The sequence below is a fragment of the Stenotrophomonas sp. GD04054 genome, assembly GCF_029836955.1.
Classification (GTDB): domain Bacteria; phylum Pseudomonadota; class Gammaproteobacteria; order Xanthomonadales; family Xanthomonadaceae; genus Stenotrophomonas; species Stenotrophomonas maltophilia_A.
Window position 1 is genome coordinate 55745 of sequence record NZ_JAOECR010000001.1, and the last position, 113994, is coordinate 169738.

Here is a 113994-nt window from a genome sequence, read left to right on the forward strand (position 1 = left end):
GGGGCAGTGGCAGTCGAGCATGGTTCGTCGCCACATTGTCCTGTGCGCCTGCATTTGGCACACTCCGCGGCTTCTCTTTCAAGGATCGATGCCGTGCAGGAAATGATTCTGCCGTTGAAGCGCTACGCCCAGTTCGAGGGCCGCGCCAACCGCCGCGAGTACTGGATGTACCAGCTGTTTCTGTTCCTGGTCGCAACCGCGGTGATGCTGCTGGCCGGTGTGCTGGCGATCCTCCTGCGCAACAGTCCCGATGCACTGGCCGGCATCCTGATCGGCATGGTGGTGCTGCTGGGCGTGATGTGGCTGGCCACGATCGTGCCGCTGATTGCCGTGACCGTGCGCCGCCTGCATGACTGCAACCAGTCGGGCTGGCTGTTCCTGCTGGCGCTGGTGCCGGGGGGCGGGATCGTGATCATGATCTTCTCGCTGCTGCCGGGCACGCCGCAGGAGAACGTTTATGGTCCGGTGCCTACGGGGCCGTGATGATGCATGAGTCGAGCATGGCTCGACGCTGCAGAGGCAAAGAAATGAAGCCGGCATTTTGCCGGCTTCATCTTTACTTGATGGTGCAATCGCCGAAGGACAGGTAATCGGTGCCCGAGCTGAACTGCAGCGTGCAGCTGGCGGTGAAGGTCGCGCCTTCTTCCAGTGCGCCCAGCTTGGCCGCCTGCTGTTCGTCGTCGCTGGTCAGCCGAGCCAGGACATTGCCCTGGTCATCGCCGGCCTCGATCAGTGGCTCGCCCGCCAGGTTGCTGGAAACGCTCAGTGCTACGGCAGTGAATGTCACCGTCTGGTTGAGTTGGTCCATGCCCAGTGACGAATTGCCGGCCTCTTCAAAGGCCTGGTAGAGCGTTGGCAGGTCCTGTGCGGCATGGGCGGCCAGTGGTGCGAGCAGGCCAAGGGAAAGGGCGATCAGGGTGGTGCGCTTCAAGGTGTTCTCGCAGTCACGGGATCCATTCCCGTGGGTGGTGGTCAGTAGATCCACGCCATGCGTGGATAGGTTTGGCAAGGACAGGGCGCGGCCGATGGCACGATCACCCATCCATCCGCAGCCCTGCGAGGGTAGGGCGCTCCTGCGCCCCGCTGCCGGGCAAAATAGTGGATTCAGTGTTTCCGGTGCAACCGGGAAAATGAACGTATCGCGCGCGTGATACACAGTGTGACGTTCGATCGATGTGATAATCATTCGCGTTTAAGGTAGACTGCGGTCCCTTGTGAACCGGCGGCCGTGAGCCGCTTCTGCCACCGCTGATGAAGCATTTCGTCCCGCCTTCGCGCCGTGGTCCACTGGCCCGCGGCCTGGTCGCCTTGATGATGGGTCTGCTCCTGGCCACCCCGTACGTCCATGCGCAGCAGCGCAATCCGCTGCAGAAGATCGGCCACACCGTGCTCGACGAGCCGGCGGTCAGTTATCGCTTCGAGCATTTCATGGTGGACAGTCCCGACCAGCAACGCCGCTGGCGGGTGAACCTGGCGATCCCGGCCAAGGCCAGCAAGGCGCCGCTGCCGGTGCTGTACGCGCTGGATGGCAATGCCGTGGCGATGGTGCTGGATCAGCCGTTGCTGGCCGAGCTGGCGGCACGCAAGGCGCCGCCGGTACTGGTGCTGATCGGTTATGACAACGACCTGCGCATCGATTCCAAGGCGCGCACCCGCGACTACACCGCGTGGATCGACCGCGCCGACGACGAGAGCGGTACGACCCAGGCGGTCGGTGGCGGTGCTGCCGCGTTCCTGGATGTGATCGAACGCCGCATCAAGCCGGAAGTCGAGCGCCGCGCACGCATTGATACGCAGCAGCAAGCACTCTGGGGCCACTCGCTGGGTGGGTTGTTCGTGCTCAATGCGCTGTACACCCGTCCCGCCGCCTTCCAGTCCTATCTGGCGGCCAGCCCGTCGCTGTGGTGGAGCCAGGGCGCGGCGCTGGGTGATTCGGAACAGCAGTTCGTGCAGAACGTGCATGGCCAGCCAGCAACGCTCTGGCTGATGCTGGGCGGTGCCGAGCGTGTTGGCGATCGCGGCAAACGCGACATGAACAATCCGCGCGTGGTCGCACACCTGCGCCGCATCGGTGGCGCCACGCCGGATGCGGCGATGCAGCTGTCCGAGCGGTTGGCCAAAGTGCCGGGCATGCGCGTGCAGTACCGCGAGTTCCCCGGCCTCGGCCACGGCCCGATGCTGCCTGCGTCGTTCCATGCCGCGTTGCATGAACTGTACGGCGTGACCGACCGCAGCGCCGGTGACGGCGCGCTCAACGGTGGTGACAACGCCGCCGAATGAATCCCTTCGCATGCCAAGGCGTGCGACCCCACTACCCAGGCGAGGCTGCCGATGTGCAGCGGCCCAGGCAACCGATGAATCCCGCGTCACGTGGCGCGGCCTACGTGTGCAAGGAGCCTTCCATGTCGTTCCGTCCGTCTTTCCGTCTCACATCTCTCGCCGCTGGCCTGTTGCTGGCCGCGACCGCCACCGCACAGCCGGTGTTCGATCAGCCGGCCAACGCCACCTTCAAGGGCGAGGTCGTCTCGCGCGGTGAGAACGTGGTTCCCGGCAGCACTGCCGACGTGGTCGGTCGCGGTTTCGTGCCGGGCCAGAAAGTCAGCCTGCTGCGTGGCGACAGCGTGCTCAACACGCAGCCGCTGGTGGTCGATGCCGATGGCAACTTCAAGACCCAGCTGAGCATTCCGGCCGATGCCGTGCCTGGTACCCACCCGGTGGTGGTGCGCGCCAGCCAGCCGGCTGCAGCCACCGTGCTGAAGCTGCGCGTCTCGCCGCAGTTGCCGCTGTCCGGCCAGGCGCAGTTCGCCACTCAGTCCAACAAGCTGGTGCCGGGCCTGTACCAGTCCGCCTACAGCGCCGCCAGCAACGCGGTGTTCGTGACCTCGGCCGTGGGCCGCCCGCCGGTGACCCAGTCGCAGCTGCTGAAGCTGGACCCGAAGTCGCTGAAGGTGACCAAGGCGATCACCCCGGCGCAGGTGCCGGGCAGCACCAATGGTGCGGTGTACGCGGTCTACGGCGTTGGCGTGGATGACACCAACGGCAACGTGTGGGTCACCAACACCCGCCAGAACTCCATCGCGGTCTACCGCCAGAAGGACCTGTCGCTGGTCCATCAGTTCCCGGTCGATGCCGTGCCGCATGCGCGCGACGTGGTGGTTGATGGCACCCACGGCAAGGTGTTTGCCTCGGCCACGGGTGAGGACCACCTGTCGGTGTTCGACGCCAAGACCCTCAAGGAGCTGCCGGCGGTGACGCTGGAGTCCGGCGTGGACGACGGCAAGTTCACCCCGATGAGCCTGGTGCTGGACGAGAAGGGCGGCAAGCTGTTCACCGTCAGCATCGGCACCCCGGAAGCGGCAGTGATCGACGTGGCCAGCGGCAAGGTCGAGAAGGTCATCGACCTGGGCAATTCGATCAGCGCCTCGGGCGTGGCCTTCGACGCAGCGCGCAACCGCCTGTACGTGGCCTCGCAGGGCACCGACAACCTGCTGATCGTCGACGTGGCTGCCGGCAAGGTTCTGCACGATGTACCGGTCGGCGCCGGCGCGCTGAACGTCGCCTTCGATGATGCTTCCGGCCTGGCCTACGTCAGCAACCGTGGTGCTGGCACGGTCACCGTGGTGAACGGTGACGGCAAGGTGGTCGCCAACCTCGACGGCGGCACGCTGCCGAACCACGTCCGCGCCGATGGCAAGGGCAACGTGTTCGCGGTGAACAAGTCGCGTGGCGCCGAAGACCCGAAGGGTGACCGCATCACCCGCATCACCCCGAAGCAGTAAGTCACACGGCGGGGCGGCGTGCGCGTCGCCCCGCCAGCAAGGAGAACGAGCATGAACATCGCGTCCCGTCTGCGCCTGTGTGCGCTTCCGTTGGCTGTCTCGCTGGCACTGGCTGCCTGTGGCGGTTCATCGACGCCCTCGGACAGCGGCAGGCCGGTTGAGCCCGCCGCCGCCGCAACCGCGGCTGGCGAAGCCGCGTTGCCGGCTGGCTGGCAGCGCGTGGCTGGCACCGATATGCCGGTCGTGCGCGACCAGAAGGCAGTGCTGCCGGCCAAGGTGCATTCCGATGACGGCGCCGACGTCGAGGTGACCGATACCAGCCGCATCATTGCCGGTGGTGACGACGTGATCGCGGTGATCGAGGCGCTGGGACTGGACAAGCAGGTGTTCGCCGCGCCGACCAATACCACCACCCAGGCCGGCCTGGCTGCCCCGCACCAGTTCCTGTTCAACCGCACCACGGGCGTGGAGGGCGTGCTGAGCCTGCAGGGCTCGCTGTTCCTCGGCAACAGCCTGCGCCGCCACACCGAACTGGCGAAGAAACTGCGTGAGGTGGGCGAACCGGCGGTGGTCATCGATGACCTGCAGCCGGCACCGGACAAGGTGCGCAAGGTCGCCGCCGCACTAGGGCTGGCCGAAGCAGGGCAGGCACTTGCCACGCAGGTGCAGCGCCAGCTCGATGAGGCTGCAGCGATTGGCAAGGGCCTGGGCCATGCGCCACGACTGATCCACGTGTCGGCCACCGGCGCCGGTGGCTCACCCACCGTTGCGGGTGCCGACAGTGCGTCGGCGCAACTGATCGCACTGGCGGGCGGCATCAACATCGGTACCGAAGCGGGAGTGAAGAACTACTCGCAGCTGAGCAATGAGGGCGTGGTCGCGGCGGCACCGGAAGTGATCCTGGTGACCGAGCATGACCTGCAGCTGTTCGGCGGTGCCGAAGGCCTGTGGAAGGCGTACCCGACGCTGAAGCAGACCCCGGCCGGTCAGGCCAACCGGGTCTGGGTGATGCCGGATGTGCAGCTGAAGTACACCAGCGTGGGCTCCGGTGCCGGTGCGCTGGCACTGGCCAGGGCCCTGGCGGCGTTGCCGAAGGCATGAGTCCGGCGGATCGGCGCCGCCGTCGCGGACGGACGATGTTGCTGGTGGCGTTGCTGGCACTGCTGGGGGCGGTGCTGGCCTCCTTCGCCGTGGGTCCGTTGCGATTGCCGCCGATGGAGGTGATGCAGGCGTTGGCGGTGAAGCTGGGTCTGCTCGATCCACAGGCGGTCAGCAGCCGCGACCTCGCTGTGGTCTGGCAGCTGCGTATTCCGCGTGCCCTGTTGGGCGCGATGGTCGGTGCGTCGCTGGCGATGGCCGGTGCCAGCCTGCAGGGCCTGTTCGGCAATCCGCTGGCCGATCCCGGCATTGTCGGTGTAAGCCAGGGCGCCGCACTGGGTGCAGTTGCCGCCATCGTGCTGGGTGCTGCGGGCGCGGCCGGTTGGTTGGTGCCGGTGGCCGCGTTCGCTGGCGGCGCACTGGCAATCGGCCTGACCTACGCATTGGCCCGGCCCGGCAAGGGCACGGGCAACGCCACGCTGCTGCTGGTCGGTATCGCGATGGCCGCGTTCTGCTCGGCGTTGATCGGTTTCCTCACATATATCGCCAGCGAAAGCGAGCTGCAGTCGCTGGTGTTCTGGCAGATGGGCTCGCTGGCGCGCGCCAACTGGGCCGATGTGGCGGCCGTGGTGCCATTGTTCGCCATCGGTGTGTTCGCGCTGCAGCGATTGGCTACGCCGCTGGACATGCTGGCGTTGGGCGAACGCCAGGCCCAGCACCTGGGGCTGGATGTCACCCGCACGCGTCGCCGCCTGGTGGCGTTCAGTGCGCTGCTGGTGGGCGCAGCGGTGGCGTTTGCTGGTTCGATCAGTTTCGTCGGCCTGGTGGTGCCGCACGTGGCGCGCCTGCTGGTCGGCCCTGGTCATCGCTGGTTGCTACCGTTGTCCGGCCTGCTGGGTGCACTGCTGATCGTGGTGGCCGACACCGCCGCGCGCACATTGGATCCGCCGGCGGAGATTCCGCTGGGCCTGTTCTCGGCTGCGCTGGGCGCGCCGTTCTTCCTCTGGCTGGTGCTGCAGCAGCGCCGCAAGGCGGCCCCGTGAGCGCGCTGCTGAAGCTGCACGAGGTGGTGGTGCGCCGCCAGCAGCGCGAGATCCTGCACGGCATTTCGCTGGCGTTTGAACCGGGTACGGTCACCGCACTGGTTGGCCCGAATGGCGCGGGCAAGTCCACGTTGCTGGCTGTGGCGGCAGGTGACCTGCGTGCCGACGCTGGCGAAGTAAGCCTGTTGGGCAAGCCGTTGGCCGGTTACAAGGCCGGGCCACTGGCGCGCGAGCGCGCGGTGATGCCGCAGGAGCATGGCGTGCGCTTCGCCTTCAGTGTGGAAGAAGTGGTGGCGATGGGGCGGCTGCCGCACCCGCCCGACCCTGTGGTGGATGACGCGCAGGTGGAAGCGGCCATCGATGCCGCCGAACTGCAGGCGCTGCGCCTGCGCGAGGTGCAGCAGCTGTCCGGTGGCGAGTCCGCCCGGACGACGTTCGCGCGCGTGCTGGCGCAGGACACGCCGCTGCTGCTGCTGGATGAGCCGACCGCAGCGCTGGATCTGCGTCACCAGGAACGCACGCTGCGCAGTGTGCGCGCCTGTGCCGAGGCCGGCGCGTGCGTGATCGTGGTGCTGCACGATCTGAATCTGGCCGCCGGCTATGCCGACCGCATCGTGCTGCTGGAGCAGGGCAGGGTGGCGGCCGATGGCACGCCGTTGCAGGTGCTGACTGAAGACAACCTGCAGCGGGTCTACCAGCAGGATGTGGTGGTGCTGGAGCACCCACGGCGCGGCGTGCCGCTGGTGGTGGTGACCTGAGCGTCCAGTCGTTCTGCGCGGCGACGTATCATGTGCAGTTCGTTTTCTTCAATGGACTGATGTGATGATCCGTACTGTTTCACATGGCGTGCTGCTCTCGGCAATGGTCGCCTCCGTATGCGCCGCCAGCACCGCGTCCGCATCCTCGGTCTCCCTGATCAAGGCCGCCGAGCAGGCCTCGCTGATCGAGAGCCGGTATTCCGCCGGCGGGGGGCGCTCCGGTGGTTCCGGTGACGACCCGCTATTTCGCCAGTGATGAAGTGCTCATCAGCTGGGATGACCAGCAGGTGCTGATGCTGTGCAGGGAGGCGGTGTACCTGCAGATTCCTGCCGGCAAGGCAGGTGACGTTGCGCTGGCCGCTGAACAGCGGCAGATGATTGCCTATCAGGCAATGATGTCCGGCCTGGGTTCGCTTGCGACCGTGGCCGAAGCGGCGGGGGATTCGGTGGTGGTGGCAGACGACGGTAGCGAAACCCGTCTCGCAGGTGAGAGCAGCTGGGCCTACGGGGTGGAGCGCCATGACGTCACTACCCAGCGCATGGCCGATGGCGCGCTGCGGATCCGGGCGCGCAAGACCGAGACCGTGAACAAGGCCAAGCCTGCGGAGCCGGACGACATGTTCAGTACCGAAGACGACCAGGCGGCGCGACTGTCGGAGCTGGCGCCGGTCGGCAGCTGGACCGAGGTGGTGGTCCATGGCGGCCCGCGCCAGGCGCAGGTGGATCCGGCGATGTCGTTGAAGGGATGGATCTCGATGGGGGACGACCAGGCTGCGACCGTGGCTGAGGCGCGCAAGCTGCACGACTGCAAGTAAGGCAGGGCAGGGGTCAGAGCCCTTGCATTGGGCAAAGGGATCTGACCCCGGTCATTGCCGGCCTCATCGTTCTATTCATGCGCGCAATATTCACTTGCGCGCCAGATTGGCAGGTCTAGAATGCGCCCCATGAACCGGATGCCGCTCCTGAAGTTTTTCACCCTGACCCGCGCAAGCGCGGAACGGGCGTGTCTGCCTGGAGCCCCACGAAGCCGTTGAGACGGCCATCGCTGGACCTTCGACAGAGCGCCCTCCGGGGCGCTCTTTTCGTTTCTGATTTCCCGCAAGTCGACTAACAGTCGACTCTACCCAGTCGACCCTACCCAGTACCCAAGGAGAACGTGCCATGCACCAGATCGCCGAGACCGAACGCTAGCCGCGCACCCTGTCGCCAACCGGGGTGCGCGGCCCCCTAAGTTGGCTTTGCAGGAATCTCTCTATGAACACCCAAGTCCTTTCCCGTCGTCGCAATCTCGGCATCATTGCCCACATCGACGCCGGCAAGACCACGCTGACCGAACGCCTGTTGTGGAAAAGCGGCGAGATCCATCGCGTCGGCGAAGTGCACGATGGCAATGCGACCACCGATTTCTCGGCGATCGAGCGCGAACGTGGCATCACCATCGGCGCCGCCGCCGTACAGGCGCAGTGGGCGCCGCGCGACCTGCCGCCGCATCGGCTGACCCTGATCGACACTCCCGGCCACATCGACTTCGCCATTGAAGTCGAGCGTTCGCTGCGTGTGCTCGACGGCGCCGTGGCCGTGTTCTCGGCCGTAGACGGTGTGCAGCCGCAGTCGGAAACCGTGTGGCGCCAGTCGCGTCGCCATCGCGTGCCGCTGATCGCCTTCGTCAACAAGATGGATCGCGTCGGCGCCTCGTTCGAACGCGTGCTGGAGCAGCTGCAGGACAAGCTGAGGGCGCGGCCGTGGGCGCTCGGTGTGCCACTGGGCAGCGAAAGCGACTTCAACGGCTGGGTCGACCTGGTCGGTGAGCGCGTGCTGCACTGGCAGGATGGTGCCGTAACCACGGTGACCCCGTGGGACGCCGCCGCGCGCACCCTGTGGCAGCCGCAGCGCGACGCACTGGTCGAGGCCGTGGCCGACCACGACGAACTTCTGGCCGATGCCTGGCTGGAAGGTCGCGCGATCGATGCCGAACAGCTGCGCGCGGCGATCCGACGGGCGACGCTGGCCGGTGCGGGCGTGCCGGTATTGGCCGGTGCGGCCTTCAAGGACAAGGGCATCGAGACGCTGCTGGACGCGGTGGTCGATTACCTGCCGTCGCCGCTGGATCGGCCTGCCGTGACCGCCGAAAGCGAGAGCGGCGAGGTGGTGCTGCCGCCGGATCCGGACGGTCCGTTGGCCGGTCTGCTGTTCAAGATCACCCACCAGCAGCACGGTGCGCTGAGCTTCGTGCGGCTGTACTCGGGCACCTTGAAGGTCGGTGATGCCGTGGCCAGTTCGCAGCATCCGCAGGGTCGACGTGTCAGTCGCCTGGTGCGGGTGCAGGCCGACCAGACCCACGACATCGAACAGGCCGTGGCCGGCGATATCGTGGCGGTGCTGGGCTGGAAGGATGCGGTCAGCGGTGAAACGCTGAGCGGCCGTGCGCAGCCGCTACGCCTGGAGAACATCCAGGCACAGGCGCCGGTGCTGGCCTGGCGGCTGGAGCCGGCGCGTGCGGCCGACCTGATCCGGATGGCGCAGGGCCTGGCCAGTCTGGCCCAGGAAGATCCCTCGTTCCGCGTCGAAACCGATCGCGACACGGCGGAAACCCTGGTCTGGGGCATGGGCGAGCTGCACCTGGAGGTGATGGTCGAGCGCCTGCGCAGCGAGTGGAAGGTCGAGGTGGGCGTAGGTTCGCCGCGCGTGGCCTACCAGGAGACACCGCTGCGAGCGATGACCGGCGTGGTGGGGCGGCTGGTCAAGCAGACCGGTGGCCAGGGCCAGTTCGCGCACGTGGTGCTGGATGTATCGCCGCGCGAGGACGACCAGGTGGTGTTCAACGACCGCATCGTCGGTGGCGTGGTGCCGCGCAGCTTCATCGCCGCGGTGGAGAAGGGCGTGCGTGCCGCGCTGTCGGAAGGCCCGCAGGGGCATCCGGTGGTCGGTATCGAGGTCAGTCTTGTCGATGGCCAGACCCATGCCAAGGACTCGTCGGAGATGGCGTTCCAGCGTGCCGGTGCCGAGGCGATCAAGGTGGCGCTGGTGGAGGGCGGTACGCAGCTGCTGGAGCCGGTGATGGCGGTGACGGTGCATTCGCCGTCGGCGTCGGTGGGTGATGTGGTGGGCGATCTCAACCGTCGCCATGGTCGCATTGCCCGCATCGAGGACCAGGACGGTCGCGCCGAGGTCAGTGGTTTCGCACCGCTGGCGCAGCTGGTGGGTTACACCACATCACTGCGTTCGCTCAGCCAGGGGCGGGCCAGCAGTGAGGCGCACCTGCATGGTTACGAGCCGGTACGCGCTGCGTAAGGAAAGGCGAGGGGAGCCCGTGAGCGGGCTCCCCTTTTTTGTAGGCGTTGGTGGGGTTCCGTATCCACGCATGGCGTGGATCTACTGCGAAGCGGCGCGAATGATGAATCCGCATCAGCACGCGAGTATTTGCACTGCATCGCAACAAAACTGCAGAAAAAGCTGGATTAAAGTGATGCCTCACGATAAATTGCGCACCCCCCGTTGCTCGCCGCCGCCCGCACCCCTCTCATGCGTGATGACAAAGACCCCGGAACCCTGGAGCTGACCCTGCCGCGAAAGCGCGGTCGTCCGCCCAAGTTCGGGTACGCAATGAGTGACGCGCAGCGCGCAGCGCGCTACCGCGCGCGCCGGGCCGGGCAGGCCAACCACGCCGATGTGCGCTCCTGCTCGGACATGGTGCTGCTGGACAAGATCCGCGCTGCGGTGAGCGCGCGCGACACCGAGCTGGCCGGGTTCCTGGTCCACGTCCTCTGGCAGCGCTACCCCCTGCAGTTGAAATAGGCCGTCGGTGGGGTGGCCGTTGTCATCGAGCTTGTTGATAATGCGGGATTCAGGTTGTTCCCGCTGGCGCGCCCGGGATGGCAGGCGCGCATGATCGAACGGTTCCCAAGATGACGACCACCAGCGACACCACCACCGAAGCGGCGCCGAGCAGCGCCCCCCTGTTCTACACCCGTCCGGTGCCGCTGCAGGCCGATGTGCATGCCGATCTGCGCATCCTGCCGGGCAGACTCGAGTTTGCCGCCGGCAACAACGCCATTCCGCTGGTGCTGGGCGAGTTCTCGCTGGCCCTGCACCATTTCCCGATCCTGTTCGCCGGCCCGACCGCCGTGCCGATGGCCGCCGTCGGTGTTTCCGACCAGAACCTGTTCATCAAGGACGGCCTGTGGGAAGACGAGGCCTATATCCCGGCCTACCTGCGTCGCCACCCCTTCATCTTCATCGACACCGGTGCGGACAACGATTTCCTGCTGGGCATCGACGAAGAGAGCTCGCGCGTGGTCAAGGGCGGTGACGAAGGTCAGCCGCTGTTCGTGGATGGCAAGGCCACCGACATGGTGCAGCAGGCGTTGGAGTTCTGCGGCCAGTACACCCGCGAGCACGAACAGACCCAGGCCTTCTCCAAGGCGCTGATCGACAACGGCCTGCTGGTCGAGCGCAACGCCACCGTCCGCACTCCGGATGGCCGCGAGTTCAATCTCAACGGCTTCCTGGTGGTGGACGTCGAGAAGTTCGTGGCGCTGCCGGAAGCGACCGTGGTCGAGTGGCACCGCAGCGGCTGGCTGGCGCTGATCCACCAGCACCTGATGTCGCTGGGTCGCTTCAATGACCTGACCCGTCGCCAGGTCGAGCGCCTGGCGGCCTGATCAGGCCGATGGTGCGGCTTCCGCCTTGCGGGAGCCGTGCCACTGCTGCAATCCCCGCAGCAGTCGCCGCGCTTCGACCCAGTCAGGCGCGGCCTCATGCCCCAGTTCCCACAGGTCGGCCGCTGTGCCGGCCTGATCCGTTGCCCGGCACATCTGCAGCGTTCCCTGCAGCCGGTGTGCATGATGGCGCAGTGTCGAGGCATCGGCGTCCTGCACGGCCTGCTCAATCCTGGCCAGCTCATGGGCAATGTCCGCAGCGTAATCCGGCGCGGCGCCAGGGGTGTCGTCCGGCGCAGTGCCGTGTGCCGAGGGCGGCAGGTCCAGCGCCTGCAGCAGGCTCGCAACCTGCAGCGGCTTGACCAGGATGGCGTCGAAGCCGGCCCTTCGGCAGCGTGCCGCGTGCCGGCGCCCCATGCGGGCGGACAGGGCAATCACTCGCAGAGGTGCCTGTGCCTGCGCGCGCAGCTGCTGCGCCAGTGCATAGCCATCCGAGCCGCGAAGCCCGATATCCAGTACGACCGTGCCGCGCGGTCGTAGCGCTTGCTCGGCCAATGCGGCGTCGGCATCGGCAACCGCGCGTACGTCGGCGCCCAGCCGACGCAGTTGCTCTGCGACGACATGCCGGCTGAGTGCATGATCTTCGACAAGGAGCAGGTCGACGCCGGTCAGTGGCGTCTGTTGCAGCGGCTCGATGGGCGGCTGATCGCCGTGAACGGCGCGGACCGGCAATCGCAGGGTGAAGCGGCTGCCGCGCCCATGCACGCTGTGTGCGGTCAGGTTGCCGCCCATGGCAACGGCCAGTTCGTGCGCAATCGTCAGGCCAAGCCCGCTGCCGCCACGTCTCTGGCCATCCTCGTTCTGCTGGAATGGTCGGAACAGAAGCGCCAGTTGAGCGGGTGCGATGCCGATGCCGCTGTCGATCACATCCAGCAACAGCTCCCGGGGAGACAGGGCGGGTTGTAGTTGCAGGCGCACCTCGATACCGCCGACATCGGTGAATTTCAGTGCATTGCCCAGCAGGTTGTCGACAATCTGGCGCAGTCCATCAGCATCGAGCACAACCACCGGCGCTGGATCGGGCGCGCGATCCAACTGGAGTGACAGCCCTCTCCGCAGTGCCTCCGGCCGGATTGCTTCCAGTGCGCGGGCACAGAGTTGGCCGACGTCGCAGGGCGTGGGATGCGGCCTGAAGCTGCCGCTGGCAAGGCGCGAGAACGCCAGCGAGCGATCGAGCAGCCTGCGCAGCGAGTGGCCGGCGGCAAGGGCAGCCGCGAGCAGTTCACGCTGCCCCTTGGGCAGGTGTGACTGGCTCAGCAGGTCGATCGAAGCCAGTACTGTCTGCGCGGAATTGCGCACTTCATGGCTGATCATTCCCGCCGCGCGCCCGAGGCGTTGTTCCGCGCGGCCGATTCGCCAGCGTAACGCCTGCCAGAGCACGGGCAGGCCGATGAGTGCCGCGGCCAGGCACAGCAGCCAGAGCAGGAGCGGGGAACGCACACGATCCAGTGCGCTCTCGATGGATGTGGGCAGCATCTGCTGCGCCCACAACTCCAGCAGGCCTGCGTGCTCTTCGAGGGTGATGGCGCGCAGCGCCTGATCGATGCGCGCCAGCAGCTGCTGGTCCTCCCGGCGGACAAGCAGGTGCAGATCGGTGGAGAATTCGCTGTCGAACGGGTGCAATTGCAGGCTTCCCGTGAAGTGCTGCCGGATCATCGAGTGCAGCGTTGCTTCCAGGCCGATCGCAGCATCGGCGTTGCCGCTTTCAACAGCGGCCAGGGCCGCATGGCGGTCCGGGAGATGCAGGAGGCGGATCCGGGGGTGGTGGATCGTCAGCCAGTCGGCATAGGGGCCGCCGTCAACCACGGCCAGCAGCTGCGCCCTCACGCCGGTGATGTCACGGGGCGGGTGCTCGCCTTTACGCACAGCCAATACCGTCTTGCCGCCATGGAAGGCGCCGGAGGCCCTCAGGTCGGGACAGGGAAGCGGGTGATGCGAGGGGCTGCCCATGACCAGCACCAGGTCGGCCTCGTCCCGGCAGACGGCAGCGACCGCTGCGCTCGTGCTGGGGTAGTTGAGATCGCGGAAGCGCAGGCCGGAATGCCGAGCCACAAGCCTGGCATAGCCATGGGCGAGGGTGGGCAGTGCGCTTGAATCCGCCAGCGTTGGGGGGAGCGGTCGCAATGATGGCGCGGTGGCAACCCGCACTTCGCGGCCGGCGGACCATCTCCGCAACTGTGCATCCTCGGCCGATGCAGCCGGCAGCAGGATCAGGGCCAGCAACAACGTGCACGACGTGCGCAGACGGAGGCGAACGCGCCGCCTCATTGGAGCTCCAGCTGCTGCCGCAGTGCATAGATCTCCACGTCATTACGCAACCCGAGCTTGCGCAGGGCGGCGACCTTCTGGGTGCTGACCGTCTTGACGCTGCGGTGGCGGCGCAGCGCGATCTCCGAGACAGTCAGGCCGGCCAGGAGCAGGTCCAGCACTTCGCGTTCATTGCGGCTGAGTTCCTCGCGGCACGCCGGGAACAGGCAATCGGCAGGGAGGCGGCACAGCCCCTGCGAGATGCGCACGATGGCATCAGACAGCATCTCCAGGGGCTCGGACTTGCTGACTACGCCGGAGATGCCGGTCGCCAGCAGGTGGTCGATGCGGGTGGATGGCGTCAGCGTGGCGAAGGCGAGCAGGGGAATATGTGGGAAGCACTCGCGCAGCAGCGGAACCAGCTCATCACTGCTGCGGTCGCCAGGCGCCAGGGTGAGATCGATGATGGCGACATCCACTGCCAACTGGCGCAGGCTGCCGATGAGCTCATCGCTGCGGGTGTGGCTGGCGACAATGCTGAAGCGGACGTCGTGGGACAGGTGCAGGGCGGTGCCGCGGCGGACGATTTCGTGATCGTCGAGGAGTGCCAGCCGCAGTCGGCGCGGTGCAGGATATCCATTCATGCGCAGGGAGGTGATCGGCGCCCGCAGGGCGTGGCGATCATTCTGGCGCCGCTGTCGCGTCGAGCATCGAACTTGTTGGAATTTTGCGATTATTCCTAAGAATCGATGCGTAAAGTCCATCAATTCAATGCCGCCGATTGATGAGGTGGATCGTCAGTACCCAATCAAGCGCTTCGGGGTACTTCGCTCGCGCTGCGCAGGTCGCGGGCCATTTCGCTGGTCGCAGCCCATCCGAGATCCGCATACAGTGGTTTCCCTTGGGTGGTAGCGTGCAGCACCGCGTAGGCCACCGCTCGTCCGGCGAATGCATGGTCGGCCAGTTTCATCAGTTGGCGGGCGATGCCGCGACGCCGATAGCCGGGCTCCACGTAGACATTGAGTACGTAGCCGCGCGTGTCCTGCTCTGGATGGGCGGGGTGGGGCGGCCAGTCGATCAGCATCAGGCCAATGCCTGCGATGGGTTGTCCATTGTCGGAAAGGACATGGCCGAAGTAGTCGCCTGACACCAGGCGCGGTTCGAGCCAGGTACGGAACGGGGCCGCCATCTGCTGAAGGATCTCTTCGCTCCGGCCGCTTTCACGGAACATCGCTTCTCGGTGAGCGCAGATGAGGTCGAGGTCGCACGGAAGGATCTGCCGGACTTCGAATCCATTCCAGGAGGTTGTGATGGCATCGTCCGCGGGGCTGTTCATCGATCGTGTATCCGTTCCGGCCTTGCTGGCCTGCCCAGCATCGTATCTGCTGGGCGCGTCGCGAGTGCACCACGTTGCAATGATTGATGATCGACTGATGCTCCAGGACGATCGACCCGGGCAGAAGGTGCCGCGTCATCGCACCGACTGCGGCACTCGCCTCAGCTTGTGGGTGTCGTAACCCATGGCCGCAATCCGCTCGACCGCCTGCTGGTAGTCACTGTCCGACACCTGCGGGGTGCGGGCCATGTACCAGACGTAATCGCGCTTGCTTCGTGCCACGATGGTCTGATGGTAGCTTTCATCGAGCCAGGCGATCACGTACTCAGCCTGGATCGGCCACATGAACTGCATGCCCCAGATCGCGCCGTTGCCTTCCTTCTCGACACGGCCGACGGGGTGCATCGACTTCTGTGGTGCGTCGAAGCTGCCTTTGCGGTAAGTGAAGGTGGTCTGGATGCGTCCATCGGGGCGCAGGGCATAGCTCTCCACGGCGTCGAAGGCCTCGCGCTCAGGGCGCGACGGGATATGCGCGATCACGTACCAGTCGCCCATGAAGCGCGGTACATCCACCGACGGCGGACGCGGCAACGGGCGGGTGTCGCTGGAGCTGCAGCCGGAACCGAACAGGCCGACCGCGATCAGGGGGAGCAGCGGAAACATGCGCATCGGGCACCTCAGCGGGGTCGGAACAGATAGTGGGCCACCAGCCACTGCTGGCCATCGTCGTAGCCGAACAGCTCGGCGCATGCCATCCAGAACATCCGCCAGCGCTGCCACCAGACCTTCGCTGCAGCCTGACCATAGGTGGCGATCAACACCGGCATCACCCGCTCGCGGGCTGCATCCTGGTTGGCCAGCCAGTGGTCGGCCGTGCGCTGGTAATGGGTGCCGTCCAGCAACCACCGTTGCTCCAGGCGCAGGTCGCGCTGGAAATGCAGCAGCGTGTCGGCCGCCGGCATCAGTCCGCCGGTAAAGAAGTGGCGACCCATCCAGTTGTCGCCGCCGTCTGTCTCGAACGGATACATCAGTGTGCGATGGGCGAAAATGTGCACGAACAGTGCACCGTCCGGTTTCAGCCACCGTGCGATGCCTGCCAGCAGGCGCTGGTAGTTGCGTACGTGCTCGAACATCTCCACCGAGACACAGCGGTCGAACCGGGCCGTCGGCAGGTCAAGCTGGTTGACGTCGCGGGTCATCACCTCGACGTTGCCCAGGCCGCGCGCCTGGCACTGCGCCATGATGTACTGGCGTTGGCTGTGCGAGTTGGAGACGGCGGTGATATGCGCCTGCGGGTAACGTTCGGCCATCCACAGGGTCAATGAGCCCCAGCCGCAGCCCAGCTCAAGTATCTGCTGGCCATCGGCCAGTCCGGCGCGCTGGCCGTACAGTTCCAGCATGGCGTCCTCGGCCTGGTCCAGCGTTTCGCGCCCGGTGGCGTAGTAGCAGCTGCTGTACTTCAGCCGCTTGCCCAGGCAGGCCTGGAAGAATGCCGCGGGAACTTCGTAGTGCTGGCGGTTGGCCGCTTCGGTATGCAGCGCGAGTGGGCTGTCGGCCAGCTCGGCGATGCGCTGGCTGAAGCGTGCCGTTTGGCCTTCGATGCCGCCTTCGCTTTCCTCATGCAGGCGTTGCGCGCACAAGCGGCGGATGCCCGCACGCAGCGCCGCATCGGGCACCAGCCCACGTTCGGCCCAGGCGATCAGCCCGGTTTCCGCATCTTCGGCCGGATTCAGTGACGGGATCGCGCTCATGCGGAATGCTCCTTGGAAGAACGGGGGAACCAGGGAAAGAACATCGATGTAGTGCGCTGGTAGGCGCGGTAGTCGTTGCCTCGGCTGCGCAGCGCTTGCTTTTCAGTGAAGGGAATGCCGCTGAGATAGCGCAGGAACACGTACATCAGCAGCGGGCCGGCCCAGGCTAGCCACCACAGTGGCGAGCCGACCGCGAGCAGGACATAGCTGAACCAGTGCAGCCACTCGAAGAAGTAGTTGGGGTGGCGGGAGTAGCGCCACAGCCCCTCGCGGCAGGTGCGACCCTTGTTCGCCGGGTCGGCGCGGAAGCGGGCCAACTGGCGGTCGGCCAGGCTCTCGCCGCCGACGCTCAGCAGCCAGACGAGTGCGGCGGCCACGATCCACAACGTCGTGCTTGTCTGCGGATTGTCAGCCACCGCGACGAAGGGCAGGGCGAACAGCACGACCAGCAGCGCCTGGGCCATGAAGAAGCCGAAGATCTTGCCTTGATGCCCTTGCCAGTGCTCGCGCAGATAACGGTAGCGGCCGTCTTCCTGTTCGTGGCGGACCCGGTGCCACAGGTGCAAGGCGAGTCGACTGCCCCACAGGCCACCGAGCACGCCGAGCGCCATCCGTGGCGCCGCCGCACCATCGCCGAGCCATGCCAGCAACAGGGCTGATGCGCCCACGCCCTTGGCCCAGAGCACATCGACCACGCCGATGTTGTGATGGCGGCGCTGCCAGGCCCAACCCCAGCTCATCACAAGTACGGCATACAGCAGGACCCACAACAGATTGATCATGACGGTGCTCCTGCCAAGGGCGGCGGGAGGGTGCGGGAGCCGCGACGAGCGGCCATGCACAGCAGCGAAAGCGCGATGCTCCAGCCCACACCCAGCACCAGCAGGCCCTGCCACAGCGGCGCAGTGAAACGGACCGCCTCGAAACCGCGCGCTGCGGAGAGATACGCCAGCGGGGCCAGCAACAGGCCGAACAGGGCTGGCAGGGCAGGGTGGCGCAGCAGGAAGCGCATCGACGTGGTCAGCGTCATCGCAAACGCGGCCCACAACGCCATGATCCAAAGGGGCGGAGTCCAGCCCAGCGGGGCAGCAGCGTAGCGCACGGCGCCGCTGGCGGCGGCACTGGCGTCGACCAGCCACGCGCAGGCCAGCGCCAGCAGCATCAGCCGAAGGTCCAGTCGAGGGTGCGGTGAAGTCAGCAGCTGGCTGCCGATATAGATCGTTGCGGCCAGCAGCGCCGGCCACTGCCAGCCTCGCCCTGCGCCGGCCACGGCACACAGCCAGACCAGCTGGTTGCCAAGCAGATTGGTCCAGAACCGGCGCATGTCAGCGGCTGTCGCCCGCAGCGAGGACGGGCCTGTGGTCCGGACGGGCCAGCAGCAGATGCGAGACGCCGATCGAACGTTCCAGGAAGCCGCCCTCGCAATAGGCCAGATAGAATTCCCACAGCCGGCAGAAGCGTGCATCAAAGCCCTGCGCCTGCACCGCAGGCAGCTGGGCCAGGAAACGCTGGCGCCAGGCGCGCAGGGTCAGTGCGTAGGAGTGGCCGAAATCCTGCTGGGCGATCAGCTGCAGGTCGCTGGATCGGGTCTTGGCGGCCATGATCGCGTTGATCGATGGGATGAAGCTGCCCGGAAATACATAGCGCTTGATGTAGTCGACGCTGCGCCGGGCCTGTTCGTAGCGATGGTCCTCGATGGTGATGGCCTGCAGCAGGGCAACGCCATCCGGCTTGAGCAGGCGTTGCAGCGTAGCCATGTAGGTGTCCAGGTACTCGGCGCCGATCGCTTCGATCATCTCGATCGATACCAGCTTGTCGAACTGGCCCTGCAGGTCGCGGTAGTCCTGCATCAGCAGCGTGACCTGATCCTGCAGGCCCGCCGCCTCTACGCGTTGGGCGGCCAGCGCATGCTGTTCCGCGGAAATGGTGGTGGTGGTCACATGGCAGCCATAGTGCTGGGCGGCGTGTACCGCGAAACCGCCCCAGCCGGTGCCGATCTCCACCACACGGTCGCCTGGCTTGAGTTGCAGCTGCTGGCAGATGCGGTCCAGCTTGCGCCGCGAGGCGGATTCCAATGACTCGGACTCGCTGTCGAACATCGCCGACGAGTACATCAGGTCCGGCGACAGGAACAGGGCAAAGAAGTCGTTGCCCAGGTCATAGTGCGCGGCGATATTGCGGCGGCTGCCTTCACGGCTGTTGCGGCGCAGGCGGTTCCAGACCCGCAGCATCCCCCCACCCAAGCGGGCCGGGCCACGCTCCATGCCGTCGAGCAGATCGCGATTGCGCACCAGCAGCCGGATCAGTGCCACCAGATCGTCGCAGTGCCACTCGCCCTGGATGTAGCTTTCACCTGCGCCCACGCTGCCTTGCGCAGCAACCTTGCGATAGAACGCCGGGTCATCGATGGTGACGGCGACATGCAGTTCACCACGGGTATCGCCCAGCCAGACTTCGCCGAGTGCATCGCGCACGCACAGCCGACCGTCGCGCATGGGGGCAAGCTGGGCCAGCAGGCGGCGGCGCAGGAACGCGTCCAAGGCACCGGGGCGCGGCAGGGCAACCCAGGGAGTCATCGAGTTCATCGCGGTTTCTCGGCAAGAGTGGGGTGGTCGTGCACCGGGTTGCGTTTCAACCACAGCCGCAGTGCGTGCCAGTGAATGGCGGCCACAACCTGGGTGGTCATCAGGGGATAGCAGGCCAGGACCCGGGCCAGCCCGCGGCCATCCAAGGCACGCCGCTGCATGGCCTGGGTGGCATCAAACTGGCGCACGCCGTCCCGCCAGACCTGCATGTGCACGCGCAGGTCCTGGTCGGGGCGGTTGAACCGCCAGTCGTAGCCGCAGTCCATCGGCATGAACGGCGAGACATGGAAGCACTTGTCGAACTGCCAACGCAGTGAGCTGCCTTCGTGCGTGGCGGTGGCGACCGGCAGCACATAGGCGTGCCGTTCCTTCCAGGGCGTGTTGGTGATCTCGGCGACAATGCAGTCCAGCGTGCTGCCGTCGGCCTGGTAGCAGTAGTAGAAACTGACCGGGTTGAACACGTGCCCGGCAAAGCGAAGATGGGTGAGCAGGCGCACCGGGCCGGTCGGCCGGTAGCCAAGCGTGTGGGCAGCGTGATCGCGGATGGCATCGGCCAGTGGCCGTGCGGGATCGCCGAAGTAGTCGCTGCGGCGGAACTCGGCCAGGTTGCGCCGATTGACCGACCACAACCAGCGCCCGTCGAACACCGTATCGAGTTCGTCCAGATCGAGCAGCAGCTGGGCGATGGGGTAACGGAAGGCATGCGGGTGCGGATGATGCCGGCGATGCATCACCTGCCCGATGTAGAGCGCGCTGGCACTCATGCCGCCACCTCATCCGCGGCGGATGCCAGCCGATGTGGAGCGCAGGCCTGCAGGGCATCGACCACGCGGCGGGCGCTGCGGATGCCATCCTCATGGAAGCCCCAGCCCCAATAGGCGCCTGCGAACCACGTATGGCGACGGCCCTGCAGTTCCGCCCAGCGCTGTTGCGCGCGCACTGCGGCATGGTCGTGCACCGGGTGGGCGTAGCGCAGCGTACGCAGTACTTTGGCCGGATCGATTGCCTCGCTGCGGTTGAGGGTAACCACCAGGGGCGTATCGCCGGGCAGGCCCTGCAGCAGGTTCATGCAGTAGCTGACCGTGCAGGGCGCGGCGCGATCCTCTGGCACGTGCGCGTTCCATGCCGCCCACGCCTTGCGGTTGCGCGGCAGCAACGAGGCATCGGTATGCAGTACGGCCTCGTTGGATTGATAGCGGATGGCGCCGAGGACCTCACGCTCGATGGCATCGGCGTCGGCCAGCAACGCCAGCGCCTGGTCGCTGTGGCAGGCCAGGATCACTTCGTCGAAGGCCTCCGCGCCGGCCGCGCTGTGCACGCGTGCACCCCAGGGCATGCGTTCGACCATCCTGACCGGGCATTGCAGCCGCTCATGCACCCGCCAGCGGCGGCGCAGCGCATCCACGTAGCGCGCCGATCCCCCGCTGACCACCCGCCAGCTCGGGCGCCCGGTCATCTGCAGCATCTGGTGATTGGCCATGAACTGGGCCAGGTAGCGCGCCGGGAAGTCCTGCACGGTGGCGGTCGGTGAGGACCACAGTGCCGAGGCCATCGGCAGCAGGTGCTCGTCGATGAAGGCCTCGCCATAGCTCTGGCTGCGCAGGTACTCGCCGAGCGTGGGGCCGTCTTCCTCGGCCAGCAGCAACGGCGCATCCCGATAGAACCGGCGCAGGTCGGCCAGCATGCCCCAGAATCGAGGTGACACCAGGTTGCGGCGCTGGCAGAACAGGCCATCCAGCGAGGTGGCGTTGTACTCCACGCCGGTGCGCTCGCTGTGCATCGAGAAGCTCATCGTGGTCGGCTGCGAAGCCACACCCAGCTCGTCGAAGAGCGCGGTCAGCAGCGGATAGTGCTGGGGATTGAACACGATGAACCCGGTATCCACCGCCATGCGTGTGCCATCCACCTGCACGTCGTGCGTGTGGGTATGGCCACCGAGGTAGTCGTTGGCCTCGAACAGCGTGACGTCGTGCTGGCCATCGAGCCACCAGGCACTGGCCAGCCCCGCGATACCCGAGCCGATGACGGCGATGCGCATGTCAGTACCTCGCCTTGGCCAGGACCCACTCGGGGATGGGCTTGAGACCTTTGACCAGGCCCAGGGCCGCCATCGCGCGCAGTCCGTACCAGGTCAAATCCACTTCCCACCAGCGGAAGCCCTGGCGGACAGTGCCGGGGAAGAAGTGATGGTTGTTGTGCCAGCCTTCGCCGAAGGTGAGCAGCGCCAGCCAGAGGTTGTTGCGGCTGTCATCGCGTGTGTCGAAGCGGCGGCGGCCGAATCGATGCGCCAGCGAATTGATGGTGACCGTGGCATGGAACAGCACGATGGTGGAGATGAAGAAGCCCCACACCAGCAGCTGTGGGCCGGAGGTGTGCAGGCCCGGTGCCCAGCGCTCCAACCCGGCGCCCAATGCATACAGCGCTGCGGCCAGCAGTACCGGTACGGCCGTATCGAAACGGTCCAGCCAGCGCAGTTCGGGGAAGCGCGCCAGGTCCGGTACCCGTGACAGATCGGTGGCGAACGCCTCGCGGGTCAGGAACCAACCCATGTGGCTGCGCCAGAAGCCGCCCTCGCGTGGCGAGTGCGGATCCAGCGGCTGGTCGGCATGCCGATGGTGATGGCGATGATGGGCGGCCCACCAAAGCGGCCCACGCTGCACGCTGGAGGCGCCGATGACAGCGAACACGAACTGCACCGGCCGCGATGCCTGGAAGGTCCGGTGCGAGAAATAGCGGTGATAGAACGCCGTGATGGCAAACATGCGCACCGCATAGAGCACTGCGGCGACGATCACCGCTGTCCATGAGATTCCGACCCAGAGCACAGCGATGCAGGCCAGGTGCATCAGTGCAAATGGCACGGCGCGCAACCAGTCGATGCGGCCGGGCTGTTCGTCGGTGGTCTCTGCGACGTTGCCGGTGTCGATCCAGCGCTGCAGCGTACGCAGCAGGCGCGAGCGTCGACGGGGGAGGGGCGCTACAGAGGCCATTGGGGGATCTCGGCGGGTGTCGTGTCTACCTGTACGCAGCAGCGCGTGCAATGGATGCGCTGCGACTCGAAGAATCTCGACTTCACCTGGGCGTCACGGCGCAGCGGTCGACCAGAGGATGCGTCCATGCCTGCTGCCATTCCGCGGCAGTCTGCTCGGCAGCTGGCGAGCTGAAGCGCACCGTCACCTGCGGGTAGCTGCCGCGGGCATCGCGCAGGTTGCTGGTGCCGCGGAACTCCAGCAGGCGACGGTCGGCCGTGGCGTAGACCAGGGCCAGGCGCGGCGCGACGCCGCCGTACCAGGTGTCCAGGCTGACCTCGATGGCCTGGGCGTCGATGCCTTGCCAGCGTACCTGGCCGATGCGCCGCACCTGCACCGGGAAGTAGCGCTGGCGCGCAGGCACCAGGAACGGCAGCGTGATGCGCTCGCCGCGCAGCAGCGCCGGCCAGTGCAGGCGCACCGCGGCGTCGAACCCTGCATCGATCACCGCGTCCGGCGGCAGTTCAAGCCGGCGCTGATGCGGCTGGCTGGCGGCATCTTCCTTCCAGGCAATCGACACCGAGTCGCCAGTGGCGTCGACTTCGGCGGTCTGGCCGCTGCGGCGGTCCTGCAGCGAATAGCTCCGTGCCTGCGGGCGGGCGCTGGCGGGCAGATGCTTGCGGGCGAAGGGCTGGCCATCCGGGCACTGGTACAGCACCCAGCGTTCGGCACCCTCCGTTGCCTCGCGCCGCCAGTGCACTTCACGGTAGAGGATGTCGCCCTGCGCGGAGGTGGCCACACCCTCACTTCGCAGCCAGGGTGCCGCCAGCGCGGCATGGGGCAGGCACAGCAGCAGCCAGGCAGTGCGCATGGTGTTCATCCGGAAGGGTAGGTCTCTCAGGTCATACGGCGGGGGCGCCCGGTTGGATGCGCAGTGCCGACTGCATCCAATGGCCGCCCCTGCACGTACAGAGGACAGACCTTCACCCGCCCGCCGCGAACGCAGATGTACCCTGACGCCGCCAGCACACTCCTCAACTTCGATAGCGCACGCACCGTGTCCAGTTCCCAGCAGCCGAGCAGCGAGCCGACGAACTGGGCCGGTGACATGGACGGCGTGGCGCGGCTGCGCGACCGCGAGTGTTTCATGCGGATCTACGACTACTTCATGCCGCGGCTGTGCGTGTACCTGCGCGGCCTGGGCGCACCCGATGCCGTAGCCGAGGAGCTGGCGCAGGAATGCCTGTTGCGCCTATGGCTGCGGGCCGCCGATTTCGATCCGGCACAGGGGGCGCTGAGCACGTGGCTGTATCGCATCGCCCGCAACCTGCATATCGATCGAGTGCGCCGTGAGCGCAGCTGGATGCAGGTGCAGGCGGCGGTGGAGGACGCGGCGACGCTGGATGTCATCGAGCGCAGCAGCGCCGAACAGTTCGCCGACCAGGCGCGTCTGCGCCAGCGCATCAACGAGCTGCCTGCGGTGCAGGCGCGGCTGGTGCGGATGTCCTATTTCGAGGCCAAGAGCCACAGCGAGATCGCCGAAGCGCTGGGCATGCCGCTGGGGACGGTAAAATCGCACCTGCGCCGTGCCTTCCTGCAACTGCAGGCGAAAGTGGGAGGTGTGCTGTGAATCCGCACCACCACCTGCACGAATCCACGCTGATGAGCTATGCCGCGGGTGCGCTGCCGGCGCCGTTGAGCATCGTGGCGGGTGCCCATCTGGAGCAGTGCCCGCATTGCCGTCAGCGCCTGCGCGATGCTGAGGCGATCGGTTCGGCGCTGCTGGAGCAGACCCAGCCGCCTGCAACCGACACGCGGCGTGAACAGTTGCGCGAGGCCATGCTGATGCAGCTGGCCACGGAAACGCCGATGGCCATGGCGGAATCCCTGCGCCCTATGCCGAAGGAGCGGCCCGAGGCCGATCCCGATCATCTGCCGGCGTCACTGCATCCCTACTTTGGCACCTCGCTGGGTGACCTGCGCTGGCGCTGGATGGCGCCGGGGGTGCACTGCATCCGGGCCGAACAGATGCCCTCGCTGATCATGCTGAAGATCGCCCCCGGCAAGTGCCTGCCCATGCACAGCCATGGCCGCAGCGAGCTGACCCAGATCCTGCGCGGTTCCTACAACGACGCGCTGGGGCTGTTCGCGCCGGGTGACGTGGCGGATCTGGACGAGGAGGTGGAGCACCAGCCGGTGACCGCGCCGGGTGTGCCGTGCATCTGCGTGTCTGCGTTGGATGCGCCGTTGGTGTTCAGCGGTTGGCTGGCGCGGAAGATCCAGCGTTTCGTGAAACTCTGAGGCGGGTGCGATGATGGTCGGGACGGGTGCATTGCGGATTCTGTTGGCCGGTGCCGCAGGCCTGGTCGGGCAGGGTGTGGTGCTGGCCTGCCAGCGCTCACCGCAGGTTTCCCGCCTGACCGCGCTGGTCCGTCACCCCGGCAGTCTGAGCGGCACCGGCAGCGAACTGATTGTCCCGGACTTTCTGCGTATCCAGGAGCGGGTGGAGGAGCTTGCCGGGTTCGATGCATGCCTCTACTGCGCCGGTGCGCCACCGGTCGGCACCGCCGAGGCCGAGTACCGACGCGTTACCGTGGACACCACGCTGGCGGTGGCCCGTGCCTGGGCGGCCGCGAATCCCGAGGGATGCTTTCTGTATGTATCCGGTGCGGGTGCAGACCCTCAGAGCCGGCTGATGCCGCTGAGGGTCAAGGGCGAGACCGAAGTTGCTTTGCAGGCCCTGCCGCTGCGCTCGGTGATGCTGCGCCCGGGTGGCGTCAGGCCGGTCGCGGGAACCGGCACCCGTCATGCCCTGTTGAAGCCCTTGTACTGGGGCGGCGCGCCGTTGATGAAGCTGGCCGGTGCGATTGCGCCTTCGTTGATGACCAGCAATCTGGCCCTGGGCCAGGCGATGATTGCACTGGCCGCCAGGGAGCATCCGCCGGCCACGGTGGAGTGCGCGGACATCAACCGGATCGCCGCTGGCATGCGCGATCCGGCGTCCTGACCTCAGTGCGGCGTCGCCTCCAGCGCGGTGCGCACCGCCGCTGCAAGATCACTGCGGGTAAACGGCTTTGGCAGCAATGAAACGGCGCGTCCCTGGCTGCCCACCTGGTCGTGGTCGCGTGGATAGCCCGACGTGAACAGGACGGCGACTTCCGGCCAGCGTTCACGTACTTCGTGCACCAGTTCCCAGCCCGACATGCCGGGCATCACCACGTCCGAGAACAGCAGATCCACCTTGGTGTCGGGGCGTTCCAGCAGCCGCAGTGCGGAGGGTCCGTCGTGGGCTTCCAGCACGCGGTAGCCGAGCAGCCGCAGCGCATCCACCGTGTGGGCGCGGACATCGTCATTGTCCTCGGCCACCAGAATGGTTTCCTCGCGCGGTGAGTAACCCGCCAGGCCGGTCTGTGGGGTGCGTGCTTCGCAGGGCAGCGCCAGCGCCGAACGCGGGAACATCATGGTGATGCTGGTACCGCCGCCTTCCACCGAGTCGATCAGCACGTGGCCACCGGACTGCTTGACGAAGCCATGCACCATGGACAGGCCAAGCCCGGTGCCGCGGCCAACCTGCTTGGTGGTGAAGAACGGCTCGAACACGCGCGCCAGGGTCGCTGCGTCCATGCCGTGGCCATTGTCGCGCACCCGCAACATCACGTACTCGCCTGGCGTTGCATCGGGAAACAGGGCGGCGTAGTCGTGGTCGAGGTGGCTGTTGTCGACTTCGATCACCAGCCGGCCGCCATGCGGCATCGCATCGCGGGCATTGACCGCCAGGTTCAGTACGGAGGCCTCCAGCTGGCTGATGTCGATCTCCACGCACCAGATGTCCTCGGCGTTGCGGATCTCCAGCTGCACCAGCTCACCCAGTGCACGCTGCAGCATGTCGTGCATGTCCAGCAGGCGTTCGTTGAGGTTGGCGGCCTGGCTGTGCAGCGGCTGGCGACGGGCAAACGCCAGCAGGCGCTGGGTCAGGCTGGCGGCACGGCCGACGCCTTTCAGTGCATTGTCCAGTGCACGGCTGACCATTGCCCCGGGTTCTCCGGCGCGTTCATTGAGCAGCATGGCGTGCTCGACGTTGCCGGAGATGACCGTCAGGATGTTGTTGAAATCATGGGCGATGCCGCCGGTGAGCTGGCCGACCGCCTCGATCTTCTGCGACTGGCGCAGTGCGTGTTCTGCCTGAAGCCGCGCGGTGGTTTCCACCGCCTCGGAAACCACGGCGGTGACCACGCCTTCGGTATCCAGCAGCGGGCGGAACGAGAAGTCGAAGCTGCGCCGCCCGGTCGGGAGTTCCAGTTCCAGTGCATGCAGCGAACTGCGGCCCTGTACGGCTGCGGCGACGGCCTGGTCGATCAGCGCACTGATGCCATCGGTTGTGGCAAACCAGAGCGATTCGCCGAAGCGCGCGCCAACGGTGTCCTTCTTGTCCGCAAGCACCGCGGCCAGTGACGCGTCATTGGCATCAACCACGCGCCCGGACAGATCCAGCAGCACCTGATGCTGGAAGCTGGATTCGAAGATCGCCTGCAGGCGCCGCTTGCTGGCCCTCAACTCGGCGGTGCGTGCCTGCACCTGTCGCTCGAGAACCTGGTTGTCCTCGCGCAGCGCCAGTTCGGCCTGCTTCAACAGTGAAACATCGCTGCCCATGCAGATGTAGCCGACCACGCTGCCATCGGCCGCATGCTCCGGTACGCAGTCCATCTGCACGAATCGTGACTCGCCGCTGCGGTGGACCAGTTCGACCTGGAAACTGGTGCGCTCGCCCTGCAGTACCCGCTCCAGGCTGGGCAGGGCGTGCTCGAAGGCGGAAATGCCGCTGACATCCCGTGCCGCGCGACCCAGCAGTTCGGCCAGGCTGACGCCGTGCCAGTCCAGAAACGCCTTGTTCGCGAAGCGGTAGCGATGCGCCGTGTCGAGCTGGGCGATCAGCGCAGGGACGGCATCGGTTACCTGCTGCAACTGCGCCTGGCTGTCGTTCAGTGCGGCCTGCGCCTGCACAAGCTGGGTGCGTTCATGAGCCTCCTGCCGCGCACGACGGATCGCATCCGGCAGGCGCTGCAGACGCTGCTTGACCACATAATCGCGTGCGCCACGGGTCAGCGCCTGCACCGCCAGTTCTTCGGTCAGCGTGCCGGAGACGAAGATGAAAGGGGTCTGCGGAATCCGCTCGCGTGCCAGTGCAAGGGCCGCATCGCCGTCGAATCCGGGCAGCACATGATCGGCCAGGATCACATCGAAGGCGCGATTCTCAATTGCCTCGATGAAGGCATTGCGGGTCCACAGGCGCTCGGCCTCGAAATCGAGGCCGGCACGCTGCAGCTGTGCGCTGATCAGCTCCGCATCAAGCGCGCTGTCCTCCAGCATGAGGATGCGCAGGCGCTCGCTGCGGCGCGATCCATCACGCATTGTGCTGCCCCGAGCCGTTGGGCCGATGCGGCGGTGGCTGGTTGGTGATGCCCCAGAACATGCCCAGCCCCTGGATGGCGTCGAAGAACTCCTTGAAGTCCACTGGCTTGACCACGAATGCGTTCACGCCCAGTTCGTAACTGCGCACCAGATCCTGCTCTTCGCGGGAGGAGGTCAGCATCACCACCGGTGTGCTGCTCAGCAGTGGGTCAGCGCGCACCTGTTCCAGCACTTCCAGGCCGTTCACCTTGGGCAACTTCAGGTCCAGCAGCACCACCACCGGGCCGCCGTGCATGGCGCCGGCGAACTTGCCTTCGCAGCGCAGGTAATCCAGCGCCTCGGCACCATCGCGTACATGGATGACATCGTTCAGCAACTGGCAGCGCGACAACGCGGCCAGCGTCAGCTCGGCATCCTTGGGGCTGTCCTCCACCAGGAGGATCGGCCGCAGGTCCCTCATGGGTGATCTCCTGTGGAACGGGGTAGGGTGAAATGAATCGTGGCGCCCTTGCCGGGCTCGCCCTCGGCCCAGGTACGGCCGCCATGGCGGCCGATGATGCGGCGTACATTGGCCAGGCCGATGCCGGTGCCTTCGAATTCTTCGACGTGATGCAGGCGCTGGAACACACCGAACAGCTTGTCCACGTAGCGCATGTCGAAGCCGCAGCCGTTGTCACGCACGAAAAAGTGGTCTTCGTCGACGTTGCGCTCGTGACCGACCTCGATAACGGCCTGCTCGCGCTCGCGGGTGAACTTGATCGCGTTGGCCAGCAGGTTCTGCCAGACCAGACGCAACATCGTCGGATCGGCCTCCACCTCCGGCAGCGGCGCCAGCGTCCATTGCACGTCGCGTCCGGCGTAGTCCAAAGCCAGGCTCCGGTGCACATCTTCGGCCAGCGCCGCCATATCCAGCCGTACCCGGCCGAGCGTGGAACGGCCCATCTGCGAGAAGCTCAGCAGATCGTCCACCAGTGTCCCAGCGGATTTGGCCGACTCCACGATCGTATCCAGGAAGCGGCGCTCGGTATCGTTGAGGCGTTCGCCGGCCGAGCTGCCCAGCAGCTCCGAGTAACCGACGATGTGGCGGAAGGGCGCACGCAGGTCGTGGCTGACCGAATAGGAAAACGCTTCGAGTTCCTTGTTGCTGCGGACCAGCTGCTCGTTGAGCTCGGCCATTTCCTCGGCCTTGCGCAGCACGATATCGACGATGGCGGTGCGCATCTCGTGGGCGGCATCGCGGTCGGCGTCGTTCCACGGCAGGCTGCGCTGCTGCACGGTCTCTTTCCAGGCTTCGAATGAACTGCGCGGGGACAGCGCCACGCCGGGCGCCGCCGCTTTGCGTGGGTCGCCGCCCCAGCGCACGGTGCGCACCACTTCCGGGCGGAACCACATCAGATAGCTGTCGTGCAGCTGCGAAATGGACACCGCCAGTACGCCGCTGGCCACGTCGGACAGGCGCGCGCCGGGCGCCCAGTCGGCTGCCAGATGGTCGCTGCAGTACGTTTCCTGCCCGGTCTGCTGGGTAGCCAGCCAATCAGCCAGGGCCAGCACGTCGCTGGTGGGTGGGCACTCCCCCACGCGCATGCAGTCGCCCCTGTGCACGATGGCCGCACCGGCAGCGCCGGTCAGCGACAGCAGGCTGGCTTCATCGTGGCGCAGCGCAGCCATGAAATCCTCGTCGCCGGCCATGCGTGCCAGTAGCTTGACCAGCACCGAACGGCGCGCCACGCGCTCTTCGATGGCGCGTGCACGCTCCTTCAGGGCGATCTGCAGTGACAGGATCTGGCCCATGAACTCGCAGGCAGTGCGCACGTGGTAGGGCAGGCGGCGTGGCTGCACCGTGTGGCAGGACACCAGACCCCACAGCTGGCCCTCGTGCACCAGTGACACCGACATCGACGCGCCAGTGCCCATGTTGCGCATGTACTGCAGGTGCACGGGCGAAACGCTGCGCAGCACGGCCAGGCTCAGGTCGGTAGCCGGCGCGTCGCGATGGTCCTCGGCCCGCATCAGTGGGGTAGGGGTATAGCTGTTGTCCGCGATCAGGCGCACCCGATTGCGGCGGTACAGCTCGCGGGCCTGCGCAGGAATGTCCGACTCGGGGAAGCGCAGGTCCAGGTAGGACGGCAACAGGCCGTTGCCATCCTCGGCGACCACGATGCCGTTCCAGCCGGGATCGAACTGGTAGACCAGGGTGCGATCGAAGCCGGTCAGCCGGCGCATGTGCGCGGCCGCCAGCTGGCACAGATCTTCCACGGTGGTGGCCGATTCGATGCCGGTCATCAGTTCGCGGATCGACGGATACAATTCTTCCAGCGAACCAGGCTGGCCGGGAACCGGCGCCTCCAGCTCGATCAGTAGATCGGTGGCGGAGCGATGCACCAACAATTGATGGCGGCCGTGGCCATCCAGGTGCACGGCGCCGACATGCGCGCTGCTGCCCGCCGTGGCCTGCTGGAACAGCGCCTGGAAGGGCGCCAGCACGCCGCCCAGTACCTCGCTGACATGCTGCATCAACGGTTCGCCGAACTGCTGCAGCAGCCCGGGATGACTGACGGCGCGCTCGCGCACCCGCAGGGACTGCGGTTCAACGACCAGAAGCACGCCGTAGGGCTGGATCGCACCGGGCGTATGAATCGGTTCGCGCGCACAACGGGACTGGGCAGTGTCGTGCGTGGACTCGGCAGAAGGCATCAAAGGCGGGACTCAGGATTCGTGGATGGCTGGAATGGCCCAGCGTTGCATCCGGCATACACGGATGGTGACGCAAAATCGTGCATTCGCATACCGGTACGTGCGTGTGAAGAACGTTTCATTCAAACCTGAATTCTTCATCTGAGCATGCCAACAGCACTTGCAGTTTCGCGAAAGGTACATGTGCGCTGCACGCGCGCTCGACACCGACTTGCCTAGGGTGAATGCACATTCCTGAGTGACCACGCCCCGTGAACCTGCAGACCTTGCCTTCAACGCCATACCGCATGCTTGCCGACAGCTGCCAGTTTGAGGGTCGGCAGGGATTCGTGAGAAATACAGCCGAATCCGTTTTAAGTTTTTGATGTTGCGTGCTTTTCTTCTTCATACGCCGCTGAGGCCACGAAGTGGCCTATTAGCACTTCGCGTCGAAACTGAATAGACAGAGTCCGCTACCCTCTCGGCTCGGCGATCTGCGTCCAGTGGGGCTCCAAAACGATCTCGGTGAATTGGAGAGGCGCGACCTTACGTTCCAGGTCGAGCGTGTAGTCTCCGAACCGATTGATGTGGCTGGTCCGATACGGCGACAAGCCGCCCAGAACCTCGGGATTCAACTCCATCCCCTCCTCCTGCAGGCTGGCCAACGTGCGTGTCATCTGGTCTACGTTGTGCAGGATGATCATATTGGCCACGAGCTGGTTGTACTTCACGACCTTTCGCTGCTCATGAAGCACGTTCTCGGCAATGATCCCTTCTCCGCCGAAGAAAACCCATTTGACGAAGCCATTGAACTCTTCGCTTTTGTTGGTGGCCGCCTGGATAGTCCGACGCATGTCCACGTCATCGATGTAGCGCAGCAAGAACAGCGTGCGAATGACCTTCCCAAGCTCCCGGAAGGCGAAGTACAACTTGTTCTTCCGGCTGTAGGTTCCCAGCCGGCGAAGGATCGTCGAAGCGGTGATCTTGCCCAACTTGATCGACACCGTGACCCGCAGCATGTCGTGCAGATGCGTTTCGATCAGGCCCCAGTCGATGCTGTCGCCGAACAGCGCCTGGATGTTCTTGTACGGGCGACCCGCCTCCGCGCGGAAGAAGGTCAGATCCTTGATGTTGCGAATACGTGGCATCAACTGAATGCCCAACAGGTAGGACAAACCAAAGACCGGATAACTCTGGGCCTGGGTATCCCCATGCACGATTTCAGGCTGGATATCAGACGTGTTGGCCAGCAATCCGTCCAGAATGTAGATCGCTTCGTGCACACCGCACGGAATGAAGTGACTGAACAGCGCCACGTACTTGTCAGAGACGTGGTAGTAGCCGATGCCGCCATAACCACCGTAGCGGATGTGGTACTCCGAGAGCAGGTTCTGCTCGTACATGCTCCACTTGGTGCCATCGGCCGACGCACTCTTGCCCGAGCCCCAGTAGCCAGGCAGATCGAACTTGTTGAACGTATTGATCACCTGCACGATCGCCTTGTCCAACGTGTCTTCAGTGACGTACTTGAGGTTAAGCCAGGAAATCTGGCGCCGACTGAAGCCCTTGATTGAGCGCGCAGTCTGGGTCGGGCCCAGGTTGCACCCGTAGCAGAACAGCGTAGTGATCACCCGGCGCATGAGATCGTCCACGCGCGCATTGGTGCCCGCAATCGGCCGGAAATGACGGTGCAGCTTGAGCCATTGAGCCGCATCGATCAGCACGTCTACGATACTCATCGCCGGCAGCCTCTCGGTGATAAGAGCATCGACCGTGGCAATGGCGCTGGAGATCTCAGGCCGTTGCAGCTTCCGGAGCACCAGGCGCCCATCCACCACATCGGCGTGGACGTTCTCCGGAAAACGTGCATCCACCGTGTCGGCCAGTGAGCTCAGCTCTTGCTGCAAATGGCGCACGAACTCGCTGGCCTCGGTGGCCAGACCAGATACCTCACCGTAGGCCTCCAGTTCCTGGGCGAATGTGGCCTCATCCACCAGTTGCTCTCGGTAATCGTCGTAGCGCTCCCCGTGGGGAATGAACAGATCACCGGATTTGAGTTCGTCTTTGATCTGGGCCAGCACAGCTAGCTCAAAGTACTTGCGATGCACCCAGCCCGGCCCCAGCGAGTCCGCTTTGCGGCCGAAGACGTGCCTGCGCCAGTTGACTGACAACCAGCCCAGATCCTTTTCAACATCCAGACCGATCGAGCTGGCCTCAATCATGTCCCGCCGCTGACCGCGGAGCGACAGCAGAGCAGCGATCATGCGTTCCATGCCCGCGTCCTGGCTGGTGGAGCGCAGTTGCATGATCTCCAGGCAGTTGAACAGCAACGGGCGGACAACGCTGTAAGGCTGGATCAGGAATGGCAGGTAGTTGCGGCCTGCGTACGCCATATGTTCATCGCATTCGGCCAGCAGTGTGGAAATGTCCGCCACCAGACTCAGTCCGATGGCATCCACACGCTGTGTGTCCGTTCCGTCGATCTGATAAGCCTGCAGGATCTCCTTGAGCTGCGCGATAAGCGTATCAGCACGCTTGCCGTGCTCTACTTGGTAGGCCAACAGTCTTTGCTGGGCCGTGTTCTCCAGGTTCTGCATCAGCCGGATGTACAGGTCGGCCGCATCGTCCAATGTCTTGGCGTACTGGGACCGAATGAAGATCGTCGCCAAGGCATAGCGCTTGGCCGGCTTGAGTTCGGCCAGTTCGCTGGCATCGAGCGCACGCGCCATGGCGCGGAACTGCTTCAGCTTCGGAACCGGAATATCCACGGCCGGCAACTGCTGGGCCAGATGTTGCAGGCGTTGGATATGTTGCAGATAAAAGCGCACTTCCTTATTGGTGGGCCGTTTGGGCTCGCGCTTTAGCGCATTCCAGCCGGTATATGTGGCGTTGGCCGGTGCGGCCAACAGTTCCTTGATCAAGCTCTTGGCTGGCGCGGTCAAGGCCTCATTGATGCTGCGGTAATACTGCTCATGCACCTGCTCGCGGGCCTGAACCGCAATCTTCTCCAGCGTACTGAAGCCCGGCAGCTCAAAGCGATGGTGAACCAGCTCCTCCAGCAGCACGTTGATGATGTCGGCGATGACATGCTTGGTTTGAGCGGCGGCCTGGGCCACCGTTGCCAGCCATTCCCTCCCGCTGACATCCAGCGGACGAACGCGCAGGAACTTTCGCAGGCGCGCCATATGGGCGCGTTTAGCGCCGGAGACGTCGTAGCGATTCAAGTCTCGGATGGATAGCGCCCGGCGCAGCCCGGCTGCCTGGGCAATATGTTGCCGAATCCGTTCTGGGACATCGGCTAGGATCACGAAGTAGCCCAGCCGCTGGAACATCTTCAGGTGAATGAGCACAGCCAACTGAGTGGTTGGCTGGGTCGCCATGCTACGTGCGAGGCGCACTTCGCCGCCGCTGGGCGTGTAAATCTCGTCCAGTTCCTTGGCCGTGGGATCAGGTTTCAGGCGCGGATACGCGGTCTCGTGCAGCGTCGCCATGCAGTGCCCTGGTCAGGGTTGAGGTCAATCCCAGTGACGCCCGTCCTCGGCGCGCACGGAGGCTTCCAGAAAGCAGTGGTGGTTATCGGCAACGCGATGCATCTCATCCAGCAGCATGGCCATCCTCTCGTCCATGTCCGCGGCGTCGACCACCGGCATCGTGAGTCGGTACTCGCTTCCCTCGGCATCAAGCCGATGGGCTTGAAACGGGGATAGGCACATCGCCTCAATGCGTGCCCGAGCGCGGCCAGCGCCCCTGCCTCGGGGCGTAAACGGGCTCACTAGCAGGCGCAGCGTCAGGCTCACGGTCGCGGCCGGCGCTGGCAGCGCCGCCGAGGCGAGCGCGGGGGGCGGCGCGGCCTGGAGGCCGGCTTCAACGCGTTGGCGGGCGAACGGATCGCGGCCCTGGATGTAACGCATGGCCGAGTGCACGTCTCGCCATCCGACGTACTCCATCAGGGCTTTCACGTCCCAGCCGTTGTCATTGGCCCAGCCCGCAAAGCCCCGGCGAAGGGAATGGCTGCTGTAGCCTCCCACGGCCTCCAGACCTGCGGACTGAAACAGGTCGCGCAGCAAGGGGATCAGGCTGTTCGGATGCAACCCTTGGCTGCCGACGTTGCCCCATTGATCGACACGCCGGAACAGCGGGCCTTGAGTTAGCGCGGCTGCCTGCACCCAGGCCTGCGTGGCACTGACCGCGCACAAGCGCGACAGAGCGGGCACCTTGTACGTATTGCCTGCCGACTGTCTGTCGCCCTTGCTGCGCGGCAGGAAGCAGATCATTCCCTGCTCGGGTACCAGTTCCAAGTACTCAATCTGCAGCCGGATCAACTCATCGCCGCGGAATCCTCGCCAAAAGCCCAGTAACACCAGCGCCTTGTCGCGCATGGCACGCAAGGCATACGCGTGGTCGGCGCGCTCCTGGGCCGCCAGCGTGGCTTGGTCCAGCCACCCGACTACTTGGGTCAGCTGGGCCAGCTGCAACGGCGTGGCCTGCTTTTCGATTCGGGGGTGTAGCGTCTGAATGCCCTTGAGGACCTTGCGTACCAGCGGCGTACGCGTGGGATCGACGAACCCGTGCTCGGCGTGCCAATGCGCCAGTGCTGCCAGTCGTTGCTTCAGCGTGTTGATTGCTGCCTTGGGGGCCTGTTCGGCCAGATAGCGGGCCACGCTATCGGGCGTCGCCGGCAGATGGCCACCCCATTCGACCTCGAAGTGGCGCAGCGCCGAGGCATAGCTGCGCTGCGTGTTCTGACGCGTGGCCGCTTCGAGGTAGCGGTCCACATCGCTCACGCCTGGCAGCACTCCGCCGACGCGCAACCGGCCGGTTGTCGCAGCGTAGAGAGGATCGTGCACTCGGCACGTTGTCCGCCATGGCAACTGGCGATCACCCGCTCCAGTTCCCGGGCCATCCTGCGCAGATCCTCCATCCGGGCCTGGATATCAGCCAAATGACTGCGTGCCAGCCGATCTACGTCCATGCAGGACATCTGGTCGTCCCCGGACAACTGCAGCAGGCTGCGGATCTCTTCCAGACTGAAACCCAGATCCCGGCCGCGGGTAATGAAGCGCAAACGCTCGATATCGGCAGGCTCGTAAACGCGATACCCGCTGCCGGTGCGACCAGGTTGGGGTAACAGGCCGATCCGCTCGTAATAGCGGATGGTTTCCAGATGGCACCCACTGGCCTCGGCGGCCTGACTGATCTTCATGTGGCGACTTGACTCTGTAGTAGCTACGGACTTTACCTTGCCCCCTGTCCAGCCGCCAGCCTCCCGCCCGCGCGCCTCTACCCGTGTCCGGAGCTCTCCATGTTGCGCTCACGCCTGATCCGGTATGCCGCGTATCCCGCCCTGATGGGCGCGGTTCTGGCCGGCACGGCCGCAGTATTGGCCGATGGCCTGCCGGCTTGGCCAACCTTGGCGATCCTGGCGACCGCGGGCATTGCCATGGTGGCGCTGCTGGAGTGGCTGCAGCCCTACGAGCCGTCTTGGCGCCATAGCCAAGGCGACCTCAAAGCCGACTTGATGCATGGCGCCGTCAACTTTGGCCTGCTGGCCGGCACCGCCTATGGATTGCATGCCTTTCGCGGCCTGCTGCCCGCCGGCAGCCTATGGCCGACCCAGTGGCCCCTGATCGGGCAGATGCTGCTGGCGGGGCTGGTGATCGACTTGGGCCTGTATGCCATGCACCGCTTCAGTCATCGGGTGCGATGGGCATGGAAACTGCACGCTATCCACCACAGCGCTGAGCGCTTGTATTGGCTCAATGGAGAACGTCGTCACCCGTTGAGTGCACTGCTGATGGCCGGCCCGGGCTTGGGGTTGACTGTCGCCTTGGGTGCGCCGCCGCTGGTGATCAGTGCGTGGCTGACACTGATGAGTGTTCAACTGGCTTTCCAACACGCCAACTTGGACTACCGCGTTGGCCCGCTACGTCGCTGGCTAGGCGTGGCCGAAGTACATCGGTGGCATCACAAGCGTGACTATGAAGATGCCCAGGTCAACTTCGGCGAGTTCTTCATGATCTGGGATCGTCTGTGCGGCACCTTCCTTGATCGCCCTGAAACGCTGCGCGCCGGCGAGGTCGGGTTGCGCGAGGAAACGATGCCTGCCAGCTATTGGGCGCAGATGTGCTGGCCGTTTAACGAGGCTCCAGATCAACGGGATACGGCCTTTGCGCAATATCTTTGGCAAGGCGATCAAGCGCTACAACAAGGCGATCTCACGACGGCCTACAAACGGTACGAATTGGCCCACGTGCTCTCGCAGCACCGCACGCGCTTGCACGTGCGTAGTCATTGGGCGTTCGCAAGATGGGCGTGGCAAGCCCACGACATGCGCGAAATGGCTGGACAACTGCTGCGCCTGATGGCCGCTGCGACCCTGACATGGGTGTGGATGCCTAAAGGCAATACCGGTGGCGCTCGGGTAAACGCCTTGCGCACGATGCCGATTCCTTCAGAACTGCGTAATTACATGGAGAACACCCGATGAGTGACTGTGGCTGCCATCACGAGGCCAAGAACGCCCAGGAGCGACGTGTACTGTGGATTGCCTTGGTCCTCAACGCGGCCATGGCCGTCATTGGTGGCATCGCCGGCTGGATTGCCCATTCCACAGGTCTGCTGGCTGACGCGCTGGATATGCTGTCTGATGCCACCGCGTACGCCATTGGATTGGTGGCCATCGGACGCACGGCCCGCTTCAAGGCCAATGCCGCTTGGCTCAGTGGCAGCATTCTGCTGGTGCTGGGTATTGGCGTGCTGGTGGAGGTCGGACGACGGGTACTACAGGGCGCCGAACCACTCAGCGGATGGATGATCGGCACCGCGCTGCTATCGCTTGTAGTCAACGTCATCGTGTTGCGCATGCTCTCGCCGCTGAAGTCCGGGGAGGTCCATCTGCGAGCAACGTGGCTGTTTACCCGAGCCGACGTGGTGGCCAACATCGGCGTCATTCTTGCGGGCGTACTGGTGTGGTGGCTGGCCAATCCCTATCCCGACTATGTGATTGGCACCCTTATCGGTTTGTACGTGATCAAGGAAGCCATCGAGATCCTGCGTGACGCACGTCGGGCCAGCACGCAAGTGGGCAAGCCGACCGAGTGAAGATGCGTGTGCGAGCTCTGCCCGCGTTCCGCTGGCTGCTGGCGCTGAGCCTGGCACTGGGTGCCATATGGCACCCGGTGCTTACGGCGGTGGGCGAAATGCACGAGGCAGCCCATACGTGGTCCGGCGCTCACGCAGTGCTGATGACGTCCCACGCGGCCGCTGATGAGAGCGCCTTGGGCAAATCGCTCCATCAGTTGCATCAACTCGCGCATTGCTGCGCGCACGCAGTCGCCGCTCCGGCGATGACTTGGGCGCCACCTCCTGCTCCGCAGCAGCAGGCCGTAGAGCCACACGCGGTGGAGACGGTGCCCACAGGGCCATTGGTCGATCCGTTCCGACCGCCTATTGCGGGCCAAGCGCTGGCGTAGGCCAGTCCTTAACCCTTGGTCTGAACTTCTGGAGTGTTGCTATGCAAGTGCGACGTGCGGCGCTGGCCGCTTGGTTGCTGCTGGGTGCAGGGATACCTGCCTGGGCGGTCGACCCCATGACATTGGACGACGCATTCGACCGCGTTGCCCAAGCCCATCCAGACCTGCGCCTGGTGCAGGCACGTACCGCGGTACTGGCGGCCGAGCACGAGGGCGCCAATCAGCGCCCGCCTTGGACATTGGGTGCCGAGGTGGAGAATGCCCTGGGTACCGGAGATGCGAGAGGCTTGGACAGCGCCGAGTTCACCGTGAGTCTGAGCTCGGTGCTGGAGCGAGGCGGGAAACTGGATGCGCGCAGGGCCCTGGCGCAGAGCCGCATCGATGCGCTGGCTGTTCAGCGGGAAGCTCGTCGGCTGGATCTGTTGGCTGAAACGGCGCGGCGCTATCTGGCATTGGTTGCAGCGGACAAGGCCGCCAAGATTGCCCAAGTCGATATCCAACAGCGCCAGCGTACCGTGGCCGCTGCTCGTCAACGTGTGCAGGCCGGCGCCTCACCCGAGTCGGTGCTGTTGACTGCACAGGCTGCCTTGGCAAGAGCCGAGCTGGCCCAAGCAAGGGCCTCCCAGCAAGCCAGCGCTGCACGCCAGCATCTGGCCGCCCTCTGGGGGGAGCGTGAACCCGTGTCGGCGCCGGTCGCTGGCAACCCGCTCGCACTACCGGCGATCGGTTCTCTGGAAACCCTTTCCTCAGAACTGCAGCGTTCTCCCGAGCTGGCCCAGTTTGTCGACGAGCGGCGCATTGCCGAAGCACGTTTGAATCTGGCTCGCACAGCAGGCACGTCGGATCTGGCTTGGCAAGTCGGCGTGCGTCGGATGCAGGACACAAGCGACACCGCGCTCGTGGGGGGCATCTCGCTGCCTTTGGGTGCTCGAAGCCGGGCGCAACCAGAGATTCGTGCCGCTGAGGCGGAGTTGGAAGTGCTTTCGATCGAACGTGAGGCGCAGGGAATGGCGTTGTATTCCACCCTGGTCGAAGCCCACGGCCCTTACACCGTCGCCCGTGACGAAGTGGCCCGTCTTCAAGACGATGTGCTGCCCAAGCTGACCAAGGCTGAGCAAGCGGCCGAGCGTGCATATCGCGCTGGGGCCATCAGCTATCTGGAATGGGCGCAGCTGCAGTCCGAAAGGACCGCAGCTCTGCAGCAACAACTGGACGTCGCGCTCGATGCGCAACGTGCCCTCATCGAAATCCAACGGCTCACCGGCCAGGCCATGGTTGCCTCTGCCGCTGCCGCCACCTCCGGAGAGTTGACCCCATGAGCCGTTTCCCCTGGATCGCGCTGGCCCTGACATTGGCCCTGACGGCTTGTAGTGGCCCGGCACCCAATGCCCGTGGCGAGGCCGAAGAAGGCCATGAGGCCGAAGAACAAGGCGAGCACGAAGAACTGCCCCAACAGACCACGATCGAGGCCCAAACGGCACAGTCCGCCGGCATCCGCGCCGCCCGCGTGGGTCCTGGCCAGATCGCCGATGAGCAGGAAGTCCAAGGGCTGCTTACGCCGGTCGAAGGTCGCATCGCCCTGGTGACTGCACGTTTCCCCGGTCCTGTGCGTGCCGTTCGCGTAGGCGTGGGCGACCAGGTCAAGGCAGGACAGGTGCTCGCGACGGTGGAGAGCAACTTGAGCCTGACGACCTATTCCGTTACCGCCCCCATAAGCGGCGTGGTGATGGCGCGGACCGCCTCGGTCGGCACGTCTGCCGCCGAAGGCGCGCCCTTGTTCGAGATCGCAGATCTGTCCACCTTGTGGGTAGATCTGCATATCTTCGGACGGGACGCCGGGCACATCGAAGCTGGTGTGCCGGTGACCGTGAGCCGATTGAGTGATAGCGTTTCCGAGCAGACGACCTTGGAACGCGTGCTGCCCGGCACCGCCACGGCCAGCCAAAGCACGATCGCACGCGCGAGCTTGCGCAATGCCGATGGACGCTGGCGGCCAGGTTCCGCCGTTAAAGCACGCATTACCGTTGATCGCGCAGAAGCGGATCTGGTAGTCCCCGTGACCGCGCTGCAGACCGCCGAAGATCGGGACGTGGTGTACGTGCAACAGGGCGAGGTCTATCACACGCGCCCGGTGAAGCTAGGCCGACGCGACGCCGAACGGGTGGAAGTCTTAGAAGGCCTGAAGGCCGGTGAGCAGGTGGTGGTGGCCCAGAGCTTCCTGGTCAAGGCCGACATCGAGAAGTCCACCGTCGAAGAAGAAGAGTGAGGCCCGCCATGCTCGAACGCCTCATCCATTTTTCCATTCGCCATCGCTGGCTGATGCTGGTACTGACCGCAGCGCTTATTGCGCTCGGCGTGTGGAGCTATCGTCAGCTGTCCATTGACGCCACGCCCGACATCACCAACGTCCAGGTCCAGATCAACACCCAGGCGCCAGGTTACTCGCCGCTGGAAGCCGAGCAACGGGTGACATTCCCCATTGAAACGGCGATGGCCGGCTTGCCCCAGTTGGACTACAGCCGCTCGTTGTCTCGCTATGGGTTATCGCAGGTGACGGTCGTCTTCAAGGATGGGACGGACCTGTACTTCGCGCGCCAGCAGGTCGCCGAGCGCCTGCAGCAAATCACGTCTCAGCTTCCTGAGGGGCTAGATCCTGAGATGGGGCCGATCTCTACCGGTCTAGGTGAGATCTTCATGTACACGGTGGAAGCCGAGCCCGATGCCCGCAAGCCCGATGGCTCCCCGTACACGGCCACGGACCTGCGGACGCTGCAGGATTGGGTGATCCGCCCGCAACTGCGCACCACGCCTGGGGTGACCGAGGTCAACACCATCGGTGGCTTTGAACGGCAGATCCACATCACTCCCGATCCAGCGCAACTGGTAGCCCTGGGATTCACGCTCCAAGACGTTGTTGGCGCGGTGATGCGCAACAACCAGAACGTGGGAGCCGGCTACATCGAGCGCAACGGGCAGCAGTTCCTGGTGCGCGTACCGGGCCAGCTACGGGATGTGGACGCGGTCGGCAGCATCGTGCTGGATCGTCGTGATGGCGTCCCGATCCGCGTGCGCGATGTCGCCACCGTTGGCGAAGGCAAGGAGCTGCGCACCGGCGCGGCCACGCAGAACGGGCATGAGGTGGTCGTCGGTACGGCCTTTATGCTGTTTGGCGCCAACAGTCGCGACGTTTCTCGGGCCGCTGTGGCCAAGCTGGAGGCTGCCAACGCCAGTCTGCCCGAAGGTGTGCACGCCAAGGCGGTGTATGACCGCACGGCGTTGGTAGATCGCACCATAGGGACCGTTGCCAAGAACCTGATCGAAGGCGCGCTTCTGGTGGTGGTGGTGTTGTTCCTGTTACTGGGCAATGTCCGGGCGTCGTTGATCACCGCAGCTGTGATCCCGCTGGCCATGCTGTTCACCATCATCGGCATGGTGCGAGGCAACGTATCGGGCAATCTGATGAGCCTGGGCGCGTTGGACTTCGGGCTTATCGTGGATGGTGCGGTCATCATCATCGAGAACTGCCTGCGTCGTTTCGGCGAGGCGCAGAATGCGCTGGGCAGGCAACTCAACGATCAAGAGCGATATGACCTGACGGCTTCGGCAACGGCGGAAGTCATTCGACCGAGCCTGTTCGGCCTGGGCATTATCGCGGCCGTCTATCTGCCGATCTTTGCCCTCTCCGGCGTCGAGGGGAAGATGTTCCACCCCATGGCCATTACCGTCGTCCTGGCGCTGACCGGCGCGATGATGCTGTCGCTGACGTTCGTGCCAGCGGCCATTGCAACCTTCCTGCGTGGACGCGTGGCCGAGCACGATAACCGACTGATGCGCTGGTCACGAGCTCGCTACACGCCGCTGCTGGATTGGGCGCTACGCCGTCGATTGGCCGTACTGGGCGGCGCCACGGTACTGGTGGTCGCGTGCGGCATCCTGGCCACGCGGCTGGGATCGGAGTTCGTGCCCAGCCTGGATGAGGGCGACATCACGCTGCAGCCGATGCGGATTCCAGGCACGAGTCTGGAGCAATCGGTGGCGATGCAGGAAACATTGGAGAAGCGATTGGCGCAGTTTCCCGAGGTGGCCAACATTTTCTCCAAGATCGGTACCGCCGAGGTAGCCACCGATCCGATGCCCCCCTCGATGGCCGACACGTTCCTCATGCTCAAGCCGCGGGATCAGTGGCCAGATCCCCGCAAGCCCAAGGCAGAGTTGATCGAAGAACTGGAGCAAGCCGCCAAGAAAATCCCCGGTAGCAACTATGAGTTCACCCAGCCCATCCAGATGCGCACGAACGAACTGATCTCCGGCGTCCGCTCGGACGTGGCGATCAAGGTCTATGGCGATGATCTGGATCAGCTCGCACGACTTGCTGGCCGCATCGAGCGGGCAATGCGTGAAGTGCCTGGTGCTGAGGACGTGAAGTCTGAGCAAGTGAGCGGACTGCCGTTGCTCACGGTAACCCCAGACCCGGTAGCGCTGGCACGGTATGGATTGAATCCAGGAGATGTGCAGGAGACGGTGGCCACCGCTATCGGTGGTCAGGTAGCGGGCCAGTTCATTGAAGGCGATCGTCGCTTCGCTCTCGTGGTCCGGCTACCCGAAACATTGCGCTCAGATCCGGCGGTGCTGGCAGACCTGCCGATTCCGTTGCCCGAGGACAATAGTCCCGATGAGTCCAGCCGTGAGGCGACATGGCGTGGCGGTAGCCCTCGGACCGTGCCGTTACGTGAGGTCGCTACCATCCAAGTCGAGCGTGGACCGAACCAGGTGAACCGCGAGAACGGCAAGCGACGCGTGGTCATCACGGCCAATGTGCGCGAACGCGATCTGGGAAGTTTCGTGGGAGATTTGCGCACCAAAATCGGCGAGGAAGTGAAGATGCCGGAAGGCTACTGGGTGGCCTATGGAGGCACGTTCGAGCAATTGATCTCCGCCAGCCAGCGCCTTTCCGTAGTCGTTCCGGTCACCTTGGCTCTCATATTTGCTCTGCTGTTCATGGCCTTTGGGTCGGCAAAGGACGCTGCGATCGTGTTCAGCGGGGTACCGCTGGCGCTGACCGGCGGCGTCATCGCGCTGGCGCTGCGCGGAATTCCGTTGTCCATCTCCGCCGGCGTGGGCTTCATCGCCCTATCGGGCGTGGCGGTGTTGAACGGCTTGGTCATGATTGCCTTCATCCGACGCCTGCGCGAACAAGGCGATCCGCTGGATGAGGCCGTGCGCGATGGTGCGCTCGGCAGGCTGCGTCCGGTGCTGATGACCGCGCTGGTGGCTTCTTTGGGCTTCTTGCCGATGGCTCTCAATGTCGGTGCGGGTTCGGAAGTCCAGCGGCCCCTGGCGACCGTGGTGATCGGTGGCATCTTGTCCTCGACCGCCTTGACCCTGTTTGTATTGCCCGTGCTGTACCGGTGGTTACACCGAGAGCGCGACCGGCCCGTTCTCCCGACCACGGCGCTCGCATGAGGCAGCATCATGCCCAAGCCTGACCTGGAAATTGTGCGTGCGGCGATGTTCGCCGATCCCGGGGTGAAGGCGGTCGACGATCTGCGGTGGATGCCTGCCGCATCCGGGCTGGGCATTCAGGCCACGGTGACAGTGGCCTCATCGGCGGTGGACCTGGCCACAGTGCAGGCCGTCGTGGGCCAGATTCTCGCCACTCAGTTCGGCGTAACAGAACTACACCTGACATTCAACGATCCCGGGCCGGCACCGGCGCAACCGACCCGTGGGCCTATCGAAAAGAGGTAAAGCGGAGGGCGGCATTGCCGCCCTCCGAACCCTCAACCAATCCAACCGAAGGCAAACACCGTTCCCAAGGTCGTGCTGAGCGCTGCTACGCCCCACAACCCAAACGCTGATCCGTCGCAATCGCGTGCAGGTGGCGGCCAGCCTGGGGTCGGCTGGGCACGGAGGAGCGCGTGCTCGCCATAGCAGTGCGCCAGAGAGCGCCAGAGAGCGCCAGCAGGCCAAAGGCCAGGCCGAACACCAACGCCTTGTGCAGCCCACCGGGCGCGCCGGCAGCGTGGGAGCAGCACCCGACTAGTCTCGGGACTCATAGACTTGGTGCCCTGGCCAGGCGCAGGCGCCTGCCAGGACAAAGGCCACGCTTTGCCGGGCCCGCGTGAACGCCACGTAGTACTTCGCCGGTGAGGTGATACGGGAGGCGTCAGCGGTGCGCAGGAACTGGGCCAGGGGGCCATTGGGATAGATCAGCACGCGGGAGTATGTCCGTCCCTTGGCTTGTCCAAAGTTGACCGCAGGATAGCCATCGCAGGCTTCCCGCCGGTCGTAACGCAGGACGGTGGGCGCGAACTGCAGTACATATTTTTGCACCAGAGTGGGTGCCACCACATAAATGCCCTCATGCCCGGTCAGCTCGCTATTTCCTGACTCGGTGCGCGGCATCTGCGGATACAGCGCATCGGCCAGATCACACAGCGACTGCGCACAGCGGTGGCTGATCACCCGATGCTGGATCTGACACAAGTTCCGCGCCTGCCAGGCTTGGAAAAGCCCCATCATGGCCACACCACGGTATTGCTGGTGACGCGGAGAATGGTTGGTGGCGTAGGTCGCCTGGCGGGTATCACCCACCAGCGTGATCTCGATGCCGCTGGAGAGCAGGCGCTCGACCAGGTCCAGGTCGTAGCCGGCCAAGTCCTGGACCTCATCGATGTATAGCTCGTCGTACATGGCCGCCAAACGCTCGATGACACGGCCTTGGGTAAGCTCATCGCAGCGCACGGCAAAGTCAGCGGCGCGATCGGAATATATTCGAGCGCCGGCCAGATAGTGACGAGCCACCTGACTACGGGGAGCACGATTGTTGGTCCTGCCCTCAACGAAGAGGATGGACTCCACGCGGGGCTGGGCACACAGCGCCGCCTGATAGGGCCGAATGCACTCGCGCAGCAGAAAGCTGTACCAACTGTAGAGCGACACGTGCGCCGGCACGGCGCCAGCCTGCCGTTCAAACGCGCGCCTGATCTCTTCCAGGTTCTCAAGCGTGTAGGTCAGGATGGCGATCCGGCGTTGCGGGCGCGCCAGGGACTGGCGCACCAACATCGTCGTCTTGCCCGAACCGGCCGCCGAGAGCAGTACCTGATTAGGCGATGGCACGCTGGACATAGTCCGGAAACACGATCGAGTGGGGACTATTGAAGATGGCCAACGCTGTATCGGTCTTGTTGCCCTTCATGAACTTCAACAGCGCCGCCTCATCGGCGAACGTTTTATCCAACACCAGATTCAATTGCGCCAGCGTATTTGCCTTGATCAATTGTTGCTCCAGCGAGGGTGCGTCCTCATCGGAGTCATAGTAGATGTAGTTCAGGAAATCAGCGTAGCGTTCCTGCAGCAGGGCTACGTCGCCGTCGTTGTCGGTAACGACAGCGGTTGGGATATCCAGGCGTTGGGCGATCTGCAGAAATCGCTTGAAGGCCAGGGAGTTGACCGAGATCACGTCCACGCCACGGGCCAACGGCGACACGCCGTGGTGATCCTTGAAGGCTCGCTGGACGATCAACTCGTCCGAGGGGCCCTCGACAAGGATCGCCTGCTTGGCCAGGATCAACCGCAGGGTGTCATGACCCGGCAGCTTCATGAAGTAGTCGTGCGTATCGGTCGGCAGTTGGTCCAGTTTTATGTGTCCGCGTGCACTGAAGAGGATCACGTTGTCCACGCCGAGCTTGTTCAACACGAAGCTGCTATGCGTTGCAATGATGACTTGCTGGGCGGTGGACAGAGCTGCGATCTTGTCGATCAGTTGGGTCATACTGGAGAAGGACAGATGATTCTCGGGCTCTTCTACCAGCAGCACGTGCGCAGCACCGGCCGCGCGCATGGCCAGTTTCATTTTGACCGCACTCTGTTCGCCTTTGCCGGCGTGGGTGAAAGGAAGATCGTCCAGGTAGGGAGACAGACTGGCCTCCCACGTCGACCGCGCCGAGGTGTCCACACCCACGGTCAGCGTCTTATTGCTGACATCGCCCGCATTTTCGGCCAGGAACGTGTTTATGGCCGCCACGTCCGTTTCCTGGGAAAAGCTCTGCCGCATGCGGCGATAACTCAGCGACAAGGCCACGCGCTGAGCCGGAGAAAGCACCTGGTCGATGATGCTGCCGATGTAGCGATCCGTGCCTGAAAAGGTCTTGGCACTGGTGGTATCGATTATCGTGGAGTCGAATGGGATGCTGCGGGCGGTGACGCCATTGTTGGCGAAGGAATACCAGCGGACGGTGTAGTACTCCACCGGCAAGCTGCCCCCCTGGTGCTCGCGCAAATAGGCATCGAACTCGGGGCGATAGTCTTCGTTGAGTTCGATCAGCAGCCGAATGCCGGCCATGTCAGCGCCGAGGGAGTTGTTGGTACCCCGCAATGAAGCCAGGGTGGCATCCCGTCCGAGGTAAGCCTCGATCACGATCCGCGGAGGCGAACCAGGCTGTCCATCCCGCAGACGTGCCAGATACTCGTCGACAGCCGGTTGGTGGAACAGGTAGGGGGTGATTTCGTAGGCGATGCCTCGTCCGTGCAATTGGCCGGTCACGACAGCATGAATAGCTTCCAATAGCGTGGACTTGCCGACCTCGTTGTTGCCCACGATCAGGTTCATGTGGGGGTTGAGCGGCAAATCCAGGTGGCCAAACGCCTTGAAGTTCTCGATGACGACTCGTTCGATCGGCATGGTTCATCCCTGTACGACTGCAGCGCGAGCACGGCGCCCGGAGCCATCCGGACACGCCGGCATGGCGTTCATACTAAACCGGGCCAGTGGGGCGGATTTCGTACGGGTGAGACACCCCGGAGGCGGCTGGTGGCCGATCACGCGGGATAATTCAACATTATCCCGCCTGAGCAAAGCCGCCGCCGAACGGCCGCCTGCACTCTTTATTAGTATGTAATTACATGGTATGTAATACATTACGAAATAATTGGAGAACAGCATCATGGCGCGCGCAGGACTCTACAAAGGGGATGTCCAGAAAGCGCGTGACGCGCTGCTGGCCCAAGGCAAGAAGCCTTCCGTGGACGCGGTTCGGGTGGCTCTGGGCAACACGGGCTCCAAGACCACGATCCATCGCTACTTGCGTGAACTGGAAGAGGAGGAGGGCGGCGGTCCGTCACGTGCGGTGGCCGTGAGTGAGGCCTTGCAAGACTTGGTCGCGCGCCTGGCTGCGCGACTTCAAGAGGAGGCAGAAGCGATCCTCACCAGGGAGCGAGAACGCCATGGGGCCGAACTCCAGCGTCAGCAACAAGCGCTTTCCACCGCCCAACAGGAAGCCGCTGCCCTGGGCAGTCAGCTGCAGCGCACTGAGACCAGCTTGACGCAAGAGCAAGCCGCTCACGCCCTACTTCAGCAGAATCTGCGCGACAAGGTCGCGGAAATCGCCCAGTTGAATGAGCGCATCGCCGGCATGACGGTGCGGCTGGCTGATTACGAGGCGCATACGCGTTCTCTGGAGGACAAGCATGCCCACGCCCGGGAAGCGCTCGAGCACTACCGCGCTTCAACCAAAGAGCAGCGCGAGCAAGAGCTTCGCCGTCACGAGCATCAGATCCAAGAGCTGCAAGTAGCCTTACGTCAGGCCAATGAAGCCTTGGGCGCGAAGAATCAGGAGCTGTTGGTGCTTAACCGCGACAATGGCCAATGGCTGGAGCGCCATGGGCGGATTGAGCGTGAGCTTGTCCAGTTGAGGCAGGTCCACGAAGGCCAACACAGCGAGATCGTGGCGTTGCGCCAGACCGCAACGGACCACATGGCACTGCAGGAGCGCTGGAAGACTGACGTCAAGGCCTTGGATGCCCTGCGCAGCGAGCTAGCTCAAGTCCAAGACACCCTTGCGCAGGAGCGTGAGCGCCGCCAGAGCGCTGAAGCCGATGCGTTGCGTGCCAACGCGCGTCTTGAAGCGCTGGAGCCCCTGCTGAATCAACTGACGCCGGCACAAAATACGGTGAAGAGAACCCGGCGCAGCAGTACGCAGGGTGGGGGAGCGGACTAACGAGGCTACTCGTTTGCCTGCTAGCGGCCGGGATAGCGCTCCCCAGTCCAGTACGCCCATTCCATAGGTACGACCCAGTCTACGAACAGCTTGGCTACTGAGGACTCCGGTGCCAGATGGTAGGGCTTGAACATGCCTTGCTGGGGCGAACTGGTCATCAGGTAGCGCAAGCGCTTCTTGACCTCTTGAAAGATGGCCTCGCGCACATGGGCGCTGTCGTGCACGCCAAGACGCATTGCCACCGACGCGCCTTGGCGTACCGCCGCCCAGCAACAATAGCGCCACTGCGCGATCGGCAGACCCCGCGGTCCGGATTGAAACACGAACCCCACATCACGTGCCCAGCCTGGGTCGAAGTGATGTTTGAGCAATTGCTGCTCTAGAAACTGCTCGGTCTCCCAGAGTGCAAGTTCATCCCACAGCTCTAGTTTTGCGTCCGCCAGTTCTACATCGTGTGCCATATCACCGAGTTGGTCTTCCAGCACCGGGAGCAGGTGCCTGCGCTCGTGGGTAGACCAGGCGAAAGCCCATTGCAGATCTTCGATGGGCGTGACCTCGGCATCGGGTCGGATCTGCCATCGATCCGCTGGCCAGGGAACTTGGATCAGGGCCAAGTCTCGCAAGGCGTCCAGCACCAGCAAGGTGGAGCGGCGTGTGGGCGCCACCGGTATGCGTCGTAGCTGCGCGGCCAGCAGCGCGGCAAGGAAAAGGGTGCCACGAAGCCCCAACGCCTCGATGCTGGCGACCCCAGATGGCGTCATTGACGAGGTTCCGGGCATGCGGGTTCCGGGGGTGAGGGAGCGGCGTGGCTCCTGGCGATGGCAGCGCTACCGGGGTCGCCGGTTGCCTCAAAGCTAAGAATATCTTAGTATGCAAGGCAGGGTACATCCGCCATCCTTATGGGGTCTCCATGGGGTGCGCGCGTGACTTTGTCAGTCGACTCAACACCGACCTTCGCTCGACGCCTCAAACAAGCCCGCCTGCACACGGGCTTGTCGCAGAAGGAGTTGGGCATCCGGGCCGGTCTGGATCCTCACGTGGCCAGCCCCCGAATCAACCAGTACGAGCGTGGCAAGCACGAGCCGAAGCTGGAGACCGCTGAGCGGTTGGCTCAAGCGTTGGGGATCCCCGCCGCGTTGCTGTACACCGATGATGATCTGCTGGCCAAGTTGCTCCTACGCTGGGGCTCGCTCAGCAAGCAGCAGAAGCGCGAGCTGGTGAAGCTGATCGAGAGCACATCCGAGAAGTAGGCCGTACGGTCGCTCGCTTTATGGGCAGCACTTCGCTTCAACCCGGCCCTTTGGAGCGCCCCCGGATGGAACACCAGTGGGCGCGGCTAGCGCGACTAACGGGGCGCGGCATCTCAGGCCTGCCTGAGATTTTGTTCACGACCGATACACGCGCGCCTTGTCTAAAGTGATTTACCATGTCGCCCGTGTCAGCCTCCTCACTTCTACTGCGACTGATCCTGATCGCCATGCTCGTGCTTAACGGGGCGTGGTCGGCGTTTGCGTCGGTCAGTATGAATCCGGTGATGGAAGAGCAGGCCAGCGAAGTCGCTGCCGCGGTGCAAGTCGACGAAGACTGCGTCGCCCATCACAGTGCTGAGCATCATCCCGATGCCACATCGATTGAAAAGGCTGGCACTGGGCACGGCGATCATGCCGGCCCCGACTGTTGCAAGTCGTCTGCGTGCCGGTGCGCCTGCGTGCACGCGTGCGCGAGCGCATTGCCTGCGCGCCTGCATGTTTCGGTACAACTGGCCTTGGGCCTGGATGTCATGCCGCTGCCCTTGGGGCATCCGGCGCCTGCCTTGCCTCATCTGATCCGACCACCGATCGGCTAAGCGTCCCTAGGCGCCGCAATGGCGCCGTTGGTGTGGCTTGCATGCCTGTATAGGCCAGCCACCCGCTCTGTACCACCGCCTGCCGGTGGCAACACGACGCTTGGAGCATTTACATGTCGCATGATGATTTTCGTGGTCCACATGGTGGACCGCTGCTGCCTTCGCGGCGGCGATTTGTCCAAGGCTTGGCCTTGGGAGGCGCAGTCGCAGGATTGGGGTTCTGGCCCAAAGCCAGTTGGGCGCTCAAGGGCCCCGGACAAGCCAACGTATTGTCGGGCACCGAGTTTGACCTGACCATCGGCGAGACGCCGATGAACTTCACCGGCAAGACCCGCACCGCGATCACGGTCAACGGGTCCGTTCCGGCCCCGTTGCTGCGGTGGCGGGAAGGCACCACGGTCAACCTGCGTGTCTCCAATGCATTGCCGGCCAACTCCCTCCATGGCACGGATACTTCCATCCATTGGCACGGCATCATTCTGCCGGCCAACATGGACGGCGTGCCGGGCCTGAGCTTTGACGGCATCGGACGTGGTGAGACCTACCACTATAGGTTCACCCTGCATCAGGGCGGAACCTACTGGTACCACAGCCACTCAGGTTTCCAGGAACAAGCTGGGCTTTATGGACCGATCGTGATCGATCCACTGGAGCCAGAGCCTTTCAGCTTCGATCGCGACTACGTCGTGATGCTGAGCGATTGGACAGACCTGGACCCGACGGCCCTGTTCGATCGTTTGAAGAAGATGCCGGGCCATGACAACTACTACAAGCGCACGGTCGGCGATTTCGCGCGCGATGTGAAGCGCAATGGTCTGTCGGCCACGTTGGAAGATCGCAAGATGTGGGGCGTGATGCGAATGACGCCCACGGATCTGTCCGACGTCAACGCCAACACCTACACCTACCTGATGAACGGCACGACCTCTCTGGGCAACTGGACCGGGTTGTTCCGCAGTGGCGAGAAGGTGCGTCTGCGTTTCATCAATGGCTCTGCCATGACGTACTTCGATGTGCGTATTCCGGGGTTGAAGATGACCGTGGTCGCGGCGGATGGCTTGTACGTCCATCCGGTTTCGGTCGACGAGTTCCGCATTGCAGTAGCAGAAACCTTCGATGTGATCGTGGAGCCCTCCGGGCAGGACGCATTCACCATCTTTGCCCAGGACTCCGGTCGCACCGGCTACGTCAGCGGCACGCTCGCCGTGCGCGAAGGACTACGCGCGCCTCTTCCGTCTGTGGATCCCCGGCCGCTGCTGACGATGGCAGACATGGGCATGGATCATGGATCGATGGATATGTCTGGCGGCAGCAAGGGCATGGAAGGCGGCTGTGGTGCAGCCATGGGCATGCCCGGCATGACCCCACCTGCCAGCGGCAATGAGGCCTCGGCCCATGCGGGTCACGCGATGCCCGCCGCCGGCGATGGTGCCATGGCCGGCATGCAGCATGGGGGCATGCAATCACACCCTGCCAGCGAGACCAACAATCCCCTGTTGGACAACCAAGCCATGAGCGTGACTTCGCGCTTGGACGATCCGGGCAATGGCCTGCGCGATAACGGCCGTCATGTACTGACGTATTCCATGCTCAAGAGCACCTTTGAAGACCCTGACGGACGCGACCCCGGTCGCGAGATCGAGCTGCATCTGACCGGACACATGGAGAAATTCTCCTGGGGTTTCAATGGTCAGAAGTTTTCCGATGTCGAGCCGCTACGGCTGAACTACGGCGAGCGCATGCGCATCGTATTGGTCAACGACACGATGATGACCCACCCGATCCATTTGCACGGCATGTGGAGCGATGTGGAAGACGATAGCGGCAACTTCATGGTGCGCAAGCACACGGTGGACATGCCGCCAGGCAGCCGACGTACGTATCGCGTGCGTGCCGATGCGTTGGGCAGCTGGGCGTTCCATTGCCACCTGCTCTATCACATGGAAGCCGGAATGATGCGCACGGTGAGGGTCGACGAATGAACATCAATAGACGCAATACCACCCTGACTGCGCTGACCCTGGCTATCTCGCTGGCCCTGGCCAATGCGGCCAGCGCCCAATCCATGCAGCACGGCTCCATGCCGATGGAGCAGGGCGCGCAGACCCAGGCTCAGGATCACTCTGCACATCAGGCGCCGACATCAAAGCCTGCGCCAGCCCCCAAACCTACAACACCGGCCAAGACCAGCGAAGCGACTATCGATCATGCGGCGATGGGCCATGCCGCGCCGCCGGCTCAAGCAGCCGAGCCTGCCATGCAGGGCATGGACCACTCGCAGATGGGGCACAGCTCGCCCGCGAGTACACCTGCAGCGCCCAAAGCGCAGACGCAGCCGATGCAGGGCATGGATCACAGTCAGATGGCACAGCCCGCTGCGTCCGACGCCTCCAGCACGTCCACGCCTGCGATGCAGGGGATGGACCATTCGCAGATGGGCCACGGTTCGCCCGCATCCGCTACGCCAGAAGCTGGCATGCAATCGATGGAGGGCATGGACCACAGTCAGATGGGACATGGGCCTGTCGCACCAACGCAGCCGCGCACCCCGATTCCTGCGGTGACCGAGGCTGATCGTCAGGCGGCCATCGCGCCCGCACACGCGCATCCGGTGCATGACAATTCGATCAAGAGCTACGTACTGCTCAATCGCCTGGAAGCCTGGGATGCCGATCCGGGCACCGGGCTGGGTTGGGAGGGTCAGGGTTGGATCGGTACGGACCTCAATCGCGTCTGGTTCCGCAGTGAAGGCGAACGCACAGATGGTCAGACCGAGTCGGCTGATCTGGAAGTGCTCTACGGCCGCAGTATCTCCACGTGGTGGGATGTGGTAGCCGGTGTGCGCCATGACTTCAAGCCGGGGGCTTCGCAGAACTTCGCCGCTATCGGCGTACAGGGCTTGGCACCGATGAAGTTCGAAGTATCCGCCACAGCCTATCTCGGCGAAGGCGGCCAGACTGCTGCCAATGTCGAGGCCGAGTACGAACTGCTGCTGACCAATCGGCTGATCCTGCAGCCGCTGGTGGAGGTCACGGCGTATGGCAAGAACGATCCATTGCGCGGAATAGGTTCGGGTCTGAGTACCGCTGAGGCGGGCCTGCGACTTCGTTATGAGTTCACCCGAAAGTTCGCTCCCTACATCGGCGTGGTGTACGAGCGTGCGTTTGGCAATACCGCAGACATGCGACGCGAGCATGGCGAGTCTTTTGAAGACACGCGCTTGGTCATCGGCCTTCGTACCTGGTTCTAAGGGGAACTGACAATGAAATCCAACAAGAAGATGTGGGTATGGCTCGGCGCCGGCGTGGCATTGGTTGCGGTGGTCGCAACCGCCGCGGTCTCTCTGGGCGTGTACAACGTGGCCGCTGATGATCCGCATAGTCGCCCGGTGTATGCGCTACTTGAAACGGCGCGTGAGCGTTCCATTGAGGTGCGCGCCGCCAAGCTTCAGGTACCCACGAACCTGGATGATCCTGAGCGTATCCGCCAGGGTGCGGGCAACTACAACGCTATGTGTGTGACCTGTCATCTTTCGCCAGATGCGGCGGCCACCGAGATGAGCAAGGGTCTGTACCCCGCGCCACCAAACCTAAGCAAGCACCCGGTGGGTCCAGCTGAGGCGTTCTGGGTGATCAAGCACGGCATCAAGGCCAGCGGCATGCCTGCGTGGGGCGGCAGCATGGACGATGAGTTCATCTGGAACATGTCGGCCTTCCTGCAGAAGCTGCCCAAGCTGGACAAGGCCGGCTACCAGGCGTTGGTAGCCAGCAGTGATGGCCATTCACACGGTGGCGGTGAGACCGGCGGGCACTCGCATGGCGAGGAAGCGGGTGCAGATCACCATGGCGGCGGTGATAGCGAAGAGATGGGTGATGGCCATGGCCATGGCCAGGGGCATGAAGCAGGTGGCATGGGCATGGACATGAGCAAGCCTAAGGAAGGCACCACGCATGTGCATGCCGACGGCAAGACGCACGTGCATGCGGCCGAGCCGGCAAAGCAACCTGCGCAGGCCAAGTCCGAGGGCGAGCACGATCAGCACGGCTCCATGCCAGCCAAACCAGCCGAGCCAGCTCCCAAGGCCGATGACGGCCACGATCACCAGCATTGATCCCTTCATGGAGCTGCCCCGGCTCCACGCCCGAGCGCCTCGGCGCTCGGGCATCTCTTAAGGAAGCATGATGAACACTTCACGCAGCTGTCTCTTTCTGCTGGCCACGGCCTTGTCGCTGACCGCATGCGCGCGCCCCGAATCGGCTGTCAATTCAGAGGCGGCATCGGACGCCCAATCTCCGACATCGGCGGCTGCGCAGCAGGTCACTCAACCGCAGCGTCCGTTGCCGTTGGTCAAAGTACATAAGAGTGCGACCTGCGGTTGCTGCCAACTGTGGGTGGAGCATCTGGAGAAAGCAGGTTTTACGGTTGAGGTGCACAACAGCGAAGACCTGAACCCGATCAAGGCGCGCTTGGGCGTTCCTTATGGACGCGGCTCGTGCCATACCGCCGAGATCGATGGCTACATCGTCGAAGGTCATGTGCCGGTGCAAGACATCCTGCGCCTGTTGCGTGAGCGCCCGGTAGGCCGTGGATTAGTGCTACCGGGGATGCCTGCCGGTTCTCCTGGCATGGAGATGCCCGACGGACGTGTTCAACCCTATACGGTGGAATTTGTACTGCCCGATGGCACCACGCAGCCTTACGTCCTGCACGGTCAACGCAGCTGACAGTTTGCTCGCGATCCCTTCTTCCAGCCCAGAGTGATCCATGTCCCCTCATTCCCACGATGAAGCCGGCAAGGCGATGCCGCAGGGTGCCAGCGATGGTCCAGACTCGGTGCGTGATCCGGTATGCGGTATGCAGGTCTCCGCGGCTAGAACGCCGTACCACGCTCTGCATGGCGGAACGAAGTATCACTTCTGCTCAGCCAGATGCCGAGAGCGGTTCATCACTAATCCCGACCGTTATACGGACGGTGCTGCCCAGCAAGTTGAAATGACCGCCCCAGCAGCGGTGGCTCCCCCCCGCGATACCCATGCCACGGTCTATACCTGTCCGATGCATCCGCAGATTCGTCAGCCAGGTCCCGGCACCTGTCCGATCTGCGGCATGGCACTGGAGCCGGAGATGCCGTCGCTGGAGGAGGACGACAATCCGGAGTTACGCGATTTCACCCGACGCTTCTGGTGGACGTTGCCTTTGACGTTGATCGTCCTGGTCTTGGCCATGCTGGGACATCGTCTGCCCGGCTTGTCCACGCAGGCGCGCACCTGGATTGAGCTCGTGCTGAGCGCCCCGGTGGTGCTCTGGGCGGGGTGGCCTTTCTTTGTGCGCTGCCTACAGTCCATCGGCAATCGCAGCCCCAACATGTGGACGCTGATCGGCATCGGCGTGGCCGCCGCGTTTGGCTACAGCGTGGTGGCCACCGTGACGCCGGGCCTGTTTCCGGACTCTTTCCGCGAGCATGGACGGGTGGGGGTCTACTTCGAAGCAGCGGCGGTCATCGTCTCGCTCACGCTGCTCGGCCAGCTGCTGGAACTGCGGGCGCGCTCCAAAACCTCGGCAGCCATCAAGTCGCTGCTGGGGTTGGCGCCCAAGACGGCACGCCGCGTCAAGCCCGATGGGGGCGAAGAGGACGTTGCGCTGGATCACGTGCATGTGGGTGATCTGCTTCGCGTACGACCGGGCGAGAAGGTGCCGGTCGATGGGGAAGTCATCGAAGGTCGCACCAGTGTCGATGAGTCGATGCTGACCGGTGAACCCATTCCGGTGGAGAAGACTGTCGGTGACCACGTCATAGGCGCCACGCTCAACGGGACGGGCGCCCTGGTCATCCGGGCGGACAAAGTCGGATCCGGGACGGTACTGTCGCAGATTGTGCAGTTGGTGGCCCAGGCCCAGCGCTCTCGCGCGCCGATGCAGCGTATGGCGGACAAGGTGGCGTACTGGTTCGTTCTGGCCGTGCTGGCCACGGCGGTGCTTACCTTCTTCGGATGGGGCCTGTTTGGACCCGAACCGTCATGGACCTTTGCCGTCCTCAATGCCGTATCGGTTCTGATCATTGCGTGCCCGTGTGCCCTGGGTTTGGCTACCCCCATGTCGATCATGGTCGCCACCGGCCGCGCTGCGCAGGTCGGAGTCCTGTTCCGCGACGCTCAGGCGATCGAACAGCTACGTCTGATCGACACCTTGATCGTGGACAAGACCGGTACGTTGACCGAGGGACGTCCAGCCTTTCGCGACACGCTCTCCTACGCCGGTTTCGACGCCGATCAGATCCTTCGTTTGGCCGGCAGCCTGGAGCAGGGCAGTGAGCACCCCCTGGCCGAGGCCATCGTGGCTGAAGCCCAACGACGTGGCTTGAACCTGGTGGCCGCCCAGGATTTTGATTCGCTCACCGGCCAAGGCGTTCGCGGGCGCGTGGCCGATCAGGATGTCGTGCTCGGCAACCAAAGCCTGATGGCATCGGTTGGCGCCGATGTAGCCCCCTTGCAGAGCAGCGCCGAGCGTCTTCGCAAAGAAGGCGCCAGCGTGATGTTCCTGGCGGTCAATGGGCGGTTGGCCGGCGCCATTGCGGTGGCTGATCCCATCAAAGCCACGACCTTGCCTGCCTTGAACCTGCTACGTGCCGATGGCCTGCACGTGGTGATGGCCTCCGGTGACGCACAGGCCACGGCCGAGGCCGTGGGGCGCACGCTGGGCATCGACGATGTGCGTGGCGGCGTCAAACCTCAGGACAAGGCCGAACTGGTCCAGCAACTCAAAGCCCAAGGGCGTCGTGTGGCCATGGCCGGCGATGGCATCAACGATGCGCCGGCCCTGGCGGCAGCCGATGTGGGCATCGCGATGGGGACGGGCACGGATGTGGCCATGTCCAGCGCCCAGCTCACCCTGGTCAAGGGTGATTTGAGGCGCATCGTGCAAGCCCGTGCCATCTCGTCTTCGACAGTGGCCAACATGAAGCAGAACCTGGGCTTCGCCTTCGTCTACAACGCCATCGGCGTGCCCATCGCCGCCGGCCTGCTGTACCCCAGCTTCGGCCTTTTGCTCAGTCCGATGATGGCGGCCCTGGCCATGAGCCTGAGCTCGGTTTCGGTGGTCACCAATGCCTTGCGTTTGTCCGGCTCCACCGTTGTTGCCACCTCTCACCCTGACCGCGCCGATGAGCCTGCGCGCGGCCATTCCTGTCACTGATGGCTCATATCCCACAAGGAGTACTGCAATGAAGCGTTATGCCTCCCTCTCGATGATGGCCCTGTTCCTGATGGCCGGCGCGGCCTTCGCCGGTGGCCAGACCACCACGCCCACCACCGACCACGGCCAGCACAAGCCGATGGATCATAAGAAGCAGGAGCATGGTCAGCACAAGCCGGCCGCGGCCGATGCCGACTTCACTAAGCTCGATGCCAACAAGGACGGCTCGTTGTCCAAGGAAGAGCTGGCCAAGCACAAGCTGGCACCCCACTTTGGCATGCTCGATAGCAACAAGGACGGCAAGCTGAGCCCGCAGGAATTCGCTGCCGGCAAGGGTATGTAACTGCTATCTCCCCGGGGGCTGGGTCCTTGGCCCCCGGGATTCGGCGATGTTCTGCTATTCCCACGGAGATCGACATGTCTTCTTCGCACGGTAAGCACGAAAGCACGCACACGCAGCATCTAGGGCAACACGCCTCGCAAGGAAGTCCCGGTCAGACGCATCAGGGGCACTACGGTCGCCTGCTGCTGATGATGGCCCTGTCGTTCCTGGCTATGTACGCCCTGATGTATGCCATGGTCGATCAGTGGGCCAACGTCTATCACAACGTCAACCAGCTCTACATGGCAGGGCTAATGGCTGCGCCGATGCTGTTGATCGAGCTTTGGCTCATGTCCAGCATGTACCCCGATCGTCGGCGTAACCTGATCCTGGCCAGCGTGACCGTGGCGTTCATGCTGTTCTGTTGGTGGGGAATCCGTACGCAGGCCGCGGTGACTGATCGGCAGTTCATCCGCTCTATGATTCCCCATCATGCCGGCGCCATCCTGATGTGCGAAGAAAACCGCCTGAAGGATCCCGAGCTGACCAGACTCTGCCTGGACATCATCACCTCGCAGAAGCAAGAGATCGCCCAGATGAAGCAACTTCTCGCCAATTGATCGCGGTGACGTCTGCTGTCTACTTGCGCCGCTCAAAGACTAGGTAAAACGGTGTCCCCGCCCAGGAGGGGTTAGCTAGGCTGCGCCAGAACAGCAGGAGCTGTGCCGTTGAATAGGCGGGCACGGCACCGTGCCGTAAGAACAGAAAACGCAGCAATCGCCTGTTTTGGGCTGAATCAACTTATTGCAGTTCACGCATTCATAGAAGAACTGACATGAGTCTGTGGACATGGTCTCTGTTGCCCGATGACCGCATACAGGGCAAGTCAAGGTGCTGGCCAGTTGCATGTCAGCCACTTTCCGATCCTGTCTTGATGGTCGCTGGAAAACCGGCGTCAGTGATCGCCTTTGCTATTCTCGCTGAATCCACGATTTTCGCATCAAAAATAACGGTCACTGTTCCAGCCCGTGTGTCTACCTGAGTGGACGTTACCCCAGGCACCTTGTCCAAGGCCTTCTCGATGGTAATGCTGCATGCCGGACACGTCATGTTCTCCACATGCAACATGACCCGTTGAGGTGTGATGGCCCAAGCCGCCGACATCCAGATCGTCATGATCAGACCAAGAAGCATTGCGCGCATAAAGTGCTCCTTACAAGAACCAGCTAATGTAATAGGGAAAGAGTAGCAACAGCACGATCCCGCTGGCGGCCATCCAGAGCCAACGACGGCGGCGCCTTAGTGATGGGGTATCCGTGCAGCCACCGTCATTGCTGCACCGCTGCGCGCCTGAGCGATACTGGGTCCAAAACGCCCAAGCCAAGCAAAGTATGGTGAGCGCGCTCAACCAAGGGCGCCAGACGTCAAAGGCCGTGAGGTTAGCGATCCATGCTCCGCTGATTCCCATTAAGACCAGCACCAGCGGCACCACGCAGCATATTGACGCGCCAACAGCGGCAACCGCCGCGCCCCAAAGAGGTGGCAAAAAGGACTTGGGAGGACGATGCTGACTCATGGCAGTATGTTATTCTCCGTACCATGGTACGGAGTCAAGCAGTGATCATGAGTGCCATGACCATCGGTCGGCTGGCAAAGGCCGCGGATGTACATATCGAGACGATTCGCTATTACCAGCGGCGGGGCTTGCTTCCTGAGCCCGAACGTCCACAACGCGGTGTACGGCGCTATGGTGAGGCTGATGTTAGCCGGCTTAGATTTATCCGACGAGCTCAGGCGGCCGGGTTCCGTCTTGATGAGATAGCTAGTTTGTTGCAGATCGAGGGCAGGGGCGCGTGTGAGCAAACCCGATTGCTGACGGAACAGAAGTTGAGCGAAGTCCGCCAGCGCATTGAAGATTTGCGTTTGTTGGAGACCGGGCTGAAACAATTGGTAGACGAATGCCAAGCCTCCGCGGGTGATGCTTGCCCCGCGCTAGATCGGTTGGCAAGGACAAGTCGGTAGCCTCAAGCCATAGAGTTCAGCTGCCCGCTCCTGTTGAGCGCCGGTCGTACCGCGCTACAGGCGCGGTGGATTAGGCGAGCGGCTATGCGCGCAGTAGCTTGATCTAAGTCCAAGGGCGGACACAGCTCAGCCACATCCATCAACCGCACCTTTCCTGAAGCCAGGATCAAGTCCATCAATGCTTCCACGACCTCTAGGCTCACGCCTCTTGGATTAGGCGCGCTCACACCCGGAGCAGTGGCTTGCGGCAATACATCCAGGCACAGGGTCAGGTAGATTACGTCCACCGCATCACACCAGCGATTCACCACTTCCGCTTGTGCGTGCCAATTCCACGCGTTTAGGGCGTCATCGGTGATGTAGTGGGCGCCCTCACGTTCGGCCGTAGCGAACAAGCGCGGTGTATTGCTGGAGCGACTGACGCCAATGCAGTGGTACTGGAGCGGCGTGGCACTCCTGTGGGCGTGCTCCAATGCTTGAAGGAAGGGCGTGCCGGAACTCGCACACCCCTGCTCGCGTAAATCGAAATGAGCATCGAAGTTGAAAATGCCGATTCGCGATGGTGATGGTCCGAGGTGGCCGCACAGGGCCGCATAGCTGGCATAGCCAATTTCGTGACCTCCGCCTAAGCCGACGACCCAATGCCCGCTATCCAAGAGTTGTTGGGCGCGCTGGGAGTAGTGGGCCTGTGCCAGCTCCAGGGCACGATCCTCGCAGACGATATTGCCTGCGTCGTAAAGAGGGCAGGGTTGTAGCACGGGCAGGTTGGCCAACGTCCTGCGAAGTGCATCGGGCCCTTGTGCAGCACCTGGCCGTCCGGCATTGCGACGAATGCCTTCATCGCTGGCAAAGCCCAGCAGGGCAATGCCAGGAGCGCCAAGATCCGGGTCCGACGCCACCACCTGATGCCAGCGCTGGGTATCGGCCGACAACGGCAGATCCACGCGCCCCGCCCATGCAGGATTCACCTGCCCGTCTCCTGCAATGGCCACTCCAGGAACGGTTGCAGCCCCCCTCGTTGGATGAAGGCCTCGATGGCCTGCATCTCGGGGGCCAGATAGCGGTCCTCGTCGTAGCGGGGTACCAGGGCGCGTACCTGCGCGTGCACCGCTTCCAAAGCCTGCGAAGACTGCAGCGGCCGTCGGAACTCGATGCCTTGGCAGGCGGCAAGCATTTCGATGGCCACGATGCGACGCACGTTATCGGCCACCTCGCGAGACTTGCGCGCGGCGAAGGTCGCCATGCTGACATGGTCCTCCTGGTTGGCCGAGGTCGGCAAAGAATCCACGCTGGCGGGATGGGAGAGGGTTTTGTTTTCGCTGGCCAGTGCAGCGGCGGTCACGTGGGCGATCATGAAACCTGAATTGACGCCCGGGTTGGCCACCAGGAATGCGGGCAGACCTGACAAAGTCGAATCGATCAACAAGGCAATCCGGCGCTCGGCTAAGGCACCGATCTCCGACACTGCCATGGTCAGTTGATCCGCAGCAAAGGCCACGGGCTCGGCGTGGAAGTTGCCACCCGAGATCACTTCGCTGGTATCGGTGAAGACCAGTGGGTTATCAGAGACCGCGTTGGCCTCTGTCCACAACACTTGTGCCACATGTTGCATCACGTCGCGTATGGCCCCCATCACCTGAGGCTGGCACCTGAGACTGTAAGGATCCTGCACACGCGTGTCGTTCTGACGATGCGACTCACGGATCGCGCTACCGGCCAGCAGGCGAAGGTAGTGCTTGGCCACGACAATCTGGCCCGGCTGGCCACGCACGGCATGGATGCGCGGATCGAAGGGCGAGTCAGAGCCGCAGGCGGCATCGACGCTCATCGCGCCGCTCAACACGGCAGCTGAGTAGATCTGCTCTGCCGCGAACAGCGCCATCAATGCAATGCCGGTGGATACCTGCGTGCCGTTGAGCAGGGCCAGCCCCTCCTTGGCCGCCAGCCGGATCGGGGTGATGCCCGCGTGTTCCAGCGCCTGGCTGGCGGGCAGCACCTGTCCGTCAACCCGCACGTGGCCTTCGCCCATGGCTGCCAACGTCAGGTGCGCCAACGGTGCCAGATCGCCGGAGGCGCCTACTGAGCCTTGGGCAGGAATGCAGGGCCAGATCTGTGCGTTGTAGATCGCCACTAGCGTAGCCAGCGTCTGCTCGCGTACGCCCGAGTAGCCTCGGGCCAGAGACGCGATCTTGGTGGCGAAGATCAGTCGTACGCAGGCGTCATCGAGCAGCGGGCCCATGCCAACGGCATGGGAGCGCACCAGGTTGGTCTGCAGTTGCTCCAATTGCTCGCGCGCTATGTGGACCTTGGCCAGCTTGCCAAAGCCGGTGTTGATGCCATAGGCAGGCTCACCGGCCACCACGATGGCCTGGACGGCTTGGGAAGAGGCGCGCACCTGATCCCAACAGGCGGGGTCCAGTGCGATGGGGGCGGCACCTTCGGCGATCTGCCGCAGCTGCGCCAAGGTCACTTGGCCAGGCGTCAAGTTCAGCATGATGCTCACTCCAGGATGGCCGGCAAGATCAACTCATGCTCACGCGCGCACGCCAATGCTTGCTCGTAGCCGGCATCAGCATGGCGCATGACCCCGGTGGCCGGATCGTTCCATAGCACGCGCGCTAGCCGCCGGTCGGCTTGTTCAGTGCCATCGCAGACGATGACTACACCCGAATGCTGCGAAAACCCCATGCCCACGCCGCCTCCGTGATGCAGGCTTACCCACGTGGCGCCGCCACTGGTGGCCAGCAGGGCATTGAGCAGCGGCCAATCCGATACCGCATCGGAACCATCACGCATGCCTTCGGTTTCGCGGTTGGGGCTGGCGACCGAGCCACAATCCAGATGATCACGCCCAATCACGATGGGCGCCTTCAATTCGCCGTTACGCACCATTTCATTGAATGCCAAAGCCGCTTTGTGTCGCTCGCCCAGACCCAGCCAGCAAATGCGGGCAGGCAGGCCTTGGAACGCGATGCGCTCCCGCGCCTGATCCAGCCACTGGTGAAGATGCGTGTTATCCGGAAACAGCTCTTTGACCTTGGCATCGGTCTTGTAGATATCTTCCGGGTCGCCGCTGAGGGCCACCCATCGGAAAGGCCCCATGCCCCGGCAGAAGAGCGGACGGATACAGGCGGGCACGAAGCCAGGGAAGGCGAAGGCATTGTCCACGCCTTGATCCAGGGCCACTTGCCGGATGTTGTTGCCGTAGTCGATCGTCGGCACGCCCAGCGCGTGGAAATCAAGCATGGCGCGTACGTGCGTGGCGCACGAGGCGGCCGCGGCCTGCGCCAATTCACGGCGTTGGCCGTCGCTGCCGGCCCGGGCCTGCTCCCACTGCGACACCGTCCATCCCGACGGCAGATACCCGTTGATCAGGTCATGCGCCGAGGTCTGATCGGTCACCGCATGGGGGCGGGCGCCGCCATTGCGTGCAAGAGCGACGAACTGCGGGAGTAATTCGGCCGCATTGCCCAGCAATCCCACCGACACGGGGACTGGACTGCTTTCAATGATCTGCAGGGCCTGCTCGATGGAGGTGGCCTTGTGATCGACATAGCGTGTGCGAATGCGAAAATCGATTCGCGACTCCTGACACTCGATCACGATGCTGCTGGCGCCGGCTAGCGTTGCGGCCAATGCTTGCGCGCCGCCCATACCGCCCAAGCCTGCGGTGAGGATCCACTTGTTCTGCCAGTTGCCACCGTAGTGCTGGCGACCCAGCTCAACGAACGTCTCGTAGGTTCCCTGCACGATGCCCTGGCTACCGATGTAGATCCAGCTGCCGGCGGTCATCTGCCCGTACATCATCAAGCCCTTCTTATCGAGCTCGTTGAAATGCTCCCAAGTCGCCCAGTGGGGCACCAGGTTGGAGTTGGCGATCAGTACGCGCGGTGCATCCTTATGCGTGCGGAACACGCCTACCGGTTTTCCCGATTGCACCAACAAGGATTCATCATCCTCAAGCGATCGCAACGTTTCCAAGATACGGTCAAAGCTTCTCCAGTCGCGCGCAGCACGACCGATGCCGCCGTAGACCACCAGGTCTTCCGGGCGCTCGGCAACATCGGGGTCCAGATTGTTCTGGATCATGCGGTAGGCCGCTTCAGTCAGCCAGCTCTTGCAGTGCAGCTGGGTGCCGATCGGAGCGCGAACGGTGCGCGCAGGGGAAGCGGAGCGTTCCAAGGTATCCATCAAATCCTCAAGGGGTCAGGGGGGCGCCAACCTGGAAGGTGCCCACAAAGCGGTAACGAGATGCCGGGTGAATCAACCGCACAAAGCTGGCCACCTGTCCGCGCGACCACGTACGTCGGGTCAGCACCAGCAACGGATCGCCTTCGTTGATCTTCAGTTGCGCAGCCAGACGCTTGCTGGCCGTCTCGGCTTCAATCACATGTTCGGCGCGCTCCAGCGGCGCAACGCGCATCAAGTACTGATGCGGAATCTCGGTGTGGAAATCGATGTCCAGGTAATCCGGCGCCACGCTGGGTTGCACAAAGCGATCCTCCAACTGCACCGGCTTGTCATCGCTGTGGTGGAGCAGGCGACTGTGGAACAGCTCCGTGCCCGGCGTCAGGCCGAAGTTGGTCGTCACACTGGAGCGCGCCTCGACCGTCTCGCAGATCAGCACTTGGACCGAGTGTGTCTGGCCGCGTGACTGAATCTCGTCGCGAATATTGCGCACCTCGAACATCGCCGATTCGGCCTTGGGGCCGGCGACGAACGTGCCGACACCTTGCACCCGGGTTAGTACGCCGGCATCGGTCAACTCGCGCAGCGCTCGATTCACTGTCATGCGAGACAAGCCGAACTTGGCCGTCAGTTCGTTCTCGCTGGGGACGCGACTGCGCGCGGGCCAGTCGCCGTTGGTGATGTGACGCAGGATGAAGTGCTTGAGCTTCTGGTAGTGCGGCTTGGGTTCGTCCATGGCCCAAGCATTACATGTCTATACAACCAGTCCAACCACTTTCGATGCTGTACTGCACAAGCAGTTGACACTAAGAATTTCCTCGTGCTATTGCTGTGGTATAGACAACCTGCGGGTTCGCCACACGCTCATGCCTTCGCTTCGCGTGCTACTGCGTATGTTCCTGATCCTCGTGCTCTGCGCGGATGGGATCCTGAGCGCGCAGGCCACCACGCGGATGGCCGTGCGGCATATTCCTCCCCCAGGTGCGGTGAATGGCACCCACTCGGTGCATGGCGGCGCGCGTGTCAATGAACGCGCCAAGATTAGTAACGATTGCAACAAAATTCTTCCCGGTGGCAAGCGAGCCGGGCAGGGTGATCAGAACGATCATCAGTGCGACTGCAGCACCACCTCCTGCGACTGCAGCTGTGTGCTCACCTTCTTCGCCGGGCGTGTGCCGGTCATCTTTGCCGCCCAGCACGCCCTGACGAGCACCTACCTACCTACGCCTGAGTTGCCGCCGCTGCGACGACAGGTATCCCGGCTGTTCCGACCTCCCATCGGCTAATGCTGCTTGGTCGCCATTGATTGGCGACGTCTACGCACGCCCTGATGTCGCATAGGCCCCCACGTCTGGGGCACCAGGGTCATACGCATGCATTGCCCTTCGGGGGAGAGAGAACCCATGTACTTCAAGCGCAATCCTTTGGCGGTATCCGTCGGTGCCCTTCTGTGCGCCGGTTTTTCCACGGTGGCTCTGGCTCAGCAGGCTGAACAGGGCGCCACGAGCGAGTCGGCCAAGACGCTGGACACCGTCCAGGTCACCGGCAGTCACATCAAGCGGCTCCAGATTTCCGGCGTCGGCCCGGTCAGCGTCGTGGATGCCGAAGCCATCGAGCGCTCCGGCGCCACTTCAGTGGAGACGCTGCTGCAGCGCCTGCCGGCCTCGGCCGGTTTTGCCGGCAGCCAGTCCAATGCCTACTGGGCCGAGAACGGCTACGGCACTACCCAGGTCAATCTGCGCGGCTTGGGCATTAACCGCACGCTGGTTCTGCTCAATGGTCGTCGTGTGGTCAATGGCGGCACCGGTGCCAACAGCTCGGTGGACCTGAACATCATCCCCGTAGCGCTGATCGAGCGGATCGAGGTCCTCAAGGACGGTGCCTCAGCCATCTACGGTGCCGATGCCGTGGCGGGTGTGGTGAACATCATCACCAAGAAGAACTACGACGGTGCCGAGGCGGCGGTGCGGTACGGACAGACCTTCGAAAGTGATGGCGAAGAAAAGTCGTTCGATTTCGCCTGGGGTATTACGTCAGACCGCGGTTCGTTGATGGCCGGCATCAACTACTCGGAGACCGGCGCGGTCAACATGGCCTCACGCGCACCGTGCGGCTTGGGTGAGGTCGACGGGCAACTCGAATGTGTGGGCAGCTCGGCCACCATCGGTGGGCGCGCATTGCTAGCCGACGGCTCGCGCGTGAACTTCAACCAGGATCCCAATGGTGACGGGGACTTCTATGAACCGTATTCGGCGGCCAAGCATAACTACAACGGCAATCCCTATCTCAATGCCGTCAATCCGATCAAGCGTTTGAGCTTCAGCCTGTTCGGCGACAGCACTGTGAATGAAACCACGCGCGTGTTCACCGAGTTGATGTTCACCAACCGCCAGTCCGACCAGTTGGCCACGCCCGGCAGCCTGGGTGTCTATCGACCGATCAATATTGCGGCCGGCCACCCGACCAACCCGACCGGCCAAGACCTGCTGCTGCAGCGCCGCCGTCTGGAAGAGGCCGGCCCACGCGAGTTCTTCCAGGAAACCAATACCTTCCGCGTGGTCGCGGGCATTGAAGGCCAGTTGGGCATGAACTGGGACTGGTCGGCCGCGCTGAATTGGGGCCGCAACACTGGTGTGGATGGCTCGACCAATGTGGCGAACCTGGACCGGGTGGATGACACGCTCAACACCGCGCTGTGCAGCAACACGCCCGGCGCGGCGATCCCCTGCGGTGACTATCTCGGCTACGGCGACCTGACCCCCGAGGTGCTCAACTACATCCTGTTCAGGACGCGCGACAACGGCGGCAACGACCAGAAGAGCTTCACCGCCAACATCAGCGGCCAGCTATTCGAGATGCCGGCCGGTTGGGTGGGCTTTGCCTCTGGCATCGAGGTTCGCAAGGAGCGTGGTTGGCGCGATCCCGATCCGCTGACGGTACTGGGCATTGCCAACACGAACCAACAGGATCCGATCGCCGGTGAGTACACGGCCAAGGAAGCCTTCGCCGAGTTTGCCGTGCCGCTGCTTCAGGACAGCGTGATCGCCGAGAGCCTGACGCTCAATGCCGCCGTGCGCTATTCCGACTATGACCTGTTCGGCGAAGACGTGAATTACAAGGTGGGCCTGGATTGGCAGATCGTGCCGTCCTTGAAGGTGCGCGCCAACTACGCCACGGCTTTCCGTATCCCCAACATCCCCGAATTGTTTGGTGGCGTAGCCGAGGGCAACCTGACCACGACCGATCCCTGTAGCGGCTGGAGCAGCTTGCCGGCTGATTCGGTAGTGCGTCAGAACTGTCAGGCGTACGGCGTGCCGGCAGGTTACGTACAGCCGGGCAACACGATCCTGACCACCTCCGGCGGCAATCCTGACCTGGAGCCGGAAGATGCCAAGTCCCTGACCGTGGGTGCGGTCTGGACGCCGAGCTTCTTGCCGGGACTGACGCTGACGGTGGACTACTTCAACATCAAGATCGACAACGCGATCCAGCGTATCGATGGCTCAACCAAGCTGTCGATCTGCTACAACACCCCGGGCTTGGCGCATCCGTTCTGCGGCAATGACAACTTCACCCGCAATCCGATCACCGGTGAAGTGGACTTCCTGTCGTCCCAGCCGGTCAATGCGGCCAACGAACGGGTACGGGGCATCGACCTGGGTGGTCTGTACGAGTTCGCGGTTGCTGGGTTCGATTCGACCTTGAGCGTGGATGTGTCCTATCTGGACCAGTACGACGTGCGGCCGTTCCCGGGCGCGGATGTGATCGAGTACGCCGGCAAGATCACCGGTGGCCGTGGCAGCTTTACTCACTGGCGCGCCTTGACCTCGCTGACGATGGAACGCGAAGCCTGGTCCGGTTCTTACAGCTTGCAGTACATCGGCAAGGCCGATGACATCAATGCCAGCCCCGGCGACATTGGTGATCACGCACCCAGCGTGACCTACCACAATGTCCAGCTCAAGTACGCACCGAACAAGACCTTCGATGTGTCCTTCGGCATCGACAACCTGTACGACAAGAAAGCCCCGTTTATCCAGAGCTACACCGACGCCAATACCGACACGATGACGTATGACCTGCTGGGTCGTCGTTGGTATGCCCGCGTGGGATACCACTGGTAAGACCTGCTTGGCCTGCTCCCGTCCTGGTGACGGGAGCAGGCGTTGTCCTCTTGTCGAACGAGATCACTATGAAATCGGCTTTCTGGGCACGCAAGGCCCACAAATGGATTGGCCTGATCATTGGCGTGCAAGCGCTGCTGTGGATGATCAGTGGCGTGTACATGACGGTCATCTCCCTGGACATCATCCATGGCGATCACTTGGCCCATGCCCATCAGCAGCCGCTGGTGGCACCCACTCACTTGTCCGGTGAGGAACTGCAGCGGCGCTATCCGGGCATGACGCAGGTCAAGCTCAAGCGACTGCTTGAGCGGGATGTCTACGAGATTCACGCCCGCGATCTGGTGTACCTGCTGGACGCTACGACGGGGGAGGTGCTCTCCCCAGGTGATCAGCAGATGGCGATCGCCTTGGCAAAAGACGTCTATCAGGGCCAGGCACCCGTAGCTCGGGTCGAGTGGGTTACCCAGGCGCCGCAAGAAGTGGCCACCCGCCCGGTTCCCATGTGGGCGGTGCACTACGCCGATGCCGGTGAAACTACCCTGTATTTCTCGCCCTACAGCGGCGAGTTACTGGCGCGGCGGCACAGCCTGTGGCGCTGGTTTGATTTCCTGTGGATGTTCCACATCATGGACTACGAGGCCCGTTCGGACGTCAACAACACCTTGTTGCGCGTGGCCTCGGCGGTTGGCTTGGTGTTCGTGCTCAGCGGTGCCTGGTTGCTGTTCTACAGCTTTCGCAGGAGGGCCGCAGCATGACGCCCTGGATGAGAACGCTGCACAAATGGGTCGGCTTGATCATCGGCCTGCAGTTGCTGCTTTGGATGGCCAGTGGCGTGATGATGAGCTGGCTGGACCATGACCAGGTGCAGGGCCATGAGTTCCAGGCTCACGAGCATGCGGCCCATGAGTGGCCTGCCAATGCCCGCTCGCCGGCCAGTTTCCTGGGTGGAAACAAGAAGATCAGTCGCGTCAGTTCGGGCTGGTTGCTGGATACCCCGGTCTATCAGTTGGCCGATGCCCAGGGCATTACCTTGGCCAACGCCGTGTCCGGCCAACCCATTGCCTTGGACGCGGCCTGGGCCACACGCCTGGCGCAAGCCTCCTATACCGGCCCTGGCACGTTGAAAGCACCGCGCCTGTTGGAGTGGAGTGGTGAGGTACGCGATCACGAAGGCCGACTGTGGCGCGTGGATACCGACGATGGCCAGGACACCACGGTGTACCTGTCTGCCCAGACGGGCGAGGTGCTTTACCACCGCAACAAGACCTGGCGCCTGTTCGATGTGTTCTGGATGTTGCACATCATGGACTACACCGGGCGCAAGAACTTCAACAACCCGTTGGTGGTCACCGCCGCGATCGGCGGTCTGTGGTTGGCCCTGACCGGTATCTGGCTGCTGTTTGCCAGCTTCCATTGGAGCGAGTTCGTGCCGCGCCGCTGGCGTCCGGCCCGCGAGTTGTCGGTATTCGGTCCGGATGGGACACGGCTGCGTACCGTCCGGGCGTCGGCAGGCGACAACGTCTACGTCTCGCTGGCGCGCGAAGGCGTGCAACTGCCGTCCAACTGCGGAGGAGGGCAGAGCTGTGGCCTGTGCGAGGTGCGCTTCCGCGGCGCGGCACCCAAAGCCACCGCGGCCGATCGCGCCCACCTGGGCGCCAGCAAGGTCAAGATGGGCTATCGCCTGGCCTGCAATCTGGCCGTGACGGAAGACACCGATGTCGAGGTGGCTGGCGGGGCCAGCCTGTGGACCGAGTATGGCGCCACCGTGGAGCAGGTCACGGCAGTGACGCCGTTCCTGCGCGAGATCGTGCTCAAGCCCGACGAGGCCCCCGGTCCGGAATATCAACCTGGCGCTTACTTGCAGGTGCATGTGCCCAACTACGAGGTACCGGTGAACAAGCTCGTGCGGCCCGAGCACCACCATCAGGAGTGGGCGGGCGTGGACCTGCCCGAGAAGTTGGTCAACCGCGAACCGGTCCGTCGGGCGTATTCGCTCGCCTTGCCTGTCGATCAGGCACAGGGGCGACTGACCTTGCTGGCCCGCTTCAGTCCTGGACGATCGGACAAGAAACGCCATCCTCCTGGCAGGGGCTCAACCTACCTGTACACGCTCTCGCCCGGGGATCGGGTCTGCTTCAGCGGCCCCTTCGGCGACTTTGCGCTCAAGCCTCACGGACGGGAGAAAGTGTTCATCGGCGGCGGCGCTGGCATGGCCCCGCTGCGCGCGATGATTCGGACGCTGTTGGCGGGGCAGGGCGGTGAGCGGATCCACTTCTGGTATGGCGCGCGCAGTCTCAAGGAAGCGCCCTACATCGAGGAGATGGAGCGCCTGGCCCAGCAGCACGAGAACTTCAGCTGGCACTTGGTGCTGTCGGATGAAGCGCAGAACGACGACGCGCTATTGCGGGGCCTGGTGCATGAGGTAGCGCATGACCGCCTGCTCAAGGCCCACCAGGCCTTGGCCGATTGCGAGTTCTACCTGTGCGGACCGCCGGCCATGCTTAAGGCCACACGCGAGCTGCTGACCCGGCTGGGTGTACCCGACAGCCAGGTGGCGTACGACGATTTCAAGATCTGATCCCAACGCCCGCCGGCCGAGCAGGCCGGCGGGTCTTGCGGCGTACCGGATTTCCTGACCGCGCTCGTCCCAGTGAATGGACGTGCTTGAGCCTGCCTGATGAATCAGCGAGTACCCCGGTGACCACGGCGCTGGATGAGTGGTTCATATCCCATGTCCTGCCCCTGGAAGGCTTGATACATGCCTTCCTGCGCCGGCATGGACATGAGGACAGCGAGATTCCTGATCTTCGGCAGGAGGCTTACGCACGCATCTACGAAGCCGCGCGACGGGGCTTGCCCGCGCAGACCAAGCCCTTTGTCATGACCACCGTACGCAACTTGCTCATCGATCGCATTCGCCGCTCTCGTATTGTCTCCATCGAAGCGATGGCCGATGTGGAGCAGGCGGTCATGCAAAGCGATGAGGTCACGCCGGAGCGACACTTAGGCGCCCGTGATGAACTGCGCCGCTTGCAGCAAGGCTTGCAGAAACTGCCCCACAAATGTCGACAGATCGTGGAGCTTCGCAAGATCTACGGTCTATCCCAGCGCGAAGTGGCTGGACGATTGGGGATCGCCGAAGATACGGTGGAGCGTCAGACCCTGTTGGGTATGCGGGCCTTGGCCGACTTCATGCTCGGCGGTACCGGCAAGATCCAGCGTCCGTCACGGCGCTTCAACAAGGAACGTTCGCAGCCATGAGCCCACACAAGGACATCGAACAGGTCGCGGCGCAATGGATCAACCGTGCCGAGTCCCCACAATGGACTGCACAGGACCAGATCCAGCTGCAAGCCTGGCTGGAACAGGACACCGCCCATCGTGTGGCCTGGCTTCGTTTGAAGTCGGTGTGGACGCGCGCAGACCGGTTGGCGGCGGTACGCGCCGTGCAGCCGCCACGCATACACCGTTGGCGAGCGCCGATGCGCTGGGCCATTGCCGCGAGCGTTGCCATGCTGGCGGTGCTGTTCACCCTCACGGGGTGGGGCCCTGGCACGCGCTACAGCACCGAGGTTGGCGGCCGGGAGGTGATCGCCCTGTCGGACGGTTCCCGCCTGGAGCTCAACACGCACACGCAGCTGCGGGCGCAGGTGGACCCCTCGCTGCGCCACGTGTGGCTGGACAAGGGCGAGGCATTTTTTGATGTGAAGCCCGATCCGGCGCACCCGTTCGTCATCCACGCCGGCGAGCATCGTGTCGTGGTACTGGGAACAAAGTTCTCGGTCAGGCAGGAACGCGAACGCCTGGAAGTGGCCGTGCTGGAAGGCAAGGTGCGCGTTGAGCCGCTGGTGGCCAAACCGGGACGGCCGCCGGTGATCGTGCAGGGCGGGGGGCTGCTGTATAGCAAGCCGGCGGGCACGCTGGTGGCAGTCAACGCTCAGGACAAGGTGCGCCGGTCCTTGAGCTGGCGCCATGGCACCCTGGAGTTCGATCAAACCACGTTGGCGGATGTGGCGGCCCAGTTCAATCGCTACAACGATAAGCAGTTGGTACTGATGGATCCGGAAACGGCCCACATGCGTGTGGGCGGCAGTTTCGATGCCACAGGTGTGGATGCCTTCGCACGTCTGTTGGCCACCGGCTTCAACCTGCGCGTGGAGACGCAGGGTGATCAGATTCGCGTGTCCCAACCGCACTGAGACGCCAGCAGACATCAATCTGAAATATTTCATACCGGAAGCGTGCCGTCCTCTCGTCACAGATATCAGGCCGATTCGCGCCGACCTGGGGAAAATGCATGGCACGTACGAAAGTGGCGAGGACAGCGTTGGCTGTCATGTGTGGTCTGGTCATCGCGGCCTCCGCCGCTGCACAAACGAGCAGTTTTGATATTCCCGAAGGGGATCTGAAAGTCGCGCTGGAAGCCTATGCCCGGCAATCGGGCGTTCGCCTGGTCTACTTGAGCGAAGACGTTCGTGATCGACGCACCGCAGGCGCGCGTGGGGACATGTCCCAAGATGCAGCGCTGAACCGCCTGCTCGCCGGAACCGGACTGACGGTCAAGCGCGATCAAAGCGGCGCGCTGGCGATCGTGCGAGAAGGTGCCAACACGCCGACGCCTACGCGCAACGCACCGACCTCCGGTGTAGGGCAAGCCGGTCCCGATGCCTACAGCGCCTCCCTCTCCGGCGGCGCCGACGCCTCAACGCCGTCGGCCGCTTCACCCACCACCTTTGATGCGGTCCAGGTGACCGGCAGTCACATCAAACGCGCCCAGATGTCCGGTGTGGGCCCCACCACGGTCATTGATGCCGAGACCATCCAAAGCTCCGGTGCCGTCTCGGTCGAGACGCTGCTGCAGCGCTTGCCTGCATCGGCCGGTGCAGCCGGCTCGCAATCCAACAACTTCTGGACGGGTAACGGTAACGGCACCACCCAGATCAACCTGCGTGGCTTGGGCGTCAACCGCACCTTGGTACTGCTCAACGGCCGACGCGTGGTCAACGGTGGTACCGGCGCCAACAATTCGGTGGATCTGAACGTGGTGCCCTTGGCCCTGGTTGATCGCATCGAGATCCTGAAGGACGGCGCATCGGCGATCTACGGCGCCGATGCCGTGGCCGGCGTGGTGAACATCATCACGCGCAAGGAAATGGATGGCGTGGAGCTATCCACCCGCTATGGTCAGACTTTCCAGGGCGATGGCGAGATCGGCTCCTTCAACCTGGCCTTCGGTACCACCGGCGAGCGCAGCTCAATGTCTGGCGCCCTGACCTATGCCGAAAGCGGCACGATCACCATGGCGTCGCGGGCACCGTGTCCGTTGGGTGTGGTGGCCGGCACCCTGCAGTGCGTGGGCAACTCGTCCACCATCGGTGGGCGAGCCCGACTGGCCGATGGTCGCGTGGTCAACTTCAACCAGGACCCCAACGGGGATCCACGCTCCTACGAGCTCTATGATCCGGCCAAGCACAATTACAACTACAACTTGTTGCTCAATGCGGTCAGCCCGATCAAGCGAGTGGGCTTGAGTGGCTTTGGTCAGTTCGACCTGACCGAGAACACCCGTCTGTTCACGGAACTGATGGCGACCAATCGCCAGTCCAATCAGCGTGCCTCACCCAATACCCTGGGGGTGTATCGCACCATCCGGATCGCCGCCACTAATCCCACCAATCCCACCGGCCAGAACCTGACCCTGGAACGTCGGCGTCTGGAAGAAGCCGGGGCGCGCATCACCGAGCAGGAGGTCGATACGTTTCGCACCGTGCTTGGTTTGGAGGGGCAGTGGGGCGATAACTGGGCGTGGAATGTCGCGATGAACTGGGGCCGCAACTCTGCTACGGACAGCTCGACCAATATCGCCAACCTGGATCGGGTAGAGAACACTCTCAACACCAGCCTGTGCAGCAACACACCAGGGGCGGCTATTCCGTGCGGCAACTACTTGGGCTACGGCAACCTGACGCCCGAAGTGCTGGATTACATCCTGTTTACCCAGCGCGGCTCCGGTGGCAACAGCCAGCAGGGCTTTAGCGGCACCATTTCCGGCGCCCTGTTCGATTTGCCCGCCGGTAGCGTCGCCTTCGCTTCGGGCGTTGAGTTTCGCAAGGAACGGGGATGGCTGTACCCAGATCCGCTGGTAGTCAACGGCAGCGCCAACATCGTGCGTCAGGATCCGATCGAAGGTGAGTACTCGGCCAAGGAAGCCTTTGTCGAGTTTGCCGTCCCGCTGCTGCAGGACGTCCCGTTGGTGGACTACGCGACCCTGAACCTGGCCGGCCGCTATTCCGACTACGACCTGTTCGGCAGCGACACCAACTACAAGGTGGGGCTGGATTGGCAGGTGGCCGAACCGCTGAAGATTCGTCTCAACTACGCGACGGCTTTTCGTATCCCCAGCATCCCGGAGTTGTTTGGCGGCATCGGCCAAGGCAGCCTGACCACCCTGGATCCGTGCAGCAACTGGAGCACCTTGCCCGCGGACTCGGTGATTCGGGCCAACTGCCAGGCCGCCGGGGTGCCCACCAACTTTCGTCAGTTGGGCAACACCATCCTCACCACGACCGGCGGCAATCCCGACCTCAAGCCTGAAGATGCGCGGACCTTCACGGCAGGCTTTGTGTGGACCCCAGGCTTTGCGCCGGGGCTGACGCTCACGGCCGATTACTACCGTATCCGCATCGAGAATGCGATCCGTAGCATTGAAGGCTCGGTCAAGCTGCGTGCGTGCTACACCACGCCGAACTTGGCCCATCCGTTCTGCTCACCGGCCAACTTCACTCGTGATCCGGTCACCGGTGAGGTCAACTACCTCTCGTCCCAGCAGGTCAATGCGGCCAGCGAGGAATCCGAAGGCGTGGATATCGGTGTGCTGTATCAATTCGATGTGGCCGGCTGGCAGGCAAGCGCGAGTCTGGATGCCTCGTATCTTGAGCGCTACGACGTCACTCCCTTCGCCGGTGCCACCACCATTGAGTACGCCGGCAAGATCACCAGCGGCTTGGGTAGCTACACCCAGTGGCGTGGCTTGGGCTCACTGCGCATGGGCAAGAACCGTTGGACTGGCGTCTATTCGGCGCAGTACATCGGCAGTGCGGACGACATCATCGCCGTGCCCGGCACGATCGGCTCGCATGTGTCCAGCGTGGTGTACCACAACCTGCAACTGAGCTACGGCATCAAGAAGAAATGGGACATCTCGGCCGGCGTTGAGAACGTGTTCGATAAAAAGGCGCCGTTCGTGCAGAACAACCCCAACGCCAACACCGACACCATGACGTACGACTTGCTGGGTCGTCGCTGGAATGTCCGCTTTGGTTACCACTGGTAAGTCACGATCCCAAGGAGCTACACATCATGAGAAACACGCAACTATCTGCCGCACTACTGCTATTCGCGGTGGCCGGTAGCGCCGGCGCGCACGACCTGTTTGTCGCTTTCTCCAAGCCCGGCACCGCAGCGGGCGAGGCGAACACCGCCCTGGTCAACAACGGCACCTTCGATGAAAGTGCTGGCGCAGTCACCCGGGCGCGTCTACAGAACGTTTCGCTGAGCCAGGGTGGCGCCAAGGCGGCCCCGGACTTGGCCAGTTGGAAAGAGGTCGGCAAGCAAAGCCAGCTCACCGTGCATCCGGCGGGCGAGGGCACCTATCTGCTAGGGGTCTCGACGATGGCTTCCACCAGCACCCGTACGGCCAGCGAGTTCGGCAAGTACCTGGAGTTGGAAGACTTGCCCGATACCTTGGCCACCTATGATGCGAGCAAGTTCCCCAACGGGGTCACCTACAGCTATACCAAGCATGCCCGCGCCATTGGACAAGTAGGCACGAAACTGACTGACGACTTCGCCGCCTCGCTGGGCTATCCGTTGGAGATCCGCCTGGCCCGCAATCCTGGAAGCGTGAAGGTCGGCGAACAGCTGTCGTTCCAGGTACTGCAGCAGGGCACGCCAGTGCCCAACCTGCGCGTGTACGTCGGCCATCGCGCTGACGCACCGGTCAAGGGCGGGCACGGTAGCGCCACGCTGCTGCGTACCGATGCCCAAGGCCAAGCCAGTTTCAAGGTGACCTCCGCCAAGACCTGGTACATCCACACCAATCACATGGTGCCCTCTACACAAAAGAGCTTGGATTTTGTGTCGGATCGGGCGTCGCTGAGCTTTGATATTTCCCCGCACGCCGGGCACTGATAAGTAAGCACGTAGGCGGTACTCTCCCCTTTGACGCCAGTCATGACTTCTTCCATGACTGGCGTCTTTTTGTGGGGACGCACCTCAAGTGCTCAGTCTGTCTCTCATTGGTCGCCCCGCGCCGCGCGCAGTCCACGTCGCCGCACCAGATAGAACGCTGCGGGAATCACCACCATGGAGAGCACCGGTGCGGTGAGCATGCCACCCAGCATCGGCGCGGCGATACGTTGCATGACCTCCGAACCGGCACCGGCACCGATGAACAGCGGAAACAAGCCGGCCAGGATGACGGCCACCGTCATCGCCTTGGGGCGTACGCGCTGCACGGCACCTTCGTAGATAGCTTCTTGCAGAGTCGACACATCTTCCGGCGCACCGCTGGCCAAGCGCTGCTCCCAGGCATGGCGCAGGTACAGCAGCATGATGACGCCGAACTCAGCGGCAACGCCGCCCAGGGCGATGAATCCGATCATGCTGGCCACCGAAATCGCATGGCCCAGCCCCCAGATCAACCAGAAACCGCCCACCAATGCCAAGGGCAAGCTGAGCAGGATGATGGATACATCGCTGAGCCTGCGGAACACCATCCAGATGACCAGGAAGATGATCGCCAACGCCGCGGGCACCACCCACTGCAGGCGTGCCAATGCCCGTTGCAGGTACTCGTACTGCCCTGACCAGGCCACCCCATAGCCGGCAGGCAAGCTCACCTGGGACTGCACCGCGGCTTGCAGGTCCTGGACCACCGATCCCAGGTCGCGATCGGCCACATCCACGTAGATATAGCCCACCAACCGGCCGTTATCGCTCTTGAGCATCGGCGGGCCTGGGCTGACCGACAGCTCCGCCACCTGGCTCAAGGTCAGTTGCACACCGCCTGGCGCGATCAGCGGCAGATCCTGCAAGGCCTGCAACGAGTCACGCTGGCCACGGGGGTAGCGTAAGACGATGGGATAGCGCTCGCGCCCCTCGATCGTTTCCCCGATTGGATCACCGCCAACGACCGTGGCAATCAGTTGCTGGAGTTGGCCTTGCGTGAATCCATAACGTGCAGCGATCTCCGGGCGCACCTGTACATCGACATAGCGCCCGCCGGTGACGCGTTCGGCCAGTGCCGAACTCACGCCGGGCACAGTCTTGGCCACCTGCTCGATCTGCTGGCTCAGGCGTTCGATCTGCTCCACATCCGGTCCGGAGACCTTGATCCCAATCGGGCTTTTGATGCCGGTGGCCAACATATCGATGCGATTGCGAATGGGCGGTACCCATAGATTGGTCAGACCGGGAATCTTGACCGCGGCATCCAATTCCTGGCGTAGCTTCTGAGGGGTCATGCCCGGGCGCCATTGATCCCGCGGCTTGAAGGTCACGGTGGTCTCAAACATTTCGATAGGTGCCGGATCGGTCGCACTTTCGGCACGGCCCGCCTTGCCGAACACGTGCTCGACCTCCGGTACGGTTTTGATCATCCGTCCTGAGAGCTGAAGCAACTGGCGCGCCTTGTCAGCTGACAGGCCTGGCAGCGCTGTGGGCATGTACAACAGGCTGCCTTCTTCCAAGGGCGGCATGAACTCACTGCCCAGCCGGCTGAAGGGGATCAAGGTGAGCACCAGCAGCAGGCCGCTGAGCAGCAAGGTGACACCGGGATGTTTGAGGACCCACAGCAGGATGGGCCGGTAGCCGGCGATCAGGATGCGATTGATGGGGTTCTGCTGTTCCGGGCGGATGCGGCCGCGGATCAGGTAGCCCATCAGCACGGGGATCAAGGTCACCGACAACCCTGCTGCGGCGGCCATCGCGTAGGTCTTGGTGTAGGCCAGGGGCGAGAACAATCGCCCTTCCTGCGCCTGCAGGGCAAAAACCGGCACGAAGGATAGAGTGATGACCAGCAAGCTGGCGAACAGGGCCGGTCCGACCTCGGCCGCCGAGCGGGCCATCAACTGCCAGCGCTCCTCACCGTGGGGTTCCCGGCCGTGCGCTTCGCGCCAGTGCTCCAGGTGCTTGTGTGCATTTTCGATCATCACCACCGCTGCATCGACCATCGCACCAATGGCGATGGCGATGCCGCCTAACGACAGCAAGTTGGCGGAGATTCCCTGGGCGTGCATCACGATGAAGGCCGCCAGGATACCCAAGGGCAGGGTGATGACGGCCACCAACGCCGAGCGTAGGTGCCACAGGAACAGCAGGCATACCAGCGCTACGACCAGGAACTCCTCGCCAAGCTTATGGGTGAGGTTGCGCACTGCATCCTGGATCAGCTCGGAGCGGTCGTACACCGGGACCACTTCCACGCCCTCGGGCAAGCTGGATTGCAACGCCTGTAGTCGCGCTTTGACGTTCCGGATGGCCCCCAAGGCATCCTTGCCGGTGCGCAGGACGATCACGCCGCCGGCCACCTCACCTTGACCATCCAACTCTGCGATACCACGACGGAAGACCGGCCCCCGACTGATCGTGGCCACCTCGCCGAGCAAGACGGGGATGCCGTCGTTGCCGGTTACCGGCACCTGTTCGAACGCCTCCTGTGTGCGCAGGTAGCCTTCGCTACGCACCATCAGTTCGGCTTCGCCTTGTTCGATCACCGAGCCCCCGGTAGCGCCGTTGGCCGCATCCACCGCCTCGATGAGCTCAGCCACCGTGAGTCCACGGGCCGCCAACGCCTGCGGATCGGGCTGGATCTGCCAGGCGCGCACCGCACCGCCCACACTGGCTACCTCAGCCACGTCCGGCACGGTTTTTAGCTCATAACGAAGAAACCAGTCCTGCAACGCACGCAGCTGCCCCACATCACGTTGACCGGTCCGATCCACCAAGGCGTACTGGTAGATCCAGCCGAGTCCTGTCGCATCAGGACCCAGCGCCGGATTCACGTTCGGCGGAAGTCGATCGCGCACCTGGCTCAAGTACTCGAGCACTCGAGAGCGTGCCCAGTAAAGATCAGTGGCATCGTCAAACAGGATGTAGACGAACGAATCACCGAAGAAGGAGAAGCCGCGTACCGCCTTCACGCCCGGCACGGACAACATCGTGGTGGCCAACGGGTAGGTGACCTGATCTTCGATGATGCGCGGAGTTTGCCCCGCCCATTGCGTGCGGATGATGACTTGGGTATCGGACAGGTCCGGCAGCGCATCCAGCGGCGTGTTCTTTACCGACCAGATGCCGACCACCGCCAGCAGCGCGGCGGCAACCAGCACCAGCACGCGATTGGCGATGCAAGCATGGATCAGGCGCGCGATCATGGCGTGCCCTCCATCGCTTCGGGCATGACCTCGCTTGCCCGGCAATCGGCGGCTGCGGCGGGGCCAAACTTGGGTACCAACAGCATATCCATGAACGGTGACTTGCCCGGCTTGTCGAAATGCTTCTCCGGCACCATCGGGTCATACCAGTACTGCACCGGGCAGCGCGGCGGCGTGGAGGTAGAGATCTCTGGCGCGACAGGCGCAGGCTGTCTGGACGGTGACGGCACGACAGTGCGTGCGTCGTGCCCGGCGTCATGGCGCTCGTGTACACCTGATGCGCTGGCAGGGCTTGTCGGTTGTGCAGCGCCCAGGCGTTCCAACGCACCGGAGAGACTGGCTTCAGAGTCGAGCAGGAACTGACCGGAAACCACCACGCGTTCACCACCGGCCAAGCCTGCCACGATCTGCGTGCGCCCTTGCACGCTGCGTCCGACACTCACCCGCACTGGCCGGAAGCTCCCGTCCGGATCCTGCACGATGACCCGGCTGTCCCGCCCAGTGGCGATCAGCGCCTCCGTGGGAACGACTGGCAGGGCCTGCTCGGCATCGGGCTGCACCAGAACCTCGGCGAACATGCCCGGCACCAGCCGACGCTGCGGGTTGCGCAGCACAATTCGCGCCCGCTGCGTGCGACTAGCCATGTCGACCTGGGGAAGCAATGCCTGTATCCGTCCGGCAAAGCGCTCTGCCGGCCATGCACTGACCGTGGCCTGCACTGAGGACCCCGGTCGCAAGGTGCCCAGCGCTGCCTGGGGCACCGAGGCCTCCAGCCACAGCGTGTCCAGCCCATTGATCTTGAACAGTGGCGTACCGGGCATCACCGTCTGCCCCTCGCGTGCAAAGATCTCGGTCACGACACCATTGTGGTCTGCGCCAAGCACGACGCCACTTCTGACCGAGGCGCCAGAAGGAACGCCCAACGAACGCAACCGTTGGTGCGCGGCGCCCTGTAGCTCACGCGCGCTCGCGGACTGAGCTTGGCTCAGCGCATGGGCTTCGGCGATGGCGGCGTTCCATGCCGGGGCCTGCACCGTGGCCAGCGCTTGACCACGACGAACCTCGGTAAACGGCGCCTTTACCTGCACGTGGGTGATCAAGCCTTCCATGCGCGCACTGACCACGGTTTCCTGGGTCAGATCCCACGTCAGCGTGCCCGGCACGCGTACGGCACTTCCTAGTGACTCTACCGCCACTTCTTGAGTGCGTATGCCCACGTTCTGCTGCAGGCGCGGATCGATCTGCGTTCCGCCCCCCATGGCCTCATCTGCGTATTTGGGCAGCAACTCCATATCCATGAACGGAGATTTGCCCGGCTTGTCGAATCGCTGCTCCGGCGCCATGGGGTCGTACCAGTACAGCACCTTGCGTGCTTGATCTGCGCCGCTCTTGCCGGTGGGCGGGGTGGTATCAGAGGTTCGAGTCATCCAGGCATAGCCGCCGGCAAAGCCGAGCGCGAGCAACCCGAGGGCCACGGCGAGTTGTGTGAGACGCGTTTTGGTCGGGCTCATGGCGTGTTCTCCTCATGGGGCAGCAGATAGGCCAGTGCCGCCCAGGCACGGCCCTGTTCGCCCAGCAGGCGGGCGTTCTCCAGTTGCAGTTCGATCTCATCGCGCCGCGCTTCCAGCCACGGCTGCAGGTCGGCACCGGCGCCGTAGGCAGCCAACGCTGTGCGTGCACGATCGCGCGCCAAAGGCAGGCTCTGCGTGTTCTGACGCTCCAACTGGCCGGTTAACCCGCGCCATCGCGCCATCGCGCGGTGTACCGACTCGGCTTGGATGCGCCGGGCCTCATCGCGCTCTGCCGACACCGCCTCCAGCTCGGCCCGTCGCGCCGCGATGCCTCGTGCTTGGCGGTTCTTCTGGAACAGCGGCAGACCCACGCCCACTTCCACCATGAGCATGTTGCTGCGCGCCATGCCGTCGGGTGCGCGCTCGCGACGTCCGTAGGTGAGTTCCACACTCCAATCCGGGCGGGTTTCGGCCACGGCCGCATCCACCTGGGCCTGGGCTAAGCTCTGGCGTGCTTCCCAGCCCAGTAGTGGCGTGTGCTGGTCCAGTTTGGCCAGCAGTTGGGCGGGCTCCAATGGCAACTGCGAAAAATCCGGCGCCGTACCACTGGCCAAGATCGCCTCTGGTGCCACACCCAACCACCGCACCAGGCCGGCCTGCGCCGCAGCATGCTCCGCATGTACCTGGTCCAGGCGATTTTCCAACTGCAGTAGGGCGGCCTGAGCGGCAAGCACGTCACTAGCCCCGGCCGTGCCGCCTGCCAAGCGAGCACGCGCCGCACGCTCGGCGATGCGCGCCGGCTCGCGCAAACCTTCCAACGCATCTACGGCTTGCTGCGTACTCCACAGCTCGATCCAGGCCTGCGCGGTCGCTTGGACCACCATCTGCTGTTCGGCCATCGACAGTGAGCGCGCTTGCGCCAGCGTCGCTTGCGCCAGCGCTTGCTCGGCACGTCGTTTCGCACGCGCAGGAAACTCCTGCATCAGACCGACTTGCTGGGTAGTCATCTCATCGGCCCGCAGGCTGAAGGCATCGGGTCCGCTGACGGGCCAGTTCGCAAGCCCCACGATCAAACGTGGGTCGGGCAGCGCGCCAGCACGCGCGGCTTCTTCGGTACTGGCATCGATCTGGGATCGGCGCACCTGCAGGGTAGGGGCGTTAGCAAGCGCCCGTTGTAGGGCTTCTGTGTAGCTGATCGGGATTGCGGGCGGTGCTGCCACCACAGGACCACTGAGGGCCAGGGCAAACACGAATCCACACGCCATCCTGCGCCTTGCACGCAAGAAGAAAGACATCTCCATAAGACCTCCGGACAAACGACAACGAGCGCGCTGCAACGCATGCAGCACGAGCACGGGTCAATCCAGGAGGGGGCTTAAATCAGCAGGCTACAGAAGCGCTGCAGGGGAGGCGGATCGGACACGCACACCGGAACATCCCGATAGAACTGCGCGTGTACCGGTGGCAACAGAGCCTGCACCAGCGCGAAGGCGACCAGCGCCGGCTGGTAAGGCACTTGAGGGGCCTTCGCATCGGCCGTGGCGATGTGATCGCGCTGGCAATGCTGGTCGCACAACGCCGGAGCATCGGGATCCGGCGCGGACATCTCTTCGCAACCGACCATCAGGGTCGCTCGTCCGGCTTCCACCGATTCCAACGGACAGGCGTAGGCCACCAGTGCCAGCTGCTGCAACAGCAGCGCCCACAGTCCCAGCCATGCCAGTCGGGCACGAGGACGGGGGCGCCGCCATCGCCTCAGCAGCTTCACCATGACCGCTTCCGCACGCCCGAAGCAGCGCCTGCGGACGCTGGGCGGATCAGGGCAGGGGACGTGTGAGCTCTCATGATGGCCAGTCTAGCCCTCTTGGGGCCGACGGGCATTGATCAGGATCAAGCCCTTGCGTGGCCTCAGCGGTGGCATCCGCCGCAGCAGGAGGATGCAGCCGGGGTGGGTGGCGTATCGGCCTCAGAAGGGAGCACGGCGGCGATCACATAGCCTTGCCGCTGGATGGCCTCCACCGCCTGTTCTACGGCAAGCAGGCCCTCGATCTTGACCATGCCACTGCCCAGATCGACGTCCACCTGGGCCTGGGGCTCAACGGCCTGAATGGCTTGGGTGACCGTCCGGACACAATGACCACAGGTCATACCTTCAACAACGAGATTCATGGACAACCCTCCAAAAGCATCGGCGGTTTGCCGACGGTGTCACGATGGGCCTTCCCACGGTGGGAAGGTCAAACGACAGGCAAGTTCAGTGATGCCCCGTCCCGCGTTGTTGACCTTCCCATCATGGGAAGGCTCAGGCTACCTGCTCGTTCCTATTGGTCCTTACTCCATGGACATAACGCTCACTTCGCCGCCGCCGGCGCCTACGGACACGCATCGCTTTGGCGTCGCCGGCATGACATGCGCCTCATGTGTAGGCCGGGTAGAACGCAGCTTGCGGGCCGTTGCCGGCGTGAGCGATGCGTCGATCAATCTGGCAACAGAAGTGGCCGAAGTCACCGCGCCGGCAGCCGCGTTTCCTGCCTTGATCGCGGCGGTGAAGCAGGCTGGCTATGAGGTTGCCAGCAAGGAGTGGGATCTGATCATCCAAGGGATGACCTGCGCTTCATGTGTGGCACGGGTAGAGCGTGCGCTGCGCGCTGTGCCGGGCGTGATGGAGGTGTCGGTCAATCTGGCCACCGAGCGCGCGCGCATACGCGCCACGTCACTGGTGGAGGTCGCATCCCTGGTTGCCGCTGTCAGCGCAGCGGGTTACCGCGCGATCGAACCGCAGACTCCGGAAGGCAACACCGATACAGCATCGGCGCGCCAGACGCTCAGTGGTGACACCCTCAAACTGTTGATCGCTGCGGTCCTCTCCCTGCCGTTAGTCGTCCCGATGCTGGGATGGGTCGCAGGGCAGCATTGGATGCTACCTGGCTGGCTGCAATTCTTGCTCGCAACGCCGGTGCAGTTCTGGATTGGCGCGCGTTTCTATCGCGCTGGATGGCACGCCCTGCGCGCTGGCACGGGCAATATGGATTTACTGGTCGCTTTGGGGACCAGTGCCGGTTATGGGCTGAGTGTCTATCACTTGTTCAATGATGCCGGACACCACGGCGATGCCGCGCTGTACTTCGAGACCTCGGCGGTCATCATTACCTTGATCCTGCTGGGCAAGTGGTTAGAGGCCCGCGCCAAACAACAGACCACGCAAGCGATCCGGGCCTTGCAAGCACTGCGGCCAGCCACCGCACGCGTGTATCAGGACGGACAAGAGCGCGAGGTTGCCATTCACGAGGTTGCCGTCTCGGACATTGTCAGTGTGCGGCCAGGCGAGCGCATCCCCGTGGATGGCGTGATCTCGGAGGGCCGCACGCACGTCGATGAGTCCCTGATCACCGGGGAGTCCATGCCCGTGGCGCGCGGGGAGGGCGATCGCGTCACCGGTGGGGCTATCAATGGCGAAGGCCGCATCCTGGTACGCACACTGGCAATCGGCGCCGAGACCGCGTTGTCTCGGATCATTCGCCTCGTGGAGGATGCACAGGCCAAGAAGGCACCTATCCAGCGAACCGTGGATCGGGTGAGCGCGATCTTCGTGCCGGTGGTGATCGGCCTGGCTTTGCTCACGCTGCTCGGGTGGGGGTTGGGAACGGGTGATTGGAACCAGGCGATCCTGAGCGCGGTAGCGGTGCTGGTCATCGCATGCCCATGCGCGCTGGGATTGGCGACCCCGACCGCGATCATGGCCGGCACCGGCGTGGCCGCCCGAGCGGGCATTCTGGTCAAGGATGCCGAGGCGCTGGAAGTGGCACGTACCGTAAAGGTGGTGGCCTTCGACAAGACAGGCACGTTGACCCAAGGACGTCCTGTACTGACCGAGGAGATTGCCACCCGTGGCCACGCAGCCGATCTGTTGCCGTTGGCGGCGGCCCTGCAGCAAGGCAGCGAGCACCCCTTGGCCAGGGCCGTATTGAGCGTGATGGGCCAGCGCGCCATTCCGCTCGCACGCGATGTGCAGGCGGTGCCTGGCCGCGGCATCACCGGCACAGTGGATGGCAGGAACCTGTTGCTGGGCAGTACCCGCATGATGCTTGAGCATGGCGTGGAGCTCACAGCATTGCAGACCCGGGCCGAACTACTCAGCCAGACCGGCCACACGGTGTCATGGCTGGCAGAGCAGGGCACCGATCATCCGCAGTTGCTCGGCATACTGGCCTTTGAGGACCCGCCGCGTCTGGGTGCAGCGGCGGCTGTTCAACGGCTGCACACGCTGGGTTTGCGCACCGTCATGATTTCTGGCGACAATCCCGGCGCCGCCGCCTCGGTGGCAAAGGTGCTGGGCATCCAAGAGGTGCGCGCCAATGTATTGCCTGAGCAGAAAGCTGCGTTGGTCGCTGAATTGGCTCAGTCGGCACCGGTGGCCATGGTCGGCGATGGTGTCAACGATGCGCCAGCGTTGGCTGCTGCCAACCTGGGGGTGGCCATGGGAACCGGTACCGATGTGGCGATGCATGCCGCTGGGGTTACCCTAATGCGCGCTGAGCCGGGTCTGATCGCCGATGCCATCGACATTTCCCGCCGCACGACCCGCAAGATCCATCAGAACCTGTTCTGGGCCTTCGGTTACAACGTGGTCGGGATTCCTCTGGCGGCCCTGGGCTTGCTTGATCCGGTCATCGCCGGCGCAGCGATGGCCTTGTCCAGCGTGAGCGTGATTGCCAACACGCTGCTGTTGCGCCGTTGGCAGCCAACCAAGATCGATGTGGGAGAGGCATGATGGCAACCAGACGCAGCTCCAGGGCACTGCGACCCGAACTGGCCGACGCGCGCGAAGCCGGATTGCATAACATTGGCGAGGCCGCCGCGCTCAGCGAGGTCAGCGCCAAGATGATTCGCCACTATGAGGGGATCGATCTGATCCCTCCGGCCAGCCGCACCTTTGCTGGCTATCGCCTCTACACCGATGCCGATGTGCACAGGCTTCGGTTCATTCGTCGTGCCCGCAACCTGGGATTTTCCATCAAACAAATCCAATCGCTCCTAGGCTTGTGGAGCGATGACCGGCGAGCCAGCGCCCAGGTCAAGAAACTGGCCCAGGGCCACATCGACGATCTGCAGATCAAGATTACCGAGATGCAGGCCATGCAGCGAACGCTACGCGACCTAGCAAGTCGATGCCATGGCGACAACCGCCCGGAATGTCCGATTCTGGACGATTTGGCGAGTCCGACGAACGGGCATTGACGTTGCCACAGTGGGAAGCCTGACGCTGGCTATCCCTGCTGGTTGGAGCAGCAACGCATGCATCGACTACATATCCCGGCCATGGCTTGCAGCGCATGTGTGGCACCCATTCGACGTGCGCTGATGAGCGTAGACCCCTCGATGCGGGCGCAGTTCATGCCGGACCAACGCCGCATCAGTCTCGAAACCCGCCGTCCGCTTGAGCTGATAAAGCAAGCACTCAGCTCGATCGGCTATCCGGCCCATATTGTTCATTAATGGCGTCATCAAAGAATGCGTTGTGTCATTGCGCCATCTCGATCGCCACCTCTCACCAAACTCGCCGAATGAGCCTCATGCACGCCTACCGCATCATCCGTGGACAGGGTCCACAAAGCCTTCATAGAATCGAGGTTCCGCCCTCGTCCTTGGGTGAGAACCAGGTGCTACTGGCCGTCAAGGCCGCCTCGCTCAACTACCGCGACTTACTCGTTGCTCACGGTCAGATGGGGGCCGGCGAAGCCCGCATCCCATTGTCGGATGCCGCCGGACAAGTAGTAGCTGTCGGTTCGGCGATCACCGACTTCTCCATCGGTGATGCCGTACTCCCCATCTTCTTTCCGCGATGGACTGAGGGATTTCCCAGCGAGCAGGCGCTGTCCCTGTCGCTGGGTGGCAACATCGACGGTGTGCTGACGACACATCTGGTGGTCGATCAAAGCGCATTGGTGCACGCGCCACGCACTCTGTCATGGGAGCAAGCTTCTACGATCGCCTGCGCAGGGGTCACTGCCTGGCACGCGTTGTTTGAGTTGGGCGCGCTGCCCGACGGTGCACATGTGCTGATTCAGGGCACCGGCGGCGTGTCTACATGGGCGGTCCAGCTCGCGTTGGCAGCCGGCTTGCGCGTCACGGTGCTCTCTGGGAGGGAAGAGGGCATCGAGCACATGGTGGCATTGGGGGCACACGCTGCCATCAACTACAACACCGATCCCAACTGGGATGAAACGGTGCTCCGCACGACCGGCGGCGTAGATCTGGTGATGGACATCGGTGGAGCCGGCACGATTGCTCGCTCGCTGCGAAGTCTGCGCCCCGGCGGCCAAGTCGTGACCATCGGTGGCGTCGCTGGCGGATTTGCATTGAGCATCGATCCATTCTCACTCATCGGCGGAAAGTCGCTCACCGGGGTGGTAGTGGGTTCCAAGAAAATGACCAAAGCCCTCATCCGCTTCATCGACGAACACGCCATCGTGCCGGTTATCGACACCATCTTTCCTTTTGCTGAAGCTGCTGCCGCGTTTGCGCGCATGGAACATGGAAGGCCCATCGGCAAAGTGGTCATCGCCATCAACTAGCCTCTCGGCTTCACACGAGCACCTTCATGCCTCTGATCAACATCAAAGTCTCAGCATCTTCGTCTCCCGCGCTGACCGCAAAGATATCTACACAGGTGAGCGATCTGACCAGCCGGATTCTAGGAAAGAAGGCGGGCCTGATCGCGACGATCATCACGTACGTCCGGCCTGAAGATTGGCTGATCGGAGGAAAGACGCTGAGCGAGATTGGCGTCTCAAGCTTCTCGCTGGAGATCATCGTGACGGATGAGACCAACACCAAAGCGGAGAAGGCAGAGTATCTTGCCGAGGTATTCGCCTGCTTTGAGCGCCTGTTAGGCCCCGTGCACCCGACAAGCTATGTACATGTCCACGATGCGCGCGCCTCGGCCTATGGCTACGGTGGGCGTACGCAAGAAGCGCGGTTCCATCAGTCCTGACATTCCCGTTGCACGCATATCTCGCACGAAAGGGCGCTGTCCGGACAAGTTTTCAGGCACTCCCGTGCCTAGGAGCTTTCGCCGGGTACTGCAAAGATCTGTCTGATGTCCATGGGAGTCGTGCGGCCATCTTTTGCTACGAGCTCATGAAAAGCTTCTTGAACTTTGGAGAGTTGGGCCATCGGCAAAGTGATCTCGCCCGATCTGACCGGATCGCACCAGAACGCCGTGTTGGTCAACGCAACATGCTGGCGGCAAACCATTGGACGGTCCTCGTAGATCGAACATTGCTCCTGGATGAGAAAGGGGCAGGGCGAACCATGGAAGTCGGCGCTAGGAAGCGACTTCGGCAATCGAGAATGCGAGGAGCGCTTCTCAATAAGCTCGGCCTCAACGGGATAAAGGTGCACCGGGTAGTGGCAACATGCCGAGCAGCCCGCACTGCATGCGACATATGGAGCCATCGCCGCGGACAGGATCTCCATTTCCTTGTGCAAGGCGCGCAGCTTTTTTATCGGGCTTCCAGGCAAGGCGGCCAGCCGACTGGCCAAGCTGGCTTCTCTGTCTTGGGTTTCCATCGGAATGCCAGTAAGCATTCGATCGAAATTCGCCTGGGCATTCTTCTTGGCCTGAGCAGGATCGCGCTCTGAGTCATCCGTTTGCAGCGTCATCGGTGCTCCTCAAGCGTGCCGGGTTCATCCTCAAAACCTACCAAGCCTGCGCCCATCATGCTCGCGGAACTGAAGGCTATCAGGGTTGGAGCGTCCGGCGCGGGCTAGCCGCAACGTGAGCAAGACACCGATCGAGGGCGGAGCCATTCAGACACCAGACTCACCAAAACGGCCACGCTGCGGTTTTACATAAGCGACGTTATGCGAAGTAAGTTATTGATTATACCGGATTAATTTGGAAATCGCAAGGTCTGTAGTTGCACCGTGCGCTAGCCGGCCACAGACGCGATAAGCTAAGCATTCCTTAGTTCCAGCCATTCTTGATGTCATGACGACGCCATCTGAGCGCACCCGCAATGTGTTGCAGGCGGGCGCGTTCCTCCGGCAGCTAGCGGCCAGCCAAGCCGTGCCCAAAGAGGTGCGGCAAGAGGCATATCGACTGCTGCGGCACTATCCAACCGTCAGCGACATCGAGGCGATTGCTGAGCACGAAGAGCGGCTGCGAGCGCTGACCCAGTCGGCCTTCGTACGACCCTACCTGAGCAGCGAGATCGAGGCGGATTGGTTCTCCGGATACCCGCTTGGCCCTCATCGCATCTGACTATGAAGCAACCGAGCAGGCCGCGTGCAAGAGGGACTACGTCCGCAGAGGCAGCGCTGGAGGCTTCCTTTGAACGGGCCCGCGACAGCGCAGCCGAGGAACGCGCATTCTTCAAGCGACTGATGGATGCGATCGTGTACGTGCATGCGCCCGTCTCGGATGACGCGCGGACACTGCGGCTGGTCCAGTTCCGCCATCCTGACGGTTTCGATGCGATCCCCTTCTTTACCTCGCTCGACAAGGCGCAGGCGGCCAGTTCGGCTGCTGTCAGAATTCTGGGAGTTCCAGGCCGTGAGCTGCTAACCGGTACTCGCGGCGCTACGTTGATGCTCAATCCCAACGACGACGGCGTTGTCCTCTACCCGGAAGAGGTTGCGGCATTGTTGGATACGGGCTTTCTGGCCAGGGTGGAACGGCTGGAGCCGGCGGAGTTCGCGGTGAGACCTGCCCAAGCCGCACCGGCTTGGCTCGCTCCGGCCATCAGCGGCAGCCTTGAACACGCCGACTTCGTCTCGTCGGCGTATCTCCTGGAAACTCACTCGTCGGGGGGCGTCGAACAGCCTCCCGGTCTGTTGATCTGGCTGGTGGTCGACCTGGCTTTCGCCGAGCGGGCGGCTCGTCTGGTGACCACCGCCATACAGCCCTTATGCTCAGATTTGGACGTCATCATCGACTTGGCGGTCCACGACGTATCGCAGCCTTTGCCGGCGGGCCTGGATGATCCCCAGATCGTGCCCATGTTCACGAGAATCAAGCCAACTTGAGCGCAGCTCATCGGCCTATGAGCCCTGAAGACAAACTGCTAGCACTCCTTCCGGAATTGACCGAGGAAGAGAAGGATCGGCGGACCCGCGAAGGTATCGCCGACGTCGACGCTGGACGTACGATCCCGCACGAGGAACTACTGCAATGGATCAGGCGATGGTCGGAGCCTTCTTGAGGGTTTCCGTTGGGTCAGGAGCGTGGAAACTCTTGAATCCAATATTCAAGAAGGGCACGCGTGCCTAAGCAGCACTTCAGAAATGCCTGGGTCACGCGGCTTCTGGTTCGATCAAGCCTAAGTCTGTAATCCACGCACTGCCTGACGTCGAGGGGTGTTTCCTCGTTGAATCATGGTGTTAGAGCCGATTCGGCTGTTTTTCTCACGAATCCCTGCCGACCCTCAGTTTGAGCTGCTGGATGTGGATGCGCTGCAGGATCCGGCCAGCGGGCGCCTGCTCCACCTGTACTCGCTGGTTGCGCGGTGCATGAGCTGCGACACGGTGTTCAAGGCGGAGGAAGGGCAGGGGTTGGTCAGCCACACCGCCGCGCGGGTGGTGCGATGCCCAACGGGCTGTGGCCAGCAGGCGTTCAAGCCGGCGTTGCTGCGTGCCTGGCAGCCGGAACGCGTCGCACAGGCCTGAGAGCACTGATACTGGCTCACAGCACCCCGGGATTGGCGCGCCACACCGCGAAGTTCAGCGCCGAGGCGAACGATATCCAGGCCAGATAAGGCAGCAGCATCACCGCCGCACCGCGATGGAGGCGTGCGAATGCAACGATCGTTGCGCACACCAGCGCGATCAATACAAGGATGTCGAGAAAGGCCAGCGCGCCCAGTTTCCAGCCGAAGAACAGCCAGCTCCAGAGCGCATTGACGGCCAGCTGCACCAGATAGAGCACCAAGGCCGGTTGCGCGTTGCGCCAGCCGCGTTCGCGCCACACCAGCCACGCCGCAATGGCCATCATGGCGTAGAGCAGGCTCCATACCGGGCCAAACACGCTGGCAGGCGGTGCCCAGGCGGGCAGGCTGAGGGTGGTGTAGAAGCTGGCGGCGGAGGCCGATGCCCATGCGCCGACTGCGGCCGCCGCAAAGGTGACCACGCCCCATCCCAGAAGACCCAGAGCCTGTGAACGCCGCTTCATTCCGTACCGCTCCATCCTGCGTTTACCTCTCATACGAACGGAAGCGGCAAATGGATGCAGCCCGGGGCGATCAGTCTGAAGAACCTGCGGCGCTTCCACCTTCGGCAGCCGGCAACAGCGAAGGGCGCTGATCGAACCATTCACGCGCCTTGGCCAGATGCCACTGGCGCTGTTCGCCATCAAGCTCGATGCCCGCGCCCAGCAGCCCCCAGCGGAGGTAGAGATCGCCACGCTTGCGCCGCTCCAGCAGATCCAGCCGCGCACGTACCGACAGGCGATCATTCTCGGCCTGAAGTCCGTCGATCACCAGATGCCCCGGGCGCCAGCGCAACGTGGCCTGTGCATCGACCTGGCCGGAATCCAGCAGGGACAGCGTCCAGCGCGGGTAGTCGGCGCGCTTGGCGAACACGGCCAGCAAGGGGCGAGCATCGCTCAGGGTCAGATCGGTGGTGGCGTCCACCTGGAACGGGGACTGCGCGTCGATGCGGCCCCGCTTGAACACAGCACGGCCTTTCCACGCGCTGCTGGAATCGGTGCCCGCCACCTGCACATTGCGCAGTTCCACGGTGGTGCCGGACAGATCGAAGTGGCGCTGGTTGAAGTCCCCGCGGCGAAGCGTCGCGTTCACGTCGACATCGCCGCCCATGTCCAGGCCCGCCACCTTGGCGCTGGCATTGCGACCCAGCAACCGCGCGGTGCCATGGCCGACGCGGCCATCGGTGTCGAGCGTGGCGTCGCCGCTGAGGCTGCCGGTGCCACGCAGCAGGCGCACCTGTTGGGAACCAAGGTAGCGGTTGTAGGCGGCCAGGTCCGGGATGGTCGCTTGGCTGAAGCGCAGCCGCGCACGAACGCCCTTGCGCAGTTCCTGCAGGCGGCCATCGCCGGTGAGGTCCACGGCCAGGTCGCGACCGTCGAACAGGCGTACATCCTTCGCATCGCTTGGGCGAGCGGTGAAGCGGGGCAGCCGGATCGCCAACTGTGCCTGAGTGGGGCTGCCGGCCTTCAGCTCGCCATGCGCACTGGCCGTGCCGGCCAGCCGCACGCCAGCTACCTCGGCCACGGCGGCAGCCGAAGGGATGTCCACGGTACTGCCTTCGATCAGTTCGCCATTGCGCAGGCGCAGATCTGCTTTCAGGGTGCCGCCGCCATCCAGCTGCAGCCACGGCTTGCGCACGAACAGGGCAGGGATCCAGTTGAGCGAGGTGAAGGTCCATTCGCCGCGCACGGTGCCGGAGCTGCGTTCCAGCAGCTGGGCAGGGTGCTGGAAGGGAATCTCGCGCCCGGTGATGTGCAGGTCGGCATCGATGCCGGCGGCCGAATCCGGGCGTGGCGGCAGGCGGGCCTGCAGGCGCAGGTCGTTGGCCACATTGAGCTGCAGGGCCAGCACACCGCGATTGGGCGCGCCATCGCCGAGGAAGAGCGGCACCTGCCAGAGCGCGCGGTCACCGGGTTGCAGTTGGCCGTCGATCAGGTGGACCGCTAGTTGCAGGCGTCCGGGCACGGGCGCGCTGGATATCTTTGGCGTTGTGGCATCCGTATCCATGCGCAGGCCCTGGCTGCGCGCATCCACCTCAAGTTGCGCATGCAACAGCTTCAACTTGGCCAGGCCGGGCGCCTGGTCGCGATAGTGCCGCGGATAGCTGAAGCGCGCGGTCAGATCCATGTCGCCCAGCAGCTGCACGCCGTCATAGCTGGTGTCTGCCTTGCTGAACGAGACCTCGGAATCGAACAGTTCCGATGGGCCGCCGCGCAGCTGCTTGAGGAACCCGACCGTGCCCTGGCCCTTGCCGATGATCAGCAGCCTGCCCAGCCGGGCGCTGCGGATGCTGTCGCTGTGGATGGCGTCGAAACGCAGGGTCCAACCCTGGTCGCTGCGCGGGGGCGACGGAATAGCGTCCTCGACGCGGCTGATTTCGGCCGACACGCCTGTGGCCTGCAATCGGGGAACCCGCACTTCGCGACGGAACAGGGGCAGCACGGCCAGCCGGGCGCTGGCGCGTTCGGCGTGCAGTACGTAGACGGTGTGGTTGACATGGCCGCGCATATGCACGTTCCAGGCAATGACGTGGCCGGGCAGCAGCGTGATGGCCGGGCCGGTGGTCATCACGAACTTGTGCGGCTTGCGGTTGGTGACCTGGTCGAACAGCGGGGTGTTGAGGAAGATGTTGCCGGCGAGCAGGTAGAGAATGTACACGCCCAGCAGGATGTAGCCAGCGACGCGCCATCGGCGGAGCCGGTGTGGGATGCGCGCGGAAGTAGGGGGCATGTACTGCTCTAAGGGCCGGAATTCACTCAACTATTGCCGAACCGATGGCGGTGGCGCGTGAAGCGGGTACGGGGCGCTTGCTGGATTCTGCTAGTGTCCGCCTGCCCACTACGCCGATCCGCGAGGAATCGCATGGAAATCCGAGCTGCCACCGCCGGTGACTTCGACGCCATGTGGGCGATTTTCAAGGCGGCCATTGCGATGGAGGATTCGCTTCCGTTCGCCGTCACCTTCGAGGCCGGCACCTTCCGGAGCCATTGGTTCGGAGTGCAGGCGGCCTTTGTGGCCGTTCTGGAAGGGCGCGTGGTCGGAATGTACAAGATGGGCGCCAACTACCCGGACCTGGGGGCGCATGTGGCCAGCGCCACCTACGTGGTCGATCCACTGACGCAGGGGCGTGGCATCGGGCGGGCGCTGGTGACGCACAGCCTCGATCGCGCGAGGTCGGAGGGGTTCCTGGCCATGCAGTTCAATTACGTGGTCAGCACCAATGCACCAGCGGTTGAGCTGTACCGGAAGCTGGGCTTCGCTGTGGTCGGGACGCTACCGGCGGCGTTTCGGCATCGAGCGCTGGGGTTGGTTGATGTGTATGTGATGCACCGGTTTCTATAGGGCGACGTGGGGTAGGGGGCTTACAGTAAGGGGCCGTCGCTGGTTCCGCGCACGAAGGCGGCGGCCAATCGCAGTGCGTCGTCGCTGCCACGATCGCCACGCAGGGCGTTCGCCAGTCGGCCGGGCGTGACTCCTGTCCAGCGGACAAGGTCGCGCGTGGCATGGGCCTGGTCGCTGTAGCCATGGCGTGCGGCTGCAGCGGCAATGCTCGTGGCTTCCTCATCAAGTGTATGCAGAATTGCCTGCAGACGGCACACACGGGCGTACTCCTTCGGAGTCATGCCCACCGCAGCCAGAAAGCGGGATTGCAGGCCGCGCAGGGACATGCCAAGCCGCCGCGCCAGTTCGGCGATGCGCAGGTCACCCTCCATCGCATCCAGATCTGCTACGGCCTGTTCAACACGCTCGTCCAGGATGAAGCTGGCGCAACGATCCCGCAGGGCCTGCCAGAGAGGCTCGGGCGTGTTGATGACCGCACTGGCGCGTGCGGCGGCACTGAAGGTATCGGCAAAGGAGGCATCCAGCGTGTACAGGTCCGGGGCCTGGTCACGAAGGCCGGGTAAGCGGGCACCGGCGATCAAGGCGCTCGCGGCCGGCTGCAGGCGCACACCGATGCAGAACACCGCACCAGCGGCTTGCAGCCGGATAGGCCCGCACTGCTGTGCAGCGAAACAGAACGGTAGATCGGAACGGATACGGCCATCTGCGCCATGCAGCTGCAGCGGCACGCCCAGTTCGGCCAGCAGCTCGCACCGGCCATCGGGATAGATGACCTGCACGTCATTCCCGGGTGCATCGTCGCGCAGCCACCAGATGCACTGTATGTGACGGCTCAGGTCGTCGGGGGCAGGGTGCTCGCAGTAGTCCATGCGGCATCGGACGCCATCCTGCGCGTTTTTACAAGCGCCCGAGGTGCCACGTCGATAGCCTGCAGCCAATCCATCCAGGAGGTCAGGACATGGTGAAGTCGAAGGTGGCGGTGTTGGGCGCAGGCCTTGCGTTTGGAAGTGGCGCGGCTATGGCCGCACCGGCCGAGTTTGACTGGCTGGCCGGGCATTGGTGTGGCGGTACCGAGGAGCGCAGGCTTGATGAGGTCTGGCTGCCCGAGGCCGGCGGCGCTTTGCTTGGGATGTCGCGCACGCTGAGCCACGGCGACATGGAGTCATTCGAGTACATGCGCCTGGTGCCTGCAGGCAAAGCGGCTGGCCTGCATGTGCAGCCCAATGGCGTGGCATCAACCACGTTTGTCATTGCTGACCATGGTGCGAACTGGGTCGTGTTCGAGAACCCGCAGAATGACTTCCCGAAGCGAATCGAGTACCGGCGTGATGGCACTGCGCTGAAGGCGAGCATCACCGGTCCGGGAGATGATGGCAAGATCCTGCGGATTCCGTTTGACTATCGACGCTGTGGGGATTGAGTGGGAACGCTGGCCAAGAGCGAGGTCAGGAATCTGAGGACTGGGAAGGCTCAGGCTTCTTGGGCAGCGATCCTGTTCATAACATAATATACATTATGCGAAATGTTGTATCGGTCGGCGGTCGGCTTTGTCGGCTCCGCATGGCAATGGCTGCGGCTCTGGCTTGGCTCTTGCCTCCCTGCAGGCTCCCCCGACAAGGAAGAGCTTGCAGCATGATCGAAATCGATCCGCATGACCGAACTGACCTAACCGGCCCTTGGGCCGGTTTCGGCTTCCAAGCTGGACACATGTTCACTCCCAAAGGTCACCAGCTGGAACCCTGCGATATGGCCTGGTGGTCCCTGATCTGCAACATTGCGCGGGAATGGCGACTGATGATGGCCGAGGCTCGCGCAGACTTGGCTGCGCGATCGGCTCCGGCCCCCACGGGATCCGCCACGGCGAAATCCGGCGTGATCTACCTTGCCGAAGTCCTCAGAATTCGCCGAGAACGGCGGTTGGGCGTCGGTGATCCTGGCTCCGGCGCCGAAACCTGCAATGTGGTCTACATGAGCCGTGGGCCGAGGTCCCGCCAGCGCGTGTGAGGCGCTTCCGTAGGGGCGCTGCCCCTACACCCCGGGGATCTTTCCGTGCTCGAACACCCACCACACCATCCGTGAAATGTAACCGCCGCCAAATAGCAGGACGGATATCTGCAGGAAAACGAGCCGCTTCTGCAGATTGCTCATGAGTGCAATGGAGAGAGCGCCTTCATATCTGTCCATGGCAAGCGTATGCCGCGCGATCCACCTCTCGCCGAATGGCGCGGCCTTAAGAACCAGCCGTTGAACGTCAATTGGTAAGGGGGAAATGTCGTAGGAAGCCGAACCGCCAAGGCGGTCCGTTTCCTTGGCTCCCATCTCATACGCAGCCTTCGCAGCCTGGACGCCAGTACCTGCTCCCTTAGCGGCGAACCCGATCACCATCGTGACAACACACGTGAAAAGCCATGCGGCAAGGACGTTTGCGCCAAGGGCGGCTGCTATTGAGGAGCCGGTGGAGATGGCGGCAATAAACGCAGCTCCGGCTGCGGCGGTCACATACGAGCTTAACGCCCCCACTGAATCTGACGTCGAGAAAGCCACCGTGCGAATCATCAAGCTCGCATGGAACTTGGCTTCGTTCAGATTGCTGGTCGAGAAATCTTCCGCCACCTGGGCCCTCCTGTCACTGTGAGTCCAAAGAATCACGGCTTTGGTTACTTGCATGCACGCCAAACCATGTCGTCCATGCGTCGCCCAACGTCAAATGGGCGATTGGTGCCATAGGCCCGGAAAACGCGCTCACGCTCGGCACGTGCTGCCTCGCACGCGTTGGCGTCCTTGTACTGCGAAACGTGATGTAGCTGGCCGCCACCACCGCCATTTCTGTAGACCGGAGCCGGGCGCGGTGCCGGTTGAGGCGTGACAGCGGCAGAATTCTGCTGCCTGATCATATCCAGGCGACGCTCATTGGCTGCGGATTCGGCAGAGCGCGGGGCAACCTCAACATTCCACGTTTTCGCCGCCTCACCATTGGCGCATGGCATCGACTGGTACTCAACGCGGCCCTTGGTGACGCACTTGTAAATCTGCTGAGCGCCTACTGGCGCAGCCATCACGCACAGCACCGCTGCTGCCGCAATCCTTGTGACCATGACTTCCCCCTGTAGCTGGGCCGAAGCTTACCTCCTTAGCCTTCAGGTTGGCGAGTACGGGCGGGGTCACAGCCTTGTGGGGATCGCTGGCGTGGTCATGTGGCTGCTGCTTTGGAATGAGGGCGTTTCCGGGAAGCTGCCGAGCGCCCTATCCCCACGCGCGATGGCGTTCCCATTGATGACCGCCCCACTCTGCTCGATCCGTTCTGGCTGCGCCGTTGGCTCTGCTTGGCAATGGCTGCGGCTCTGGCTCGGCTCTTGCCTGCCTGTAAGTTCCCCCGACAATTACGAGCCTGTTCCGTCCAGGTGTGCTTTGCCGGCCCCAAGCGGAAGCTCTCCCAAGTTGCCTGGTCTCGCTCTTACTCAAGGCCTTTCTCCGTCGGCGCGAACATCCCGCTCCGCCTTGAGAGATAAGGCATGTTTGAGTTGGTGGTGGAAGTTGTAGCTTTGATATGTCAGGTTTCTTAGAAAACCGAGTCGCTCGAAGAATTCGGCCGGCCCTTGGATCCCATCGAGCAGCCCAAAAAGCTGCGGGGCACTCAGGAACCAGTTGCCGAATGCGAAGGGGTCCTCCCCCTGAAAGCCAAGCTCTTCCCAAATCTGCAGGTGTCCGGTGAGCTTTGGCAACACCTTCTCGTTCAACTTTTTAAACTGACCCTTGAAGGTGTTCTGGATTGCAGGGTCGATCGCTCCGTAGCGAGCATTCAACATCGGCCACATCAGCTTTGAGATCGCAGTATGATCCTGGAAAAAACCAAAGTCGTACAGGGACAAAGCGATGCGATCGACGGTCTGGCCTCTCCAGGTCAAGGTGTGATTCACCTTCCGTGTTTCCTTATCGTAAAGCTCAAGCTCGCCGTGCTTTCGTAACTGCATCTCATGCCCAAAAGACTGCTCCACCGCCGCAACCACGCTGCCGGCGAGCGAGAGCAGTACGTCGACATCATTGCCGTTGGCGGCGTTTCGAGTGAGGGCCTTGGCCTTGGACTCAATGAATGCCAGGTTGCCAGCCTCGTCGATAACGATGTCGCACTCGCCATGGACCTTTGGCGTGTCGTAGTCGCCGGTATGAATCGCAATACCGTGCTGTGCGAACTCAAGTCGAATGAGCGCCTCGGCCCCTGCGCCAATCACCTTGCCCTGGAACGTGTCGGCACCTTCGTACCCGCGCACGGCACTGAGCACTGCCTCCACCATGCCCGGCCCGGCCACGGATCGATCTATGACGATAGCGCGCTTGCCATCCAGCCGGATCAATGGGCGCAGGTACAGGCTGTTGCCTGGGCCAGTTAGCGGATCTGCGCCGCGCACGGTCTGGTCGGTGGGACGGAAGAACTGCGAGTTTGGGCCCGTGGAAGGGTGCGAGAGCACGTCAAACAGGATGTGCTTGGCTAGCACAGGCGCCACGCCCGGAACGGTCTTGGCGATGTGCCGAAGGTCAAGAGAGACCGGACCGCGGCAATCTCCTATGGCCCGGTATAGCTGCTCGATGACGGAGAATACGTCATTTTTCGTCCAACCAGGACCGTAAGTTCTGTCAGCGGGAATCTCGGCCAGCAACGGCCGAAGCATGCGCAGCACATCGCTCGAGCGTAGTTGCGGAAAGGTGTAAATTGAGTCGTAGAGCGCTCGCCTCGTCAACGTCGCAACGAGCTTGTCGGTCGGGATCTGCGCAAAGATCGGCGGTGTGTAGTCCTGGACGTCATGAAGGGCGGCAAAATCCGTTGCTAGGCCGATAAGCTCTTCCCAAGCCTCGTTGCCAGGTCTGCGACTGTTGCGGCGGCAGACGTGCTTGGCGCTCAAGGCGATGAGGTAACCCCAAGGGAAGTCTGGTTCACGCGGACGCCCAACCCTCGTATCCCTGACGATCATGTACCGCTCCGAGTCGGCGTCATACGTTGCAATGGCCTTTCGGAACAACTCTCGGAGCAAGCTTAGTCCACCTAGATCGCCGATCAATTCCTCCAAGCGCGCGATCAACCGATCGTTAGTTTGCTGCGAAAGACGAAGTTGCGTGCGCTCGTGCTCCACCGGGAAACCGCGGTCAGCTAGGCGGCGCGCGGCGCGCGCAACCGCAAACTCGCGCGGGTAGCGCATGTCCAAGTTGTCAGCGTACCACTGGGTCAATAACGACTGCACGCGCGCGGCCTGGATCAAGGCTGTCCAGTCGATCGGCGCCGCGGTCTTGCGAGTATCGGGCGGCGCGGAGATCGAGCTAGCCGCCCCCAAAGTTTTCAATACCGGCTCGAGCGGTTGATCAAATAGCGCGTGCGCATATACGACTTCGGTTGTGAGGTCGCGGAGATGCTCTCGCACCCCGTACTGGTCGGGAGCGCTCAAGGCGCCCAAGCGCTTGTGGATAAGGTCCGACCACTGCGAAAGGCCTTTGCCGTGCGTCGCGATGCCGATGGCCTCCACGGCGGCACCCACGTCTTGTGACGGGTATAGTGCATCGAAGTCCTCGATGATGCGTTGGACCTCGCACAGCATGGGCTTACCTTGGGCGTTTGACGCTATCGTTTCAGACATTACTCGGTTAGCTCAGTCTTAATTAAGACAAACGGTACCGCATCCGGAGATCGTCATTCCACTGGTTCGCACGGGGAGCTAACTAACTAGTTCACTGAAGCGGGGAGTCGTCACTGGAGTGCATCCAAGGGAGCGCTCGGCCACCGCATACGGCAATCTAGGGCAAAAACGCCAAGCGCGAACGGGTACTCAATGTCTCGGTCGATCCAGAGCCATACCCCTGGTAGATCTTCCTAATCGCTACTGGGCTGACTTTGCAGGCGCTAAAGAACCACGCGCAATCTCCAATCTGCTGACATCGTCCGCACGCACAAGTAATGCATGCTTCTGCCCTGAGTCCCAAAACACATAAATATCACCAAAGCGACCCGCCAGTATCAGGCCGCCTTGCACCTTTCCGTCAACAGTCACAGCCACCGTGTGCTCGCTGCTATCGGCAGCGATCTTCTTGGTGCGCTCAGAACCAAGCCAGTTCGAAGAAAACGATACATAGACAAGCATCGCTAGGACATAGACCAGCCATGGTGAGTCCTTGAAGAAGGCCGGCAACACCGCCGACACGCGCACGATCACTGCGCAGATGGCCATCAAAGCTGTGCCTATCAGAAGCGGCCAGCCCTTCGCCCATCACATCAACGCGGCCGTGCCCACAAGGAAGATCGTCAAGACCAGCCATATCAACGGACTGGCCTTGGGCGTGTGCGTTGTCAGTTTGCCCTCAACCCAGCCGCCAAGCAGCAGGGCCACGAGCATGAAGAACAACACCAAACCGATGCCCGCTAAACCTGCCAGCGCAAGCTCACTCACTGCCACAAACTGAAAGGGATCCAGGCCGAAGTGGTCCCAATACGCCTTCAGATAAAAGCCCCCTTGAACCAAGCCAAACGTGACCAGCGCCGATCCCAACCAGCGACATTGGCCATCGCTAGTGCTTTTTGCGTACGTTCCATGTATTGCCCTCCATCAATGCAGCACCCTCACATAGTGACATGCAGCGCCCTACCTCGCAGAATCCAACCCTATTAACGTGACGCGTCACGCTCGATCGCCCCACCCCATTGGCACCCCACCCCTCCCCCACTATAGTTCCAGCCCCCACAAGGACGAGGCGGCGCACATGCCCTATATCGGAATCGGACTCCACGTACTGGCGGCCATCTACTTCGCGGTGCATGCCATCCGCTCGGGCCAGAGCCTCTATTGGCTCATCCTGCTCTTCTCGTTCCCGCTGCTCGGCAGCGTCGTCTACTTCCTGGCGATCTACTTCCCGGAAGTCCGCCACTCGCGCGGCGCCCGGCAGGCCATCCGCTCCGCCAAGCAGCTCATGGACCCGGGCCAGGACCTGCGTAACGCTCGCGCCGAGCTGGCGCGCACGCCCACCGTGCAGAATCGGGTTCGTCTTGGCATGACGCTACTGGATGCAGGCCAGGCCGAGGAAGCCAGAACCCTGCTCGAGCAGGCGGCCAGCTCGCCGCTGGGTGACGATCCCTACATCCTGACCGGCCTCGCCCGAGCCCGCCTTGAGTCCGGGCACGCCGCGCTGGCGGTGGAGACGCTGGACGGCCTGTTCGCCCGCCATCCGGATGTGCGCCGCAAGCCGGAACAGACCCTGCTTTACGCGCAGGCACTGGCAGTTACCCAGGCGCCCGGCACCCGCGCCGCATTCGAGCGCGCCGTGGAATGCGGAAACGATGCGGCCGCTCGCTGCCTCTACGCCGAATGGCTGATAGCGCAGCCGCAACCCGACGATCGCGAGCAGGCCCGCAGCCTGTTCGCAAGCATCATCGACGATGCCCAGCACTGGTCGCGGCATGCGCGCAGCCACAATGCGGCCTGGCTGGAGCGGACTAAGGCCGCGATGAAGGGCTACTGACGCCTGTCGGGCTTTGGCAATCCTGTCGCATCCGCCTCGCTCACGGCTCCGCCGGGCGGATACCGACAGTTCGCAGGCCTGCACCACCGACATCGCCGATAGCATTGCAGCGCAAGGCTCCAGTCTCATTGCGCGGTATGCAACGATTCTGAAAATGTTGAAAGTGGTGTCGGCATCGGCCTTACTGCATTGGCATCACGCATAGGTCCGCGTATTCCTTGCCGTGCCACCGTGCATCGGTGGCCGGGATTCGAAACCCCGGTTCTACGCTGAAGTAAACGCTTGCCAGCCGGCATCACCCATCAGGTGGTGCCGGCTGGCAATCCGTCGGCCGGCTATGGCGGGCGGTGCGCGGAGGCCTTGTGCCTGCCGGTTTTAGCGTAGACCGGGTTTCGAACCTCGCACCGCCCGCCACCTTTATCGGTGGCGGCTTCTGCATGCATGCAAGGAGCCCAGCCATGACCCAGCCCCACTCCCCTGCCCCGCACGCGATCCACGACGCGCCTGCCAACGGTCCTGCGCTGGATCCGAACACGCTCATCGCCCTGCTGCACAGCATCGGCTCCGGCGCCGCGTCCGATGGCCAGCCCTGGCCTGAGCGCCATCAGATGCCTGGGCGGCGCATTGCTCTGGCAGACACCGATTGCTCCTTGGCCGGCCTTCGTGTGGTGCTGGAAATCCTGTTGGCTGCACAGCGTGCCCGCGAGAACGGCGAGTTGGAGCAATACGTCGGCCCGCGCGTCATGGAAGGGCTGATCATGGCCGGGTTGGGGCTTACCGCGCACGCCAGTACGCGGGTGCGACCGGAGACCTGAGAGGTGGGCTGGCGCTGGGCGGCCACCGCGCTATGCCTCGTAGCGGCCGTGGCGGCGCCCGTCCTTTGGCTATCGCCGGCCGTGCCCGAGCGGCTGGCATTCCAGAGCATCGCGGATGATCGCATTTCGCAGCTGCGCCGGCAGGCGATGGCGTTCGTGGAGGCCCGGCAAAGGCAGGGCTTGCAGTTTGTCGAGACGCAGCGGGGTGCGTCGTTGCAGATTCACTGCAAAGGCGTTCCGGTGCTGTGGCTGGAGCGGCGGCCGCCGCATCTGACGATGCGGGTATCGCTGGATGCGGTGCAGCGGGCGCCCGACGTTCTGGCGTTGCGGGCATTGCTGCAGCGGCAGTTGGAGCCCTTGGACTACATGGAACAGGTGCTGGTTGGCGTGCCGGAACCTGTTCTGATGGATCGGGTGTTGTTGGCGATGGCGGGTGATGTGGCTGAGGGTGCGCGATGTGAGGGGTTGGTCGTAGTCGATCAAGCTCGACTCTACGGGGCGGTGGGCGGCGTGGGCTCGGGTTCGTGGGTGGAGCCCTCCAGCAGGGCGACGTAGGTGTCCAGGCGCGTGCGCAACCCGGTCAACAGCCATCCTGTGATGTAGAGCAGTACGAGCGCATAGATGAGGAATGCGCCCAGCTGGCCGACGTCAAAGGCGCTGCTCCAGTCGCCCCATTTCCACTGCCGGAACTGCAGGTAGAGAGCGATCAGCAGCGGAAATGGACCGAGGCGTTGCAGGCCGCCGTAGATCAGCCCCATGCGCTCGATCATGCTTGTGCGCAGGTGGGTGACGTACTTGAGGCGGCGCTCACGCTGGACCCTGGGGAATCCTCGAAGCTCGGCGATCACCGCTTGCCACTGGGCAAACTCGCCGTCCATTTCCTGCGCGTGCGACAGCCGTGGCTGCACGAACTGGCGGATTCCGCGGCGGGCCGCGAGAAATCCGCCGATGACAAAGCCTCCGATCTCCACCGCCAGGCACACCCTGACCAGAAGCAGCGCGGCCGTAAGCGGAAGCCATCGATCAGGCAGCTGGCTGCCGAGAATGCCGATGGCGGCCGCCAGCGCGCCCACGCGCAACGACCACCTCTCCAGCCGGCCGGCCTTGGGGTAGATGCTGTGCTGAGCCAGCCGCTGTACCCGCTGGTAAAGCCAACGGAAGGTCAGTTCCTGCTGCTTCGTCTGGTCCGGCGAATCGACTCCGCCCCCTGCCTGCATGTCCATTGCGTCCCCTGCCCCGCCGGCGGCATCATCCTAGCCGAGCCAGAGCTATCTGAGCAGGTCCGGCAGCGGGTATTGGAAAGGTACGGCGGCGCTCAACCTGTGCCCCGCTCGCCTGACGACTTCACCGCTGCACGCCACGCCGGCCACGCCTGGCCCATCACGTTCAGCGCAGATCGGAGGAACCACAGCGCAATCACTGCACCCGCTGCGATGTCCGGCCAGCCGCTCCCGCCCAGTGCAACACCAGCGGCAGCCGCCAGCACGCCGAGGTTGGCGGCAACGTCATTGCGCAAGCGCTCGAGGGTGCGACTCACTCAGCATCGATCCAGCCCGCAAGGCGAGCACGCGCGAGATCTTCTGGCGTGTCGATATCCAGGGCCAGCTCCGGCGCTTGAAGGGCATGCACGGCATCGATGGGAAGCTGCCTCAAGCGCGCTCCGAAGCCGCGGTCACCGCTTGCACCCACCTGATTGAACCATGCGCGCGGCACCACTGCAGGAACGCCAAGGACGTTTCCGTGACAAGTGCCAGCGCACCCTGACGCCGAAGCGCGGGCACCCAAAAGCAACGCATGCAGATGGGCGTGCTCGATCGCGGGTTGGTCGCATGCCACGACCATCACGGCGGCCACCGCGGGCAGCAGGTGTGTGCCTGCAACCTGCAGGCTGCTGGCCAGGCCGCGTTCCCAGTGGTGGTTGGTTACCGGGGTCGCATCCAGTCCGGCAATGCTGGATGTCACGGCCTGTGCGTTCGCGCCCACCACCACCAGCACCTGCGATGGCGCGAGCTCCAGCGCCAACCGCACTACGCGATGTACCAGGGTCTCGCCCTGCCGGGTCAGCAGCTGCTTGGGCTGGCCAAGCCGGGTGCTCCCGCCCGCAGCAAGCACGACGACCGCATGCGTGGCCGTCATGTGCCAGCGGTGCTTCGCCATTGCTGCAGCTGCGCGGCGATGCTGAGCGAGATTGCCTCCGGCCCGCGGCCGCCGATGTTGAGGCCGACCGGTGATCGAAGTCTGGAAGACAGGCGGTTGCGCTGATCCGGTGTCAGCAGCTTGAACAGGTCCTCGCGCCTTCGCCGGGGCCCCAGCAGCCCAATGAAGGCAACCTCGGTATCGGCCAGGGCCACCAGCGCCTCGCGGTCCAGCTCGAAGTCGTGGTGCATCACCAGCACCGCGTCGCACGGGTCGGCATGGAGGGCCTCGGCCGGGCTCACCTGGAGCTGCGCATCCGCGCCCTGCTCCGCTGAGGACCAGCGCGCTCGTCGTTCGGCTACGCTGACCCGCCATCCCAGTCCCCGCAGCAACGGAACCAGAAAGGGCGTTTCGGGACCGCCCCCGAACAGCAAGGCCCGCGGAAGCCGGGGCAACGGCAAACGCCACGCTGCTTCTCCAAAGAGCTGCGTGCCGTCCATCGGGTTCAGCTGCCATGCCTGCTCGCAATTGCCGGCGCGGAAAACGATCTGCCCCGACGTGCCAAGGTCGCGCTGGAGTGACACGCCCTCGCGGAGCCATGCCTCGATCACGGCGTCGATGCCGGTCATGGCACGCAACGGCAGAAGCGCAATCCGAAGGCGGCCGCGGCAGCCGAGCGCGGACCCACTCAACAGGTCGTCGTCACTGCGGGTGTCGATCTCGATCCAGTCGACCTGCCCTGCCGCGCTCACCTGCTCCGCGCGTCGCGCGAGCTCGGGCTCCAGGCATCCGCCGCTGAGCCAGCCGACCTGGCTGCCGTTGCAGAACAGCACCATGTCGCCGGCACCGGCGTAGGTAGAGCCATCGGTTTCCAGCACCAGCGCGAGCACGGCGTGCTCCCCCGCGCGCACGCGCGTCAAGGCCGCCTCGAGCACGCTACGCGGGCTGCCTTCGGTGAGGAAGCCCGGCGCTGCGGACAGATGCACGGCAGGATCCCTGGGGTCCACTCCCTCTGCCGAAGAGGGCTCCAGCACGGGTGAGGCCACGGGTCGGTCCATGCGCAACGGTCAGCCTACGTCGGGCAAGCCGGGCAACAGCTTGTCCAGGGTGATGGGATAGTTGCGCACGCGCACACCGGTGGCGTTGTAGACCGCATTGGCGATCGCAGCGCCGACCCCGCAGATGCCCAACTCGCCCACGCCCTTGGCCTTCATTGGCGAGATCACCGGATCCAGCGTGTCGAGGAAGACCACCTGCTGGTGTGGAATATCGGCGTGCACGGGAACCTCGTATCCCGCCAGGTCGTGGTTGATGAACAAGCCAAGCCGTTTGTCGACCACAAGTTCCTCCATCAGGGTCGCGCCTGCGCCCATCACCATCCCGCCGATGACCTGGCTGCGTGCGGAGAGCGGGTTGAGGATCCGGCCGCCATCGCATACGGCAAGCATCCTGCGGATGCGCGTCTCTCCGGTGTAGGCATGCACGGCAACCTCGCAGAAATGCGCTGCATAGGTGCCGACGTCGTACCCCTGCTTGAAGTTGCCGAAGGCAATGCCGTCCTCTGCCGAAAGCGTCCCCGCTTCGGCCAGGTCGATGGTCCGCCCGCCCGCCTGGATACGGCCATTGGCGAAGTTTGCGGTGTCGCCGTCGAAGCCCAGTTTCTCGCCCACCTTGCGGCGCAGGCTGACGCACGCCGCGTATACGCCTGCGGTGGAGCTTGCCGCGCCCCACTGGCCGCCGGAACCGGCGGAGGCCGGATGGCGGGAGTCGCCGAGGGTCACCTGGACCTGGTCCAGCGGCACGCCCATCGTCTCGGCCGCGGTCTGCGCGATGATCGTGTAGGAGCCGGTGCCGATGTCGGTCATGTCGGTTTCCACGATCACCCCACCCTGGCCGTCAAGCCGCACTCGCGCCGCCGACTTCATCGTCGGCGCGCCGCGATAGCCCGCAGACACGCCCATGCCGACCAGCCAGTGCCCGTCCCTTACCTGCGCCGGCTTGGCGTTGCGCTTGTTCCAGTTGAAGCGCTCCGCGCCCTCGCGCAGGCAGCGCACCAGGTTGCGGTCGGAGAACTTCTTGGACGGATCGCCGGGCACGACCTCGGGTTCGTTGAGGATGCGGAACGCGATCGGGTCGAGGCCCAGCTTCTCGGCCATTTCGTCCATCGCCACTTCCAGCGCCATGTGGCCCGGCGCTTCGCCCGGCGCGCGCATTGCATTGCCTTCGGGCATGTCGAGCGTGGCGATGTAGTTGGCCACCAGGCGGTTGGCGCCTGCATAGAGCTTGGGCGTCTGCAGGGTGCCGTTCTCGCCGTCCTCGCCGTTGATGTTGCCCGACCAGTTCTCATGGGCGATGGCGGAGATCCTGCCGTCTTTCGCGCAACCGATCCGGACGCGTTGGATGGTCGCGTGCCGGTGCGTGGTGTTGTTGGGCATCAACGGGCGTTGCAGCGCGATCTTCACCGGCCGCCCGACCTGCTTGGCGGCCAGTGCAGCCAGCACCGCATCGGCGCGGATGAACAGCTTGCCGCCGAAGCCGCCGCCGATATAGGGCGAGTCCACGCGCACCTTGCCAGCATCGATGCCGAGGATCGCCGCCATGCCCTGCCTGGCCCAGTCGATCATCTGGTTCGAGGTCCACAGGGTGAGCGTGTCCCCTTCCCATGCGGCGATGGTGGCGTGCGGCTCCATCATCGAATGACTTTCGTCGGCTGTGTGGTAGGTCTCGTCGAGCTTGACCGCCGCGCTCGCGTAAGCGCTGTCGAAATCACCCAGCGTCTGCCGGTCGGGCTTGCCACCGCGCCCCTTTGCCAGCGGCGCGGACGGCGCCAGCGCTGGGAAATCGAAGCGCCCCTTGCCGCGCTCGTAGCGGGTGCGGATCAACGCCGCAGCGGCGCGGGCCTGCTCGAAGGTCTCTGCCACCACGCAGGCAATGGCCTGGTGGTAATGGGCGACCTCGGGCCCGCCGAACAATGGCGCATTGTTCCAGTTGGATGTGCCGACCGGTTTGGTCTCCGGTGCGGTGATCACCGCCAGTACGCCGGGGGCGGCACGTGCACGGGAGGCATCCATCGAGATGATGCGCCCCTTGCCGATGCCCGCGCCGACGATGTAGCCGTAGACCTGGTTTGGCGCCACGTCATGGCGCTCGTAGGCATAGGGGGCGGTGCCGGTGGTCTTGCGTGGGCCGTCGATGCGCGGCGTCGACTTGCCGGCCACCTTGGCCTTGTCGAACAGGTTGTCGCCGGCGGGGGCGTTGAATTCGAGGGGCATCAGCGCTCTCCTTCGGCCAGAACGGCGGCGAGGGTGCGCTCGGCAAGCGCGATCTTGAACGCGTTCTCCTGCGTTGGACGGGCACCGGCGAACACCTGCCGGGTCGCGGCCTTGACGCTGTCGCGCAGCAGGGGTTCGGCTGCTTCGATGCGCCACGGCTTCGGCGCGACCCCGCCGAACGCGAATCGCGCCGAGCCGTCACGCTGCACGACCGCGGCGACCGACACCAGTGCGAACGCATAGGACGCGCGGTCACGTACCTTGTGGTACGCGTGCCGGCCGCCCAGCGGTTCCGGCAGCGTGACGTGGGTGATCAGCTCACCGCGCTGCAGCACGTTGTCCTGCTGTGGCGTGTCGCCCGGGGAACGATGGAACTCGGCAATCGGGATGCTGCGCGTGCTGCCATCGCCCTTGACGGTCTGGATCGTAGCGTCCAGCACGCGCAGCGCCACCGCCATATCGCCCGGATAGGTCGCGATGCAGCTGCCCGAGGTACCGATCACCCCCATCTGCCGGGAGAACCCTTCGAGCGCGCCGCAGCCTGATCCAGGCAGGCGCTTGTTGCAGGGCAGATGGGGGTCGTAAAAGTACGGGCAGCGCGTGCGCTGCAGCAGGTTGCCGCCGGTGGTGGCTTTGTTGCGCAGCTGCCCGGACGCGCCTGCCACGATCGCGCGGGTCAGCACACCGTAGTCGCGGCGCACGCGCTCATGCGAGGCCAGCGCGGTATTGGTGACCAGCGTGCCGATGCGCAGGCCGCCGTCGTCTGTAGGTTCGATCCTGTCCAAGCCGATGTCCTGCACATCGACCAGGTGCGCGGGCGTCTCGACCTCCAGCTTCATCAGGTCGAGCAGGTTGGTTCCTCCCGCCAGGAACTTCGCGCCCTCGGTGCCGGCGACGGCCTTGGCGGCCTCGGCAGGAGACTTCGCGCGCTCGTAACTGAAGACTTTCATGAGCGCTCCCTTCCAGAGGCCGCGCCAGCGACCTCTTGCATCGCCTCGGCAATGTTGGAATACGCGCCGCAGCGGCAGAGGTTGCCGCTCATGCGTTCGCGCATTTCCATGTTGGTGGCCTGCGGCCGTGCGCTGACATCGGCCTGCGCATGGCTGGGGACGCCGCGCTTGATCTCGTTCAGTACCGCCACCGCCGAACAGATCTGCCCCGGCGTGCAGTACCCGCACTGGTAGCCGTCATGCTTGATGAAGGCGGCCTGCATCGGATGCAGGTCATCAGGGGTTCCGAGGCCTTCGATGGTAGTGATGGTATCGCCCTGGTGCTGCACCGCCAGGCTGAGGCAGGCATTGATGCGCTCGCCGTTGACCAGCACGGTACAGGCACCGCATTGACCGTGGTCGCAGCCCTTCTTGGTGCCGGTCAGTTTCAGATGTTCGCGCAGGGCGTCGAGCAGCGTGGTCCGCGTGTCCAGCTCGAGCTCACGATGCGTGCCGTTGACGGTCAACGCCACCGTGCTGATGACCGGCGGCCTGGGCGGTGGGGACGCCGCCAGTTCGGCGGCAAGCGATGATGCCCCCGGTGCGGCGGACATCGCCATGGTCGTGGCGCCGCCGGCGATCACCTGGCGACGCGTCAACTTCATTCCTTCGTCCCAACTTGGCACAGTGACCTCCTGGCGTTCGGGGAAACCCCGTGGCTGGATGGACGCGCTCAGACTACCCAAGGGCCACTATGCCCGGCTGGGTAGTACAGATCTGTGAAGCCAGTCCAGGGTGTGCGGGCAACATCGGCCGAGCCTGCTGGCCGGTCATCTTCAACGCCGCCTCTGGCAAACGTGCGCCTGGTGGACAGCGTATTGATGCCCAAGGCGCGCCTCGCTGGTCTGCGGAACTGCGCCATGCGGCGCTCGGATACGGTGCTGCGTCGGTGGTCAGCAGCCGCTGTGGTCCGGGCGAGCTGCCACGGCCGTGCGTGATGCTGGACTCATTGCCGTGTGGATCGACTGCGGGAAGACGCCAGAAGGATGAGCAGCACATAGCAGGCCAACGCCCCCAGGGCCAGGCCCATGGCCTCGAGTTCCCAGTTCCTGCGGTACGGCGAAGGCCCGATGAAGGCCCAGATCAGCAGGAGCGCCCCAATCACGAGCATGGTCTTGTTGGCTGCTGAGATGAGCTTGGCTGCAGAGGGATACCCAAGATTGGGGTCGAACGGGCCGAGCATCCAGCCGAGGCTCTTGAAGTAGTCACGTGCAAGAAAGAACAGGAAGACAAACACCCCCATGAGCACGCTCGCCAGCAGCTGATAGTGCGGTTCCATGGCAGCCTCTTGAGGGGATCTGGCGTTTCCACGCGTGGACGCCCCGCAGCTTAGCCGGATTTACATGAGGAGTGCATCCGTTGGCCGGAAGCGGACGTCAGGGCAATAGTCGAGCATGGCTCGACTTTACAGAGGCGCAGCCTGCGGGCCGACACGCACATGCACCACATGGCTGATGCCACGATGGAACATCTTGGCGTATGGGCAGACGCGTTCGGTGTTGCGCACCAGTTCGCAGGCCAGGTTCGCATCCATGCCGGGAAGATGGACCACGATCTCAGCAGACAGCAGGTACAGCCCATCTGCCGGATCACGGGCGAAGGTGACCGTCACTTCGACGCTGGGGTTGCGCAGCAGCAGGCCGGCACGCGCGGCCATCAGCACCATGGCGCCGTGGAAGCAGCCGGCGTAGCTTGCGGCCAATAGCTGCTCGGGATTCGATCCGCCGCCAGGCCCACCGAGTTCCGGCGGCAGGCGCAGGTCCACCGCCAGTGCACCGTCGTCCGATCGCACCACGCCAGACGCGCGCCCGTGCTGGGCCTGGCCGCCGCTCACCCGCACGCGGCCGGTGTACAGCGGCTGCACGTCGTCGCCCTGGTAGCGGTCCAGCATGGCGGGCGAAGGTGGCTTCAGCTCGGTCATTGGCAGGCGATCGATGGCCGCTCAGGCGGGCTGCCGCTGCAACAGACCTGACTGCTGCAGCCAGGCGTCGAAGCCGACCTGCCCCAGCCACGCCTGCCCCACCGGCACCAGCGTATCGATCTGCAGCGGCGCGCCGAAATACAGTGCCTCGGGGTCTGCCACGACCTGCCGCGGGTCGCCGGTCCGCTGCAGATACTGCCTGGCCAGATCCGCCATCGCGGCGCGCTGGGGGCCCGCAATTTCCACTACGCCATTGCGGGATGGCTGCTGCGCGATGCGTGCCACCGCTTCGGCAACATCCTCGGCGGCAATCGGCTGTACGTCGGCGTCCGGCAGCTGCAGGGTCGCCCCATTGCCGGCGGACTGGATGATGCCCGGCAGGAACTCGAAGAACTGCGTGGAATGGATGATGGTGTACGGCAGGCCAGAATCGCGGATCAGGCGTTCCTGGGCGATTTTGCCGCGGAAGTAGCCGCTGGCCGCAAGCTTGTCGGTGCCTACGACGGAAAGCGCAACGTGGTGGCGTACGCCGGCACGGGCGGCGGCGGTCAGAATCTTGTGGCCGGCGGTCACGAAGAACGAAAGCACTGCCGCATCTTCGAACGAGGGCGAGTTGGCCAGGTCCACCACCACGTCGACGCCTTCCATGGCGGCGTCCAGGCCTTCACCGGTCAGCACATCCACCCCGGTGGAGGGCGCTGCCACCACGATGTCATGCCCGGCGGTGCGCAGGCGCTCCACCACCTTGCTGCCGATGCGGCCGGTACCACCGATGACGAGGAATTTCATGACGTGTCTCCTGGAATGTAGAAAGGGCGACCGAGTGTGGCCGGGCAAGCTGGAAGCGTAGGCAGCGTGGGCGCGGGGCAGTAGGTCCGCGCTGGGGCGCGCACTGTTGCCCGGTACGCACCAATGCGTTCAGGCCCAGGCGGGCTGTGCGCCAGGCTTCAGATGGGTGGCCTGCTGGCGTGCTTCCCAGTGCGAGATCAAATCCAGCTCGAGCGCGCGCACCCGCTGCGTGCTGAAGTCGATGAAGGCCCGCACGCGCTTGGGAAGCTGGCGGCGGCTGAGATAGCACAGATAGTGGCCGCGATCGAGCGGCGCATGCCGATCCAGGCAGGTCACCACCCTGCCCGCCCACAGCGCTTCACGCACCTGATAGTTGGGCAGCTGGGCGATGCCCAACCCGTCGATGACCGCCTGCAGGGCGAGGTCGGCATCGTTGAACACCAGTGCGGCCGGCGGCTGCAGGTGCACATCGGTGCCGTCGACCCGGAATTCCCAGGGCTGCATGCGCCCACCCGGCAGGCGCCGCCCGATGCAGGCATGCGTGGACAGCGCATCCACCGACGCCGGTAGACCATGCGCCTGTACGTACGCCGGTGATGCACACACCACCAGCTGCATCGGCACCAGCTGCTTGGCGATCACCTGGCTGTCTTCCAGCAGGCCGTCGCGGAACGCCACATCGATGCGGTCACCAGCCAGGTCGGGGGCCTGCTCGTCCAGCAGCAGTTCTACAGAGACCTGCGGGTACTCGGCGCGGAAGGCGGCCAGCAAGGGGGCGATCACCCGCCGGCCGAAGCCGTGGCTGGCACTGATGCGCAGGTGCCCGCGCGGCGGGCCCTCGCGCAGGTCGCGCATTTCCTCCAGCGCCTGCAGGATGCAGTTCACGCCCGGGTTGCAGCCCTCCAGGAACAGCTCGCCTTCGCGGGTCAGCGTGGTCGAGCGCGTGGTGCGCAGGAACAACCGAACGCCCAGCTGGCTTTCCAGCTTCTGCACGCTGCGGCTGACGGCCGAACGGCCGATGCCAAGGCGGTCGGCCGCGCGGGCGAAACTGCCCTCGGCCGCCACTGCAATGAAGGCCAGCACGCCGGCGTAGCTGGTGGAGAAGGATGCATTGAGCGCATCGTGGCCGTCGCTGGCCGGGCTGGGCTGTGCGGTGTTCATGGGCGGCCTGGCTCCAGGCGGGCACGTTGTGCGTGCAGGTGGTTCCGCGCCAGCGCCAGGCGCTGCCTGCACGCGGAAAGGTCGAGCCCCAGCAGGGGCACGATGTCCTCGAACCCGGCGCCCAGCACGTCGTGCAGCAACAGCACCGCACGTGCATCGGGCGGCAATTCGCGCAGTGCGGCCAGGAAGGTCTGCCAGACCTGTTCGCTGGCAGGGCGGAATGCGGTGCGCAGGTGCGATGAGGTGTCCATGCCCGGCAGACGGCCGAGCATCGGCCGCTGTGACAGGCCATTGGTGTTTTTCATGCAACAGCGTGCGGCCCTGCCCCGGCCTACCGGCAGTGCGGGCGCAGGCCTAGCCTCGCTGTGTCCTTCACTCGCTACAGGAATACGCCATGACCGCACGTCTGGATTACGCCGCGCAATCGCCGGAACTGTTCAAGAAGCTCGGCCTGTACTCGCATGCCGCCCATACCGCGTCGATCGAAGCGGCCATCATCGATCTGGTCAACATCCGTGCATCGCAGCTCAACGGCTGCGGCTTCTGCCTGGACATGCACGTGAAGGAGGCCACCCTGCGCGGCGAGCGCCCACTGCGCCTGCATCACCTGGCGGCATGGCGTGAATCGACGCTGTTCAGCCCGCGCGAGCGCGCCTGCCTGGCCTGGACCGAAGTGCTGACCCAGCTGCCGGCGCAGGGTGTGCCCGACGAGCTGTACGCGCGCGTGCGCGGCCAGCTGTCCGAGCAGGAGATCGTCGACCTGACCCACGCGGTGATGGCGATCAACGCCTGGAACCGCGCGAACGTCGCCTTCCGTACTTCGCCCGGCACCCTGGACGCGGCCTTTGGCCTGGACAAGGCCGGCCTGGCCTGATCGATCCGCCGCTGCCCCATGCAGCGGCCCTCCCCTACCGCACTGGAGACCTGCCATGCGTCGTTCTGTTCTGGCCCTGCTTGCGCTGCTGCCACTGTGCAGCGCTGCTGCCACCCCGCCCCCTGCTGCGCCCGAGCCCCTGGTGCGCGAGGTGATGACCCACGCCCTGCCGGAGCAGCCCGGCAAGGAAGCGCTGATCCTTACCGTGGAATATCCGCCGGGTGGCGCCGATCCGGTGCACCGCCACGATGCCCATGGCTTCGTCTACGTCCTGGAAGGACGGATCGTGATGGGCGTGGCCGGCGGCAAGGAAGTCACCCTCGGCCCGGGCGAGGCCTTCCATGAAGGCCCGGCCGATCTGCACACCGTGGGCCGTAACGCCAGCGCTACCGAGCCGGCGAAGTTCGTGGTGTTCCTGATCAAGGACATCGGCAAGCCGGCAGTTCTGCCACCGCACTGATCGCACGTCCGGCGCTGGCACCAACGACGGGTCCCCGGGTGTCACAATCCGGGGACCTGTCCCGTCTACGCTGGCATGGACGATTCCACTGCGCTGTTCTCCCGCCTCCGCCCGCGCCTGTTCGGCGTGGCCTACCGCATGCTCGGGTCTTCGCACGAAGCCGAAGACGTGGTGCAGGATGTCTGGCTGCGCTGGCATGGCGCCGACCAGTCACAGATCGAGAATCCCGAAGCCTGGCTGGTGGCCACCACCACCCGTCGCGCCATTGATGGCCTGCGCCTGGCACGGCATACGCGCGAGCACTATGTCGGCATGTGGTTGCCGGAGCCGCTGCTGACCGATGACACCAGCACCCCTGAATATGTGCTGGAAACCGCCAGCGATCTGTCGGTCGCCTTCCTCAGCGTGCTGGAACGGTTGGCCCCGGATGCGCGTGCGGCCTTCCTGCTGCACGATGTGTTCGATCAGGACTACGCGGTGGTCGCGCGCACCCTGGACAAGACAGAAGCCGCCTGCCGGCAGATCGTGCATCGCGCACGCCAGCAGCTCAGGC

General features: G+C 63.9%; 109 protein-coding genes and 1 pseudogene (1 of these 110 running past the window's edge). 55 read left to right on the forward strand and 55 right to left on the reverse strand.

Features of this window, described 5'->3' with window-relative positions:
- Window positions 1-93 precede the first annotated feature (93 nt).
- Window positions 94-483: a DUF805 domain-containing protein gene (locus N7573_RS00275; protein ID WP_058982716.1), complete on the forward strand. Its 390-nt coding sequence runs from the start codon at window positions 94-96 to the stop codon at window positions 481-483.
- 73 nt (window positions 484-556) lie between these two features.
- Here N7573_RS00275 and N7573_RS00280 read toward each other — a convergent pair whose 3' ends face one another.
- Window positions 557-931 (reverse strand): hypothetical protein, encoded by a 375-nt coding sequence (locus tag N7573_RS00280; protein WP_005413292.1) that lies wholly within the window; start codon window positions 929-931, stop codon window positions 557-559.
- Window positions 932-1251: 320 nt separating this feature from the next.
- On the opposite strand from N7573_RS00280, the gene N7573_RS00285 reads away from it, so the two are divergent.
- From N7573_RS00285 to N7573_RS00330, 9 genes and pseudogenes are all read left to right on the forward strand, one after another.
- Complete coding sequence (locus tag N7573_RS00285) at window positions 1252-2280, forward strand: alpha/beta hydrolase-fold protein (protein ID WP_279911938.1); 1029 nt, start codon at window positions 1252-1254, stop codon at window positions 2278-2280.
- Between the two features lie 122 nt (window positions 2281-2402).
- Complete coding sequence (locus N7573_RS00290) at window positions 2403-3779, forward strand: YncE family protein (RefSeq protein ID WP_279911939.1); 1377 nt, start codon at window positions 2403-2405, stop codon at window positions 3777-3779.
- 51 nt (window positions 3780-3830) lie between these two features.
- Window positions 3831-4880 (forward strand): ABC transporter substrate-binding protein, encoded by a 1050-nt coding sequence (locus N7573_RS00295; protein WP_279911940.1) that lies wholly within the window; start codon window positions 3831-3833, stop codon window positions 4878-4880.
- Window positions 4877-5920, forward strand: a complete 1044-nt coding sequence (locus N7573_RS00300) for an iron ABC transporter permease (RefSeq protein WP_012511012.1) — start codon at window positions 4877-4879, stop codon at window positions 5918-5920. Before N7573_RS00295 ends, N7573_RS00300 begins: the two co-directional genes overlap by 4 nt.
- The gene (locus N7573_RS00305; RefSeq protein ID WP_279911941.1) at window positions 5917-6678 is read left to right on the forward strand and encodes a heme ABC transporter ATP-binding protein; all 762 of its coding nucleotides are present in this window, start codon (window positions 5917-5919) and stop codon (window positions 6676-6678) included. The genes N7573_RS00300 and N7573_RS00305 overlap by 4 nt, the downstream gene beginning before the upstream one ends.
- A gap of 64 nt (window positions 6679-6742) precedes the next feature.
- A pseudogene (locus N7573_RS00315) lies at window positions 6743-7493 on the forward strand (hypothetical protein).
- 439 nt (window positions 7494-7932) lie between these two features.
- Window positions 7933-9969 carry an elongation factor G gene (gene fusA, locus N7573_RS00320; RefSeq protein WP_279911944.1) on the forward strand — a complete coding sequence of 679 codons (2037 nt, stop codon included), beginning with the start codon at window positions 7933-7935 and terminating at the stop codon, window positions 9967-9969.
- A gap of 231 nt (window positions 9970-10200) precedes the next feature.
- Window positions 10201-10473: a hypothetical protein gene (locus N7573_RS00325; protein WP_005409616.1), complete on the forward strand. Its 273-nt coding sequence runs from the start codon at window positions 10201-10203 to the stop codon at window positions 10471-10473.
- A 110-nt stretch (window positions 10474-10583) separates the two neighbouring features.
- A complete protein-coding gene (locus tag N7573_RS00330; protein WP_279911945.1) occupies window positions 10584-11339 on the forward strand; it encodes a SapC family protein in 756 nt (251 codons plus the stop codon).
- Here N7573_RS00330 and N7573_RS00335 read toward each other — a convergent pair whose 3' ends face one another.
- From N7573_RS00335 to N7573_RS00390, 12 genes are all read right to left on the reverse strand, one after another.
- Complete coding sequence (locus tag N7573_RS00335) at window positions 11340-13664, reverse strand: ATP-binding protein (protein WP_279911946.1); 2325 nt, start codon at window positions 13662-13664, stop codon at window positions 11340-11342. It lies immediately after the preceding gene.
- The gene (locus N7573_RS00340) at window positions 13661-14407 is read right to left on the reverse strand and encodes a response regulator transcription factor (RefSeq protein WP_279911947.1); all 747 of its coding nucleotides are present in this window, start codon (window positions 14405-14407) and stop codon (window positions 13661-13663) included. Before N7573_RS00340 ends, N7573_RS00335 begins: the two co-directional genes overlap by 4 nt.
- Window positions 14408-14451: 44 nt before the next feature.
- On the reverse strand, window positions 14452-14979 hold the full coding sequence (locus N7573_RS00345; protein ID WP_032127338.1) for a GNAT family N-acetyltransferase: 528 nt from the start codon (window positions 14977-14979) through the stop codon (window positions 14452-14454).
- Window positions 14980-15114: 135 nt separating this feature from the next.
- Window positions 15115-15648: a lipocalin family protein gene (locus N7573_RS00350; protein WP_279911948.1), complete on the reverse strand. Its 534-nt coding sequence runs from the start codon at window positions 15646-15648 to the stop codon at window positions 15115-15117.
- An 8-nt stretch (window positions 15649-15656) separates the two neighbouring features.
- Complete coding sequence (locus tag N7573_RS00355) at window positions 15657-16730, reverse strand: class I SAM-dependent methyltransferase (RefSeq protein WP_279911949.1); 1074 nt, start codon at window positions 16728-16730, stop codon at window positions 15657-15659.
- Entirely contained in the window at window positions 16727-17512 is a 786-nt protein-coding gene (locus tag N7573_RS00360) for a DUF1295 domain-containing protein (RefSeq protein WP_279911950.1), read from the reverse strand. Before N7573_RS00360 ends, N7573_RS00355 begins: the two co-directional genes overlap by 4 nt.
- Complete coding sequence (locus N7573_RS00365; protein ID WP_125894025.1) at window positions 17509-18054, reverse strand: DUF2878 domain-containing protein; 546 nt, start codon at window positions 18052-18054, stop codon at window positions 17509-17511. The genes N7573_RS00360 and N7573_RS00365 overlap by 4 nt, the downstream gene beginning before the upstream one ends.
- Before the next feature lies 1 nt (window position 18055).
- The gene (locus N7573_RS00370) at window positions 18056-19315 is read right to left on the reverse strand and encodes a cyclopropane-fatty-acyl-phospholipid synthase (protein WP_279911951.1); all 1260 of its coding nucleotides are present in this window, start codon (window positions 19313-19315) and stop codon (window positions 18056-18058) included.
- On the reverse strand, window positions 19312-20079 hold the full coding sequence (locus N7573_RS00375) for a DUF1365 domain-containing protein (RefSeq protein WP_049463349.1): 768 nt from the start codon (window positions 20077-20079) through the stop codon (window positions 19312-19314). Before N7573_RS00375 ends, N7573_RS00370 begins: the two co-directional genes overlap by 4 nt.
- Complete coding sequence (locus tag N7573_RS00380) at window positions 20076-21353, reverse strand: FAD-dependent oxidoreductase (protein WP_279911952.1); 1278 nt, start codon at window positions 21351-21353, stop codon at window positions 20076-20078. The genes N7573_RS00375 and N7573_RS00380 overlap by 4 nt, the downstream gene beginning before the upstream one ends.
- A 1-nt stretch (window position 21354) precedes the next feature.
- On the reverse strand, window positions 21355-22305 hold the full coding sequence (locus tag N7573_RS00385; RefSeq protein WP_279911953.1) for an acyl-CoA desaturase: 951 nt from the start codon (window positions 22303-22305) through the stop codon (window positions 21355-21357).
- A gap of 82 nt (window positions 22306-22387) precedes the next feature.
- Window positions 22388-23155, reverse strand: a complete 768-nt coding sequence (locus N7573_RS00390; protein ID WP_279911954.1) for a hypothetical protein — start codon at window positions 23153-23155, stop codon at window positions 22388-22390.
- 135 nt (window positions 23156-23290) lie between these two features.
- Between N7573_RS00390 and N7573_RS00395 the strand changes: the two genes are divergently transcribed.
- The 3 genes from N7573_RS00395 to N7573_RS00405 are packed head-to-tail and all read left to right on the forward strand — an operon-like array spanning window position 23291 to window position 25291.
- Window positions 23291-23914: a sigma-70 family RNA polymerase sigma factor gene (locus N7573_RS00395; protein WP_277778750.1), complete on the forward strand. Its 624-nt coding sequence runs from the start codon at window positions 23291-23293 to the stop codon at window positions 23912-23914.
- Entirely contained in the window at window positions 23911-24585 is a 675-nt protein-coding gene (locus N7573_RS00400; RefSeq protein WP_277778749.1) for a ChrR family anti-sigma-E factor, read from the forward strand. Before N7573_RS00395 ends, N7573_RS00400 begins: the two co-directional genes overlap by 4 nt.
- Before the next feature lie 13 nt (window positions 24586-24598).
- Window positions 24599-25291, forward strand: a complete 693-nt coding sequence (locus N7573_RS00405) for an oxidoreductase (protein ID WP_279911960.1) — start codon at window positions 24599-24601, stop codon at window positions 25289-25291.
- A 2-nt stretch (window positions 25292-25293) separates the two neighbouring features.
- Here the strand turns inward: N7573_RS00405 and N7573_RS00410 are convergent, their stop codons facing one another.
- From N7573_RS00410 to N7573_RS00435, 6 genes are all read right to left on the reverse strand, one after another.
- Window positions 25294-27693 carry a response regulator gene (locus N7573_RS00410; RefSeq protein WP_279911955.1) on the reverse strand — a complete coding sequence of 800 codons (2400 nt, stop codon included), beginning with the start codon at window positions 27691-27693 and terminating at the stop codon, window positions 25294-25296.
- Window positions 27686-28153: a response regulator gene (locus N7573_RS00415; protein WP_182267800.1), complete on the reverse strand. Its 468-nt coding sequence runs from the start codon at window positions 28151-28153 to the stop codon at window positions 27686-27688. Before N7573_RS00415 ends, N7573_RS00410 begins: the two co-directional genes overlap by 8 nt.
- Window positions 28150-30387 (reverse strand): ATP-binding protein, encoded by a 2238-nt coding sequence (locus N7573_RS00420; protein WP_279911956.1) that lies wholly within the window; start codon window positions 30385-30387, stop codon window positions 28150-28152. Before N7573_RS00420 ends, N7573_RS00415 begins: the two co-directional genes overlap by 4 nt.
- Window positions 30388-30839: 452 nt before the next feature.
- The gene (locus N7573_RS00425; RefSeq protein WP_046933271.1) at window positions 30840-33857 is read right to left on the reverse strand and encodes a Tn3 family transposase; all 3018 of its coding nucleotides are present in this window, start codon (window positions 33855-33857) and stop codon (window positions 30840-30842) included.
- A gap of 24 nt (window positions 33858-33881) precedes the next feature.
- Entirely contained in the window at window positions 33882-35150 is a 1269-nt protein-coding gene (locus tag N7573_RS00430) for a site-specific integrase (RefSeq protein ID WP_046932193.1), read from the reverse strand.
- The gene (locus tag N7573_RS00435; RefSeq protein ID WP_046932166.1) at window positions 35147-35569 is read right to left on the reverse strand and encodes a helix-turn-helix domain-containing protein; all 423 of its coding nucleotides are present in this window, start codon (window positions 35567-35569) and stop codon (window positions 35147-35149) included. The genes N7573_RS00430 and N7573_RS00435 overlap by 4 nt, the downstream gene beginning before the upstream one ends.
- 99 nt (window positions 35570-35668) lie before the next feature.
- Here N7573_RS00435 and N7573_RS00440 point away from each other — a divergent pair, with 99 nt between their 5' ends.
- The 6 genes from N7573_RS00440 (at window position 35669) to N7573_RS00465 (ending at window position 43586) form a co-directional block, all read left to right on the forward strand.
- Window positions 35669-36853: a DUF3703 domain-containing protein gene (locus N7573_RS00440; protein ID WP_127170488.1), complete on the forward strand. Its 1185-nt coding sequence runs from the start codon at window positions 35669-35671 to the stop codon at window positions 36851-36853.
- Window positions 36850-37467: a cation diffusion facilitator family transporter gene (locus tag N7573_RS00445; protein ID WP_279911957.1), complete on the forward strand. Its 618-nt coding sequence runs from the start codon at window positions 36850-36852 to the stop codon at window positions 37465-37467. Before N7573_RS00440 ends, N7573_RS00445 begins: the two co-directional genes overlap by 4 nt.
- Before the next feature lie 412 nt (window positions 37468-37879).
- Window positions 37880-39157 (forward strand): TolC family protein, encoded by a 1278-nt coding sequence (locus tag N7573_RS00450; protein WP_279911958.1) that lies wholly within the window; start codon window positions 37880-37882, stop codon window positions 39155-39157.
- The gene (locus N7573_RS00455; protein ID WP_080948168.1) at window positions 39154-40104 is read left to right on the forward strand and encodes an efflux RND transporter periplasmic adaptor subunit; all 951 of its coding nucleotides are present in this window, start codon (window positions 39154-39156) and stop codon (window positions 40102-40104) included. The genes N7573_RS00450 and N7573_RS00455 overlap by 4 nt, the downstream gene beginning before the upstream one ends.
- Window positions 40105-40112: 8 nt before the next feature.
- A complete protein-coding gene (locus N7573_RS00460) occupies window positions 40113-43301 on the forward strand; it encodes a CusA/CzcA family heavy metal efflux RND transporter (protein ID WP_046935219.1) in 3189 nt (1062 codons plus the stop codon).
- A 9-nt stretch (window positions 43302-43310) separates the two neighbouring features.
- Window positions 43311-43586: a hypothetical protein gene (locus tag N7573_RS00465; protein WP_046935218.1), complete on the forward strand. Its 276-nt coding sequence runs from the start codon at window positions 43311-43313 to the stop codon at window positions 43584-43586.
- 291 nt (window positions 43587-43877) lie between these two features.
- Here the strand turns inward: N7573_RS00465 and N7573_RS00470 are convergent, their stop codons facing one another.
- Both N7573_RS00470 and N7573_RS00475 read right to left on the reverse strand, forming a co-directional pair.
- Window positions 43878-44966: a UvrD-helicase domain-containing protein gene (locus tag N7573_RS00470; protein ID WP_279911749.1), complete on the reverse strand. Its 1089-nt coding sequence runs from the start codon at window positions 44964-44966 to the stop codon at window positions 43878-43880.
- On the reverse strand, window positions 44944-46521 hold the full coding sequence (locus N7573_RS00475; protein WP_046932181.1) for an AAA family ATPase: 1578 nt from the start codon (window positions 46519-46521) through the stop codon (window positions 44944-44946). Before N7573_RS00475 ends, N7573_RS00470 begins: the two co-directional genes overlap by 23 nt.
- Window positions 46522-46783: 262 nt before the next feature.
- Between N7573_RS00475 and N7573_RS00480 the strand changes: the two genes are divergently transcribed.
- The gene (locus N7573_RS00480; protein ID WP_054668669.1) at window positions 46784-47836 is read left to right on the forward strand and encodes a DNA-binding protein; all 1053 of its coding nucleotides are present in this window, start codon (window positions 46784-46786) and stop codon (window positions 47834-47836) included.
- Window positions 47837-47856: 20 nt separating this feature from the next.
- Here N7573_RS00480 and N7573_RS00485 read toward each other — a convergent pair whose 3' ends face one another.
- Window positions 47857-48615, reverse strand: coding sequence for a hypothetical protein (locus N7573_RS00485; protein ID WP_228903388.1), 759 nt, complete (start codon window positions 48613-48615; stop codon window positions 47857-47859).
- A 120-nt stretch (window positions 48616-48735) separates the two neighbouring features.
- Here N7573_RS00485 and N7573_RS00490 point away from each other — a divergent pair, with 120 nt between their 5' ends.
- The 9 genes from N7573_RS00490 to N7573_RS00530 all read left to right on the forward strand — a co-directional run bounded on the left by N7573_RS00490 (window position 48736) and on the right by N7573_RS00530 (window position 57815).
- On the forward strand, window positions 48736-49086 hold the full coding sequence (locus N7573_RS00490; protein WP_046934799.1) for a helix-turn-helix transcriptional regulator: 351 nt from the start codon (window positions 48736-48738) through the stop codon (window positions 49084-49086).
- Window positions 49087-49262: 176 nt separating this feature from the next.
- Window positions 49263-49682, forward strand: a complete 420-nt coding sequence (copL, locus tag N7573_RS00495) for a transcriptional regulator CopL (protein ID WP_046934798.1) — start codon at window positions 49263-49265, stop codon at window positions 49680-49682.
- A 113-nt stretch (window positions 49683-49795) separates the two neighbouring features.
- Entirely contained in the window at window positions 49796-51664 is a 1869-nt protein-coding gene (locus tag N7573_RS00500) for a copper resistance system multicopper oxidase (RefSeq protein ID WP_046934797.1), read from the forward strand.
- Window positions 51661-52932 (forward strand): copper resistance protein B, encoded by a 1272-nt coding sequence (locus tag N7573_RS00505; RefSeq protein WP_046934796.1) that lies wholly within the window; start codon window positions 51661-51663, stop codon window positions 52930-52932. The genes N7573_RS00500 and N7573_RS00505 overlap by 4 nt, the downstream gene beginning before the upstream one ends.
- Before the next feature lie 12 nt (window positions 52933-52944).
- A complete protein-coding gene (locus N7573_RS00510) occupies window positions 52945-53793 on the forward strand; it encodes a cytochrome c (protein WP_228903386.1) in 849 nt (282 codons plus the stop codon).
- 70 nt (window positions 53794-53863) lie between these two features.
- Window positions 53864-54406 (forward strand): DUF411 domain-containing protein, encoded by a 543-nt coding sequence (locus tag N7573_RS00515; protein WP_080955570.1) that lies wholly within the window; start codon window positions 53864-53866, stop codon window positions 54404-54406.
- A 76-nt stretch (window positions 54407-54482) separates the two neighbouring features.
- Complete coding sequence (locus N7573_RS00520; protein ID WP_052760929.1) at window positions 54483-56873, forward strand: heavy metal translocating P-type ATPase; 2391 nt, start codon at window positions 54483-54485, stop codon at window positions 56871-56873.
- 28 nt (window positions 56874-56901) lie between these two features.
- Window positions 56902-57216, forward strand: a complete 315-nt coding sequence (locus N7573_RS00525) for a hypothetical protein (RefSeq protein ID WP_046934794.1) — start codon at window positions 56902-56904, stop codon at window positions 57214-57216.
- 74 nt (window positions 57217-57290) lie between these two features.
- Window positions 57291-57815: a DUF305 domain-containing protein gene (locus N7573_RS00530; protein WP_046934793.1), complete on the forward strand. Its 525-nt coding sequence runs from the start codon at window positions 57291-57293 to the stop codon at window positions 57813-57815.
- Window positions 57816-57890: 75 nt separating this feature from the next.
- Here the strand turns inward: N7573_RS00530 and N7573_RS00535 are convergent, their stop codons facing one another.
- From N7573_RS00535 to N7573_RS00545, 3 genes are read right to left on the reverse strand one after another with little or no spacing between them, the layout of a single operon-like run.
- The gene (locus tag N7573_RS00535; protein ID WP_080955569.1) at window positions 57891-58103 is read right to left on the reverse strand and encodes a GDCCVxC domain-containing (seleno)protein; all 213 of its coding nucleotides are present in this window, start codon (window positions 58101-58103) and stop codon (window positions 57891-57893) included.
- Window position 58104: 1 nt separating this feature from the next.
- Window positions 58105-58398 carry a heavy-metal-associated domain-containing protein gene (locus N7573_RS00540; RefSeq protein WP_046934792.1) on the reverse strand — a complete coding sequence of 98 codons (294 nt, stop codon included), beginning with the start codon at window positions 58396-58398 and terminating at the stop codon, window positions 58105-58107.
- A 10-nt stretch (window positions 58399-58408) separates the two neighbouring features.
- On the reverse strand, window positions 58409-58771 hold the full coding sequence (locus tag N7573_RS00545) for a mercuric transporter MerT family protein (RefSeq protein WP_046934791.1): 363 nt from the start codon (window positions 58769-58771) through the stop codon (window positions 58409-58411).
- 47 nt (window positions 58772-58818) lie between these two features.
- On the opposite strand from N7573_RS00545, the gene N7573_RS00550 reads away from it, so the two are divergent.
- Complete coding sequence (locus tag N7573_RS00550) at window positions 58819-59217, forward strand: MerR family transcriptional regulator (protein WP_080955572.1); 399 nt, start codon at window positions 58819-58821, stop codon at window positions 59215-59217.
- A 2-nt stretch (window positions 59218-59219) separates the two neighbouring features.
- Here the strand turns inward: N7573_RS00550 and hutG are convergent, their stop codons facing one another.
- From hutG to hutC, 4 genes are read right to left on the reverse strand one after another with little or no spacing between them, the layout of a single operon-like run.
- Window positions 59220-60185 (reverse strand): formimidoylglutamase, encoded by a 966-nt coding sequence (hutG, locus tag N7573_RS00555; RefSeq protein WP_046934806.1) that lies wholly within the window; start codon window positions 60183-60185, stop codon window positions 59220-59222.
- The gene (gene hutH, locus N7573_RS00560; protein ID WP_202924162.1) at window positions 60182-61720 is read right to left on the reverse strand and encodes a histidine ammonia-lyase; all 1539 of its coding nucleotides are present in this window, start codon (window positions 61718-61720) and stop codon (window positions 60182-60184) included. The genes hutG and hutH overlap by 4 nt, the downstream gene beginning before the upstream one ends.
- Window positions 61717-63399 (reverse strand): urocanate hydratase, encoded by a 1683-nt coding sequence (hutU, locus tag N7573_RS00565; RefSeq protein WP_202924164.1) that lies wholly within the window; start codon window positions 63397-63399, stop codon window positions 61717-61719. Before hutU ends, hutH begins: the two co-directional genes overlap by 4 nt.
- Before the next feature lie 16 nt (window positions 63400-63415).
- Window positions 63416-64141 carry a histidine utilization repressor gene (gene hutC / locus N7573_RS00570; RefSeq protein WP_046934788.1) on the reverse strand — a complete coding sequence of 242 codons (726 nt, stop codon included), beginning with the start codon at window positions 64139-64141 and terminating at the stop codon, window positions 63416-63418.
- A 157-nt stretch (window positions 64142-64298) separates the two neighbouring features.
- Here hutC and N7573_RS00575 point away from each other — a divergent pair, with 157 nt between their 5' ends.
- The 8 genes from N7573_RS00575 (at window position 64299) to N7573_RS00610 (ending at window position 75722) form a co-directional block, all read left to right on the forward strand.
- A complete protein-coding gene (locus N7573_RS00575; protein WP_046934787.1) occupies window positions 64299-64691 on the forward strand; it encodes a CopL family metal-binding regulatory protein in 393 nt (130 codons plus the stop codon).
- A 117-nt stretch (window positions 64692-64808) separates the two neighbouring features.
- Window positions 64809-67529: a TonB-dependent receptor gene (locus N7573_RS00580; protein WP_046934786.1), complete on the forward strand. Its 2721-nt coding sequence runs from the start codon at window positions 64809-64811 to the stop codon at window positions 67527-67529.
- Between the two features lie 68 nt (window positions 67530-67597).
- Window positions 67598-68287, forward strand: coding sequence for a PepSY domain-containing protein (locus N7573_RS00585; RefSeq protein ID WP_046932627.1), 690 nt, complete (start codon window positions 67598-67600; stop codon window positions 68285-68287).
- Window positions 68284-70110, forward strand: a complete 1827-nt coding sequence (locus N7573_RS00590) for a PepSY domain-containing protein (RefSeq protein ID WP_046937801.1) — start codon at window positions 68284-68286, stop codon at window positions 70108-70110. Before N7573_RS00585 ends, N7573_RS00590 begins: the two co-directional genes overlap by 4 nt.
- An 86-nt stretch (window positions 70111-70196) precedes the next feature.
- The gene (locus N7573_RS00595; protein ID WP_200909222.1) at window positions 70197-70793 is read left to right on the forward strand and encodes a sigma-70 family RNA polymerase sigma factor; all 597 of its coding nucleotides are present in this window, start codon (window positions 70197-70199) and stop codon (window positions 70791-70793) included.
- The gene (locus N7573_RS00600) at window positions 70790-71731 is read left to right on the forward strand and encodes a FecR domain-containing protein (RefSeq protein WP_052756063.1); all 942 of its coding nucleotides are present in this window, start codon (window positions 70790-70792) and stop codon (window positions 71729-71731) included. Before N7573_RS00595 ends, N7573_RS00600 begins: the two co-directional genes overlap by 4 nt.
- Window positions 71732-71829: 98 nt before the next feature.
- Entirely contained in the window at window positions 71830-74865 is a 3036-nt protein-coding gene (locus tag N7573_RS00605) for a TonB-dependent receptor (RefSeq protein WP_080952948.1), read from the forward strand.
- 26 nt (window positions 74866-74891) lie between these two features.
- A complete protein-coding gene (locus N7573_RS00610) occupies window positions 74892-75722 on the forward strand; it encodes a DUF4198 domain-containing protein (protein WP_046932602.1) in 831 nt (276 codons plus the stop codon).
- Window positions 75723-75826: 104 nt separating this feature from the next.
- On the opposite strand, the gene N7573_RS00615 is transcribed toward N7573_RS00610, so the two are convergent.
- The 5 genes from N7573_RS00615 to N7573_RS00640 all read right to left on the reverse strand — a co-directional run bounded on the left by N7573_RS00615 (window position 75827) and on the right by N7573_RS00640 (window position 82647).
- Window positions 75827-78967, reverse strand: coding sequence for a CusA/CzcA family heavy metal efflux RND transporter (locus N7573_RS00615; RefSeq protein ID WP_046932604.1), 3141 nt, complete (start codon window positions 78965-78967; stop codon window positions 75827-75829).
- The gene (locus tag N7573_RS00625; protein WP_046932607.1) at window positions 78964-80478 is read right to left on the reverse strand and encodes an efflux RND transporter periplasmic adaptor subunit; all 1515 of its coding nucleotides are present in this window, start codon (window positions 80476-80478) and stop codon (window positions 78964-78966) included. The genes N7573_RS00615 and N7573_RS00625 overlap by 4 nt, the downstream gene beginning before the upstream one ends.
- The gene (locus tag N7573_RS00630) at window positions 80475-81833 is read right to left on the reverse strand and encodes a TolC family protein (protein WP_279911750.1); all 1359 of its coding nucleotides are present in this window, start codon (window positions 81831-81833) and stop codon (window positions 80475-80477) included. Before N7573_RS00630 ends, N7573_RS00625 begins: the two co-directional genes overlap by 4 nt.
- 20 nt (window positions 81834-81853) lie before the next feature.
- On the reverse strand, window positions 81854-82249 hold the full coding sequence (locus tag N7573_RS00635) for a hypothetical protein (protein ID WP_046933519.1): 396 nt from the start codon (window positions 82247-82249) through the stop codon (window positions 81854-81856).
- 137 nt (window positions 82250-82386) lie between these two features.
- Window positions 82387-82647 (reverse strand): heavy-metal-associated domain-containing protein, encoded by a 261-nt coding sequence (locus N7573_RS00640; protein ID WP_162337844.1) that lies wholly within the window; start codon window positions 82645-82647, stop codon window positions 82387-82389.
- Between the two features lie 169 nt (window positions 82648-82816).
- On the opposite strand from N7573_RS00640, the gene N7573_RS00645 reads away from it, so the two are divergent.
- The 5 genes from N7573_RS00645 to N7573_RS00665 all read left to right on the forward strand — a co-directional run bounded on the left by N7573_RS00645 (window position 82817) and on the right by N7573_RS00665 (window position 87472).
- Window positions 82817-85249, forward strand: coding sequence for a heavy metal translocating P-type ATPase (locus tag N7573_RS00645; protein WP_279911751.1), 2433 nt, complete (start codon window positions 82817-82819; stop codon window positions 85247-85249).
- Window positions 85249-85716, forward strand: a complete 468-nt coding sequence (gene cueR / locus N7573_RS00650) for a Cu(I)-responsive transcriptional regulator (protein WP_201417330.1) — start codon at window positions 85249-85251, stop codon at window positions 85714-85716. The genes N7573_RS00645 and cueR overlap by 1 nt, the downstream gene beginning before the upstream one ends.
- Window positions 85717-85839: 123 nt before the next feature.
- Window positions 85840-85974, forward strand: coding sequence for a hypothetical protein (locus N7573_RS00655; RefSeq protein WP_257999571.1), 135 nt, complete (start codon window positions 85840-85842; stop codon window positions 85972-85974).
- Between the two features lie 77 nt (window positions 85975-86051).
- A complete protein-coding gene (locus N7573_RS00660) occupies window positions 86052-87053 on the forward strand; it encodes an NAD(P)-dependent alcohol dehydrogenase (RefSeq protein WP_046933530.1) in 1002 nt (333 codons plus the stop codon).
- 26 nt (window positions 87054-87079) lie between these two features.
- Window positions 87080-87472: a 4-oxalocrotonate tautomerase family protein gene (locus N7573_RS00665; RefSeq protein WP_046933516.1), complete on the forward strand. Its 393-nt coding sequence runs from the start codon at window positions 87080-87082 to the stop codon at window positions 87470-87472.
- A 68-nt stretch (window positions 87473-87540) separates the two neighbouring features.
- Here N7573_RS00665 and N7573_RS00670 read toward each other — a convergent pair whose 3' ends face one another.
- A complete protein-coding gene (locus tag N7573_RS00670) occupies window positions 87541-88143 on the reverse strand; it encodes a YkgJ family cysteine cluster protein (protein WP_052759651.1) in 603 nt (200 codons plus the stop codon).
- A gap of 328 nt (window positions 88144-88471) precedes the next feature.
- Here N7573_RS00670 and N7573_RS00675 point away from each other — a divergent pair, with 328 nt between their 5' ends.
- The 3 genes from N7573_RS00675 (at window position 88472) to N7573_RS00685 (ending at window position 90147) form a co-directional block, all read left to right on the forward strand.
- Window positions 88472-88744 carry a BPSL0761 family protein gene (locus N7573_RS00675; protein WP_046933515.1) on the forward strand — a complete coding sequence of 91 codons (273 nt, stop codon included), beginning with the start codon at window positions 88472-88474 and terminating at the stop codon, window positions 88742-88744.
- A gap of 2 nt (window positions 88745-88746) precedes the next feature.
- On the forward strand, window positions 88747-89508 hold the full coding sequence (locus N7573_RS00680) for an SseB family protein (protein ID WP_162109351.1): 762 nt from the start codon (window positions 88747-88749) through the stop codon (window positions 89506-89508).
- A gap of 348 nt (window positions 89509-89856) precedes the next feature.
- On the forward strand, window positions 89857-90147 hold the full coding sequence (locus N7573_RS00685) for a hypothetical protein (protein WP_279911753.1): 291 nt from the start codon (window positions 89857-89859) through the stop codon (window positions 90145-90147).
- Window positions 90148-90163: 16 nt separating this feature from the next.
- On the opposite strand, the gene N7573_RS00690 is transcribed toward N7573_RS00685, so the two are convergent.
- Window positions 90164-90649 (reverse strand): tryptophan-rich sensory protein, encoded by a 486-nt coding sequence (locus tag N7573_RS00690; RefSeq protein WP_279911754.1) that lies wholly within the window; start codon window positions 90647-90649, stop codon window positions 90164-90166.
- A 70-nt stretch (window positions 90650-90719) separates the two neighbouring features.
- Window positions 90720-92915 (reverse strand): hypothetical protein, encoded by a 2196-nt coding sequence (locus tag N7573_RS00695; protein ID WP_279911755.1) that lies wholly within the window; start codon window positions 92913-92915, stop codon window positions 90720-90722.
- A 132-nt stretch (window positions 92916-93047) separates the two neighbouring features.
- Here N7573_RS00695 and N7573_RS00700 point away from each other — a divergent pair, with 132 nt between their 5' ends.
- Window positions 93048-93527, forward strand: a complete 480-nt coding sequence (locus N7573_RS00700; RefSeq protein WP_279911756.1) for a GNAT family N-acetyltransferase — start codon at window positions 93048-93050, stop codon at window positions 93525-93527.
- Window positions 93528-93547: 20 nt separating this feature from the next.
- Here the strand turns inward: N7573_RS00700 and N7573_RS00705 are convergent, their stop codons facing one another.
- Entirely contained in the window at window positions 93548-94396 is an 849-nt protein-coding gene (locus tag N7573_RS00705) for an AraC family transcriptional regulator (protein WP_279911757.1), read from the reverse strand.
- An 89-nt stretch (window positions 94397-94485) separates the two neighbouring features.
- Between N7573_RS00705 and N7573_RS00710 the strand changes: the two genes are divergently transcribed.
- Window positions 94486-94947 carry a DUF6265 family protein gene (locus N7573_RS00710; protein WP_279911758.1) on the forward strand — a complete coding sequence of 154 codons (462 nt, stop codon included), beginning with the start codon at window positions 94486-94488 and terminating at the stop codon, window positions 94945-94947.
- 212 nt (window positions 94948-95159) lie between these two features.
- The gene (locus N7573_RS00715) at window positions 95160-95531 is read left to right on the forward strand and encodes a DUF3653 domain-containing protein (RefSeq protein ID WP_279911759.1); all 372 of its coding nucleotides are present in this window, start codon (window positions 95160-95162) and stop codon (window positions 95529-95531) included.
- Window positions 95532-95555: 24 nt separating this feature from the next.
- On the opposite strand, the gene N7573_RS00720 is transcribed toward N7573_RS00715, so the two are convergent.
- From N7573_RS00720 to N7573_RS00740, 5 genes are all read right to left on the reverse strand, one after another.
- Window positions 95556-96140 (reverse strand): hypothetical protein, encoded by a 585-nt coding sequence (locus N7573_RS00720; RefSeq protein WP_049463371.1) that lies wholly within the window; start codon window positions 96138-96140, stop codon window positions 95556-95558.
- Between the two features lie 44 nt (window positions 96141-96184).
- Complete coding sequence (locus N7573_RS00725) at window positions 96185-96622, reverse strand: DUF4124 domain-containing protein (protein ID WP_080356585.1); 438 nt, start codon at window positions 96620-96622, stop codon at window positions 96185-96187.
- A 363-nt stretch (window positions 96623-96985) separates the two neighbouring features.
- Window positions 96986-99112 carry a hypothetical protein gene (locus N7573_RS00730; protein ID WP_279911760.1) on the reverse strand — a complete coding sequence of 709 codons (2127 nt, stop codon included), beginning with the start codon at window positions 99110-99112 and terminating at the stop codon, window positions 96986-96988.
- A gap of 279 nt (window positions 99113-99391) precedes the next feature.
- Window positions 99392-99739, reverse strand: a complete 348-nt coding sequence (locus tag N7573_RS00735) for a hypothetical protein (RefSeq protein ID WP_279911761.1) — start codon at window positions 99737-99739, stop codon at window positions 99392-99394.
- A gap of 39 nt (window positions 99740-99778) precedes the next feature.
- Window positions 99779-100057, reverse strand: a complete 279-nt coding sequence (locus tag N7573_RS00740) for a hypothetical protein (protein WP_223224611.1) — start codon at window positions 100055-100057, stop codon at window positions 99779-99781.
- 211 nt (window positions 100058-100268) lie between these two features.
- On the opposite strand from N7573_RS00740, the gene N7573_RS00745 reads away from it, so the two are divergent.
- From N7573_RS00745 to N7573_RS00755, 3 genes are all read left to right on the forward strand, one after another.
- Complete coding sequence (locus tag N7573_RS00745; protein WP_279911762.1) at window positions 100269-101024, forward strand: tetratricopeptide repeat protein; 756 nt, start codon at window positions 100269-100271, stop codon at window positions 101022-101024.
- A gap of 458 nt (window positions 101025-101482) precedes the next feature.
- A complete protein-coding gene (locus N7573_RS00750; protein WP_279911763.1) occupies window positions 101483-101839 on the forward strand; it encodes a hypothetical protein in 357 nt (118 codons plus the stop codon).
- Between the two features lie 3 nt (window positions 101840-101842).
- On the forward strand, window positions 101843-102394 hold the full coding sequence (locus tag N7573_RS00755; protein WP_279911764.1) for a hypothetical protein: 552 nt from the start codon (window positions 101843-101845) through the stop codon (window positions 102392-102394).
- Here N7573_RS00755 and N7573_RS00760 read toward each other — a convergent pair.
- From N7573_RS00760 to N7573_RS00815, 12 genes are all read right to left on the reverse strand, one after another.
- Entirely contained in the window at window positions 102331-103062 is a 732-nt protein-coding gene (locus N7573_RS00760) for a hypothetical protein (protein ID WP_279911765.1), read from the reverse strand. The genes N7573_RS00755 and N7573_RS00760 overlap by 64 nt on opposite strands.
- 92 nt (window positions 103063-103154) lie before the next feature.
- Window positions 103155-103376: a hypothetical protein gene (locus tag N7573_RS00765; RefSeq protein ID WP_279911766.1), complete on the reverse strand. Its 222-nt coding sequence runs from the start codon at window positions 103374-103376 to the stop codon at window positions 103155-103157.
- Window positions 103373-103996: a nucleotidyltransferase family protein gene (locus N7573_RS00770; protein ID WP_279911767.1), complete on the reverse strand. Its 624-nt coding sequence runs from the start codon at window positions 103994-103996 to the stop codon at window positions 103373-103375. The genes N7573_RS00765 and N7573_RS00770 overlap by 4 nt, the downstream gene beginning before the upstream one ends.
- Window positions 103972-105033 carry an XdhC/CoxI family protein gene (locus tag N7573_RS00775; protein WP_279911768.1) on the reverse strand — a complete coding sequence of 354 codons (1062 nt, stop codon included), beginning with the start codon at window positions 105031-105033 and terminating at the stop codon, window positions 103972-103974. The genes N7573_RS00770 and N7573_RS00775 overlap by 25 nt, the downstream gene beginning before the upstream one ends.
- 9 nt (window positions 105034-105042) lie before the next feature.
- Window positions 105043-107247 (reverse strand): aldehyde oxidoreductase molybdenum-binding subunit PaoC, encoded by a 2205-nt coding sequence (gene paoC / locus N7573_RS00780; protein ID WP_279911769.1) that lies wholly within the window; start codon window positions 107245-107247, stop codon window positions 105043-105045.
- On the reverse strand, window positions 107247-108197 hold the full coding sequence (locus N7573_RS00785) for a xanthine dehydrogenase family protein subunit M (RefSeq protein WP_279911770.1): 951 nt from the start codon (window positions 108195-108197) through the stop codon (window positions 107247-107249). Before N7573_RS00785 ends, paoC begins: the two co-directional genes overlap by 1 nt.
- Window positions 108194-108841, reverse strand: coding sequence for an aldehyde dehydrogenase iron-sulfur subunit PaoA (paoA, locus tag N7573_RS00790; RefSeq protein ID WP_279911771.1), 648 nt, complete (start codon window positions 108839-108841; stop codon window positions 108194-108196). The genes N7573_RS00785 and paoA overlap by 4 nt, the downstream gene beginning before the upstream one ends.
- A gap of 341 nt (window positions 108842-109182) precedes the next feature.
- Window positions 109183-109515, reverse strand: coding sequence for a hypothetical protein (locus N7573_RS00795; RefSeq protein WP_032127302.1), 333 nt, complete (start codon window positions 109513-109515; stop codon window positions 109183-109185).
- Between the two features lie 126 nt (window positions 109516-109641).
- Window positions 109642-110157: an Ohr family peroxiredoxin gene (locus tag N7573_RS00800; RefSeq protein WP_279911772.1), complete on the reverse strand. Its 516-nt coding sequence runs from the start codon at window positions 110155-110157 to the stop codon at window positions 109642-109644.
- A gap of 21 nt (window positions 110158-110178) precedes the next feature.
- The gene (locus N7573_RS00805) at window positions 110179-110946 is read right to left on the reverse strand and encodes an SDR family oxidoreductase (protein ID WP_279911773.1); all 768 of its coding nucleotides are present in this window, start codon (window positions 110944-110946) and stop codon (window positions 110179-110181) included.
- Between the two features lie 129 nt (window positions 110947-111075).
- Window positions 111076-112107 carry a LysR family transcriptional regulator gene (locus N7573_RS00810; protein ID WP_279911774.1) on the reverse strand — a complete coding sequence of 344 codons (1032 nt, stop codon included), beginning with the start codon at window positions 112105-112107 and terminating at the stop codon, window positions 111076-111078.
- Window positions 112104-112412: a sigma factor-like helix-turn-helix DNA-binding protein gene (locus N7573_RS00815; RefSeq protein ID WP_279911775.1), complete on the reverse strand. Its 309-nt coding sequence runs from the start codon at window positions 112410-112412 to the stop codon at window positions 112104-112106. The genes N7573_RS00810 and N7573_RS00815 overlap by 4 nt, the downstream gene beginning before the upstream one ends.
- 89 nt (window positions 112413-112501) lie before the next feature.
- Between N7573_RS00815 and N7573_RS00820 the strand changes: the two genes are divergently transcribed.
- The 3 genes from N7573_RS00820 to N7573_RS00830 form a co-directional block, all read left to right on the forward strand.
- Complete coding sequence (locus tag N7573_RS00820) at window positions 112502-112981, forward strand: carboxymuconolactone decarboxylase family protein (protein WP_279911776.1); 480 nt, start codon at window positions 112502-112504, stop codon at window positions 112979-112981.
- Window positions 112982-113036: 55 nt separating this feature from the next.
- Entirely contained in the window at window positions 113037-113441 is a 405-nt protein-coding gene (locus N7573_RS00825) for a cupin domain-containing protein (RefSeq protein ID WP_279911777.1), read from the forward strand.
- A 75-nt stretch (window positions 113442-113516) separates the two neighbouring features.
- Window positions 113517-113994 carry the 5' portion of an RNA polymerase sigma-70 factor gene (locus N7573_RS00830; protein ID WP_279911778.1) on the forward strand. It continues 404 nt past the right edge of the window, so only the first 478 of its 882 coding nucleotides appear in the window; the start codon lies at window positions 113517-113519; its stop codon lies off the right edge, out of view.

Coding starts and splice junctions, on each gene's coding strand:
- N7573_RS00300 (WP_012511012.1), top strand. CDS start 4,877: ATGAGTCCGGCGGATCGGCGCCGCCGTCGCGGACGGACGATGTTGCTG.
- N7573_RS00770 (WP_279911767.1), bottom strand. CDS start 103,996: ATGGCGAAGCACCGCTGGCACATGACGGCCACGCATGCGGTCGTCGTG.
- N7573_RS00695 (WP_279911755.1), bottom strand. CDS start 92,915: ATGCCCCCTACTTCCGCGCGCATCCCACACCGGCTCCGCCGATGGCGC.
- N7573_RS00585 (WP_046932627.1), top strand. CDS start 67,598: ATGAAATCGGCTTTCTGGGCACGCAAGGCCCACAAATGGATTGGCCTG.
- N7573_RS00685 (WP_279911753.1), top strand. CDS start 89,857: ATGGTGTTAGAGCCGATTCGGCTGTTTTTCTCACGAATCCCTGCCGAC.
- N7573_RS00645 (WP_279911751.1), top strand. CDS start 82,817: ATGGACATAACGCTCACTTCGCCGCCGCCGGCGCCTACGGACACGCAT.
- N7573_RS00450 (WP_279911958.1), top strand. CDS start 37,880: ATGCAAGTGCGACGTGCGGCGCTGGCCGCTTGGTTGCTGCTGGGTGCA.
- fusA (WP_279911944.1), top strand. CDS start 7,933: ATGAACACCCAAGTCCTTTCCCGTCGTCGCAATCTCGGCATCATTGCC.
- N7573_RS00335 (WP_279911946.1), bottom strand. CDS start 13,664: ATGAGGCGGCGCGTTCGCCTCCGTCTGCGCACGTCGTGCACGTTGTTG.
- N7573_RS00575 (WP_046934787.1), top strand. CDS start 64,299: ATGTTCCTGATCCTCGTGCTCTGCGCGGATGGGATCCTGAGCGCGCAG.
- N7573_RS00530 (WP_046934793.1), top strand. CDS start 57,291: ATGTCTTCTTCGCACGGTAAGCACGAAAGCACGCACACGCAGCATCTA.
- N7573_RS00515 (WP_080955570.1), top strand. CDS start 53,864: ATGAACACTTCACGCAGCTGTCTCTTTCTGCTGGCCACGGCCTTGTCG.
- paoC (WP_279911769.1), bottom strand. CDS start 107,247: ATGCCCCTCGAATTCAACGCCCCCGCCGGCGACAACCTGTTCGACAAG.
- N7573_RS00705 (WP_279911757.1), bottom strand. CDS start 94,396: ATGGACTACTGCGAGCACCCTGCCCCCGACGACCTGAGCCGTCACATA.
- N7573_RS00465 (WP_046935218.1), top strand. CDS start 43,311: ATGCCCAAGCCTGACCTGGAAATTGTGCGTGCGGCGATGTTCGCCGAT.
- N7573_RS00325 (WP_005409616.1), top strand. CDS start 10,201: ATGCGTGATGACAAAGACCCCGGAACCCTGGAGCTGACCCTGCCGCGA.
- N7573_RS00670 (WP_052759651.1), bottom strand. CDS start 88,143: ATGACGCTGCAAACGGATGACTCAGAGCGCGATCCTGCTCAGGCCAAG.
- N7573_RS00795 (WP_032127302.1), bottom strand. CDS start 109,515: ATGGAACCGCACTATCAGCTGCTGGCGAGCGTGCTCATGGGGGTGTTT.
- N7573_RS00420 (WP_279911956.1), bottom strand. CDS start 30,387: ATGCCTTCTGCCGAGTCCACGCACGACACTGCCCAGTCCCGTTGTGCG.
- paoA (WP_279911771.1), bottom strand. CDS start 108,841: ATGAAGTTGACGCGTCGCCAGGTGATCGCCGGCGGCGCCACGACCATG.
- N7573_RS00470 (WP_279911749.1), bottom strand. CDS start 44,966: ATGTCCAGCGTGCCATCGCCTAATCAGGTACTGCTCTCGGCGGCCGGT.
- N7573_RS00725 (WP_080356585.1), bottom strand. CDS start 96,622: ATGGTCACAAGGATTGCGGCAGCAGCGGTGCTGTGCGTGATGGCTGCG.
- N7573_RS00490 (WP_046934799.1), top strand. CDS start 48,736: ATGGGGTCTCCATGGGGTGCGCGCGTGACTTTGTCAGTCGACTCAACA.
- N7573_RS00455 (WP_080948168.1), top strand. CDS start 39,154: ATGAGCCGTTTCCCCTGGATCGCGCTGGCCCTGACATTGGCCCTGACG.
- N7573_RS00690 (WP_279911754.1), bottom strand. CDS start 90,649: ATGAAGCGGCGTTCACAGGCTCTGGGTCTTCTGGGATGGGGCGTGGTC.
- N7573_RS00760 (WP_279911765.1), bottom strand. CDS start 103,062: ATGGACATGCAGGCAGGGGGCGGAGTCGATTCGCCGGACCAGACGAAG.
- N7573_RS00660 (WP_046933530.1), top strand. CDS start 86,052: ATGCACGCCTACCGCATCATCCGTGGACAGGGTCCACAAAGCCTTCAT.
- N7573_RS00360 (WP_279911950.1), bottom strand. CDS start 17,512: ATGATCAATCTGTTGTGGGTCCTGCTGTATGCCGTACTTGTGATGAGC.
- N7573_RS00395 (WP_277778750.1), top strand. CDS start 23,291: ATGTACCCTGACGCCGCCAGCACACTCCTCAACTTCGATAGCGCACGC.
- N7573_RS00330 (WP_279911945.1), top strand. CDS start 10,584: ATGACGACCACCAGCGACACCACCACCGAAGCGGCGCCGAGCAGCGCC.
- N7573_RS00710 (WP_279911758.1), top strand. CDS start 94,486: ATGGTGAAGTCGAAGGTGGCGGTGTTGGGCGCAGGCCTTGCGTTTGGA.
- N7573_RS00505 (WP_046934796.1), top strand. CDS start 51,661: ATGAACATCAATAGACGCAATACCACCCTGACTGCGCTGACCCTGGCT.
- N7573_RS00745 (WP_279911762.1), top strand. CDS start 100,269: ATGCCCTATATCGGAATCGGACTCCACGTACTGGCGGCCATCTACTTC.
- N7573_RS00500 (WP_046934797.1), top strand. CDS start 49,796: ATGTCGCATGATGATTTTCGTGGTCCACATGGTGGACCGCTGCTGCCT.
- N7573_RS00375 (WP_049463349.1), bottom strand. CDS start 20,079: ATGAGTGCCAGCGCGCTCTACATCGGGCAGGTGATGCATCGCCGGCAT.
- N7573_RS00750 (WP_279911763.1), top strand. CDS start 101,483: ATGACCCAGCCCCACTCCCCTGCCCCGCACGCGATCCACGACGCGCCT.
- N7573_RS00410 (WP_279911955.1), bottom strand. CDS start 27,693: ATGCGTGATGGATCGCGCCGCAGCGAGCGCCTGCGCATCCTCATGCTG.
- N7573_RS00295 (WP_279911940.1), top strand. CDS start 3,831: ATGAACATCGCGTCCCGTCTGCGCCTGTGTGCGCTTCCGTTGGCTGTC.
- N7573_RS00445 (WP_279911957.1), top strand. CDS start 36,850: ATGAGTGACTGTGGCTGCCATCACGAGGCCAAGAACGCCCAGGAGCGA.
- N7573_RS00365 (WP_125894025.1), bottom strand. CDS start 18,054: ATGCGCCGGTTCTGGACCAATCTGCTTGGCAACCAGCTGGTCTGGCTG.
- N7573_RS00615 (WP_046932604.1), bottom strand. CDS start 78,967: ATGATCGCGCGCCTGATCCATGCTTGCATCGCCAATCGCGTGCTGGTG.
- N7573_RS00605 (WP_080952948.1), top strand. CDS start 71,830: ATGGCACGTACGAAAGTGGCGAGGACAGCGTTGGCTGTCATGTGTGGT.
- N7573_RS00440 (WP_127170488.1), top strand. CDS start 35,669: ATGTTGCGCTCACGCCTGATCCGGTATGCCGCGTATCCCGCCCTGATG.
- N7573_RS00635 (WP_046933519.1), bottom strand. CDS start 82,249: ATGGTGAAGCTGCTGAGGCGATGGCGGCGCCCCCGTCCTCGTGCCCGA.
- N7573_RS00825 (WP_279911777.1), top strand. CDS start 113,037: ATGCGTCGTTCTGTTCTGGCCCTGCTTGCGCTGCTGCCACTGTGCAGC.
- N7573_RS00405 (WP_279911960.1), top strand. CDS start 24,599: ATGGTCGGGACGGGTGCATTGCGGATTCTGTTGGCCGGTGCCGCAGGC.
- N7573_RS00580 (WP_046934786.1), top strand. CDS start 64,809: ATGTACTTCAAGCGCAATCCTTTGGCGGTATCCGTCGGTGCCCTTCTG.
- N7573_RS00700 (WP_279911756.1), top strand. CDS start 93,048: ATGGAAATCCGAGCTGCCACCGCCGGTGACTTCGACGCCATGTGGGCG.
- N7573_RS00475 (WP_046932181.1), bottom strand. CDS start 46,521: ATGCCGATCGAACGAGTCGTCATCGAGAACTTCAAGGCGTTTGGCCAC.
- N7573_RS00355 (WP_279911949.1), bottom strand. CDS start 16,730: ATGAGCGCGATCCCGTCACTGAATCCGGCCGAAGATGCGGAAACCGGG.
- N7573_RS00525 (WP_046934794.1), top strand. CDS start 56,902: ATGAAGCGTTATGCCTCCCTCTCGATGATGGCCCTGTTCCTGATGGCC.
- N7573_RS00460 (WP_046935219.1), top strand. CDS start 40,113: ATGCTCGAACGCCTCATCCATTTTTCCATTCGCCATCGCTGGCTGATG.
- N7573_RS00550 (WP_080955572.1), top strand. CDS start 58,819: ATGAGTGCCATGACCATCGGTCGGCTGGCAAAGGCCGCGGATGTACAT.
- N7573_RS00675 (WP_046933515.1), top strand. CDS start 88,472: ATGACGACGCCATCTGAGCGCACCCGCAATGTGTTGCAGGCGGGCGCG.
- N7573_RS00730 (WP_279911760.1), bottom strand. CDS start 99,112: ATGCTGTGCGAGGTCCAACGCATCATCGAGGACTTCGATGCACTATAC.
- N7573_RS00540 (WP_046934792.1), bottom strand. CDS start 58,398: ATGCGCGCAATGCTTCTTGGTCTGATCATGACGATCTGGATGTCGGCG.
- copL (WP_046934798.1), top strand. CDS start 49,263: ATGTCGCCCGTGTCAGCCTCCTCACTTCTACTGCGACTGATCCTGATC.
- cueR (WP_201417330.1), top strand. CDS start 85,249: ATGGCAACCAGACGCAGCTCCAGGGCACTGCGACCCGAACTGGCCGAC.
- N7573_RS00810 (WP_279911774.1), bottom strand. CDS start 112,107: ATGAACACCGCACAGCCCAGCCCGGCCAGCGACGGCCACGATGCGCTC.
- N7573_RS00655 (WP_257999571.1), top strand. CDS start 85,840: ATGAGCGTAGACCCCTCGATGCGGGCGCAGTTCATGCCGGACCAACGC.
- N7573_RS00680 (WP_162109351.1), top strand. CDS start 88,747: ATGAAGCAACCGAGCAGGCCGCGTGCAAGAGGGACTACGTCCGCAGAG.
- N7573_RS00545 (WP_046934791.1), bottom strand. CDS start 58,771: ATGAGTCAGCATCGTCCTCCCAAGTCCTTTTTGCCACCTCTTTGGGGC.
- N7573_RS00785 (WP_279911770.1), bottom strand. CDS start 108,197: ATGAAAGTCTTCAGTTACGAGCGCGCGAAGTCTCCTGCCGAGGCCGCC.
- N7573_RS00350 (WP_279911948.1), bottom strand. CDS start 15,648: ATGCGCATGTTTCCGCTGCTCCCCCTGATCGCGGTCGGCCTGTTCGGT.
- N7573_RS00815 (WP_279911775.1), bottom strand. CDS start 112,412: ATGAAAAACACCAATGGCCTGTCACAGCGGCCGATGCTCGGCCGTCTG.
- N7573_RS00390 (WP_279911954.1), bottom strand. CDS start 23,155: ATGCGCACTGCCTGGCTGCTGCTGTGCCTGCCCCATGCCGCGCTGGCG.
- hutC (WP_046934788.1), bottom strand. CDS start 64,141: ATGGACGAACCCAAGCCGCACTACCAGAAGCTCAAGCACTTCATCCTG.
- N7573_RS00600 (WP_052756063.1), top strand. CDS start 70,790: ATGAGCCCACACAAGGACATCGAACAGGTCGCGGCGCAATGGATCAAC.
- N7573_RS00735 (WP_279911761.1), bottom strand. CDS start 99,739: ATGGCCATCTGCGCAGTGATCGTGCGCGTGTCGGCGGTGTTGCCGGCC.
- N7573_RS00640 (WP_162337844.1), bottom strand. CDS start 82,647: ATGAATCTCGTTGTTGAAGGTATGACCTGTGGTCATTGTGTCCGGACG.
- N7573_RS00510 (WP_228903386.1), top strand. CDS start 52,945: ATGAAATCCAACAAGAAGATGTGGGTATGGCTCGGCGCCGGCGTGGCA.
- N7573_RS00435 (WP_046932166.1), bottom strand. CDS start 35,569: ATGAAGATCAGTCAGGCCGCCGAGGCCAGTGGGTGCCATCTGGAAACC.
- N7573_RS00610 (WP_046932602.1), top strand. CDS start 74,892: ATGAGAAACACGCAACTATCTGCCGCACTACTGCTATTCGCGGTGGCC.
- N7573_RS00380 (WP_279911952.1), bottom strand. CDS start 21,353: ATGCGCATCGCCGTCATCGGCTCGGGTATCGCGGGGCTGGCCAGTGCC.
- N7573_RS00370 (WP_279911951.1), bottom strand. CDS start 19,315: ATGAACTCGATGACTCCCTGGGTTGCCCTGCCGCGCCCCGGTGCCTTG.
- N7573_RS00290 (WP_279911939.1), top strand. CDS start 2,403: ATGTCGTTCCGTCCGTCTTTCCGTCTCACATCTCTCGCCGCTGGCCTG.
- N7573_RS00625 (WP_046932607.1), bottom strand. CDS start 80,478: ATGAGCCCGACCAAAACGCGTCTCACACAACTCGCCGTGGCCCTCGGG.
- N7573_RS00425 (WP_046933271.1), bottom strand. CDS start 33,857: ATGGCGACGCTGCACGAGACCGCGTATCCGCGCCTGAAACCTGATCCC.
- N7573_RS00520 (WP_052760929.1), top strand. CDS start 54,483: ATGCCGCAGGGTGCCAGCGATGGTCCAGACTCGGTGCGTGATCCGGTA.
- N7573_RS00800 (WP_279911772.1), bottom strand. CDS start 110,157: ATGACCGAGCTGAAGCCACCTTCGCCCGCCATGCTGGACCGCTACCAG.
- N7573_RS00340 (WP_279911947.1), bottom strand. CDS start 14,407: ATGGACTTTACGCATCGATTCTTAGGAATAATCGCAAAATTCCAACAA.
- N7573_RS00345 (WP_032127338.1), bottom strand. CDS start 14,979: ATGAACAGCCCCGCGGACGATGCCATCACAACCTCCTGGAATGGATTC.
- N7573_RS00820 (WP_279911776.1), top strand. CDS start 112,502: ATGACCGCACGTCTGGATTACGCCGCGCAATCGCCGGAACTGTTCAAG.
- N7573_RS00805 (WP_279911773.1), bottom strand. CDS start 110,946: ATGAAATTCCTCGTCATCGGTGGTACCGGCCGCATCGGCAGCAAGGTG.
- N7573_RS00385 (WP_279911953.1), bottom strand. CDS start 22,305: ATGGCCTCTGTAGCGCCCCTCCCCCGTCGACGCTCGCGCCTGCTGCGT.
- N7573_RS00715 (WP_279911759.1), top strand. CDS start 95,160: ATGATCGAAATCGATCCGCATGACCGAACTGACCTAACCGGCCCTTGG.
- N7573_RS00285 (WP_279911938.1), top strand. CDS start 1,252: ATGAAGCATTTCGTCCCGCCTTCGCGCCGTGGTCCACTGGCCCGCGGC.
- N7573_RS00590 (WP_046937801.1), top strand. CDS start 68,284: ATGACGCCCTGGATGAGAACGCTGCACAAATGGGTCGGCTTGATCATC.
- N7573_RS00415 (WP_182267800.1), bottom strand. CDS start 28,153: ATGAGGGACCTGCGGCCGATCCTCCTGGTGGAGGACAGCCCCAAGGAT.
- N7573_RS00480 (WP_054668669.1), top strand. CDS start 46,784: ATGGCGCGCGCAGGACTCTACAAAGGGGATGTCCAGAAAGCGCGTGAC.
- N7573_RS00485 (WP_228903388.1), bottom strand. CDS start 48,615: ATGCCCGGAACCTCGTCAATGACGCCATCTGGGGTCGCCAGCATCGAG.
- N7573_RS00535 (WP_080955569.1), bottom strand. CDS start 58,103: ATGCAACTGGCCAGCACCTTGACTTGCCCTGTATGCGGTCATCGGGCA.
- N7573_RS00665 (WP_046933516.1), top strand. CDS start 87,080: ATGCCTCTGATCAACATCAAAGTCTCAGCATCTTCGTCTCCCGCGCTG.
- N7573_RS00775 (WP_279911768.1), bottom strand. CDS start 105,033: ATGGACCGACCCGTGGCCTCACCCGTGCTGGAGCCCTCTTCGGCAGAG.